Here is a 115,343-nt window from a genome sequence, read left to right on the forward strand (position 1 = left end):
TTTAAAAGAGCTTCAGTATCATTAGCTTTATGAAGGTTTTCTAAAGTGTTAATTTGAAATCGTTTTTCATCTTCTGTAGCCCGTATTACTTCCGCAGGTAAAACCGTTGGAGAGCCTTTACTACTTAAAAAAGTATTTACACCAATAATTGGAAACTTTCCGTTGTGCTTCAACGTTTCGTAATACAAACTTTCTTCTTGAATTTTAGAGCGTTGGTACATGGTTTCCATAGCACCTAAAACACCACCGCGTTCAGTAATACGATCAAATTCTAACAGTACAGCATCTTCTAATAAATCTGTTAACTCTTCAATGATAAAAGCACCTTGAATAGGATTTTCGTTTTTTGCTAAACCTAATTCTTTATTGATAATTAATTGAATTGCCATAGCACGACGAACAGACTCTTCTGTAGGCGTAGTAATGGCTTCATCGTAGGCGTTAGTATGTAGGGAATTACAATTATCATAAATTGCATAAAGCGCCTGAAGTGTAGTTCTTATATCATTAAAATCTATTTCTTGAGCGTGTAAACTACGGCCAGACGTTTGTATATGATATTTTAGCATTTGTGCTCTGGCATTAGCACCGTATTTTTCTTTCATAGCTTTAGCCCAAATTTTTCGAGCTACACGACCAATAACTGCATATTCTGGGTCGATACCATTAGAGAAAAAGAAAGATAAATTTGGACCAAATTTATTGATGTCCATACCTCTACTCAAATAATACTCTACATAAGTAAAGCCGTTAGATAAGGTTAAAGCCAACTGTGTGATAGGGTTTGCGCCAGCTTCTGCTATATGATAACCAGAAATAGACACAGAATAAAAATTCCTGATATTATTGTTTATAAAATATTCTTGTACATCGCCCATTAAACGTAAGGCAAATTCGGTAGAAAAAATACATGTATTTTGTGCCTGATCTTCTTTTAGAATATCAGCTTGTACTGTACCTCTAACTTGAGCTATTGTATTTGTTTTAATTTTAGAATATACAGCTTTAGGCAATACTTGATCTCCCGTAACACCTAACAGCATTAATCCCAAACCGTTATTACTTTCTGGTAATTCCCCGTTATAATGTGGGCGTTCTTTATTGTTGTAAAGCGCTTTTATTTTAGTCTCAACTTCGGTTTCAAGGTTGTTATCTTTAATATATATTTCACACTGCTGATCTATAGCAGCATTCATAAAAAAGCCTAATAACATTGGTGCAGGCCCATTTATAGTCATACTTACCGAAGTCAACGGGTCTGCCAAATTAAACCCAGAATAGAGTTTTTTTGCATCGTCTAAACAACAAATAGAAACCCCTGCATTGCCAATTTTACCATAAATATCAGGGCGTAAATCTGGATCATTTCCATAAAGCGTTACACTATCAAAAGCTGTAGATAAACGTTTTGCAGGCATACCAGCACTTACATAATGAAAACGTTTATTTGTGCGCTCTGGTCCGCCTTCTCCAGCAAACATTCTTGCGGGGTCTTCGCCTGTTCTTTTAAATGGGTACAAGCCTGACGTATAGGGAAATTCTCCTGGTACATTTTCTTGCATGCACCATCTTAAAATATCGCCCCAAGCTTGATATTTAGGAAGCGATACTTTAGGAATTTGTGTGTGCGATAAAGATGCTGTATGTGTTTCAATCTTAATTTCTTTATCTCTAACTTTAAAGGAGTACACTGGATTTTTATAACGGTTTACTTTATTGTGCCACCCAATAATAACTTCCCAATTATAGGGACTTAAATCCATTTTAACTCTATCAAACTCAGCAATAAGTAATATTATAAAATCTTTAGTTTCTTCATTAGCTTCTTTTAAAATAGTAGCATTATGTAATCCTGATTTTTCAATAAAAGATTGCTCTGTTGTGGTAGAAGTTACATTAATAACAGAACATATGGTTTTAAAAATACCATAAAGTTTTTGAGCAACATTAACTTGTAAAGTAACGTTACTGTCATAATTCCTATTACTTTCTGCTATTTCAGATAAGTAGCGAGTTCTGGATGGTGGAATTACAAATATTTTCTCACTCATTTCATCTGTAATGGTAAACGAAGATTTTAAATCTGCATTTACTTTTTCAACAAGCTTATCCATTACCGCTTTATAAAGCGTATTCATCCCAGGATCATTAAATTGAGAAGCTATTGTTCCAAAAACAGGTAAATCCTCTTGTGGTGTATCCCAAAGATTATTATTTCGCATGTACTGCTTCTTCACATCTCTAAGCGCGTCTAAAGATCCTCGTTTATCAAACTTATTTATAGCTACTAAATCTGCAAAATCTAGCATATCAATTTTTTCTAATTGCGTTGCGGCACCAAATTCTGGTGTCATCACATACAAAGCCACATCAGAATGCTCAATAATTTCGGTATCGCTCTGCCCTATTCCTGAAGTTTCTAAAATAATCAGATCAAATTCAGCTGCTTTTAAAACTTCAACAGCTTCATTTACGTGTTTAGACAATGCTAAATTAGATTGTCGTGTTGCTAAACTTCGCATGTAAACTCTGGTGTTATTAATAGAGTTCATTCTAATACGATCTCCCAATAAAGCACCACCTGTTTTACGTTTTGAAGGATCAACAGAGATAATTCCAACAGTTTTTTCTGGAAAATCTATTAAAAAACGCCTTACCAATTCATCTACTAAACTTGATTTTCCTGCACCACCAGTACCTGTAATTCCTAGAACTGGTGTTTTAGAATTTTTATTTTTTAAATGAATTTGAGAAAGTGTAGTCTTTGCAGTTTCAGGAAAATTTTCAGCAGAAGAAATTACCCGAGCTATTGCTTTACTATTTTTAGTGTTTAGGTAATTAATATCAATATTCAATGCATCACCAATAGCAAAATCAGATGTTGCCACTAAATCATTTATCATACCCTGTAACCCCATTTTACGACCATCATCAGGAGAATAAATACGCGTAATACCATAATCCATAAGCGCTTTAATTTCTGATGGTAATATGACGCCACCACCGCCACCAAAAATTTTTATATGTTCTGCGCTTCTTTCCTTTAAAAGATCATACATATATTTAAAATACTCGTTATGTCCACCTTGATATGAGGTAAGACAAATAGCATTTACATCTTCTTGAATCGCTGTATTAACAACCTCTTCAACACTTCTATCATGCCCTAAATGAATCACTTCTACTCCTGTGGCTTGAATAATACGCCTCATGATATTTATTGATGCATCATGACCATCAAAAAGTGACGCAGCAGTTACCACTCTAATTTTATATTTTGGTTTATAAGGAGTTTCTTGATTCATTATTAAAAAATAATTAGTTTACTAGCTGCAATTTACGAATAATTCAAAAAAAAATGATATTTCGAAAAAATATTGCAAAATTTATTTAAAAAGTATGCTTAGAAGCGTTTTTATTTATTTTTGAAGTGCTAAAATAAGCTTCATGAAGAAAATTACCATTTTAATACACTGCAAAGATCGATCAAATATTATTGCTACTGTTACCAATTTTATAGCCAATAAAAATGGTAACATTGTATATTTGGATCAACATGTTGATAATCAACAGGATATATTTTTCATGCGTATTGAAAGTGAATTTAGTAAGGCCGATTTTTCAACAGACGTTTTTAAAACATGTTTTAAAAGTGATTTAGCTGATAAGTTAAATATGAAATGGCGGATTTATGATTCTGACCAAAAGCCTAAAATGGCGCTCTTTATCTCTAAATACGATCATTGCTTATATGATATCCTTGGGCGCTATAATTCTGGAGAGCTTAATTTAGAAATTTCTTTTATAATTAGTAATCATATAGATTTAAAGCCTATTGCTAATAATTTTAAAATTCCATTTCATCATATACCAGTTACAAAATCTACAAAAGCGGATGCAGAAAATAAACAATTACAATTATTAGAAGATAATAATATTGATTTTATAGTACTAGCACGTTATATGCAGATAATTTCTCCAAAACTTATTGATAAATACACAAATAAAATAATAAACATACACCACTCTTTTCTTCCTGCGTTTGTAGGAGCAAAACCTTACCATTCCGCTTACGAAAGAGGTGTTAAAATTATAGGAGCAACGAGTCATTATGTAACTGAAGAACTAGATGCAGGACCAATTATAGAACAGGATGTATCACGTGTAACCCATGCTTATACTATTAAAGACTTAATTGCTAAAGGGCGTGATCTAGAAAAAATTGTACTAGCCAATGCTATTAAACTTCACTCTGAAAGAAAAGTAATGGTATACAATAATAAAACTGTTGTTTTTTCATAAAAACTCTATATTAACAAGCCTTTAATTTGTTTTTGATTAAGAAAAAATTAACATTTGCATTATAGACAAATGTTAATTGTGACTTTATAATTATATTTGTGTCTTAAAACTAAATAATAAAAACCATTAACAAATTCTCAATTTTTATGAAATCAAATTTTATTTTATGCCTAACTTTTTTATTAGGCTTTGGAATGTCCCAAGCACAAAATTTACCTGCTAATCCTGATCCAGGAAAATGTTACGTAAAGTGTATTACTAAGGATGAGTTTAAAACTGTAGAGGAAACTATCCAAACGTATCCTGCATACACTAGATTAGAAGTAGTTCCAGCTACGTACAGAACTGTTGAAGAGCGTGTATTAGTACAAGAAGCTTCTAAAAGATTTGTATATGTTCCTGCAACTTATGAAACTGTAGAAGTACCTTACGTAAGTAAAGAAGGAAGATCTGATTTAAGTATTATTCCTGCTTCTTTTGGTTCTGACTCAAGAACTTTTGAAACGTACCCTAAAACTTCTGGTTGGGAATACAGAGAAACTGCTTGTGACTCTCCTAACAAAGAAGATTGTATGGTAGCTTGTTTTGTTGAGTATCCTGCTCAATCTAGAGACGTAAGTTTTACAACTTTAGATAAAGATGCTGCTACAACTAGCGTGCCTGTGCCAGAAAGAAGTGCTACTTACAAGAAACGTGTAGTTAAAACTCCTGCAAGAATGGATCAAATTGATATTCCTGCTGAGTACAAAACTATTAAGCGTCAAGTTTTAGCAACTCCTGCTTCTACAAGAAGCGTAACTGTTCCTGCTCAGTCTAAAAGCGTTACTAGAACTGTATTAGCTAAAAAAGGTGGTTTAACTACTTGGGAAGAAGTTGATTGTGGATTGTTAAACTCTAACGTTTTACCAATTTTTTACGAAACAGGTAGCGCAAGAATTACTGCTGCTTCTAAGAAAACAATTGATGAAACTTTATTACCATTATTAAATAGCAAGCCTGTAAGTATTGAGTTAATGTCTCATACAGATGCTAGAGGTAATGATAGCTTTAACATGTCTTTATCTCAACAAAGAGCAAATTCTGTAGTTAACTATTTAGTATCTAAAGGTATCTCTAGAAGCAGATTGACTGCTAAAGGATATGGTGAAACTAGATTAGTAAACCGTTGTTCTAATGGTGTTGATTGTTCTGAAGGTGAGCACAGAAAAAACAGAAGAACTGAATTTAGAGTTATTGGAAACTAAATTTTAGTTTTTATAAATAAAATTAAAAGAGGCTGTCTTTTCAGACAGCCTCTTTTTTATTATCACTTCTCGTTCTGAAAAAGAAAATTATAATTAAATATAAAAACAATATTAATAGTGTAAACAGTTACTATTTTAGAAATCCACTTCTTACCTAACCTCCTTTACAGTTTTTGGCTTTAGTTTCACTCTAATATTAAGGGCATCATTGATATAATCAATTAAAGGTCAAGCTCTTAATACTACTTGAATACTATTAAAAAGAACAGCATCTCCCATTTTTTATAATGACATACCATGTAATTTGTCTTCTTCTTACTAAAACTATTCTAATTCATAGCAACGTAAATTACCATTATCCATTAACTTTTAAGAGAGGTATTGCTCGCCTAGTTTTAAATAAACAGTATAAAACAAATTAACAACAAGGGTAAGTAATAAAAGTGAGTGAGATAAGGTGTTTTTAACTAAAACTTATGTAGTTATCATTATTTTAAAAAAAAACTAAAACGTATTTATGTTTAGTTTTATTAGTAGTAAAATGTGTGATTTTAAGATAAAACACTGCTTTACCTTTATAATTCTAGGTTAGAATTCTCCAAATATATAATCAAAAAAAAAAGTTCTTTATATCTTCAATTTGTTATCCTTATAAAACATACGTTTAAAAGGTATTAATTCTAAACACCTTTTTTTAGAAATATTATTTATACTATTAACTGATACTGCTATTTTTCTGTGATAATATAATTAGGATATTCTACAACCCTTTTCTCTATTACAACGCCATAGGTATCATTTAAATTAGATGCCATTAAATCGAAATACTTATAATGCAATTCCCAATCGTGTAATTTATTAGCCATATCTGCATCACTAATAATAATTGGTAGTTCTAAAAGATTGGCTAACTGAAAACTAACTTGATTTAACGATACGTTATCTGCTTGTATATCGGTATTACCAATTAAAAAGTGCGGTGTATCACTACCCCAATTAATTTGATCTGCATCCCAAAAGCGTGCATTAGATAAATTCAAAAAAAGTGCCTCTCCACTAGCAGATGCGTCTTTACGCCTAAGTTTTAACTGCTTCAAAATAATTTTTTCCATCTTTTTCAATGCTTTGGTATCATATTTAAAACGCATACGATACGTTTTATTCAATTCAGATGGCATGTTAACTTGGTTTTTATAAGCATAATTTGTGTAAGCTATAATATCCTTTAAACTTCCTGTTAATTGTAAAAAATCTTGCTTCTCAATTATTTCAAGTGTTTCTAAAGGTTCTTCAATTTCTACAATTTCAAAATCTTGCTCCAAATCTGCTTCCTTCGGTATAGCTACTGGCAAATACGATTGTAGTTTAAACATCTCATCTACAGATAGTTTTTGGGTATTAGTACTTAAATAACCATCAATATGATACGTTTTAAAATCTGCTGGATGACCTTCCCAAAGTTTTTCCCCTTTTGCATTAAACAAAATACCATATGGTAAACTAGCAATGTTATATTTGGAAAAAGCTTCACCATCATAATCAATTGCAACGCCTAATTTTAAATTATGCTTTATGGTAAAATTTTTCACAATCTGAGAATTTTCCTGAGATAAGGACATGATATAGAAATCCTTTGGATATTGCCGTTGTAAACTTGATAGTTGTTTTTCTGCTGCAATACATGGTCCGCACCACGTAGCCCAAAAATCAACAAAATATAATGCATTTTCATCATCGGTAGCAAGAGATGAATTTTTAATCGTTTCAGATATTTTAATCTGTGCTGAAGAAAATACCGAAAAAAATGTCAGTAATACTATTAAGATTTTTATTTTCATTTTAATTATTGAAAAAGATGATTTACATATCTTATAACAAGGATTATGCTAAAATAGTATTTTGTGTAAACTTCTTTAGTTTTTATAGCAAAATATAAAAAAATAACTTGAAAATGTGACGTGTTTATTTATTGAGTGTCTAATAATTACATAAGAATCTAATTGATTGAGGGATTAATTCGATTTACATATAAAAGGCATCTAATATAAATTTTAGATGTCTTTATGTTTTAAAGCATAAGTGTATCTTTGAAATTTAAAACCCAGATAGCATGATACGTAAAATTATATTAGTTGTTTTAGTGTTTAACGCCACAGCTTGTGCAGAATTACAAGGTGTTATAAATCAATTACCCCAAGGCGGCGTACTAACAAATGCTGAAATAGGCTCAGGCTTAAGGCAAGCCTTAGATTTAGGTATAGATAAACAAGTCACTAAGCTTACCCAAGAGGATGGTTTTTTTAAAAATGAATTAGTAAAAATTTTATTACCAGACGAACTACAAAAAGTAGATAAAACACTTAGAAGCATAGGTTTAAGTAAACTAGCAGATGAAGGTTTAAAAGTTTTAAACAGAGCAGCTGAAGACGCCGTAAAAGAGGCTACACCCATTTTTATAGATGCTGTTAAAGGCATCACTTTTGCAGATGCTAAGAATATATTATTAGGAAATGATGATGCAGCAACTCAATTTTTAACATCTAAAACGCAAACAGCATTATATTCAAAATTTAATCCTGTTATAAAAAACTCATTTAGTAAAGTGGGTGCTGATGCTATTTGGACAAACTTAATTAATAAATATAATACACTACCTCTTACGAATAACGTAAACCCTGATTTAACAGATTATGTTACTAAAGAAGCTTTAAAAGGTGTATACACTATGATTGCTGTTGAAGAAAAAGAGATAAGAAACACCTTAAGTTCTAGAACAACAGATTTATTACAACGTGTTTTCGCACTTCAGGATAGATAATTTTTAAAACCTAAATATTTACTAGGTTTTTTATCTAATGTAGATTGAAATTATAGGTGAAATTATTTTATGCTTTTTTTAACATAAACTAAACATCTAAACTGCAAAAAACATCGTAATTAATTTAAAACAAGTTAATTATGAGTCCGCATTTCTGTAAAATTGGTAAAATAAAAGTAAACACTACGCCCTTAATTAGTATGAAACAGCTAGAAAAAAGAATAAAAAACTTTGTAGAGGATATTAGTAAAGTAGAATTTTCTAAAGACTCTCATGGAGTGATTTAAAATATTTAATAGCTTTAGCTAATCTAGAGCCATACCAAGAAAACATTTCACCATCTACTAAGTATATTTTTGCATTAGGGTAAAATACTTTTAGTTCTACTATATGTCTCTTTTTAAATGGATATGGTTCACTAGATAATAATACCAAATCCACATGCTCTTGCTTTTGCAGTTTAATTTCTGGATAGCGTAATTTGTCTTTAAAATAGTTATCAAATTTATTCAACTTCATTAATGAATTAATAAACGTATTATTAGCCACTACCATCCATGGAGATTTCCATATAAAATAAACAGTTTTATAAGCTACTCTTTTCTCAACAAAATTCTCGAATTCTTTAAGTTCTATTTCAATATCAGAAATGATATTTAGAGCTTCATGTTCTTTTTTAAAGATTATCCCGTATTGCTTAATAAGGATAATACTATCCTCTATATTATAAATATCAGAAATATGCACAGGGGCAATCGCCTCACAATCTTCAACTATCTGTTTAGTGTTTTTCTCTTTATTACATAAAATAATATCAGGTTTTAGCGCTCTTATTTTTTCAATATGAATTTGTTTTGTGCCACCAATAACGCTAGATTTAGCTCTAATAAAATTTGGATGCACACAAAATTTTGTAACACCAACTATAGAGGCCTCTAAGCCTAAATCGCACAATAATTCTGTTTGACTTGGCACTAAAGAAATTATCCGTTGTGGCGTTGTATTGTGTGCTAATATATTTTGAAGTTGGTGATTCATATTAAAAATAAAACTACACTTTTTTTATTCTGAATCACCAAAAAAAAATACAAAACTATATCTTCGTTAAAAATTTAAAATATGCTTAAAGCTGTTATTTTTGATATGGATGGTGTTATCATAGATAGCGAAACAATGCATCGTAAAGCTTATCATGATATGTTTGATGACGTTGGAATTATTGTTCCAGTAGCGCTTTATGAATCTTTTACAGGCAAGTCTACACTTAATATTTGTAAACAATTATGTGAGCATTTTAACTTACGTGAAACGCCAGAAACCTTAGTAGCGCTAAAACGTAAACACTACAAAACACTATTTAATACAGATACTACTTTTGGACTAATAGATGGTGTTTTAGCTTTAATTAAAAACTATCACGACAATGGATTAACGCTAGTTTTAGCCTCGTCTGCATCAATGAGTGGCATTAATCTAATTTTTGAGCGCTTTGATTTAAATCAATATTTTAAAGCTAAATTAAGTGGTGCCGATTTAAGGCAATCTAAACCACATCCTGAGATCTTTGAAAAAGCAGCAAAGGCTTCAGGTTCCAATAAAAATGAATGTTTTGTAATTGAAGATTCTACTAACGGTATACAAGCAGCAATATCTGCAGGTATTTATTGTGTAGGGTATGATAGTTTTCACTCTAAAAATCAAGACTACTCTAAAGCAAATATGGTTATTTCAAATTTTGAAGCCATTTATTTTGATAAAATATCAAAAAAATTTAATTAAAGTATATGTCATTTTGCGTTTACATCGAAATTGCACAAAAATTATCAGAATATATTACACACATCAAAAGTGATATTCAGTAGTAGCTTTTATTTCCTTCAAAACAAAGTAACTTTCCAGTACGCCTATATTTTCAATTTTAGAAAGTTTTAGTCTCACAAATTCATGGTAATCTTCTAAACTCTTTAAGTTTATTTTTAAGAAAAAATCTACTTTACCAGCCATATGGTAACATTCCTGTACTTCTGGTAGTGCTTTAATTTGTCTGTCAAACTTATCGATAAAACCTTCATCATGATATCTTAATGACACCATACAAATAGCAGTAATTGGGCAGCCAATTTGTGATTTATTAATAAGGGCTACATAGCGTTTTATGTATCCTTTTTTCTCTAATCTTTTTATCCTTTCATATACTGGAGATGCAGTTAGGTGTAGTAATTCAGCAATTTCTTTTGTGGTTTTCTTTGAGTCTTTTTGAAGAATTCGTAGTATTCTAAGATCAACATCGTCTAGTTTATCCATATGCAGTAAAATATACTTTAATACTTTTAAAACAGCAATTATTAAAGGTAAATATACCTACAAATATTAAAATATAAAGAATAAAAAACTTATTTATTGCTAATTAACAGAATTTTTTATCATTATAATCAACATAACATTAATTTAGTATAACTTCATTTAAGTTATAATTATGAAAGATAAAATACTAATTACTGGGGCTAACGGACAACTTGGTTCGGTGTTAACAAAAAAACTTCAAGACACCTATGGTATAACCAATGTGATTGCCACAGATATAAAACTTAATGCAAACTTTAAAGGAACTTTTGAGTTTTTAGATACCACAGACTACAATAGTATTGCAACAATAATAAAAGAACATAATATTACCGAAATATATCATATGGCAGCTATATTATCAGCCAAAGGTGAAACAAACCCCTTGCATACATGGAATATTAATAATAATACATTTCTCAATATTTTAGAAGCAGCACGCTTGTTTGGTATAAAAAAAGTATTTTATCCCAGTTCCATTGCTGTTTATGGTAAAAATGCGCCCAAAAACGAAACACCGCAAGATTTTTTCTTGACACCAACTACCGTTTACGGCATGAGTAAAGCCGCTGGAGAACATTGGGCTAATTACTATTTTTTAAAGTATAATTTAGATGTTCGCTCATTACGTTATCCTGGTGTTATTGGGTATCAAACCTCACCAGGAGGTGGCACAACAGATTATGCCGTTGATGCTTATCACTATGCAATAAAGGGTGAAAACTACACCTGTTTTTTAAATGAAACCTCTGTGCTACCAATGATTTATATGGATGATGCCATAAGAGCTACTCTAGAATTAATGAACGCCTCTAAAGCGCAAATTAAGACTAGAACATCCTACAACATTGCTAGTATGAGCTTTAATCCTAAAGCATTAGAGCACGCTATTTGTGAACTAATACCTCATTTTAAGATGATTTATAAACCAGATTTTAGACAAGATATTGCAGACTCTTGGCCTAATAGCATCAACGATAATGAAGCTAGGACTGATTGGAATTGGCAACCAAAATACGATTTAAAAGCCATGACTGTAGATATGATTAAAAACTTAAAAGAAACTTATAAACCTGAAAACGCTTAAGCTATGTACGGAGATATAAAACAACAATTTAAAGCAGACCTTGAGACTATTAAAAAAAGTGGCTTGTATAAAAACGAACGTGTTATCACCTCAAAACAAGGTGCTGAAATTGATACATTAAGTAATACTGATGTTTTAAATTTTTGTGCTAACAATTACCTTGGTTTATCATCTGATCCACGTGTCATTCAGGCAGGAATTGATACATTAAAAACACATGGTTTTGGGCTATCATCTGTACGTTTTATATGTGGTACGCAAGATATTCATAAAACATTAGAGCAAAAAACCGCACAATATCTTGGTATGGAAGATTGTATACTCTATGCTGCTGCATTTGATGCCAATGGTGGTTTGTTTGAACCTTTACTTTTTAAGGAAGATGCCATTATTTCAGATGAATTAAATCATGCATCCATTATAGATGGTGTTCGTTTATGTAAAGCACAACGCTTTAGATATAAGAATTGTGATATGAAGGATCTTGAAGACCAACTTAAAGCAGCAGCTTCAACACGAAGAAAATTGATTGTTACAGATGGTTCTTTTTCTATGGATGGCAGAATTGCACCATTAGATAAAATTTGTGATTTAGCAGATAAATATGGAGCTTTAGTTATGATTGATGAATGCCACTCTACAGGTTTTATAGGTGAAACTGGTAGAGGTGTTCATGAACATTATGATGTTATAGATAGAGTAGATATTATTACTGGTACTTACGGGAAAGCGCTTGGTGGTGCATCTGGTGGTTTTACTGCAGCGAGAAAAGAAATTGTTGATATATTAAGGCAACATTCCAGACCTTATTTATTCTCAAACACGCTTGCACCAGCCATTGTAGGTGCAACTTTAAAAGTTTTCGATTTAATTTCTGATGATACAACTTTAAGAGACAAGCTAGAAGCTAACACAGCGTTATTTAGAACAGAAATGACCAGGGCTGGTTTTGATATTATTCCTGGCATACACCCTATTGTACCCATAATGCTTTACGATGCAAAACTGTCGCAACAATTTGCTAAAATGCTACTAGATGAAGGTATTTACGTTATTGGCTTCTTTTACCCTGTTGTACCTAAAGAAAAAGCTAGAATACGCGTACAACTATCTGCTGCACACGAAACCAAACATATTAAAAAAGCTATAGATGCATTTATTAAAGTTGGTAAACGTTTAGAGGTTATTTAATGTTTTTTATTATGTGTGTAAAACGATGATTTATAACATCTTTTTTTTTCATGTTTCAAATCATAGAAAATAATTTTTATGGATAGCACTACCAATTTCGTTAGTAATTACAAACTAAATTCATATTTTAACCCCTATTTTTACATCCTAATATGCATGAAAAAAATCCATATAAGTTTGGTTATGATTTTGAGCGATTAACCCATCGCAATATGGATTTAAAACAACATATCATTTATAACCCTTCTGGACAAAAAACTATAAATTTTAGTGATGCATTTGCTGTATTAGCCCTAAATAAAAGTTTATTGTTATCAGATTTTAAACTAAACTATTATCATTTACCCAAAGGCTACCTTATTCCACCAATTCCTGGTAGACTAGATTATTTGTTACATATCAACGATATCATTTCAGAAAAAATAAAAATATCACCCAATACTCGTGTAAAAGGCTTAGATCTCGGTTGTGGTGCCAATGGTATTTATTGCATCTTAGGAGCGCAATATTATAATTGGAAAATGGTAGGTATAGAAAGTGATGCAGAAGCAGTAGCTGTTGTCAATAAAAATATAAGTAACACCAAAGAATTACAAGATAAAGTTACTATCCTACACCAAAGCGACAAGAGTTTCTTATTAAAAAATTGCGTGACTTCTAAAGATGAATTTGATTTTTTAGTCTGCAATCCGCCATTTCACACTTCTGAAAAGGATGCTATGAAAGGCTCTCTAAAAAAACATAAAAATCTCAACCATAACTCTGATAAAAGTAATATTATACTAAACTTTCAAGGGCAAGCCAACGAACTTTGGTGTAATGGAGGAGAATCTTTATTTATTAAAAGATTAATTAAAGAAAGTATCTTATTTAAACATCAAATAAAGTTTTTTACAAGTTTAGTAGCTAAGGCTAGTCATCTCCCTAAAATAGAAAAACAACTTTATAAAGCTAAAGCTAATTATGAGATTATTCCCATGGCGCAAGGTCATAAAAAAAGTCGTTTTATTATTTGGTGGTTTTAATTTATTATACAAAAAAACCTGATGCGTTGTAAGCATCAGGTTTTATAATATAAAAATATTGTTACTATTTAACTAAGGTTACTTTTACAGCATTCATACCACGTTGTCCTTTTTCTAATTCAAAAGTTACTTTATTATTTTCAGCAATTTCATCTATTAAACCACTAACGTGTGTAAAATATTTTTCTTGATTTTCAGAATCTATAATAAACCCAAAACCTTTTGAAGTATCAAAAAATGATACTGTGCCTTGTCTTACATAGTCTACTTCTTCTTTATCTCCTTCTAGAGTTTTTGGGATACTAACTTCTATATGCTTCGCCTTTATTTTTACTTTTTTTGTAGGATCTGGTGGCGTATCTGTTAAATGCCCGTTATGATCAACGTAAGCAAATTCAATACCTTTACTACCATTCTCTTCCTTTGCAAGCTTACGAGCCTCCATTTTTTTTCGCTTGTCTTCTCGCTTTTTTAAACGTTTTTTTTCTTTTTCACTTTTACTGTAAGTTTGTTGCGATTTTGCCATGTATTGTTTTAAAAATTAATTTTTATGATGCTTGTTAAGCTATCTTAAACTACATCAAAGCACATCTAGGATATGCGTTATAAATAATAGACGTCTAAATTACGAATTTATATGCCTTAATTAAAGTAAGTTTACTCATTTTTAACCATTATAAGAAAAAAATATTGAAATATCATTTGAAATTTCAAAACAATACATCTTTTTTAATAAATACGTTATTTTTATTAAATTCGTCATTCTAAAAAATTAATTTATTTTTTCACCAATGCTATCCCGCATCATAGTTATAATTATTCTGTTAAGTATAAATTTACATGCTCAAAAATACGATTTCTTACAGCCCATAACTATTGATATTATTGAAGACTCTATAACCTCAGTTGTAGATGTTCCCAAATTAGAAACTATAAATATTACAGATGAATATTGGATTAGCACCGTTTACGACCCATACAAATACGCCAAGGAACTTAAATTTCCGATACATTTAAAATTTAAAGATTCTACCTATTTTTCACCTATTAAGAAGAATAAAGTAATAACATCTAGGTATGGGTGGCGCCATGGAAGGCCTCATAAAGGTATTGATATTGATTTAGTGACTGGTGATAGTATTTTTTCTATGTTTGATGGCATTGTTCGTATGTCTAGATATACGCGAGGACATGGCAGAACTGTTGTTGTGAGGCATTATAACAACTTAGAAACTGTGTATGCACATTTATCAGAATATGGCGTAAAAGAAAATGATACAGTAAGCAAAGGCACATATTTGGGTAAGGGTGGTGTTTCTGGTAATGCTCGAGGCAGCCATTTACATCTCGTTATAAATTATAAAGGTATTTCTATAAACCCTGAATACCTTTTTAAATTTGATGAAAACAATCAAATTAGAGCAAAAGAACTTTGGATAACTAAAAAATGGACACAACCCATAGCCCATAATTCAAGACGACAAAGCAATATAAAACCATTACTATCAGAAGCTAACGCTATAGCGAGCTTAATAAAACAACGCTCTATTTACACTGTAAAATCTGGAGATACGCTGTCTAGAATCTCAAAGCGTAACAATGTTACCATTGCATCTATATGTAAGGTAAATACTATTAGAAAAAGTGCTGTATTGAAAATTGGACAGCAATTAATCATCGAGAAGTAAATGGTTTAAAAAATATTTTCCGTTATTAATAATTAAATGTTATTTGAGTAAAACTGTACTCTTAGCATAAACATAATTTAACTTATCCTCTATCAAATAAAATCCCATTGTATATTATTCGAAAAAACTAAGTTAAAGTAAAAAACAATAAATGCTAATAGGTTAATGCATTGTGCTGTAATACAATATTACGTTTACCCACAAATAAACCATCTTGTTTTTCTAATTTCAAAATATTATTTAAACCCCGTTTTGCAATTTTTTTGCGACACGATTTCCTTAAAAACGGATCGTTATCAAACACAAAATGATTAATTGCATATGCATTTGTAGTATTAGGCTCTTTTATATAACCATGAATTTGCTTTAAATCTTTACTTCCCCAATGATTTCCTGGAATAAAAGTATAAAAGGTATAATTCCCATCGGCATCAGTTTTAATCCATCCTTGATGCTTTAATGTTCGCTTACCATTTATTTTTTTTGAATGGTAATCCCCTTCTTCATCAGCTTGACAGATGTAAAGAATTACATTTTTAGCAGGTGTAACACCATCACTTTCAAATATAGTTCCTGTAATCATTAACTTTTCAGCTTTATTTTCAAAACCAGGTATAGAATCCACATTGTTTAATTGTTGCTCTGTATAATCAAAAATAGCATGACGCTTTTTATAATTATCAGCTAAATCTTGTGCAGTTAGCGTATTACAAATAGTAAAAATACTAGCAATAGTAAGGAGTGTAATTAATTGTTTCATGGGGCATTAATTATTTAATCTCCTCAAAACTAACTAAGTAGTCAGCTATTAAGTAAAAAACTCGAAAAACAGTAAATTACACATGTTCATTGAACGAGTATCACTATAAACTGTAAAAAACAACGTTGTATTACTAAATTTAGAAGTTTAATACATTGATCCCTAAGTATAACTAATAATTTTTGATTATAGAGTTAAAACTTAATGTATAACAACATACTCTAGTCTAAAATTAAAGTAATTTAGCAGTTAAACAAATCGTATCTACTTTGAAAACATTAGCAATTATAGGAATGGGGCCACGCGGGCTATTTGCATTAGAGCAAGTATTGCTTCATTTAGGAAAAACAAATACACCTCTAAATATAATTGTTTTTGAAATCCATAACAATTTAGGTACAGGAGCAGCATGGTCTTTAAATCAACCTGAATCTAATTGGGTAAATATCACAGAGCGCGCATTACAAGACTTAAAAGGTAGAGCTTCATTTAATTTTAATACTGAAAACATCCCAAGTTTTCCAAGTTATCACGAATGGTGTAAATTTAAATTGAAGTCTCAAGAAGTAGATACATTTCCTCCAAGACGTTTTATTGGTAAATATTTAAATGAACGTAGTAATACCTTAGTTAATGCTTTAAAAAACTACAATACTTTTAAAATAATTAACTCTCTGGTAAATGCTATAAATGAAGACCAAAAAAAACTTTATTTAAAAACAGAAAATGCTGAAATTTATGAGGTTGATGAAGTTTTATTAACCATTGGGCATCAATCCACGAATACTTCAAAAGAAATAAAAGATTGGAAAGCACATACAGGAAGCTCAAAAAACTCAACTATTAAAACATTTGAAAATGCTTATCCTGTTGAGCAGTTTTCAGCATTAAAAAACACAAAAAATACGGTAATAGGCTTTAGAGGTCATGGTCTCGCTACAATTGATGTTATGCGTTTCCTTGTGAATAATACGTTTGGAAATTTTGAAGTTACAGATAATGACACTTTTAAAACGGTTTACCATAGCACTAACACGCAACACATAAAACTCATCCCCTATTCGTTAAATGGCGATCCACTTGCACCAAAACCTTTAAATGCAGAGATAGATAATTGGTTTAAACCTACGAAACATGATTTAGATACATTTGAATCTCAAATAAAAAATGTTGCTGATGGTTATACTGAAGTCACTGATATCTCGTTTTTAACCACAGCCTTTTCAAAAATTGCAGCAAGAATATTTATTAACTTAAAAGCAAAAGCCTTACCACATTCTTACACTGTAACTGTAATAGAAAACCAAGTATTACATTGGAGTAATAATGACCCAATAAATACTGATTTAAGTGATAATGAAACATCGCCATATAAACGCATTGAAAATTTGATACAAATGGCTTTAGGCAAGCAATTGGTGAGTTTAGAATACTGTATTGGGCAGGTATGGCGCCATTGTCAACCAACATTGTATGCCTCTTTTTCTCATGCTAAGTTAAACGATGATATTATACAACAAGTTATTGCATTGGATGAAAGCACAAAACGCTTTTCTTACGGCCCACCTATTGAAAGCATGCAACAGGTATTAGCACTTGTGGATGCTAAAATAATGGATTTAGATTTTGTTAATAATCCTGATATTGAATTAGTAGATAATGGCTGGAAACTTACTAACACTTCTGGTGACTCCATAACTATTAATTCAATGATTAACTGTGTTTTAGATGGTCCAAAATTATTAGATGTAAATACACCTATAATAACATCATTATTACAAAACGATTTAATTAAACCATTACATTCTGAATTAGGAATTGAAACACAGGAAGACGGTCGTGTAATTTCAGAAAATGGAAATATATTACCTATTGCAGTTCTAGGCAGGCTCGCTAAAGGCAGTGTAATTGGTGTAGATGCTATACTTGAATGTTTTGGAGAACGTATAACAAACTGGGCAAAGGCGTTTGCAAAAAGACATCAGCATTAGTTTATAGCATCAAGTTACAATATTACATCTCAAATATTTGTGCATCGGTAAACGCATAATTTACACAAAGTTTCGGCGCATTATTAGTATTTAAACCCGTAAACAAACTAAATGCTGGTAAAATTAATTGCTGCTTAGAAACCTGAAAACATGGCAACTTAATTTTTTGCCGCCCTTTCCCTTTTATGAGTACTCCAGGATGTGTATGTCCAGAAATATAGAAAGTATCGTCTTTTAAATTAGAAATATCATGCACAAAAGTAAAAGCGCCTAATTGCAATTGATTTGGAAGGATTTCAATATTTAAGTTTTCATATAAATCGAAAACATGCTTATCATGATTACCCTTTACTAGTATTAAGTTTAACGCTCTAAATTGCTGCATCCACACTTTAAAACGCATCACATCTTGATTTAATTCTGCATGAAACAAATCGCCAACAATAAGTAGTTGCTTAGGCTTAAAGTGAAGAATCAGAGTTTTTAAGCGTTCTAAATCTTTCTCTAGCACATTTGATGGCACAGGAATACCGTTCTTCCTAAAATGTGCTGTTTTACCAATATGTAAATCAGACAGTATTAAAACGTTATGCTTTGGCCAATATACCACGCGCTGGTTGGTTAAGGTTAACAGTTCACTGCTGCATATAATATCTTTGGTACATATCGTCATTAATCTAACTTTAAAGCCTGTTTTTGAATGCGTTGTATACGTTTTTCTAAACTTTCATAACTCATGCTATGTCTTAAACTATCTACTTTTATAGGGAAACTTAAAGGCGTAAACCCTTTGGCTCGTTTCAATATGATTTTACTTTTAGAAATACGCTCAAATGCGGCTTGTAAGCGCACTTCTTCTAATTGTTGATTAAATACCTCGGTATATGCTTGCCGTAATAATAAATTTTGTGGCTCATTATCTTCCAAAACTCTAAATATTAATCCAGATGATGATTGCAAACTTTTATTGTTCTGTCTCGCTCCTGGTCTAGATTGTACTACCAATCCTGCAATAACAGCAATATCTCTAAATTTTCGTGACGCCATTTCCGAAGCATTAATGCTTGCTGTAACATCTGCCATTAAATTTTCTTTTGAAAGGATGGTTTCTATGTTACTTTCGTCTAAAGGAAACGGTTGGTCGCTTAACAACTCAAATCCATAATCATTCATTGCAATGGTATAAGTTAAAGGTTTTATTTTACTCAATCTGTGTGCCATTAAAGCCGAAATTACTTCGTGTACCAATCGGCCTTCAAACGGATACATAAACAAATGATGCCCTTCTTTAGTATCAATCATTTCCACCAAAAACTCATTGCTTTTAGGAATATGAGATGATGCAGATTGTCGTGATATTAATGGATGTAAAAACTTGAGTTCTCGCTCTCGAATACCTGGAAACATAGCATCAGCCAACTTTTCTCTTAAAAAATGACTAAGATATGATGTTAATGGCAGCCTACCTCCCATCCAACTTGGTGTTATGGCATTTTTAGCTTTACTACGTTTTACAATAGCTGTCATGTCTTTTATTTTTATCAATTCTAAAACGCGTCCTGCTAAAACAAAACTAGCTTTTGGTTTTAATTTTGAAATAAAAAACTCTTCTATCATTCCAATATAGCCACCAGACATAAATTTTACACGTAACATGGCGTCACTAACAATAGCACCAATATTCATACGATGTAGCATACTAATACGCCTACTTTTTACTTTATATATACCATCATCATCTTTAATTACTTTATGAAATTCTTCATAGGCTTTTAATGTAGTGCCGCCTTGTGTTACAAACTGCAAGCCCCAATTAAATTCATCATCCGTTAGGTACGAAAACGCATGAGATTGTTTTAATATGTGATACGCTTCGTTTGCTTTAAACCCTTCGCCTACGGCTAAAGTAACCAGAAATTGTACCATCACATCATAACACAACACCAGTGGGTGTCGCTCTTCAACTTTATTATTCTTAATGGCTTCTTTTAAAGCGGCTACTTCTATCAGTTCTAGAGAATGTGTGGGCACACAATATATTTTTGATACTTCGTAAGGTGAGTGCCCACTGCGGCCTGCGCGTTGCATAAAACGTGCTACGCCTTTTGCAGAACCTATTTGGATGATACAATCCACAGGTTTAAAATCTACACCCAAATCTAAAGATGAGGTACAAATTACTGCTTTTAAATTACCTTCGGCAATGTTATCCTCAATCCAATGCCGTAATTTTAAATCGATAGATCCATGATGAATAGCGAGTTGACCAGCGAGTTCTGGAGCAGCTTCTAATATAATTTGATACCACAATTCACTTTGTCCGCGAGTATTTGTAAATATTAAAGTGGTATTATGTTTCTGAATAATGGGCACTATTTTAGAACTCATAGATTTCCCCAAATGTCCCGCCCAAGGCAATATTTCGACTTCATCTGGTAATACCGATTCTATTTTAATTTTCTTCTTTTCTTTAGCTGTAATCATTACCGCTTTTTTTCCTTCAAAAGGAATTAAAACATCAAGAGCATCTTTTAAATTTCCGATAGTAGCCGTAATACCCCAAATTTTAATATTTGGCGACAGCGTTAACAACCGTGATACTACCAATTCTGTAAGCACGCCGCGTTTGTTACCTAAAAGCTCATGCCACTCATCTACAACTACACACTGTAACGCCTTAAACCATCTAGAGTTTTTCTTTTGAGAAAATAAAAGGTGCATGGTTTCTGGGGTAGTTAGCAATAGATCGGGCATTAAACGTTCTTGTTTGCGCCTTATACTTGTAGGTGTATCGCCATTTCTAACTTGCACTTCCCAATCCAATCCAATCTCGTCTACAACTGTTTTCATAGCTTTGGCTAGGTCCTTTGCTAAAGATCGTAGCGGACTTATCCATAACAGTTTCAATCCCTTTTTGTAACGCTCTGGGTGGTTTAAATAATCAACTAAAACACCTAAAAATACAGAAAATGTTTTTCCAAATCCTGTTGGCGCTACGACTACGCCGCTGTAGCCAATAGCATATTTTTTCCAAGTTTTTAATTGAAACTGAAACGGTGTTTGCCCCTTTTCTTCAAAGTAATTATGCACTATTTGGTAGCCGTCGCTATCTTCAAACTTTCCCATTATTGTGCAAGAATTAAGCTTTTAACGGATGTAATGGTATCAATATCGGCTACGGTTTTATCTTTTCGCCAGCGTTTTATACGTGGAAAACGCAATGCTACTCCTGATTTATGGCGTTTACTAAGTGCTATACCTTCAAAAGCAATTTCAAAAACCAACTCCGCTTTAACGGTGCGTACAGGACCAAATTTTTCAATCGCATTTTTATTTACCCATTTAGAAATCGCGGTTATTTCCTTATCAGTTAAACCAGAATAAGCCTTCGCTACCGTAACTAAACCATCATCTTTTTTAACAGCAAAAGTATAATCAGTGTATTTAGAACTTCGCCTACCACTACCCTTTTGGGCGTAAATCATAACAGCATCAATAGTTAACGGATCTACTTTCCATTTCCACCAATCCCCCTTTTTTCTCCCAACATGATAGGGTGACGCTTTTTGTTTCAACATTAAACCTTCAGAATTTATGCTGCGTGCTTCTTCTCTTATGTTATTCAATTTATTCCAATCTTCAAACTTAATAATTTGTGATAATTTAATATGGTTTGGTAGTGAAATACTAGCAAACAATTGCTCTAAAATAGTACGTCGTTTTTCTAAAGCAACAGCTCTCACATCTTCACCATTAAACTCTAAAAGATCGTAGGCATAAAACCCGATAGGGACTTCTTCTAGTAATTTTTTTGATATATTTTTTCGATTTAACCGTTTCTGTAAATCATTGAATAATAAAATATTACTATCCTTTAGTGCAAGTATTTCTCCATCTATCACAAAATCGTCATTAAACTGATGCATTACAGTTTCTATTTCAGGAAATTGCTGTGTTACTAACTCTTCGCCGCGAGACCAAATATAAATTTCACCATTGCGTTTTACCACTTGCCCACGAATGCCATCCCACTTATATTCTACTTGCCATTCATTTACTGTTCCTAATGCCTGCAAATCCTTTTCTAAAGCATACGCCAAACAAAACGGATAAGGTTTAGAATTATCATAATTAATATGATCGCCATGTAGTAGCTCATCAAAAGAAATTTCATTAACATCCCAATTCCCTATAATACTGTGCATGAGTTGATTGGCATCTATACCTGAAAATTTAGCCAAAGCATTCACTAAGGTTTTTTTGGATACGCCAATTCTAAAACTCCCACCAATGAGTTTATTAAAAATAAAACGCTCTTGCATATTAAGTCCAGACCAGGCGTGTAAAACGTAAGCTTTTTTGTCTTCATCAGATTTTGATTTTAGCGCAATAATATCCTGCATCCAAGCTTCTAAAGGCTTATCAATACGATGCGAAGGTTCTGGCAACAATAGCGCTAAAGTTTCTCCCAAATCGCCAACAGTGCTATAACTTTCTAAAAACAACCACTCTGGTAATGCTACAAGTTCCATACACCACTGTTTCATAAGTGTAGATTTTACAGGGCGTGGTGGGCGTTTTCCTGTAAATATCGAAATAAGCCACAATTTATCCTTATCTGTAGCATTTTTAAAATAATCAACCAAAGCTTGAATTTTAGCATTGGTTTTATTGGTAATTTCTACTGTGCTAATCAGGTTTACAAAGTCTCTCATGCATTAGCCGTTTCAGTAGTTTCAACATCATTTAACTGCTCTTCGCCATATTCGGTTTTAACCTCTGCGGAAGGGATTCCTATTTCATTTAAATATTTAGAAAATATAGCCTGTGAGCCATGGGTAACGTATACTTTTTCGGCATCTGTGGCTTTAACTGCACTTATAAGTCCATCCCAATCGGCATGATCGCTCACTGGGAAACCAGCATCTACAGCTTTCCAGCGCCTATTGCCTCTTATTTGCATCCATCCAGAACATACTGCTGTAGCTGCATTAGGAATACGTTTTAACAACCGAGACCCTAAAAGGGATGGTGGTAAAATCACTATTTTATTTTGAATGTCGTTTTTATTAAAATCGGCTGTAATCAGCTTAGTTTCTGGTAATTTTATAGCAACTGTATTTAGTGCTTCATTTAAATTGTGAATAGCACGATGCACAAATAACTCATCTACACCTTCTAGCATTTTCATGATACGCTGTGCTTTACCTAAAGAATAGCCTAAAAACACACTTGTTCTGTTATTTGCCTGATTTGCAGCTATCCAATTCTGCATTTGTTGTTTTAAAACAACTTCTGGCAGCCATTTGTAAATAGGAAGTCCAAAGGTGCTTTCAGTAATAAATTCATGACATTTTACAGGTTCAAAAGGTATTGTTAAATCGTCTGATGTTGTTTTATAATCTCCAGTAAAAACCACGACAAATCCCTTATATTCTAATCTAATTTGAGCAGAACCAATTATATGACCCGCTGGATGAAAACTTACACGCACACCATTAATCACTTTTGGGTCGTTATACCCTAAACTTTCTATAGAAATATCTTTATTAATGCGATGTAGTAATACGGGTTTGGAATGGTGGTGACATAAATAATGTTTCATACCCCAACGCGCATGGTCGGCATGCCCATGCGAAATAATTGCATAATCTACCGGAAACCATGGATCTAAATAAAATTTTCCAGGGATACAGTAAATACCTTTTTTAGTAAACTTAACGAGTTTCAATCACTTTTTTTTATAAAAATACGGATTATCTAGCTTATAATTTGATTGGGTTAATATCGAGCAAAAATGAGTTAAGATTGAGCAAAAGAAAATACTACCTTGTGTTTTGTAATACTATTTTAAAAAATAATATAAATATATGAAGGTATCCGACCTTATAGTAAAAGCATTAGAAAACGAAGGTGTAGAATATATTTTTGGTTTACCAGGAGAAGAAAATCTAGATCTTTTAGAATCTATTAGAACATCTGAAAAGATAACATTTATTTTAGTTAGGCACGAGCAAGGTGCTGGATTTATGGCGGCAACCTATGGCAGACTTACTGGTAAAGCTGGCGTATGCATGTCTACGCTAGGTCCTGGCGCTACCAATTTAGTAACCACAGCAGCCTATGCTCAATTAGGCGCTATGCCAATGGTAATGCTTACAGGGCAAAAGCCTATAAAAGCTAGTAAGCAAGGTAAATTTCAAATAATTGACGTGGTAGAAATGATGCAACCACTAACAAAATTTACCAAACAAATAACTCATGGCGCGCATGCACCTGCCACCATTAGAGAAGCATTTAGGTTGGCTCAAGAAGAACGCCCTGGTGCTGTTCATATTGAAATTCCTGAAGATATTGCACAGGAAACAGTAGATACACCAAGACTGTTTGATGTGGTAGATTATAGAATTCCTGATGCCTCAAACGAAACACTTAAACAAGCTGCCCACGTAATTAAATATGCTAAAAAACCATTACTATTAATTGGTGCTAGTGCCAACCGAAAACGTGCAAGTAAGGCATTGGAAAACTTTGTAAATGCCTTAGGTATACTGTTTTTTAATACGCAAATGGGAAAAGGTATTATAGACGAACGCAACCCAAACTATTTAGGAACAGCTGCTCTTTCTGATCATGATTTTGTACATGAAGCCGTTGATAACGCTGATTTGATAATAAACGTAGGTCATGATACAATTGAAAAACCTCCATTTTTTATGGAAACAGACGATGATAGAAAAGTGATTCATATTAATTATTTTGCTGCTGAAATTGATGCGTTATATTTTCCACATCTTAACGTAATTGGGGATATAGCAGGAAGTATCAATAGTTTGACTGAACTTTTAAAACCCGTTGCCAAATCATGGCACAATGATTTTTTTTTAAAAGTAAAGCATAATGTAAATAGTCATTTAAAAAAGTATGAAGAAGATGATCGCTTTCCTATACTACCCCAACGCCTTGTTAATGTGGTACGCCACACACTACCTGATGATGGTATAGTAACCTTAGATAATGGCATTTATAAAATTTGGTTTGCTAGAAACTATCCTGCTTACAAGCAAAATAGCCTTATTCTAGATAATGCGCTAGCAACCATGGGTGCAGGATTACCTTCTGCAATTATGGCTAAACTGCTTTATCCTAATAAAAAAGTAATATCTGTAAATGGTGATGGTGGATTTATGATGAATTCTCAAGAAATAGAAACTGCTATCCGTTTAAAATTAGATTTAGTAGTTATTATACTTAATGATAGTGCTTACGGGATGATAGAATGGAAACAAGAAGATGAAGGTTTTACGTCTTATGGATTAACCTATAAAAATCCAGATTTTGTAACATATGCTGAGAGTTTTGGTGCTACAGGTCACAGACCAAACTCTGTTGAGCACTTTAATGAGATTTTAACCGAGGCCCTTAACGCTAAAGGTATACACATTATAGATTTAGCGGTAGACTATTCGCTAAATCATAAAATATTAAATGTATTAATAAAAGAATTTTCAAATAATTTAGAAAAGAAATAAATGAGTAAATCGATATCAACAAATCCTGCAACTGAAGAACACATAGCGGAATACGAAAGATTAACAGAACACCAACTTAAAACTAAATTAGTTGCTGCAAACGAAGCATTTCAATCTTGGAAAAAAACATCTTACGATGAGCGTGCCAAATTAATGCGAAAACTGTCTGATATTTTTGAAAAAAATAAAAACACCTATGCGCTTCTTGCAACCCAAGAAATGGGTAAGACGCTTGAGCAGTCTGTCAAAGAAATAGAAAAATGCATCTGGATATGCAATTATTATGCAGATAACACCTCAAAAATTTTAGAAGACACAATTGTTAAAACTGAAGCTTCTAAAAGTTATGTAACTTATCAACCTTTAGGTGTAATTTTGGCGGTTATGCCTTGGAATTTCCCGTTCTATCAAGTAGTTCGTTTTTTAATACCAACGCTTATGGCTGGTAATGTAGGTGTATTAAAACATGCTTCTAACGTTCAAGGTTGTGCTTTTGCTTTAGAGTCTGCTATAAAACAGGCGGAATTTCCAGACGCTGTATTTACAAACTTAAATATTGGTTCTAATGCGGTAGAAGCTGTTATAAAACATGATGCTGTTGTTGCTGTAACACTTACAGGAAGTGCACCCGCAGGTAAAGCGGTAGCTGCTTTAGCTGGTAAACACCTTAAAAAGTCTGTTTTGGAACTTGGTGGTAGTGATCCCTACATTATTTTAGAAGATGCAGATTTAGATGAAACTACGGATATAGCCACATACGGTAGACTTCAAAACAATGGGCAAACCTGTATTGCAGCTAAACGATTCATTGTTTTAGATGAAGTTTATGATGATTTCATAAACGCATTTACAAAAAAAATGAAAGAGGCTAAAATGGGAAGCCCGAAAGATTCTGACACGTATTACGGACCATTAGCACGAATAGACCTAAGAGATGAATTGCATGAACAGGTTAAAAAAACCATAGCACAAGGTGGAAAGTTAATACTTGGTGGTGAAATTCCTGAGCGTTCTGGAGCATATTATCCTGCTACTATTCTTTCAGAATTAAAACCTGGTATGGAAGCTTTTGATGAAGAGTTATTCGGGCCTGTAGCCTCAGTAATTCGCGCTAAAGACGAAGCGGAAGCCATAGCGTTAGCCAATACCTCTAAATTTGGTTTAGGTGCTGGTGTTTTTACTAGTAATAAAACCCGAGGTGAAAAAGTGGCATTACAACTAGAATCTGGAAATTGCTTTGTAAATAAATTAGTAGCTTCTGATCCGCGATTACCGTTTGGTGGGATAAAAACTAGTGGTTATGGTAGAGAACTTGCTGATAATGGTATTAAAGAGTTTGTAAATACCAAGACTGTTTGGGTTAATTAGTAAAAACATACACTTACAAATAGTTATAAATCATTTTAATAAAATATTTTACAAGAACCTAAATAAAATATTCTTTTGATTCATTTAGTAAACTAACAGTAATCATATAGATTAAAATTTTCAGTATTGAGGTTAATACCCATCAAGTAATCTCTGTATTTTTGAATGAAACAAAAAACACACTATTATTATGTCTATTTTAACAATTTTACTAAATATTTTATTACCACCCGTAGCTGTTGTACTTCAACATGGTGTTGGTGGTAAATTTTTAATCAGTATTATATTAACACTTATTGGCTGGCTTCCTGGAGTTGTCCATGCATTTTATGTGAATAGCAAAAAAGTGTAATGATTAAAAAACAGATTGATATAAAAAAAAGAGGAGCCATTTGCTCCTCTTTTCTAGCTATGTTATTTAAAATCTAAGAAATTTTAATAGTACGTGCAGGCTTTGGTTTAGCCTCCTCACGCTTAGGAAGTTGAATACTTAAAACACCATCTTTATATGCAGCTTCTATTTTACCATAATTAATAGAATCAGGTAAGGTAAAAGTTCTTTTAAATGACGTATATCCAAACTCTCTTCTTGTGTAGTTTTCTTCATTTTCACTACCCTCAGCTTTAGTGTCAGCAGAAATAGTTAATACATCATTATCTAAATCGATATTGATATCTTCTTTTTTCATTCCTGGAATAGCTAAATCCACAAAGTAGTCGTCTTTAGTTTCTCTAATATTTACCTTTGGCAAGGTAATTCCTGTATTCGGAAATGTAGTTGGTAGCGTTTTTAAACCAAAGAAATCGTCCATGAAATTAGACCAATTGTTGTGTGATAAATTTTTAGTGCTACCGTTTTTTGAAATATTCATTAATGTGCTCATAATACTATTTTTTAAATTAAATTTTTGAATTTTTTCTATTAAAGAAGTCCTTTCTAAACTTCTGTTACATATGAGCAAATGAAATACCAAAGTGAAATAAACTGGTTTTTAACATGAATATTCACAAAAAACAAGACATTATGTCTTTTTTAGTAGTTAAACAAATGACAAATAGTCATTAATTAAAAGATAATAGAATTAAGACTGATTTTTAGTTTCATCTATCGGTGATACTTCACCTGAATATCTAATAGTGAATCGCGAAGTACCATTTAATATAATTTGGCTTTTCATATTAGGAAACACTACAACAATAACGTTGAAATTTTCTGAGTTATTACTTTTAGCATTAAACGATATAATCTTTCTATCGTTTTTCCCAACTTTTTCTTCATAATCCTCCATCAAACCATTAAACTGTATTGCACTATCGGTACCATTATAGGCTACTTGCATTTGTCTTTCGCCAAAAAATGGTAAATAAGACGTAACACTATCGCCCTTTATAGTAAAAAAATTAGAATTCCCTACTAAATTAATAGCGCCAGCGTTACTTCCAGGAGGCAACAAACCTGAGTTTAAAACTTGAGCAGTGGCAGCAGTTAATTGCGGTTGCGCCCAGTTACTTTCAATAGTATAATTTCTCGAACTTATCAACGCATTGAATTCTTCAATTTGAGAGGCTGTCAGTATATTTTTTGAAGATTTACAACTAAATGACAGAGCTATTATTACAACTAGACAAAAACCCATGTGTTTCATAATCTATTTTTATTTCAATTTACAAAATAGATTAATTGTGTTGTAATAAATAATAGTTAAAAAAACTCAATGAGATGGCTAACGTTATGGTTTTTTGACTTTTAAAGATCCTATTAATAAAAATAACAAGAATACACCTGTAAGGTAACTAATGTTTGAGTAAGCCCCTAAAGTAGTATAACAATAACTAAATAAACTTGGCGCAACGGCACTTGCTATAACTAAAAAACTCATGACTTTACCAGTAATAGCACCTAAATGCTGCCTACCAAAGTATCGGGGCCACGTTACTGCATTTACAACAGCAAATAAACCACTAAAAACACCAAGACCTATAATTAGTAAGTAAATACCAAAACCATTACCTAATAGAAACAATCCTAAAGACGCTAATATACCCGCAAACAACATTATGTATAAATATATTTTATGATGTAAATAATCGCTAAGAATGTTACCAAGTGTAGATATCATAATCGCAATGATAGAAATTGGTAAAAATACAGCTATCGCTTCTGTTTTAGAATAGTTTTCACTTTCAAAAATTGAAACCACGTGAAATGTAAAGCCTGTTGTAAAAAAACTATTGAAAGCTAAGGCTAAACCTATCATCCAAAAAGCTCGAGTTTTCTTTGCTTCTTGCAATGTAAAATGTTTTTCTACTTCAACCTTTTTAGTAACTTTTTTCTGTTTTGAATTTCCATCTGGCTTTAATCCAAAATCTTCTGGCCTGTTTCTATACAATTGAATAATACAAAAACTAAAAATTAAAAGACAGAAAGCCAAAACTTGCCACGATGCTTCCCATCCATATCCATCTATCAAATAATTGATAAATAATGGCGCGCTAGAAAACCCTAAGGACACCGTAATACTACTAATGGCGTTAATTTTACCTCGGTTTTTATCAAACCACATCATAATCATGTTTCTAGAAGACATGGTTAATACACCCTGACCAAAAAAGCGAATTGCAAAAAATAATATAGTTATTACCACAAACGCTACGCCCCACGACTTTATATTTAAAAGGCTTTGAATGCCTTTACTAATAGTAACAGATTGGGAACAAAGCAGCAATGAAATCCCTAAAAAGAAAGCAGAAAAAAAAGCAACATACCTTGCGCCAAATTTATCAAACAAAACACCTGCTCTAGCAACAAAAAAGGCACTTAATAATGTACCAATCATGTAAGCATTACTAAATTGATTTCTAGTTAAGCCTAACGCATCTTTTACAGGATCGGTAAATACAGAAACGCCAACTGTTTGTCCTGGTATACTAGCCAAAACACCAATACTACCAACTAAAAGCACTACGTATCCATAAAAAAAAGGAAATGATTTAGGCTTAATAAATGAAAATTTATTTTTGTTATTCATAGCGCTTTAAAGAAATTGAAAATACTATTAGCTTAATAAATTTTGAATTGTCGCTAAGCAATCATTTTGTGTTTTTACCTTAGTATAAAGCGCAATACTACCATTACCATAAGGCCCATAAATAGCTTGATTATCTCTAGAAAACAAGCCAACTGTTGGCGTTAAAGCTGCACTTGCCAAATGCATAACGCCGTTGTCTGCTGCAATAAAAACGGATGTGTTTGCTATAATACCACCCATTTCTCGTATATCTTTACTGTAAAAGTGAGGCGCTTTAAAATTTATTTTTGAAATATTCTCAATAGGTAACATTTCAATAATATTGTGGGTTTCAGAAAACTCATCCTGTAGTTTTAAATAAAATGATTCCCACCACGCCTCAGAATAGCATTTATTTCCAGTAGCATTAGTGTATATGCAAATGGTTGGTTTTTTATTCTTAATTAAACGATTTAAAATTTCTCTACCCTTTTGTACTTCTGTTTCAGATAACTTAAGATTTAAAACTGGAAGCGGTTTTTTTTCTTCGGAATAGCCTAATTTAGAAAGGTATCGTCTTAAATTATATACTGGGTATTTTGATATATGAAGATAATCTGAATACGTATTTTGTATATCCTCATGTACATCTCCAAATACTTTTAATGGTGCTTTAGCTAAGTTTGTAAGAAGCCGTCCAGATGAAGAATCCTTATCACCATTAATCACCATATCATATTTTTTTCTTTTGATGGATACCCAGCACATTACGTACTTAAACAATTTACTAAAAGGCTTTCTTGGTAATTGGTAAATCTTATCAATAGACTTATAATTTTCAAACACTGGATAAGCCACACCTCCTTTTACAAATAAATCAATTTTACAATTCGGAAATGTATGTTCCACCTCTTGCACCAAGGGCGTCGTTAATAGCTGATTACCTAAGCGATGATTTGGCCTAATTATCAGTACTGTTTTTATGGTAATGCTTTTACCAACCTCAGCTGTTGGCTCTACATAAGAACTCCCAACGCGTTTAGTAATATTATGCATTATTACGCGCCGCTTTTGATTAATCCATACTTTAAAACTCATAGTGACTTAAAGTGATTTAGTTACAATTAAACTAGGGCTATAATAAAACATATTGCTTATAATTTGTCGTATAAATCTCATTTTATTTTTTTTAAATTTGAAGACTTATAAGTAACATTTAAAACCAATCCTACAATAATCATTGTTATACCTAACAGACTCCAAAACGTATATACTTCGCTAAAAAATGACACTCCTAAAAGTAAAGTAAATACAACTTCTAAGTATTTAAAAGGTGCTATTTTTGTTGTTTTTACAGATTGAAATGCTTTCGTCATGTACACTTGCCCAAAATACCCAAAACACCCTAAACCTAATACCAAAAGCCACTCTGCTCCTATAGGCATTACCCAGTTATTTATTGATAAAACACCACCAATAATTGCAGATATAACCATAAAATAATTCACAATTACAACGGGATGATTGCTTTTACCTATTTTACTAATTACAACGTAAACTAAGCCACTAAATATTGCAGAAATAAAAATTAAAAGTAAGCCAAAACTACTTAACGTAGTATCAAAACCCTTTAAAACTAAAACTCCAGAAAAAGCGATTATAAAAAATAACCATTGTAAAGGGTATATTTTTTCTTTTAGTATAATTACAGCAAAAATTCCAGCAAAAATAGGCGCCATATACCTTAAAGAAACCGCTGTACCTATTGGCAAATATTTAGTTGACATAAAAAACAATGTCATAGAGGTAACACCAACTAATCCTCTTAACACCAACAAACCTCTTTTTTTTCCAAGTATCGGTATTTTATTTTTAAGAAGAAAACCTAAAGTTAAAAAGAGACAACTAAAGGATCTAAAAAACACAATTTGAAACGCATTCATATGCACCAAATGCTTTACAATACCATTCATGCAAGCAAATGACAATGTGCTAATAATCATGAATGTTACAGCCTTTTTAAGTTCCAAAAGGGTTAGATATAAAATTTAATACGAATGTTATTACTCTTTTGGTGCGTAACCATGTACCTCTTCAAACACCTCATCAAAATTTGCTCGGAGATAGGAGTTTAATTTTTTACGATAATCGCCACGTAGCCAATCTACAAAATTATGAGTACTCTTACTTATGCACTTGGTGTAACGTTTAATCCTAAAATCTATATCGTCTCCTAATTTTTTAGCTAAAGCAATAGCATCATAAACATCTTCACTATTTTCTATACATATTTTTGCATGTTGAGCTATAGAGCGCTCTAATACTACTTTGGTTGACTCTCCAGCTCTTACAGCATTTACATAAGTTTTTTGAATATCAAAATACACATCTTCAGAATTACCGAATTCTGCACGTAAATCATCTGGCATTTCATACCTAAAGTTACTTTCTAACTCATCATCACTAAGTAGAGAATCTAGATAGTAGTTAGGTGATTTAAAGATACGTTGCCAATCGAGGTTATCACCCCAAGGCCCAAATCTGTGAAAATTATTTCCTAAATCAATAACTTGAAATGTGTCTTTATTTTCTAATACACGAGAACCACGACCAATCATTTGATAATACAAGGTTAATGATTTAGTGGCACGATTTAATATAATACTCTCAACTGTTGGTTCATCAAAACCTGTGGTTAAAATACTCACCGAAGTTAATATAGCGCCTGGTGTTTTTTTAAACCATTTTAATATCATGGCTCTCTCCTTCTTGCTATTAGTATTATCTAAATGAGCTACCGGATACCCAGCACGCCTAAACGTATCATAGACATGCAGAGATGTATTAATCCCGTTATTAAAGATTAATGTTTTTTTGTTTTTAGAGCGTTCTTCATAAGCACGTAATAGCTTAGTTAACATATTATCATCGGTATACAAATCTTCAGAAGATTTTACCGTGTAATCACCATTAGCACCAACAACTAGACTAGTTAACCCAACATTATAACTAAACATTTCAGCTCGTGCTAAAAAGCCTCGACCTATTAAAGATTCTATAGATTCTCCTACAATAAGTTCATCATAATTATCCGTCATCGGTAACTCCATACTAGAACTTAAAGGCGTAGCGGTAACCCCTAAAATAAAAGACTGACTAAAAAATTTAAACAGCTTTGTAAATGAGTTGTAGTGAGCCTCATCAATAATTACTAAACCTATATCAGAAATATCTAGTTTATCATCATTTAAACGGTTATTCAAAGTTTCTACCATTGCTACAAAGCAACTATAATCTGCCTGATCACTTAAATCTGCTTTACTATCTACTACTTTGTTTATTACACCAAACTCAGTAAGCATATTAGAGGTTTGTTTACATAGCTCTATACGATGTGTCATAACCAATACCTTTTTCTTTTTAATTTTTAGGTATTGACGTACAATTTCAGAAAATATTACTGTTTTCCCACCTCCTGTAGGCAATTGGTACAACAAATGATAATCAACTGGAGACTCCTCAAAAGCAGTAAAAATTTTATCTATAGCACCTTTTTGATAGCTATATAACTCTTTTCCGGTTTTTCTTTCTTGTTGTTCGGTTTTTGAAATCGACATATATACAATTTAGTAAAACGCAAAAATAACACCTTTCTTGGGTTTTTTAAAGTGGTTTTCTTTAAAGTTATTCAGTGTATTGTTGATAATATTGAGAATGTATCTCTTTAATATTAGTATGTCGTGCTAAATAACTTTTCATATAGCTGTTTAAAAAGCTACATTTGTTACTCTTTTTAATTTGAAAACATGCAAATAAACGACAAATCAGGAGCTACAGAATATCTAGCATCAGCCCAACGCTATAATGAAATGACCTACAGAAGAACAGGGAATAGTGGCGTACTTTTACCAGCAATATCTTTAGGATTATGGCACAATTTTGGGTTTATAGATAGTATTCAAAACGGAAGAGATATTTTAAGATGTGCTTTTGATTTGGGGATTACACATTTTGATTTAGCCAATAATTATGGCCCTCCTTTTGGGTCTGCAGAAGAGAATTTTGGTACTATTTTAAAGAAAGATTTTAAATCTTATAGAGATGAACTTTTTATTGCGACAAAAGCTGGTTATGATATGTGGCCTGGGCCTTATGGCAATTTAGGGTCGCGTAAATATTTGATAGCAAGCTTAGACCAAAGTTTAAAGCGTATGGGTTTAGACTACGTGGATGTATTTTATCACCACAGGCCAGACCCTGATACACCTTTAGAGGAAACCATGGGTGCCTTAACTGATATTGTGCGTCAAGGTAAGGCTCTATATGTAGCTATTTCTAATTACCAACCAAAAGAGACACAAAGAGCTGCCGAACTTTTAAAAGCATCAAACACTCCGTTTATATTACATCAAGCACGCTATTCTATGTTTGATCGTTGGATAGAAAATGGCTTACTTAATACCTTAGAACAAAATGGTGTAGGCTGTATTACGTTTTCGCCATTAGAACAAGGCATGTTAACGGACAGATATTTAGATGGTATTCCAAAAAATTCTAGAGCTGCGAAAAGTATGTCGTATTTAGATAAGGAAACTGTGAATTCAAACATTTCTAAAATTAATAGCTTGAATGAAATTGCCCAAAACAGGAATCAGAAATTATCGCAAATGGCTATTGCTTGGATATTAAGGCACAAACAAGTGGCATCTGTTTTAATTGGCGCAAGTTCTGCTAATCAATTAAAAGATAATGTAAAAGCTTTGGAAAATTTAAGTTTTACTGATGAGGAGTTAAAGATGATTGATAATATTGTTAGTTAATCTCCAAAAAATAAGATTTTCTAAAATCTCACTATTTTTAACAATTATAATATTGCATATAGAAAATAACTAAAATAGAATAGTAATAATTAGACTTATTTTTTTAACCGAATTAAATATTAAAGATTGTATTAAGACTATTAAATTACTCTTTAATAATAACAACAGTTACTTTAATACCAGCTGCTAGCGCCCAAACTTTATTAGAAATACGTTTACCATTTTCATCTACTATTCTGTATTCAGCAGTATTTGGACCTGATGCTCCTGTGTTAATGGCTTGAAATACTATTTCGTTTGCTCCTTCATTTAAATCTAATTTAAATCCACTGAAACCTTGTGTTAAGTACGCTCTAGGCTCTAAAACATTACCATTTACGTACACTCTTAGTAAATCGCCATCTATGGCAGAATAGTCTCTATACATCACGCGAAGTGATTTAGATGTTGTTTTATAATCGCCCCAAAAGGCGTCTTTTTTTAAACCAGCGTTTAAACCATGTCCTTCAGGAAGTAATGTTTTCTCAATTTTATCTAATTTCTTAGTATATAATTCTCCAGGATTACCAAACTCTTCTTGCGGAAACATTGAAAATTCTTTTTTAGGCAACTCTAGCTTACCCACCACCTTTGGAGACTTTACGCCACTAAACTGATTATTTTGCTCAGGTTTTTTTGGTAAAATCTTTTTACTATCAGTAGAGTCTTTAGGTGCTTCTATAGCAGGAATTATGCTTCCTGATTTTTTTCTAGAATCAATTTGAGCACTTACCGTAGCAGTAAAAACTAATATTAAAAAGCATGTCACTAAAAATTTCATGTGTCTTCTAACTATGGGTTAAAAATAATAGAAATATATTTTAAAGATATTTTTTCTCTAAAAAACATATAGTTTTAATTCTATATTTATAATTATTTAACAATAACCATACCTAAATAGTCTCTATTACAGCTTACTCCTATCATAAAACATTCAAAATAGTTAAAATTAGTTAATTTATTACTTTGTTATACATAGTACTGTAACAAAAAATAGATTCTGTCGTCTATTCTGTATAAACCAATTCAAAAAATATAATTATGAGAACTTTAAACAGTAACCAAGTAACAGAAACTTTAAACAGTACTAAGTCTAACACGTGGAATAACAAAAGACGTTATAGATAGTAAAATTTGTTATTTCATTTATTTAATTCATCAATCAAAAAACTTTTAATCATGAGAACTTTAAACACAAATCTAGTAACCGAAACTCTAGCTAATACAAAAACTAACACATGGAATAGCAAGAGACGTTATAGATAATAACGGTTCTGCATTAAATAATCTTTCATCAATCAAAAAAATATTATGAAATCAATCCTCAAAATATCAAAACACATTAAAGGTATTACCGAAGAAAATTTAATTTCTAATAAACGAATTTTAAGTTTTTCTACAGACCAAACCTCTTGGAAGCGTTTACACCATCACATGCGCTAAAAGTCCTGTTTGTTTTTATGGTATTGTTTTTGTGATTTAACACTACATTAACTAATACTGTAAGCTTTTTAAAATGAATTATGAAGTTAGTTTCTGTGTCTTTTATCATAAGGAAATAGAATCGTTACCAAGGCTATATTTAAATTATCTGTGGTATGTAGAATCAATCATTTTAAAAAAATCTTATGGTACAAAAACACAAAAATCATGAGACGAACAAACGAACGCCCAGAAGTAAATGCGGGGTCTATGGCAGACATCGCATTTTTGTTATTAATCTTCTTTTTAGTTACCGCTGTAATACCAAAAGATCAAGGCATACAGCGAAAATTACCTAGAGAATGCCCTGCGGGAGAAGATTGTAATATTCCGATTCCAGACAGAAATATTTTAAAAATTGCCATTAATTCAAACAATGAAATAATGGTAGATGATGCTATCGTAAATATAGATGAAGTTAAAAATTTAGCTAAAGCTTTTATTGATAATAATGGTGATGGTAGTTGCATGTATTGTAATGGTACTAAAACAACATCGTCATCCGATAATCCTTCAAAAGCTGTAATTTCATTACAATCAGATAGAAATTCAAAATACAATCAATTTATTGAAGTGCAAGATGAACTCACAAAAGCCTACTTAGAATTACGTGAAACCTACTGCAAGTCTGTATTAAATAAACCTACGGACAAACTCACAGAAGATGATATGAAACAATTAAAAGAAGCATACCCTTTTATTCTCTCTGAAGCAGAGACTAAAGGTTAATAATTGAGCAAAGTCATTAGTTCTGATTCAAATCTTTGTATTGGCAAGTATTGAGACTCTAAATTATCTGCAAAAGGTATAGGCGTTTCAATACTTGCTATTCGTTTAACAGGAGCATCTAAATACTCAAAACAATGTTCCATAATTAATGCTGAAATATCACTTGCTACACCTCCAAATAAAGAATCTTCTTGCAAAATAATAGCCTTTCCAGTTTTTTTAACTGAAGTATAAATTGTTTCAACATCTAATGGTTGAAGTGTTCTTAAATCTATAACATCTGCCAAAATATGAGTGTGTTTCTTTAAGGTATCTAATGCCCAATGCACTCCTGCGCCATAACTAATAATTGATATCTCATTTCCCTCTCTAATCACACTTGCTTTCCCTAGTGGTAATGTAAAATAAGCTGTGGGTACATCTTGACGTATACGTCTATATAAACCTTTATGCTCAAAAAACAGCACAGGGTTAGGATCTGAAATTGCTGTATTTAACAAGCCTTTAGCATCATAAGGAAATGCGGGATATACTACCTTTAAACCAGGTGTTTTTGTAAACCAAGCCTCGTTAGTTTGCGAATGAAATGGGCCAGCACCAACGCCACCACCACAAGGCATTCGTAGCACCACATCTGCTGCCTGCCCCCAACGGTAATGAGATTTAGCCAAGTAATTGACTATAGGATTAAAACCAGAAGATGCAAAATCGGCAAATTGCATTTCAACAACACTTTTTAGTCCAGCAATAGATAAGCCCATTGCTGTTTCTACAATAGCAGATTCACAAATGGGCGTATTACGCACTCTGTCTTTACCAAATTGTGCTACAAAACCATCTGTTATTTTAAAAACACCACCGTATTCTGCAATATCTTGCCCCATAATAACAAGATCTTCGTAACGCTCCATACTTTGTTTGAGTCCTTCAGAAATCGCATCAACAAAGCGCACTTCTTTTAATTTTGAATTTGCTGTAACATGCTCATATTCAAAACTTTTATAAACATCTTTCAACTCATTAGTTAAGGTTGAGTTAATAGAATCTTCATTAAAAGCAACCTCTAAATGTTCGCTAATTTCAGTAGTTATCTTATTTAGAATATCAACTTCAAAAGCATCATTTATAACACCTTCCTTTTTTAAATACTTATGAAAATTATCAATAGGATCTTTAAGTTCCCAAGTTTCCAATAGATCTTTAGGTACATATTTTGTGCCACTTGCCTCCTCATGACCGCGCATTCTAAAGGTTTTAAATTCAATTAGAATAGGCCGAGGATTTTTACGAATACTTTTCGCAATGTCTTGTACTTTAGTGTAAACTTCAAGTATATTATTACCATCTATAATATGAGATTCCATACCATAACCCAAGCCTCTATCGGCTAAATTTTCACAATTATACTGCTCAGAAGTTGGGGTTGATAAACCATAACCGTTATTTTCAATACAAAACAAAACAGGTAATTGCCATACGGAAGCTACATTAAGGGCTTCATGAAAATCTCCTTCACTTGTGCCGCCTTCACCTGTAAAAACTGCAGTAACCTGATTTTTGTTTTTTAATTTTGAAGCAAGTGCAATGCCATCTGCAACACCTAATTGAGGCCCAAGATGAGAAATCATACCAACAATTTTGTAGTGTTGCGTTCCAAAATGAAACGACCGATCTCTACCCTTAGTAAATCCAGAGGCTTTACCTTGCCACTGGGCAAATAGCCTGTGTAGCGGAACATTTCTAGTAGTAAATACACCTAAATTACGATGCATTGGTAGTATATATTCTTCGTTGTGTAGCGCCATTGTAACACCCACAGATATAGCCTCCTGCCCGATTCCTGAAAACCACTTACTTATTTTGCCTTGGCGTAATAGTACCAGCATTTTTTCCTCAACTAAACGAGGTCTTAACATGTTTACATAGAGTTGCTTTAAAATAGCAACATCCAAACCTTGAGTATCATATTGAAGAGGTGTCTGTAGTTTTGAGGTTTTCATAAAAAAAGCACTTAATACACATTCAAATATACCGTAATTAGCTATTATTTATTAAAAAATTACATATATTTCAATAAATATTACATTGAATGTTTTTGTACATTTGTTAATATCACCATATAGAAATTACCCTATGAATAGTATACCTAGCGTAGATTTACAAGATTTTATTTCAGAAGACCAAAATAGAAAACAAAAATTTGTTAACGCCATTGGAAAAGCATATGAAGACATTGGTTTTGTGGCACTTAAAGGTCATTTTTTGGATGACACTTTAGTTGATAATCTCTACAGTGAAGTCAAAAACTTCTTTGATTTACCGGTAGCCGTTAAACAGAAATATGAAATACCTGAAATTGCTGGTCAACGCGGTTATGTATCCTTTGGAAAAGAGAGTGCAAAAGGAAAAAAAGAAGGCGATTTAAAAGAATTTTGGCATTTTGGGCAATATGTTGATAAAAATGAAAAAGCAAAATACGGCTATCCAGATAACGTTATAGTTGAAGAGTTGCCAAAATTTAATGACATAGGAAAACAAACCTACCAAATGCTTGAAAAAACAGCTAAGTTTGTTTTAAGAGCCTTGGCATTACATTTAAATTTAGAAGAATGCTATTTTGACAATTATATAAAAAATGGGAATTCAATTTTAAGGCCTATACATTATCCACCAATTAAAGAAGAACCTAAAGAAGCTGTTAGAGCAGCTGCACATGGCGATATAAACTTAATTACTCTTTTAATGGGCGCCCAAGGTCGCGGGTTACAAGTAAAAAATAATAAAGGTGAATGGATTGATGCTATTGCCCAACCTAATGAATTAATGATTAATGTTGGCGATATGCTATCCCGACACACCAATAATAAATTAAAATCTACGGTACACCGTGTGGTAAATCCACCAAAGGAATTATGGGGCACTTCTAGATACTCAATCCCATTTTTTATGCATCCCATAAGCGACATGAAACTTGATGTTTTAAATAACTGTACTGATAAGGATAACCCAAAACAGTTTGACGATATTACTGCTGGAGATTTTTTAACCGAACGTTTAATTGAGTTAGGACTTATAAAAAAATAAGTTATCAATAGCAGTCTTAGTTTTCAGAAAATTACTGATAACTGATACTGTGACTAAAACTGTAAACAAAACACATGGATTTACAAGACCAATTAAAAAATCTATTTCCAGACCATGAACCTGAAGAAACGGCTAGCGACACCTCTAAAGCTTCAAATATTTGGATGCAAGACGACCCCATTATTTGCAAGTACGTAAAACGTAAAGGCAAGCCCACAACCATATTAGAAGGTTATACTGGTGCTACTGAAGATTTTAAAATTTTGGCTAAAGAGATTAAGAAATCACTTAGCGTTGGCGGTAGTTTTAAAGATGACAAAATCATTATACAAGGCGATTACAGGGATAAAATTATGCAACTTTTAAAAGATAAAGGTTTTAATGTTAAACGCGTAGGAGGATAATCCATGGATAAAATACTGCATATTACTAGTGGTGGAGTACTAACAGCATATTTGAAAGAATTGCAAATTGAAGGGGAAATAGTAACATGGCAGGAAATGCTTTGTGAAGGCCCAACTCTTGAAATTGTTCATTCTGAAGCATTAATTACAGAAAGAAGTAAATTTCTAAATGAATTTTATGATGTAGAGCTTGATTTGAAAAAAATTGATTTTGCGTTGTCTCAATTAGATAACGCTAATGATCGCTATGATGAAGTTGTGCTTTGGTTTGAATATGATTTGTTTTGCCATATAAATATGCTAGCAGTACTAAACTTATTAAGACAAAAAGATATAAGTTTACCAACATATTTAGTATGTAGCGGTAGAGTTTCAGGGAGTAATGAATTAAAAGGGTTAGCAGAACTAAGTTCTGGACAACTTATGGCGCATTACAAAAATAAGGTAAGGTTAACTGATGACGATTTAGAATTAGCCACTACACTTTGGAATATTTACTGCGGTATAGACCATAATCTTTTTAAACCCTATATCGTAAAAACCTCTTCGTTTAAATACATGAATAATTGCTTAAAAGCACATCTAGAGCGGTTTCCAGATTCTGAAACTGGATTAAATCTTTTAGAAACAAACATCATTAAAATTATTAAAGAAAATGATATAAAATCTAAGCATCATCTATTAGGTTATGCACTAAATTATCAAGGATTTTATGGATTTGGAGATTTACAATTAAATCGCATTATAGAAGATTTATCGCCTTTTTATACCGTTTCAGAAGATGGTATAACGCTTAACAGACAGGGACATATAATTAGTTCAGGAAAGCGTAATGCGTTAAAAAAACTTAAAAGTAACATGGTATATGGTGGTATTAAAAAGTACAACTTTCAGTTTAGCAAAACTGAAAACAAACTTATAACCTCTCCTCTATATGTCGATTAAAGAATCAGAACTTATTTTAAATCCAGATGGTAGTATTTATCATCTTAATTTAAAACCTGAGCATATTGCTGATACTGTTGTTTTTGTTGGAGACCAAGACCGTGTAGCATTAGTAACAAAACATTTTGATAGCATAGAGTTTGAAACTCAAAAACGTGAATTTAAAACCATAACTGGAACTTTAAAAGGTAAGAGGATTTCAGTAATATCAACAGGTATTGGCACTGATAATATAGATATTGTTTTAAATGAACTAGACGCTTTGGTAAATATTGATTTTAAAACTAGAACAATTAAGTCAAAATTAAAATCGTTAAACCTTATTAGGATTGGTACCTCTGGAGCGTTACAACCCGACATACCAATAGATTCATTCTTAATTAGTGCTTACGGTTTAGATATTAGTGGTATGCTGCACGCTTATCAAACTCAAAATATTTCAAATCCTAAAATGGAAGCTGCATTTATAACTCATACAAATTGGGATACTAACAAAGCTAAACCTTTAATTATAGAAGGTTCTACAGCATTGATTTCAAAATTTGAAAGCTCCAACACCATTAAAGGAGTTACAGCTACCGCAAATGGATTTTATGGGCCTCAAGGTCGCGTTTTAAGGTTAAAATTAAACGATGTAAACCTTAACAATAAAATGGATAATTTTACCTTTGCAAATACAAAAATTACCAATTTGGAGATGGAAACTGCTGGTATTTATGGATTAGCAAAACTATTGGGTCATCATACAATTTCTTTAAATGCCATAATAGCCAACAGAGCACATGGTACTTTTAGTAAAAACCCACTTCAAACTATAGAAAATTTAATTACATATACTTTAGATAGAATTTAAATGAATAACGTAAATATTGGCGGTGTACCAGAACATTTTAACCTAGCATGGTATTTAACACTAAAAAACGGCGAATATAAAGATGAAAACATCAATTTAAGATGGCATGACTATTACGGGGGCACAGGCGCTATGTGTAAAGGGCTTCGTAATGGTGACATAGATATTGCTGTAATTTTAACGGAAGGTATAATTAAAGACATTATAGCTGGAAACCCAAGTAAAATTGTGCAAACTTTTGTAGAAACACCACTTATTTGGGGTGTACATGTAGCACACGATTCTAAATACAAAACCAATCAAGATATAAGAGGTACTAAAGCTGCTATTAGCAGATATGGCTCTGGCTCTCACCTTATGGCTTATATAAATGCAGAAAATAATAGTTGGGATTTAGATAAAGACTTAGATTTTGAAGTTATTAAAAACTTAGACGGTGCTGTTAAAGGCTTATCTAATGGAGATGCTGATTATTTTCTTTGGGAAAAATATACCACTAAACCTATTGTGGATGATGGTGTTTTTAGACGTATTAGCGATTGCCCTTCGCCATGGCCATGTTTTGTTATAGCTGTTAGAGAAGATTTTATTAAAAATCACAACGAAGATTTAACAACAATTCTCAACATTATTAACAATACAACTGTCGATTTTAAGGACATTCCAAGTATTGATAGAATGATAGCTAACCGATATGAGCAGCAACTAGAAGATGTACAAGATTGGTTGGCTATTACTGAATGGTCTCAAGAATTAATTGATAAACCTACCGTTATGAATGTTCAAAAAAAATTAAAAACTCTAGATATTATACCTAAAATTGTTGATTATCAATTTTTAACTCATACACTCTAAAACTAATTAGAGCATTATAAACTAGTGTTAATTAATTATATTGAATACATCCATATATATATTTTTGTAAAAAAATTTAAAGTTTAAAAATGAAAAAAGTTATACTAATTTTAGGATTAATAATATGTTTTTCTTGTGATAAGAAAGAAGAAGACAAGGTAGATTATGCTATTGTATCTGGAACTATTGCTAATAAAACTGGCGTAGTCACCATTAATAGTTTTGATAGAACTTTTAGTGAACCACTTGAGTTTTCATCAGATGGCAGTTTTGTTGATACCCTTAGTACAGACAAAAACTCTTATGTGATTTTTGATGGTACCAACCCTGTATTTATACATGTACAACCAGGATATAATTTTAACGTATCTTATGATGTAAAAGACTTTGAAAATACACTTAAATTTTCAGGTAATGGTGCTGATGTAAATACATATTTATTAGAAAAAAATAAAAATGAAAAAGCGTTATTAGGTAATCGTTTTGAAACCTATAAACTTGATGAAACTGCTTATAAAACAAAATTCAAAGCTATAAAAGCATCAAGTGATAGTTTATTGGAAACATTTAAAACTATACCGGATAATTTTAAAACTCTAGAAAAAAGAGACTTAAACTATAATTATCTTGCACGACTAAACGAATACGAAGCTTACCGTAGATATGTTACTAAAGATAACAGTTTTACAGCATCTGATGATTTTTTAAAAGAATTAAAGGACTTTGATTATCTAATTGAAGAAGATTATTTTTTCTCTGAAAACTACAAAATGCTAGTGACTAGTCATTTTAGAAAAGAAGCAGAAAAATTAGCTAAAAAAGATGCTATTGCTATTGATATCGCTTTTCTAAAAACCATGAGTAAAATACCAAATGAAAACATAAAGAATAATTTGCTCTTCGTTTTTGCTAGTAATGGTATTAGTCATTCAAAAGATATTGAAACCTTTTATAAATTATATTCTGAAAATTCAACCAATAAAGAAAATGATGCTTTAGTAAAAGTACAATACGAAAAACTTACAGCATTATCAAAAGGAAAACCATCCCCTGTATTTGTAAACTATAGAAATCATTCTGGAGGTACAACCTCTTCTGAAAATTTAAAAGGAAAGTACACCTATATTGATGTTTGGGCTACATGGTGTGGCCCATGTATTAAAGAAATTCCGTCATTAAAAAAAATCGAAAAGGAATTTCATAATAACAACATTCAATTTGTTAGTATTTCTATTGATAAAGAAAAAGATTTTAATAAATGGCAAACTATGGTAAATACCAAAGCATTAGGTGGCATTCAATTATTTGCTGATAGCGATTGGAGTTCTAAATTTGTTAAAGACTACCAAATACAAGGCATACCGCGATTTATATTAATTGATCCAAATGGTAACATAGTAAATGCGAATGCGCCTAGACCATCAGATCCTGCATTAACAGATTTATTTAAAAAATTAAATATCTAAACAATACGATATTACTTCAAAAAAAAGCCACAAATTTGCGGCTTCTTTTATTATTTTTCTTGTGCTTGCTCAGTGTCTTGCTGCTGTGGTGGTTGCTCTGGTTGTTTAAACAAATCGATAAAAGCTTCACCTAAATACTCAATAACATGGCTAGCAATGAGGCTTTGATACCCAAAATCTTCTACTGCAATATCTGCTGATTTCCCATGTAAATACACACCAAAAATAGCAGCCACAGAATGATGATACCCTTGTGATATTAACCCTGTAACAATACCCGTTAACACATCTCCACTGCCTGCGGTAGCTAATCCAGGATTTCCTGTGGTGTTTACAAATAGTTTCTCATTAAAAACAGTTATGGTATTTGCGCCTTTTATCACTAAAATAATAGAATATTTTTTTGAGAAAGCTTTAGCTTTTTTTAGTTTTTCAAAATCATCTTTCCAAGCTCCAACCAAACGTTCCAACTCTTTAGGGTGTGGTGTTAAAACAGAAAACTCGGGTAGTAATTTTAAAAGTGCTTTCTTTTTTGCGAGTATGTTTAAGCCATCAGCATCAATTACAAGTGGTAGTTTATTTGTTTTTAAAAATGCTTCAAAAGCGGTAACAGTCTTAGCATCTGTACCAACACCTATACCAAAACCAATTACTGTTGGCTCTATTTCAAAATTAATGGTTGTAATTTTCTCTTCATTAGGGTCTGTAATTACCATAGCTTCTGGAAACGATGCTTGTAATGGCACGTACCCGCACTTAGGCACGTAAGCTGATACCAAACCAGCTCCTACTGATAATGCTGCCCTACTAGCTAAGGTTACTGCACCAATTTTACCATAACTTCCTCCTATTATTAACGCATGACCAAACTGTCCTTTATGCGAAAATTTTTCACGAGGCATATAATTTGGTAATACTTCGTGCTTGCCTATAAGTTCAGCTTCGGTTTCTGTGGTATATAAATACTCAGGATCTAAACCTATATCTAAAATTTCCCATTGTACTGTATACTTTGCAGTTTCTGGTAAAAAAAACACCAGCTTAGGAGAGGCAAAACTTAATGTAAAACCTGCGTAAACCACTGCCTCTTTATCTTCTACAGGCTTATCAGTATAAAGCCCTGAAGGAATATCAACAGACATTGTAAACGCTTTACTTACTTTAAAATGCTGAAATAATTTTTTTACCCAATTGTCAACAGGTCTATTTAATCCTATACCAAAAACGGCATCTACAATTATATCGTTAGCATGTATTTCTGGAAAATCTTCGGTACATTTTAAAAGCGTTGGCCATTTTTTAGTGGTATTTTTTATACGATCATAATTAATCAAAAAATCTTTTGATCTTTTATCACTGTAATTAATAATATAAGTATAAACATTATACCCATGAGTAATTAAATGGCGTGCTAACACTAAACCATCACCACCATTATTACCAATGCCACAAAACACATGTATGGGCACTTGTGCACCTTGCATACGCATATGCATCCAATTAAAAATTTGAGTACCTGCGCGCTCCATCAATTCTGTAGAAGTAATGTTTTGACGTTCTGCCGTTAGTGCATCACCTGAATATATCTGCGCTTTAGAAAATATCTTCATAAATCTGTATTATTGATTTTTCAATTCTTAAGGGTATTAGTCGTTTTTTTTAAACGAATTTTTACCGTTGATAAGAATATTGTAAAAAAATAGTTTTTGTTTTTTTATTAGGCTAAAAGTAATACTTTTGAAATGTTTTATATAACGAAAAATGATTCAATTAAGCCAAAATATATCTTTAACAGTGTTTTCTACAAGCACCACTTCTATTTTAGCTACAACTACAAATACAACAACCCTTTGGGGTTATTAGTTATATATTATTCAGGCTTTTCGTGTAATTTTTATAGTTACATAGTTTCAAATTTTACATTTAAATTTCAATTCATTACATAATGAAGGTTTTAAAATTCGGAGGAACTTCTGTAGGTTCTTCAAAAAATATAAATAAAGTTATAAGTATTTTAAATAGGTATGCAAACGATAGTAAGGTAGTTTGTGTGGTTTCTGCTGTTGGCGGAATAACAGATAAGTTATTATTAGCAGGACGACAAGCATGTAGTAAAGACGAGAGTTTTAAGGAAACTCTAGATGTTATAACAGATACGCACTTTACAATTATTAAAGCTTTAAACCCTGAAAACAATACATCTATTTTAGCTTACGCTGAAGAAAAACTTAACGAATTGCATAGTTTATTAGATGGTATTTTCTTAATTAATGAGATATCGCCAAAAACATCAGATAAATTGGTAAGTTTTGGAGAGCTATTATCCTCATATATCGTTGCTGAAACCATGAGAAACAGAGGGATTTCTGCAAATAGAAAAAACTCTCAGGAATTGGTAATTACAAACTCAAACTTTACAAAAGCTGAGATAGATTACAGCGTTACCTATTCAAATATCAAAACATATTTTAATACTTCTGAAGAAAAAATCACTATTCTTCCAGGGTTTATTGCAAATTCTACATTTGGAGAGCAAACTACTTTAGGGCGTGGTGGTTCTGATTTTACAGCCGCCATCGTAGCTGCTGCACTTAATGTAGAGCAATTAGAAATTTGGACAGACGTAAGCGGCATGTTTACCACTAACCCAAAACTGGTAAAACAAGCACAACCTATTCAAACCATATCGTATCAAGAAGCAATGGAATTGTCGCATTTTGGTGCTAAAGTATTGTATCCACCAACTGTGCAACCTGTTTTAGATTTAGATATTCCTATTCATATTAAAAATACGATGGATCCTAATGCGGTTGGAACTGTTATCTCTAACCAATCACAAATTTCAGAAAATCCAGTAAAAGGCATCAGCAACATTTCTAATATCGCTTTATTAACGCTACAAGGCAGTGGTATGGTCGGTATTCCAGGGTTTTCTAAACGTTTATTTGAAACACTTTCAAACGAAAAAATAAATGTAATTCTCATTACACAAGCATCTTCTGAACATTCTATATGTTTAGGTATTGAAGAAAAAGATATAGAGATTGCTAAAACCGCAATTGATATTACTTTTGAAAACGAAATTACACTTCATAAAATAGATCCAATCATCGTTGAGACTAATTTATCAATTGTAGCCTTAGTTGGCGATAATATGAAAAATCACCAAGGTATTAGTGGTAAAATGTTTTCAACCTTAGGTAAAAATAATATTAATATTAGAGCGATTGCTCAAGGTGCATCAGAAAAAAACATATCTATAGTTATTGAAGAAACCGATGTGAAAAAAGCACTTAACACCTTACATGAGGTGTTTTTTGAAAGTATAACAAAACAATTAAATGTATTTATTACCGGTGTTGGTAATGTTGGAGAACGTTTGGTAGAGCAGATAAAACAACAGAAAAAATACTTGAAAGACAACCTTAAAATCAACCTTCGTGTTGCAGGTTTGTCAAATTCAAGAACAATGATTTTTGATGAAAAAGGACTTGATCTAAAATCTTGGAAAACCAATTTGCCAAACGGTGAAAAAGCATCTTTACAAGGCTTTTTTGAAAACGCTAAAAGTTTAAATTTACGAAATAGTATTTTTGTTGATGTAACTGCAAACAAAGATATATCTGATTTATATGCTAGTTATTTACGCGAAAGCATTGCCATTGTTGCCTGTAATAAAATTGCATGTTCTAGTGAATTTAAAAATTATAAAGCATTAAAACATTTATCGCTTAAATACAATGCGCCATTTTTGTTTGAAACTAATGTTGGTGCAGGTTTACCAATTATTGATACTCTAAACAATTTAATAGCATCGGGTGATAAAGTTACGTCTATACAAGCTGTGTTATCGGGTAGTTTAAATTTTGTATTTAATAATTTTAATAACACTACTAAGTTTTTTGATGTAGTAAAACAAGCAGGTGCAGAAGGATATACCGAACCAGACCCAAGAATAGATTTAAGTGGTGTAGATGTGGCTCGTAAAATTTTAATTCTTGCCAGAGAAAGTGGTATGGAAATGAATTTAGAAGATATTGATAATTTACCGTTCTTATCCAAGGCTGGATTAGAGAGCAATACGGTAGACGATTTTTATCAGACTTTAATTGATGATGAAGCGCACTATCAAAGTTTATATGCATCAGCTAAAACTAATAATTGTCAATTAAAATACGTTGCTAAACTAGATAACGGAAAGGCTAACGTGAGTTTACAAGAAATTCCTGAAGGACATCCGTTTTATAATTTAGAAGGAAGTGATAACATTGTAATGTTTTATACAGAACGCTACTCGCAACAACCCATGATTATTAAAGGTGCTGGTGCTGGTGCAGATGTAACCGCATCTGGTTTATTTGCAGATATTATTAGATTAGGCAATGATTAATTAAAATGGAATTACACAAAGACAGTGCTGTTACTTGTACTAGTGCAGCCGAAAAATATGTAATTGAACGCATGAATGAAATAAAAATATTTACCCCAGCAACGGTTGCTAACGTATCCTGTGGATTTGATGTTATGGGATTTTGTTTAGACAATGTTGGTGACGAAATGGTAATACGAAAAATAGACAAGAAAGGCGTTTTTATTACTAAAATTGAGGGTTTTGACTTGCCTTTTGAAGCAGAATTAAACGTTGCTGGTGTTTCTGCTCTAGCCATGTATAAATCACTTAATATTGATTTTGGTTTTGAAATTGAAATTTATAAAAACATAAAACCCGGAAGCGGTATTGGCAGTAGTGCTGCAAGTGCAGTAGGTAGTGTTTTTGGTATGAATGAATTACTTGGACGCCCCTTTACTAAAACACAGTTAACTGAGTTTGCCATTAAAGGCGAAGCCCTAGCTAGTAAATGCGAACATGCTGACAACCTAGCGCCTGCCCTTTTTGGAGGATTCACTTTGGTGAAAAGCGTGGCACCACTACAAATTTTAGAGCTACCAACGCCCAAAGATTTATACGCCACTATTATTCATCCGCAAATAGAAATAAAAACATCAGAATCTAGAGCCATACTTCCAAAACAAGTACCACTAGGTGATGCTATAACACAATGGGCTAATTTAGGTAGTTTAGTACACGCGCTTCATACTAGCAATTACAATTTGATAAAAGATGCACTAAACGATGTTGTTGTTGAGCCACATAGAAGCCAACTTATACCATTATTTAATGAGGTAAAAGCAGCATGTATTAGTGCTGGTGCTTTAGGTGCTGGTATTTCTGGTTCTGGCCCTTCAATTTTCACATTGAGTAAAGGAGAGAAGCAAGCAGAAAAAGTTAAAAAAGTAATGCAGGATATTTATGCAAAATCTGATATTGATTTTGATATTCATGTTTCAAAAATAAACACACAAGGTGTTAAAATTTTAGGTTAAAAAATGAATTACTACTCATTAAATAAAAAAGCACCAAATACAACGTTTAAAAATGCTGTAATAAAGGGTTTAGCACCAGATAAAGGTTTATATTTCCCTGAGAGTATCACTCCGCTTACAAAATCGTTTTTTGATGATATTGATAAATTATCATATTCAGAAATAGCTTTTGAAGCCATAAAACAATTTGTTCTTCCTGAAATACCAGAGGACATATTAAAAACAATAGTTGAGGAAACGTTATCGTTCGATTTCCCTGTGGTACAACTAAACGACAACATTTCTACTTTAGAATTATTCCACGGCCCAACAATGGCATTTAAAGATGTTGGCGCTCGATTTATGGCGAGATGCCTAGGTTATTTTAATAGAGATAATGATGAAGAGGTTACAGTTTTGGTAGCTACATCTGGTGATACTGGTGGCGCTGTTGCTAATGGGTTTTTAGGCGTAAAAGGTGTTAATGTTGTGATACTCTACCCTAGCGGAAAAGTGAGTGACATTCAAGAAAAACAATTAACCACGCTGGGACAAAACATAAAAGCACTAGAAGTTAATGGTACGTTTGACGATTGTCAGGCCATGGTAAAAACAGCTTTTTTAGATGAAGATTTAATTAGTAAAATGCAGTTAACATCTGCAAACTCTATAAACGTAGCACGCTGGCTACCGCAACTTTTCTATTTTATGTTTGCTTACAAGCAATTACATAACACCTATGATGATATTGTATTTTCAGTACCTAGTGGAAACTTTGGAAATGTTTGTGCTGGTATGATGGCGCAACAATTAGGCTTACCCATCAAACACTTTATCGCATCAAACAACTTAAATAATGTAGTAACACGTTATTTAGTGTCACAATTATACGAACCAAAACCATCTATTCAAACCATTAGTAATGCTATGGATGTTGGGGCACCAAGTAATTTTATTCGTATTCAAGAAATTTATAAAAATGATTTTTCAACATTAAAAGAAAATATTTCATCATATAGTTTTACAGATGAAGAAACTCGCGATGCGATGTTAGAGATTTATAATAGTTATAATTATGTTGCAGATCCTCATGGTGCTGTAGGTTATTTAGGCTGTAAATCGTATTTACAAGATAATCCAAATGCACATTGTGTATTTTTAGAAACTGCACACCCTACTAAATTTTTAGATGTAGTTGAAGATGTTATTAAAACAAAACAGCCTCTACCTAAACAGATTCAATCTGTAATGGGAAAAGACAAAGAAGCTACAATTATTTCATCATATGAAGACTTGAAAAGCTACCTACTTTAAATATTAACATACAGGATAGCTCATGATGGTTTACACTATATTTTTTTTGAAATTGCAACATAAAAACTAGGCTATGAAAAAAACTACTTTACAATTCATTTTTCTATTCGTATTTTTAACTATTTCTGTCCCACTTGTAGCTCAAACAGCACCTTGTGATGGCACATTACCTTTTGAGGAACAAAACGGATTATTAACTATCGAAATGGAATCAGGCAATTTACCAACAGGTTCAAACTGGCAAACTGGTAGTGAAGCTGATCCTAATTTACCTGGATCAACAATTAATTATATTTTTTGGGATGGCCCTCAGTCATTTTCTTCCTTAACTGGTCAACCCATTACATATAATATAAAAATTAATAATCCTGGTACGTATAGACTCGCATGGCGAGGTCGCATAGGTACAGGTACTTCTGGTGGCGAACATAATGATGCTTGGTTACGTATTGTAGCTGATGATTTTTATGCTACAAAACAAAGTAGCGCTACTTCTACTGAGTCTCTTGAGCCAAGACCAAGTTGCACTAGCAACCCAGACAGAGATTGTCCAGAAGGTTCTAGCACCTCTGGTTATTTTAAAGCTTTTATGAATAGACACCCTGTAAATTTACCTCCAGAACAACGTTGGGGTTTTGTAACGAATACAAATGATGGTAATTCGTTTAGATTTATTTGGGCAACCTTTAATACTGCAGGAAATTATTCTGTAATTATAGATGCCAGATCTAGTTTCTTTTTTATGGATAAAATGGTACTACGCAGAACAGACGTTAGTGATAGTAATGCATTTAGTTTAACAAATAGCGAATCTTCGTGTGCTGTTCTATCGTTAAACGATATAACAAAACAAAGTGGTTTAAAACTGTTTCCTAACCCAGCCACAGATAGAATAGAAATAAATAATTTATCAAATTATAGAGGCATATTACAATTAAAAAATATTTTAGGTGCTACTATTCGCAACATATCTCTCGAAACTTCAAAACAAATAATAGATATAAGTGATTTAAAAAGCGGTGTATATATATTAACAGCTATAGATACCAACGTAAACATCAACCAAAGATTCGTTAAGCTTTAAAACAAAAATCACCAAATGTTAATAATCCGACAAACGATTTGTTTGTCGGATTTTTTTTGAACTGCTGTTAAACATTAGCTAAATTAACACTTGATATTTTTTAATACAATATTTGAATTTTATCTTTGATATTGCTATGATTGATGAACATAAAAAAAAAGAAAAAACAAAGCCTAATACAAAATCTCGTATTAAGCTATTGCACCAGTATTATAGCTATACTGGTTTTTATGCATTTGTTTGGCAGGCTATAAAGCAAGCATTACCTTATATTATTGGAGCTGTAGTTCTTATTTATGCCCTTGATTATTTTTTTGATATTAATGCTGCTTTAGTTAGACTTACAGAAATATTACCATCTTATGGTGTTTTAAGTTTCTTCTTTGTTTCTGAAACCCTATTAGGATTAATTCCCCCAGAAATATTTATAGCTTGGTCAGGAAAAATGCCAAACCCATGGGGCTACTTAAGTATTCTTGCAGCACTTTCATATTTGGGTGGTTTATTAGCCTATCACCTAGGTAAAATGATTACTAAAATTCCGTCTGTACACAACTATTTAGAAATAAAAATGCAAAAGCAATTAAAAAACTCAAAAAAATGGGGTGGTTTCCTTATTATAGTTGGTGCACTTTTGCCTTTACCATTCTCTATTTCGTGTATTGCTGCGGGTATTATTAATTTTCCTTTTAAAAACGTAGTTTTATTCGGCTCATTACGTTTATTACGTTTTGCTATTTATGGTATAATTATATTTAGCGCTTTATAAAAAAGTCTTAAAATAGTAGCATTTTGTTATTGTTCTACTCTACTTTTGCAGAAAATAATTACCTATGTTTTCATTTATAAATATTTTTAGAATCGTTGCACTTTTAGAAGGGGTATCATACATATTACTACTATTTATCGCTACACCTGTTAAGTACCTATCAGGAGATGCGCAATACGTAAAACTATTAGGGATGCCGCATGGTTTATTATTTGTAGCCTATATAGCTATAGCCATAGTTATAAAGCCAACACTTAAATGGGATAACAAAACTCTAGGTATCGTATTATTAGCTGCAATTATACCTTTTGGAACATTCTATATTGATAGAAAATATTTAAAGCCTGCTAAATAATGCAAACCGAAAGTAAAACAAACTCTTTATCAGAAAATGCATCAGGTGTAAAACACTTAATTTCAGAAAAACTTATGGCACTAGGTGTTTCTGAAGAAGTGGCACAATACCTAAATATGTTAATTCTACTTATTGGGTTATTACTCATTATTTTCATTGTAGATTTTATCATAAAAAAAATACTAATTAGCGCATTTACCCAATTTGCAAAACGCACTAAAACTAACTTTGATGATTTACTCATATCAAACAAAGTACCCAGAAATATAGCACATATTATTCCGCTTTTAATTGCTATAGAATTTTTACCAAACGTTTTTGTCGATTTTTACAATTTTGAAATTATAATTGAAAAAGCACTCAAAGTTTTTGCTATAATACTCACCCTGTGGGTTGTACGAAGTCTACTCAGTACCTTAAAAGACTATTTAAAAACTCTGCCTAGATTTAAAGACAAACCCATTGATAGTTACATACAAGTCTTTATGATTTTTGCATGGTTAGGAGGTATCATGTCTGCTATCGCAATTGTAACAGGAATTCCATTTTTAAAATTCTTAACAGGCTTAGGCGCCATTTCAGCAGTTATAATTTTAGTGTTTAAAGATACAATCTTAGGCTTTGTAGCTAGCATACAAGTATCTATAAACGATATGGTGCGTATTGGAGACTGGATTACTTTTGAAAAATATGGTGCCGATGGTGATGTTACTGAGATTACGTTAGCCACGGTTAAAGTTCAAAACTTTGATAAAACAATTACTACTATTCCAACTTATGCGTTGATTTCAGATTCTTTTAAAAACTGGAGAGGAATGACAAATGCTGGTGGCAGACGTATAAAACGTGCCTTAAATATAAAACAAGATAGCATTAAATGTCTTTCTGATACTGATATTGACAAACTTAAAAGTATTCAATTAATTAAATCTTACTTAGAAACTAAGCAAAAAGATATTTCAGAATACAACACAAAAAATACAATCAATAAAGATTTAATGTTGAATGGTAGAAACCTAACTAATGTTGGCGTATTTAGAAAGTACATACAAACCTATATTGAAAACCACTCTGCAATAAATAAGGATATGACAATTATGGTGCGCCAATTAGCACCTACCGCTCAAGGTTTACCAATAGAAATTTATGCTTTTAGTAGTGATAAACGTTGGATAAATTACGAATATATTATGGCAGATATTTTTGATCATGTACTCTCTGCTGTTCCATACTTTGATTTGGAGATTTTTGAATTGCCAACAACATTTAGCATAAAAAACAACTAGACGTTTTATAATCAACTTCAAGATTGGTTTCATTGCTTTTAAAAACAGCTATATCTCTAATTGAAGACATATAATAAATTATGTAGAACAAAAGACCTCACAAGTTTCAAAAACTTGTGAGGTCTCATAAAGTTTAAAATCTCTTAAATATTTTCAGCCAACCAATCACCAACTTCTTTAGTACCGTAAGCTTTACCACCATCTGCTAAATCTTCAGTAACTATACCTTGTTCTAGCGCGCTATTTACAGCATCTCTAATCGCTTTACCTTCTTCTTGTAAACCAAAGTTTTCAAACATCATAGCTGCTGATAATACCGTAGCCATTGGGTTAGCAATATTTTTACCAGTAGCTTGTGGGTAAGAGCCATGAATAGGTTCAAACAAACCAATATCCGATCCTAAAGACGCCGAAGGCATTAATCCCATAGATCCAGAAATTACCGAAGCCTCATCCGTTAAAATATCACCAAATAAGTTTTCCGTAATTAAAACGTCATAGCTATTTGGCCACTGTACCAAACGCATCGCCACAGCATCCACAAACTCATAACTCACTTCAACCTCAGGATAATCTTTCTCCATCGCCTGCACTGTCTCTCTCCAAAGTCTAGAAGTTTCCAATACATTAGCCTTATCCACGCAACACAGTTTTTTACCACGTGTCATCGCTAATTCAAACCCTTTTTTTGCCAAACGTTGTACTTCTGCTCGTGTATATACACAATTATCAAAAGCCGTTTCGCCATCATCTCTCCTTCCCTTTTCACCAAAGTAAATACCTCCAGTTAATTCGCGTAAAAACACCAAATCGGTACCTTCAATACGCTCTCTTTTTAAAGGCGACTTCTCTAATAACGACGGAAATGTAAATGTAGGGCGTACATTAGCAAACAAGCCTAAAGCCTTACGCATTTTTAATAACCCTTGCTCTGGGCGAACCTTCGCAGACGGATCATTATCAAAACGCGGGTGCCCAATAGCACCAAACAATACCGCATCACTACTTTTACAAATCTCATGCGTTTCATCTGGGTAAGGCTCACCAACAGCATCAATTGCCGCAGCACCTGTTAAAGCAGGTTTCCATGTAATATCATGTCCAAATTTACCAGCAATCGCATCACTAACTTTTACCGCTTGGTCTATCACTTCTGGTCCTATACCGTCTCCGGCTAAAAGGGCTATGTTTAATTTCATTTATATGTAATTTAATCTTTAATTATTCTCTTTAGGGCGTTACCCTCCTTAAGTCGGGTCGGGCTTTACGTTGCAAGTCCTCGGTTTTGTTCCTGCGTCTCAAAACCTGTGGGCTTTCCTCTACAATCCCTAACGCGGGGCGTGCTTGCTTTCTCAAGTTCTTAACCTTAAGTAATAGCACACTTACTAAAATCACTACTTTTTGTTTATCTGTTTAATCGTTTATGCGTTTAATCAGATTACAGTTTAACAATTAAACGAATCAACAATTCCGCACTAAAACACATCAACTCACAATAATATTCAACATCTTCTCCGTAGCCTTAATGGCAGACACTGTCTGATCGCTATCCAAACCTCGTGTTTTAAATTCTTTATCTCTATTTTTCCAAGTAATAATAGTTTCACACAACGCATCAGAATTACTCCCTGGAGGAATCCTAACCGCGTAATCAATCAAACTTGGCAATACTATCTTTTTACTCTTAAATATCATTTTAACAGCATTCATAAACGCATCATACTGTCCGTCGCCCTGTGCATGTTCTTCAAACGTTTCATCTTCAATAGTGATTGATACCGTTGTAGAAGGCTTTAACCCTTTAGAGTGTGTTAACACATAAGAGTTTACTTTTATCTTTTCTTCATAAGTTCTATCTAAAACATCCGAAATTATATAAGGTAAATCCTCTTTAGTCACTACTTGTTTTTTATCACCCAACTCAATAATACGCTGCGTAACTTTCTTTAAATCTTCATCATTAAGCTGCAAGCCTAATTGCTGTAAATTCTTTTGAATATTAGCCTTCCCAGAAGATTTCCCCAAAGCATATTGGCGTGTTCTTCCAAAACGCTCTGGCATTAAATCACTAAAATAGAGGTTGTTTTTATTGTCGCCATCCGCATGTATGCCAGCAGTTTGTGTAAATACGTTCGCGCCAACAATAGGTTTATTTGCAGGAATCATTACACCAGAAAAGTTTTCCACCAACTTACTTACCGTATATAATACCTTTTCGTTAACACCTGTTTCAATATCAGGCATAAAATCATTTATAACTGCTATGGTACTACTCATAGGTGCATTTCCTGCACGCTCGCCCATACCATTAACCGTTAAATGTAAACCATCAGCGCCAGCTTTTAAACCTTCAATAGCATTAGAAACTCCTAAATCATAGTCGTTATGCGCATGAAAATCAAAATGTAAATTAGGGTATGTCTCTTTTATTTCTTTTACGAAATTATACGATTCCTCAGGAGTCAGCACGCCTAAAGTGTCGGGTAACATAATTCTAGCAACATCTTGCGTTTTTAAAAAGTCTAAAAACTCATAAACATACGCTTTAGAGTTACGCATACCATTACTCCAATCTTCTAAATATACATTAGTAATAATATCGTGTTCTAAAGCTAACGCTATCGTTTCTGATATTTCTTTAAAGTGCTGATTAGAAGTCTTTTTGAGTTGATGTGTTAAATGATTTAATGAACCCTTAGTTAGTAGGTTTTGTACCTTGGCACCAGCTTCGTTCATCCATTTAATAGACACTCCTTTATCTACAAAAGTTAAGACTTCAACTTTATCTAAATAGTTATGCTCTGCCGCCCAATCTGTAATGCTTTTTACCGCTTGAAACTCGCCTTCTGATACTCTAGCCGAAGCAATTTCAATACGGTCTACCTTTAATTCTTCAAGTAATAATTTAGCAATTGTAAGTTTCTCCGAGGCAGAAAACGACACCGTAGAGGTTTGTTCTCCATCACGAAGCGTCGTATCCATTATTTCTATTCTTCTCTTAGACATTGCCGGTTTTATATTCACAAAAAAGCATTTCATTGTAATAATGGAATGCTTTTAAATATTATTATAATGTATCTATGCTACTAATATACTTAAAATGGTCGCGTTTCAGCAAATGCCTTCACGTCTTCTTTCATATTTTGAAGATAATCTATATCATCAAAACCATTCAACATATTATCTTTTTTATAGCCATTAATATCAAAAGACTCAGATTCACCAGTTGCTACCAAAGTTACGGTTTGGTTTGGTAAATCTACTTTTATTTCAGCTTTAGGATCTGCTTCAATAGCATCAAATAATTTTTGAGCAAAATCTGCAGAAACTTGTACTGGCAAAACACCAATGTTTAAACAGTTGTTTCTAAAAATATCTGCAAAAAATGATGAGATTACACAACGTAATCCAAAATCGTAAACCGACCAAGCTGCATGCTCTCTAGAAGACCCAGAACCAAAGTTCTTACCGCCTACTAAAATTTTAGCACCTTCATATTTCTTATCGTTTAAAGGAAAATCAGCAATTGGATTTCCTTCAGAATCATATCTCCAATCACGGAAAAAATTATCTCCAAACCCTTTACGCTCTGTTGCTTTTAAGAAACGTGCAGGTATGATTTGATCGGTATCCACATTCTCAATTGGTAATGGATATGCTGTACTTGTTAATACTTCAAATTTATCGTAAGCCATATATTCAGTATTCAGTCTGCCAGTATCAGTTGGCAGTATTAGTATATTCTTAAATTTTAATAGTTAAGCACTAACCTGTTCCATTAGTGTTCTCGGATCGGTGACTACACCTGTAATTGCTGTAGCTGCTGCCACTAATGGAGACGCTAACAATGTTCTAGATCCAGGCCCTTGACGTCCTTCAAAATTTCGGTTAGATGTAGATACCGCCAATTTCCCAGCAGGCACTTTATCATCATTCATTGCTAAACATGCAGAACATCCAGGTTCTCTTAATACAAATCCAGCTGCTTCTATTATTTCATCTAAACCTTCTTCATTAATTTGGTCTACCACTTTGTGTGATCCTGGTACTAACCAAGCTGTAATATTATCTGCTTTTTGGCGTCCTTCAACAATAGAACAAAAAGCTCTAAAATCTTCGATTCGTCCGTTTGTACATGATCCAAGGAATACATAATCAACTTGCTTCCCAATCATATCATCACCCTCATCAAACTTCATATAGCCTAATGATTTTTTATATGTAGCTACACCACCTTGAACATCTTCCGCTAAAGGAATTGATTTTGTTACACCCATTCCCATTCCTGGATTGGTACCGTAAGTAATCATTGGCTCAATATCGGCAGCATCGTAGTTAAATTCTAAATCGAATTCTGCGTCAGTGTCAGTTTTTAGCGTTTTCCAATAGTCCATCGCTTTATCCCAATCTGCACCTTTTGGAGTGTGTTTTCTACCTTTTATATATTCATAAGTCTTATCATCTGGCGCAATCATTCCACCACGAGCACCCATCTCAATAGATAAGTTACATACCGTCATACGACCTTCCATAGACATATCTTCAAACACATCACCAGCATACTCTACAAAATAACCTGTAGCACCAGACGTTGTTTGTTTTGAAATGATATAAAGCGCCACATCTTTAGGTGTAACACCAAAACCTAATTTACCATTTACGTTAATACGCATTTTCTTAGGCTTAGGTTGCATAATACATTGTGTAGATAATACCATTTCAACCTCAGACGTACCAATACCAAAAGCAATAGCACCAAAAGCACCATGTGTAGAGGTATGCGAATCGCCACATACAATAGTTGATCCTGGTAATGTAATACCATTTTCTGGCCCTACAATATGAACAATACCATTGTTTCTGTGTCCTAATCCCCAGTGCGAAATACCGTATTGTTCAGCATTAGTTGCTAAAGCCTCTAACTGATTTGCTGATAATGGATCTGCAACTGGTAAGTGTTGATTCCAAGTTGGGGTGTTATGATCGGCAGTTGCAAATGTGCGCTCTGGATACATCACGCCTATGCCTCTACTTCTTAATCCAACAAATGCAACAGGACTTGTTACTTCGTGTATAAAATGACGGTCTATAAAAAACACGTCTGGTCCATCTTCTATGGTTCTAACAACATGCGAATCCCACACTTTGTCAAATAATGTCTTACTCATAAATAATAAAGGTTTGTTTTTGAAATAACTTTGAAATAGAACACAATATTGTATTTCAAATTATAACAGGTTACAAAGTTATAGTTAATTACAAATAATCAAAAGTTTAAGCCGTATTGTTATTTTATTTTATAAAATTTACAATGGAGCGTATATTAATTGCATTTTATGCAACAAAAATGAAAAATCGATTATAATTTTTAAAGCCGTTTTATTGCAGCACCTTATAATCTATCTTTTACATACTCAACTTTTGTTTTTCCATGCGGTAAAACCTTACCATCTGGCCCAATATTTACCATGACTATATTAGAAATGGTAATGATGGTTTCTCGCGTTCTCATGTTTCTAACTTCGCAGCCTAAAGTAAGTGATGCTTTACCAAATTTTAGAGCTTCGATACCTATTTCTATAACATCGCCTTGTTCTGCTGATGCTTTAAAATCAATTTCACTAATATATTTGGTAACTACTTTCTGGTTTTCTAACTGTACAATACTGTAAAGCGCCGCTTCTTCGTCTATCCATTCTAGCAGTCTTCCACCAAACAAAGTGCCGTTTGCATTTAAATCTTCTGGTTTAATCCATTTTCTGGTATGAAATCGCATAATTTGTTTTTAATATTTTAAAATAATGTTTTTTGAATATCCTCGTTTGGAATGGTAAGATTATATCCCAATGCCGCATTTAGTTTTTTAATAAAATACGCCGACAATAAAGGCGATTCTTTTTCTATATTTTGATGGATGAAAAAATCTATTTCTTTGATACCTTGATCTTTCCATAATTTTAAACGCTCTACCCAATCCTCTAAACGAGTATAGTCACTTTCATGATTAGCCCCTAAATAACGCACAAAAGCTGTAGCATTGGTTAAGCGCATGTACATCAAATCGCGACGACCAGCAGTGTCAACAATTACATTTGAAATATTGTTTGCTTCTAAAAGTTGATATAATTCTTCAGCAATTGCTTTATCGTTATACCAATTAGTATCTCTAAATTCAATAGCTAATGGTATATCTTTTGGCCAACCTTCTACAAACGTAATCACTCTATCAAAATCTTTTGGCGCAAAATTACTGTGCATTTGTAAAAATATAGTGCCTAACTTTTCTTTTAAATTTGAAGCGTTGTACAAATAATTCTCAACTACGCCACTAGTTTCGTTCAAACGTTTCCAATGGCTGATTTCTTGATTCAATTTTGGAAAGAACTTAAAACCTTTTGGTGTTTTATCATACCATTTCGAAAATTGTTCCGCAGGAAATATACGGTAAAACGTCGCATTCATTTCAATAGCATTAAACTGAGACGAATAATATCCTAATTCATCTTTTGTACCTCTTGGATAGAATCCTTTTAAGTCTGCCCTATTCCATTTGGCGCAGCCTACATAAATTTCTGGTTCGTTATCATTCTTTACCTTATCAAGCACTTTCTTGGTATCAGGATGGTCATTAGGGAATGTAAAGTCTATTAATTCAGGATGGTCTACGCTTCCAAATTTCATGTTTTAAATTTTCAATAAAGATAAAAACTTCAATGTTGATAACCTCGTTAACAATTATAAGACCAACTATTACGTTAAGCATTAAGAATTTATATTTTTATTAAAAAATCTACACTATGGACTCAAGACAATTCAAGCTTAAAAGTATAAGACCAGAATTACCTAATGCGGTTATTAGTGACAACATGAGTGCCGACGAGCGTTTTCAGAATTTGGTGTTACGCCCTATTCTTAAATTTCAGAACGATTTATTGATTGCTGTGTTTAGAAATTACATTAAAAAACACAAGTCGGTTTTTTACGATTTATCTCTTGAAAAACGTATCGATTATATTGAAAATGCCATTCAAAAGGACATGAAATTGCGTAATTCTATGAAAGGGATGATTATAGGTTTATTTACGGTTGAAGAATATCAAATTTATATTCAAAATTCATCGGCTTTAAACAAACGCATGATGAATATTACAAAACAACGTTTAATTAGTAATATGCAGTTGTTTGATAAGCCTGAAGTTTTGGTGGCGGTTTAAAATTCTTTATTTAAAAGAATATATTTTCATTAAACTAATTATAATGACCATATTAACAAATCAATTAGGTCTGCCTTTTTAGCACCATATATAGTTTTATTTCCTTTGTTTTGATTTATATCTAATACTCTAAACTTCTTTTTGGTTTTATTTATTTCTAACTTCATTTCCATGTAACAATCAACAGATTCGAATAGTAACATTGAGTATTTTTGGTAAATTTTATTAAAAAGTATTTTGTCTTTTTCTTTTAGTTTATTTAATGGATTAAAAATTATAGCATAACTATCAGGAAAAATATCTAAAGTTTCAAAAAGAATAATAGTATTAAGCTTAGAATAAGCAGCAACACCATTGTATATTTCTTTTTGATTTTCTTTTGCTTCTGCTAGATAATTCAATCTGTTTTCATCATAAATACTTTTTAATTGTGATATCTGTTCTAAATCAGCATAGTCTATTTTACTAATAGTACTTTTCTTTAAATCTGAGTATTTTGGAAGTATATCGTTACTCAATACTGCATAAAACTCTATTCTTTGCTTTACATCTATTTTATATATACTATCGCTAATTTTCTTTTGAACTAAATATTCAGATAATTCAGACTTTTTACATTCTTGGGAAAAAGCAAAACATATTGAAAAGGCTAAGCTAAATGTCAATATTAGTATTTTCATATTATTATATTGAAAATTGATAACATACTAAATATTAGTCAATTAAAGAAACCCCATTCAAATCTGTAGTCAACACGTCGCTCATATAATCAAAAAATGGGCGAATGGTTTTAAATGCATTGTCCACGCTATCTAAAAAATCGGCACCCAAAACTTCTTTATCGGTATACTTTTTTGTAAAAATATACTGTTTCTTTTTAATGAGACCGATCGCTTCATGTTCTTTACTAAACCCTTTTGGTGCGGTTTTAACTTCGTCGCCTTCAAACGTATCTCCCCAAACGGTATTAAATGTTTTATCTGCTAAAATATCTCGCATTTCCGAAGCATCCATTTCAAACTCTTTTCTAATCCGTAATAAATCTTCTTTTTCTGGTTGCCAAAACCCTGTAGCTATAAAACTTTGATTATTGGGTTGAATATGCAAATAATAGCCACCTCTTAATCTTGGCTTTGCGCGGTGAAACGACCCACCAAAATGGGTTTTATAAGGCAACTTGTTTTTAGAGAAACGTACATCACGATATATCCTGAAAATTTTTAGTTTGTCTATCTCATCGTGACGATTTATACGCTCTAAAAGTGCATTATAAAACAACTTCACTTCGCCTTCAATGGCTTTAAACTCTGGTTTGTTCTCATTAAACCAATCGCGATTATTATTCTTTTCTAATTTTTTAAAAAATGCAAAAACAGATTTTGGTACGGTATTGCTCATTTTTATGTTTTAAATGGTTTCTAAATTACGAAAAAGTATTGGACGTTATTAGTTTTAATAGTATCAACTTATTCTTATTATATTCTAGGTATTCTGGACTAGTGCGTTAGGGATTGCAGCGGCATCTTTTTTAAAGCTTCTGCAAATATGCCGTCATTACGAGGAGGTACGACGAAGTAATCTGTTGCAATTAAGAAGATTGATTCACTTTGTTCGAATAACACTAGATCTAAAAACGTTTTAAAAAGACCTGCCTAAAGTTATTTATTTGAATTCGATAGCGTTAAAAAAAAATCCTGAGTCACCTCAGGATTTTAAAATTATATAGGGAGATAATTATTTAATAGCTCTACTATCTTTGTTATACATTGTAGACTTAATGCTATTAGATGTATCATCAAAATATTCTACTATAAAATTTCCGTTCTTATCAAAATAGCCTACGCCATTCAAGGTTTCACCCTTAATAATATAACTTCCGTTGGCTTTAGTTATCCACGCTTTGGCAATGGTGGTATATTTGCTATCCTGATTGTTCGCTACATCAAAACCATAATTTTGTGGCGTAAACATATAATTGCTATCACCTACTGTGTAATAGGTTACTTTGCTTAAGGTTTTAAAATTATTAGAGTTTTTCGCTACCATAATTTTCTTTTCCACCTTTGTTGTGGCATTAACTCGGTTTTGATTAATCTTTTCAGCATCGCTATCGTCTAATTTCACATTAGATGTTTCACGGGTAACCATTTTTATCTTTTTCTCAGTTACGTTTTTACCATTGTTTTGTTTAATGGTTTTTATTTTAACCTCTTCTGTTACTTCTGATGGTTGTTCTTGGGCTACTGCAGTACCACAAATAAATAGTGCAAGTATATATATAGTATTTTTCATTGTTTCAAATTTTTTAATTTATATTTTTTTATTTAACTCATTAATAATTAATACCTTATACTGCAAATTTAATAGCATAACTCCTATTAATTTGCCGTATTTGGTATTAGTGTTTGCTCATATCAAAATATGAGCAAACACTAAATAACCTATCGTTTTATCTTTACTGATTACCTAAAGACAAACGCGTTATTATAATTAATTACTATTATGTTTTTCCGTTAGAGCAGATTTGTCTAACGCTAATTTATTATCAAACTGTAATGTTCTAATAGGGAAAGGTATATTAATATTGGCTTTATCGTAAGCTTTCTTAACTTCAATAATTGCTCTAGTTTTTGCTTTTAGTTTTTCTAACATGCTTTCGGCATCTATCCAAAATCTACACATGTAATTTATAGAACTGCCTCCAAATTCTGTGTAATAAAACTCCACGTCTTCTGGGTCATTAACTTGTTCAAACTTATTTGCAATTGTTTCTTTAGTTAAACGCTCTACTTCTTCCAAATCAGATTCATATCCTACACCACATTCCAATACAACGCGCATACGTGTAGTTAGTGAATAGTTTTTTAGTGGATTCTCTAAAATCATTTTGTTTGGAATAATCACCAAGTTATTATCGGCCTCTTTCAAAACAAATTCTTTTAAATTCACATCTACAACTTCGCCCGAATATCCATTGGTTTCTACCCAATTACCTAATTGTATTCGTTTTCTAAACGATATTACCACACCAGCAAATGTGTTTGATAATGTACCTTGTAAGGCTAAACCAATTGCTAAACCTGCAACACCTGCACCAGCAAGAAGGGAGGTTAGCATTTTACTTAAGTTTAATATGCCAAGTGCCAAAAATAAGCCAGCTGCTACAACTACCACAGCCGATATTTTTGCAATAATGTTAGCAATCGATTTTTGGTCTACACGTTTTTCAACGAGTTTTAATACAAATTTTCTAGTATATCTAGCAACAATGTATGCTGTGAACATTACTAGTATTGCCAAAATTAAATTTGGTATACTTTCTATAATTGCACTTAACCAACCTTGCAGTTTTTCTATTAAATCGGCAAATGCTTTTCCTATAGTATCTTTCATAATAATTTAAATATTTTAATTAGTGTTAAAATTTTAGTGTCTTAATCTATAAATATTAAGCCTCTACAACACTAGCTTTTAAATTATCCGAAGTTTTTTTGGTCCATGCATTTAGCATCCAGCTTATCTTTTCTAATTCTCTAATATATGCACCAATTAAATCTACAGTACCTTCATCAGAAATAGCACTAGCTTTATCAATAACTTTACTCATTTGGTTTAGCAATAATTTATGATCATTTAAAGTATCTAATACCATTTCTTGATCATCCTTTAAAGGCGCATCCTCAAGAATAGCAGATGTTTTTAAATAATCTTCTAATCTACTCATTGGGTGAAATCGTAAAGTTAATATACGTTCTGCAATTTCATCAATTTTTACTTTAGCATCATTGTACATGGTTTCAAACTGCTCATGCAAATCGAAAAAATTCTTTCCAATAATATTCCAATGTCTACTTCTTAATTTTTGGTAATACACGTGGTAGTCTGCTAACAAAACATTTAATTCAACCACCACAGGCATTAATTCTTCTTCATTCATGTTTAAATAGCTCATAATATTTTTTATTGTTTTAAAATTAAATTCCCTATTAATATATAGGCAATAACGCTTTTGTCAAGTGGTTTAACAGGTTTTAACGGCGTTAAGATTTTATTAACTTAATTTATGTTAAAAAAACCGATAAGTGTTAAAGAGTTTTAAGAAGAATAATACATTAATTATTTGGGCGCTACCACAAGGGTCGGGCTTTCACTAGTCGCTCCTCCTTAGGTCGGGAGCTCCAACATGCCGTTCAATCCCTAGCGCAACTCACTCAAACGTAAACCCTTCCTAACCTCCCCAAAGGGGAGGAACTCCACTCTTGCTCTTAAAAATAGGCATCATTGCTATTAAGTAATAGTTTCCTCCCTTCGGGGAGATTAAGAGGAGCTTTTACTCAAACTCAATAGAATTCAAAATCAATCCAGAAGCAGGTGCGATATAATTCATCTTCATTTTACTATCAGGTACAAGGCTATTTTCAATATCCGTAAGTGTTAATTTTCCTTTACCCAAATCAATCAAAGTACCCATCATTAACCGAATTTGGTTTCGCATAAACCCCTTCCCTTTTACTCTAAGCAAAAATGTTTTCTTGGGGAAGTAGTTAGCAGTATACATCGTATTTTCTACCAATTCACATTGTAAAATTTCTCTTGTGTATATCCCGTTTTCAGTAGGCTTGTAACAATAACTCCATAAATAGTGCTCACCTTCAAATAGTTTAGCACCTTGTTTCATAATCTCAATATCAAGATTGTCTAAAATAGTAGCCATAATAGGTGCACAAAACGGATGGCACTTTTCACCATAAGTAAACAGATACAAATACTCTTTAATTTTAGAATGCTGTATAATATTGAATTGAGCATTTACTTCTTGAATACTTAACGCTCTAATATCTTGCGGTAAATTGTAATTAAATAACTCTAAAAACTCCGTTTCGTTTTCAATAGGTGATTTTAAAAAGAGCTCAAAAGCCGCTTGTTCCGCAGACACCATCGCATCTGTTCTACCAGATGTTAGAGTTTTAAAATACTTACCTTCTAAAATATAGTTAAGTGTTCTGTCTATCATAAAGTGCAAGGTTTTAAGATTTGGCTGTTTTTGCCAACCATGAAACCGATAGCCTAAATACTGAACATGTATAAGATAGTAGTATTTTTTTGGTTGAAATTGCATTTATTTCTGTCTGCCTTTCAACTCTTCTTCAATATCCTTTAAAGTAAAGCCTTTAGCCTGAAGCAACATTAAATAATGAAATAACAAATCCGCTGATTCATACAAGAACAACTCATCATTATTATCCATAGCTTCAATAACGGTTTCTACAGCCTCCTCGCCCACTTTTTGAGCGATTTTATTTATGCCCTTTGAAAACAAACTCGCTACGTAAGATTTTTTAGTATCCTTATTTGCAACACGTTCTGCAATTACATCTTCTAAAACTGAAAAGAAACCATAAGATGAGTTGTTCTTTTCTTTCCAGCAGGTATCTGTTCCTGTATGACACGTTGGGCCAACGGGATTAACTTGTATTAATAAGGAATCGCTATCGCAATCATTTTTGATATCTACAAGGTTTAAAAAGTTGCCACTCTCTTCACCTTTTGTCCATAAACGTTGTTTACTTCGGCTAAAAAAGGTCACCTTTTTAGTTTCTAATGTCTTTTGATAAGACGCTTCGTTCATGTAACCCAACATCAATACATTTTTTGTTGTTACATCTTGAATGATGGCAGGGACTAATCCGTTTTGATCGTATTTTATTTTCATCTTTTACTCTTTATGAGATGCTGAAACGAGTTCAGCATGACGACTAAAGTCGTACTTCTATATTATGTTCTTTTAATTCTTTTTTTAAATCAGGAATTGGAATTTCACCAAAATGAAACACACTGGCCGCCAAAGCAGCATCTGATTTTCCTTCTTTAAAGGTATCCACAAAATGCTGTACATTTCCTGCACCTCCTGAAGCTATTATTGGTATATTTAACAGCTCTGATAACTTACAAAGCGCTTCATTTGCAAACCCGTTTTTTGTACCATCATGATCCATCGATGTAAATAAAATCTCTCCAGCTCCTCGTTCTTCAACGTCTTTAGCCCATTCAAATAAATCAATATCTGTTGGAATGGTTCCTCCTGCTAAATGCACTTTCCACTGTCCATCAATTTGTTTTGCATCAATAGCAACTACTACACACTGACTTCCAAATTTATCTGCTAACTCATTTACTAATTCCGGACGTTTCACTGCTGAGGAGTTAATAGATACCTTATCTGCACCACAATGCAATAACGCATCCACATGTTCTACAGATGATATACCTCCACCAACTGTAAAAGGAATATTTACCTGTTCTGCCACATGCAACACCATATCTAAAGTTGTGCCTCTGTTTTCTAGAGTTGCAGCAATATCTAAAAACACCAATTCATCAGCACCATGCTCCGCATATTGTTTTGCCAATTCTACAGGATCACCGGCATCAATTAAATCTACAAAATTTACACCTTTTACGGTACGTCCATTTTTAATATCTAAACAGGGTATGATTCGTTTTGTTAACATACTTTTCAAGTATTTAGCTCTTAGTATTAAGTAATTAGTTTAATTTGTTTTGTAATGATCTATTCATCTTTTGAATTTCATTACATAGATTAATTAAAGGTTCAATTTTTTCTTTAGTTGTAAAATTTAGTCTTAAAGATAAAAGTAATTGTGTTTTAAGTTCTGATGTTGAGCCATTAGCAATTGATAAGAAATGGACAAACTCCTTTTTTGAATTTCTTCCCGCGCCTTCAGCAATATTAGAAGGTATGGAAACACTACATCTTCTTATTTGAGAAATTAACCCAAATCGTTCTTCATTTGGTAACTCTTTAGATAATAAATAAACGTATTCTACCAAATCCATTGACTTTTTCCAGATAAGTAAATCCTCAAATTTATTCATACTAAATACTTTTTACTAAAATCTAATCTCTATGAATTATAAAAATTTTTCAAGTTCATAAAGGCTGATTCTATTTTCATAAATAGCTTTACCAATAATAACGCCTTCACAACCTAACTCAATAAGCTTAGGCAACTCATCAATATGTGAAATACCTCCAGAGGCTATTAATTTTATAGATTGCCCACTACTACTACTATTTGTACATTGCGAAATGATGTCGTTATATAAGTCAAAAGAAGGACCTTCTAACATACCATCTTTTGATATATCTGTACAAATCACATATTGAATTCCTTTCTTTTGATAGCCTTTAATAAACGGAATCACTTCTTCGGAGCTTTCTTCTTGCCATCCGCTAATCGCTATTTTTCCTGCATTACTATCGGCTCCTAAAATAATTTTCTCGCTTCCATATTTAGAAATCCAACCTTCAAAAGTCTTAGGGTCTTTTACAGCAATACTGCCGCCTGTAATTTGTCTTGCACCAGAATTAAAAGCAACATGTAAATCTTCATTTGTTTTTAAACCACCTCCAAAATCTATTCTCAATTTAGTTTTTGTTGCAATTTGTTCTAGCACCTTATAGTTAACTATATGCTTCGCTTTAGCACCATCTAAATCTACGAGGTGCAAATACTCAATACCAGAAGCTTCAAACATTTTTGCAACCTCTAAAGGGTTTTCGTTATATACTTTTTTAGTATCGTAATCGCCTTTTGTTAAGCGCACACATTTTCCGTCTATGATATCTATTGCTGGTATTATTCTCATTGATTAACTTGTTAATCAACCCTGAATTTATTTCAGGGTCTTTAATTAATTTCTATTGTTATTAAATATGGATTTGATTCTTTGATAAGATTCCATTTCCATTTTTTATGCCATTTTTTCAATTGTCGTTCTCTTAATCTAGCATTTTTCATTTCATTAAATTCTTCAAAATACATCAAATCTGTGACCTTGTATTTTTTTGTAAATAACGCGCCATTCCCTTCTAAATGTTCCTTTAATCTTCTTTTTAAATTATCTGTATAGCCTATATATAAAACAGTTTTGTTTTTATTTGATAGAATATAACAATAATATTTATTCATAAATTCAAAAGATCCTGAAACAAGTTCAGGATGGCGCTAAAGGTTCAAAAAATTTTCTAAAATTTTAGCACCTTTAGCGCCACTCTTTTCAGGATGAAATTGGGTACCGTAAAAATTATCGTGCTGTAATGCTGACGCATAATTAATCTCATAGTCAGTTGCGGCAATGGTTTCATCACAATGTTCTGCATAATAACTATGCACTAAATACATGTATTCGTTTTCATTTATGCCCTTAAATAAATCAGACTTTAATGCTTTAATGACATTCCAACCCATTTGTGGCACTTTTACAGCATTAGAAAAACGTTTTACTTTAGTTTGAAAAATCCCCAAGCCTTTAGTGTCGCCCTCTTCTGTATGTAAACACATGAGTTGCATCCCTAAACAAATACCTAAAACAGGTTGCTTTAATGTTGGTATTAATCTATCTAAACCGCTTTCCTTCAACATCTTCATAGCAGAACTTGCTTCTCCAACACCTGGAAATATAATTTTATCTGCAGCTTTAATTTCTTCTGGATCATCAGACAAAATGGCGTCTACACCCAATCGTTTAAAAGCAAATTGAATACTTTTAATGTTTCCTGCTCCGTAATTTATAATAACTAATTTCATTCTTAAAAAAGCTTTTAGCTTTTGGCTATTAGCTATTAGCAAACAGCTAAGAGCTAAGCGCTATTTATAACATTCCTTTTGTTGATGGTAAAAACATTTTGTTCGCATCTCGTTTCACGGCCATTTTCATGGCTTTTGCAAAGGCTTTAAAAATACCTTCTATTTTATGATGTTCATTTACACCTTCTGCTTTAATATTTAAATTGCATTTTGCGCCGTCGGTAAAAGACTTAAATAAATGAAAAAACATTTCTGTTGGCATATCTCCTATTTTTTCACGCTTAAATTCAGCATCCCACTCCAACCAATTTCTACCACCAAAATCTACCGCCACTTGTGCTAAACAATCATCCATAGGTAAACAAAATCCGTAGCGTTCTATACCTAGTTTATTTCCTAAAGCTTTATTAAATAACTCGCCTAAAGCAATCATGGTATCTTCAATGGTATGGTGCTCATCAACTTCTAAATCGCCATCTACTTTAATGGTTAAATCCATAGCGCCATGTCGCCCAATTTGATCTAACATGTGATCAAAGAAAGATAATCCTGTATCTATATTATTTTTTCCAGATCCGTCTAGATTTAATTTTATATAAATCTGAGTTTCATTGGTATTACGTGTTATTTCTTCAATACGATTTTCAAGTTTTAAAAACTCATAAATAGAGGCCCAATCTGTGCTAGTAAGCGCAATACTTTTCAGAATATCTTGCTTCGAGGTTTCAATTTCATCTGCACCCAATTCTGGGTCTTCAGATAAATAAATCCCTTTTGCTCCTAAATTTTTAGCAAGCTCCATATCGGTAATTCTATCCCCCAAAACAAAAGAGTTTTCTAAATCATAAGCTTCAGAGAAGTATTTGGTTAACAGCCCTGTTCTTGGTTTGCGCGTTTCTGCATTTTCGTGTGGAAATGTTTTATCTATAAACACCTCAGAAAATATAACACCTTCTTTTTTGAAAGCATCTATTATTTTGTTTTGAGCAGGCCAAAAGGTATCCTCTGGAAAACTATCTGTACCCAAACCATCTTGATTGGTAACCATAACCAACTCATAATCCAACTCATTAGCTATTTTAGCCATGTATTGAAATACTTTGGGGTAATATTCTAACTTCTCTAAACTATCTAATTGATAATCCACCGGTGGCTCTAAAACTAAGGTGCCGTCTCTGTCTATAAAAAGTACTTTTTTCATGATATAGATTTTAAACTATCTATTAATAAGCTGTTCTCTTCTGACGTTCCAACCGTAAAACGCAAACAGTTTTCGCATCCAGGTTGGGTGGTTCTGTTTCTAATAACAATACCTTTATCTATTAATTGGTTGTAGCGCTTTGTGGCATCATCTACTTTAGCCAACACAAAATTAGCATCCGTTGGATATATTTTTGAAATAAAAGATACCGTTTGTAGGTTCGTTATCAACGCTTCTCTTTCTTTTAATATGCTAAGCACTTGTTGTTGGGTTAAATCATAATCTTTAAGCTGAAGAATTGCTTTTTGCTGCGTTAATTCGTTTACGTTATAGGGCGGCTTAATACGATTTAAAACGGATATTATTTCTTCGGAAGCATAACATATTCCCAAACGAATTCCTGCCATTCCATAAGCTTTTGAAAGGGTTTGTGTAACTATTAAATTTGGAAACTCATCCAATCGGCTCACCCAGCTTTCGTTATTTGAAAAATCGATATATGCTTCATCTATAATTACAATACCTTTAAAATTTTTAATCAGTTTTTCTATCGATTTGGCTTCAAAACTATTACCGGTTGGATTATTTGGTGAACATAAAAATAAGAGCTTAGAATTTGAATTAGCGATGTTTAAAATTTCATCAACTTTAGGTTGAAAACCAGCATCCAATTCAACACTTTTTATTGCAATGGCGTTAATATTAGCCAATACACTGTACATACCGTAAGTTGGAGGTAGTGTGATAATGTTATCTTGATTGGGTTCGCAAAATGTACGATATATTAAATCTAGAACTTCGTCGCTTCCATTTCCTAACAAGATATTTTTTTGAGGAATGCCCTTAATTTCAGAAAGTAAAGACTTAACCGACCTTTGTTGCGGGTCTGGATACCGATTTACGCCATTCTCAAACGGGTTTTCATTGGCGTCCAAAAACACCATATCATCACTATTGCCTTGAAATTCATCTCTTGCCGACGAATATGGTTTTAGGGCTTTTATGGTTGGTCTTATTAAATTTTGAATGTTCATTTTTTGCCTAGTAGTCCTCATAGGTTTTAAAAACCTGTGAGGACTTTTAAATTAAATTATTTGAGATCTTTTAAACGTATGCTTACCGCATTTTTATGAGCCTGTAAGCCTTCTGCTTCTGCCATTAACTCTATAGTCTCACCAATATTTAAAAGGCCTTCTTTTGATATTTTTTGGAAGGTCATAGTCTTCATAAAACTATCTAAATTTACCCCAGAATACGCTTTGCTAAAACCATTAGTTGGCAATGTATGATTGGTTCCAGACGCATAATCGCCTGCGCTTTCAGGTGTATAATCACCTATAAAAACAGAGCCTGCATTATTGATATTATCAACATAAAGGTCTTCGTTTTTACAACAGATAATATAATGCTCTGGACCATATTCATCAATTAATTCCAAAGCAGTAGCATCATCTTCAACATAAATTAATTTTGAATTTTCAATGGCTTTTTCTGCGATTATTTTTCGTGGTAAAGCCTGTAATTGTTTTTTAACTTGCTCTGAAACTTGGTCAATTAATACTTTAGAGGTTGATACCAAAATAACTTGACTATCTACACCATGTTCTGCTTGACTTAACAAATCTGAAGCTACATACGCCGCATTTGCAGTTTCGTCTGCAACAACCAACAATTCACTTGGGCCTGCAGGCATATCTATAGCAACACCATGTTTAGTGGCCAATTGTTTTGCTACAGTTACAAACTGATTTCCTGGACCAAAAATCTTGTATACTTTTGGAATACTTTGAGTGCCAAATGTTAATCCAGCTATGGCTTGTATTCCGCCTACTTTTATAATTTTGGTAACACCACATAGTTGTGCTGCAAACAAAATTTCAGGTGCCAGTTTACCTTTCTTATTTGGTGGCGAACACAATATTATTTCTTTACAACCTGCTATTTGGGCAGGAATTGCCAACATTAAAACGGTTGAAAACAAAGGTGCTGTTCCTCCAGGAATATACAATCCTACTTTTTGTATCGGGCGTTTCTCTTGCCAACAATCTACACCGTTAGTGGTTTCAATAGCTAATTTTGCTGTTTTTTGTGCTTTATGAAATACCTCAATATTTGCTTTTGCCTGTTTTATGGCATTTTTAAGATTTTCTGGTACTTCTTTTACAGCAGCTTCAATCTCAATAAACGTTACAATATTAGATGCTAATGCAACACCATCAAATTTATTGGTATACTTTTTAATTGCTGAATCCCCATCTTGTGAAACCTCGGTAAATATTTCGTTTACTGTAGCTTCAATAGCATCAACGGTTTGTGTTGGGCGTTTTAGGATCTCAGACCAACTTTTTTTATTTGGGTTTTCAATTATTTGCATAATTATATTTCTTTTAAAGCGATTATTCGCTTCGCTTTTAATGACATTACAGTACCATTTTTTCAATTGGGCATACTAAAATACCTTGTGCGCCTTTAGCTTTTAAATCGTCTATAACGCTCCAAAACTCATTCTTACTGATAACTGAATGTATCGAACTCCACCCTTCTTCTGCCAATGGCAAAACAGTTGGACTCTTCATCCCTGGTAAAACATCTATAATGGATTGCACCTTATCATTTGGTGCGTTTAACAACACATATTTAGAATTTCTACCTTTTAAAACCGATTGGATTCTAAACTGTATAGTTTCTAAAATAGCTTTTCGCTCTTCATTTAAGGTTGGAGATACCGCTAAAACCGCTTCTGATTTTAAAATGGTATCTACCTCTTTTAAATTGTTTTTAAATAAGGTACTGCCACTAGAAACAATATCAACAATAGCATCTGCTAAACCAATATTTGGTGCAATTTCTACTGAACCATTTATGATATGAAGATTTGCATTAACACCATTTTTATTCAAAAATTGCTTAACCGTATTAGGATATGAGGTTGCAATGCGCTTGCCTTCTAAATCTTTTATGCTATTATAATTATCTGCTTTTGGCACAGCGATACAAACACGACACGTTGAAAACCCTAGTTTTTCAACAATGCCTATACCTTCACCTTTTTCTATTAAAACATTTTCTCCAATAATAGCTGCATCCACTACACCATCTTTCAAATATTGAGGAATGTCTCCATTTCTTAAATAAAATACTTCCACCGGAAATCCTTTAGCCAAAGCTTTTAATTGATCTTTTCCATTATCAATAGAAATACCAATATCTTTTAATAAGCGCATAGAATCTTCGTTTAAACGACCCGATTTTTGCACTGCAATTCTTAATTTACTCATTATGTTCTTTTTATGAGTTTGAAACAATCATATTAGATTTTAAAAATAAAAACCCGCTTGATTGTCTCAAACGGGTTTAAAATATATTTTGATTTTATTCAATACATTTTCACTTCGCCTGAGAGCAAATATAAAAATGATGATGTAATTGAATAAAAGTCATGTTCTTTATTTATTTTTGCAAATATCTATAATTTCTATGATTAAATCCAAATTATAAATACATTTCTTAAAAAAATTCAATAGTAATAATATTTAAGTAATTAAAAACTAATACTTTTTTAAAAGAATATATTATGTATTGAATTTATTCTTTTTATTGATTTCCTAATATAATTGGCAAACCACTATCACCAGAACCAATCACAATAACTTTACTGTTAGGCGATTCTGACAACTTCATAGTAGCCTCAATACCTTTATCTTGAAGAATTTTATCTGTTAATGATGCACTTAAAATTTTATTAGATTTCGCCTTACCTTCTGCTTCAATAATTTGTTTTTGCGCTTCTTTTTCAGCAGTAACTAATCTAAATTCGTATTCTAAAGATTCTTGCTCTTGGCGTAATTTACGCTCAATAGCCTCTTTAATAGTATTTGGCAAAGTCACATCACGCACTAAAACTTCATTAAGTTGCACATATTGTTTCTCTAAAATCTTTTTAGTTTCTTCAAAAATTTCATCTTGAATAGCATCACGCTTACTAGAGTATAATTGCTCTGGGGTATAGCGCCCCACAACACTTCTTGCTGCACTTCTAATAGAGGGCATAATAACGCGTTGTAAATAATTTTGACCAAGAGATTGATGTAAGTTTCCTAAATCTTTATACACTGGTTCGTACCAAGCAGAAGCATCAATCTGGATTTCTAATCCGTTTGATGATAATACTTTCATTTTCTCAAAAAGTTCTTGCTGACGCACTTCATAGATGTAAACCTTATTCCACGGTGCTACAATATGAAACCCTTCTCCCATTGGTGGCTCATCAGTAACTACACCTTCTCCAAAAGTTTTAAAAAGAACTCCAGCTTCACCAGAATCTATGGTTACAGCAGACTTAGCTATTAGAACAAATAAAACAACTACTACTATTATTATTGGGAATGCAATTTTTGGTAATTTTTCCATTACTATTTATTTAAATTAATCCGTTATATTTTCTTATAAACCATTCGATGGATAGTGTTAATACTATCACACCTAAGAGGTATTTCCAATCAATCAAAGGTACGGTATTTTTATTGCTTTTTTGAATAGGTTTATAGCTTTGATTTGATGATAATTCTACAGCTAAATCCTCTAAATTATTAATAAAATAGGAAGCTCCTTTAGTGTTAGCACCTAATTGCCTTAGTTTTGCAACATCCGCATTTAAAAATTGTGCTTCAATATTATATTCTAAAACTTCAAAACGTCCAAATTTTGATATGTTATCACTTTTTGAACGCACCGTAAAATTATATTTTGAAGCCTTTAAACCGCTTAAATCTACTTGATAATTATTATTTTTTAGAATGAATGGTCGTATACTTTTTTCTTTTGAAACAATATCTTCAAGAATCAACTCTAAAGATTGACGCTCATCAAATTGATAGTTTTTATCAAAAGCTTGAGCTTTTAATATGATATTGGTATTCCCTGTATAAAACGATTCGTAATCTACCGTAAGTCTACTTTTTCTTTTATTGGAGGCTAAATATTGTACAAGTTTGCCAATAAAGTCATCAAATGAATTAAACGATGTTTCGTTTAAAAAACTTTGAGCGCGCCATTGCCATATATTCTCTCCAAAAATTATTCCTATTCTTTTACCATTATCTTCTAAAGTTGCTAATAAAGGCTGATTTTTAGAAATCCCTAAGACTGTTTTTTCTAATAAAGTTTCAAACGAATCATCTTTAAAGGTTACATCACCAAATGGTCCTTTTAGTGGTGGAAACGATTCAAAATTTATGTCTTCAATTAAAAAAGGCGCATAATTTGCATTTAAATTAGCCTGAAAATCTTCGGTTTGCCCTGTAGCTGCTATACTAAATATTTTAGATGTTTTATTTAAAAAATATAAATCTGCTTTTGTACCAACCACTACCAAAGTGTTCTTATTTTCTTTATCTAATAACTCATAAATCCGCTTAAACTTAATATTTGGCTGATACAGTATAACTAATTGAAAATCATTTACTTTATCTAATATTCTGTAAGGATCAGTGATAACTACAGATCTCTGTTCGTTACTTTCTATACTTTTTTTAAAAGCGCCTAAATCTGGATGCAAAACATCACTTACTAACGCTATTTTTGTTTTTTGATCTATTACCTCAACAGCAAAGTTTTTTGTATTATTTACAGTGTTTTTTTCATTATTAATTGGTTGCAATGTTGCACTATAACTTTTTACACCCACGCTACTCGCTGGAAGCGTTAATGTTATAACTTTTGAATTGTCCTTTTTAGAAAAATTAAGCACTTTAGAATACAATACCTTATTTCCTTGACGAATAGAAAATGTTGAACGAATAGCGGTATCACCTTGATATACCACAATAGCCTCAACAGGAAATTTATTTTTCAGAAATGCATATTTATTTACATTAAGTTGTTGGATTTTAATATCGGTATAGGTTATTGTATCTCCTAAAATAATAGGATAAACAGGTTGTGTGTATGTGTTTGAAACTGAATAATCATTTCCAAATGTTTGATTGCCATCTGAAATTAAAACTATAGGCGCTACATTAGTTTTATAAACGTCTGAGATTTGACGTAATGCCTTATCGATATTACTTGATTTTGATTTAAAATCTAAACTATCTAATTGTTTTATATTGTCATCAAATGAAAATATTTCTACATCAAAATTTTTATTGATTTCCGAATTTTGTTTAAAATAGTTTAAAGCAGTTAATGCATTTTCACTCTGTTTTAAATGTGCTATAGAGTTTGAATTATCAACAGCTACAATAAGTTTAGGTTTTTCAGTGTAAATCTTTGTTTGAGTGAATTTAGGGTTAATTAGTAAAATTAAAATTGCAAATATTGATAAAAACCTTAGAAACGTTAATACTACAGGAAGTTTGCCTTTAAGTTTTGATTTATATGTATACTGAAAAAGCGCTACAAGTAGCGCTATTATTCCAGATACTATTATGTATAATACTGTTTCTGTTTGCATTAAATTTTTAACTACTGTAAAAAAGATGCTTTCCTTCGATGGGATGATTAAAATTAAGTTAACATACCACCATCAACATTTAGTGTTTGTCCTGTAATGTAAGCACTTAAATCGCTTGCTAAAAACACACATGCATTGGCTACATCTTCAGGTGCTCCACCTCTTTTTAAAGGAATACCAGCTCTCCAACCTTTTACAACGTCTTCATCAAGTTTAGCTGTCATTTCAGTTTCTATAAATCCTGGCGCAATTACGTTGCTTCTAATATTTCTGGAACCTAACTCTAAAGCTACAGATTTAGAAAAGCCTATGATTCCTGCTTTAGAAGCTGCATAATTAGTTTGTCCTGCATTACCTTTCACCCCAACTACAGAGCTCATATTAATAATTGAACCTTTGCGCTGTTTTAACATAGTGCGCTGTACTGCTTTCGTCATATTAAAAACCGACTTAAGATTCACCTCAATAACTTTATCAAAATCATCTTCCCCCATGCGCATAAGTAAGTTGTCTTTAGTGATACCAGCATTATTTACTAAAACATCTATACCACCAAAATCGGCTATAACATCTTCCGCTAGTTTTTGAGCTTCATCAAAACTTGCCGCATTACTTTGGTAACCTTTTGCGTTTACACCAGCTTCTTTTAACTCTTTTTCTAGTGCATTTGCAGCGTCAACAGAACTGCTATATGTAAATGCTACGTTTGCACCATGTTCTGCAAATACTTTAGCTATTCCTCTACCTATACCGCGACTTGCTCCTGTAATTATAGCTGTTTTTCCTTCTAATAATTTCATTTTATAGTTGGTTTATTAATGTCTTTTATTTTACTAAATTCTATTTAATCAAATATAATAAATACCTATTGGATGTTACAATAAAGCTAACGATTTTTAATATTTGCTGGATTTGGATTAAGGATTGAAAACTTCGGCTAAACTTAGCACAGGCTTCATATTTGAAATTCTATAGTTTAGATGTATTGAGTAAAGAAAACCTGACCCTTTGTGGCAAGGCCCAAATTAGTATCAAAAAAAATCCGTTAACTGATTTAGCTAACGGATTTTTTAATTTTATGAATTTATTACCCCATAACTTCGGCAACTTTTTTACCTATTTCTGCTGGTGAGTCTACCACATGAATACCACATGCACTCATAATTTTCTTTTTAGCTTGAGCAGTATCATCGCTTCCACCTACAATAGCTCCAGCGTGCCCCATAGTTCTACCTGCTGGTGCTGTTTCTCCTGCAATAAAACCAACAATTGGTTTTTTACTTCCGCTTTCTTTATACCAGTTTGCAGCATCTGCTTCTAGCTGACCACCAATTTCTCCTATCATTACTACAGCCTCTGTTTCTGGATCATTAATTAGCAATTCTACTGCTTCTTTTGTAGTAGTACCAATAATTGGATCTCCACCGATACCAATAGCTGTGGTAATACCTAAACCTTGTTTTACTACTTGGTCTGCAGCTTCGTAAGTTAACGTTCCAGATTTAGAAACGATACCAACTTTACCTTGCTTAAATACAAAACCTGGCATAATACCAACTTTTGCTTCACCTGGTGTAATTACGCCAGGGCAATTTGGACCGATTAAACGAGAACCTTTATCTTTTATGTAATTTGATGCTGTAATCATATCAGCAACAGGAATACCTTCTGTAATTGTAATTATCACTTTTATACCTGCATCAGCAGCCTCCATAATGGCATCGGCAGCAAATGCTGGTGGTACAAAAATAATAGTTGTATCTGCTCCTACTTGCTCTACAGCTTCTTGAACAGTATTAAATACAGGCTTCTCTAAGTGCGTGTTACCGCCTTTTCCCGGAGTTACACCACCAACAATATTAGTGCCATACTCAATCATTTGTTCAGCATGAAACGTACCTTCGCTACCTGTAAAACCTTGTACTATTATTTTTGAATCTTTATTTACTAAAACACTCATAAGTGATATTTTTTGTTTTTATTTTAAGTCTAGCAAAAGTAATTTATTAACGTCAAAATTTAAAGCAAATCTCTACAATTATTTAAATTCAACATAAATATTAACGTTTCTTTTGATTCTTGAGTTCTTTTAGAATTTCAGGTATTTTCCTAATGTATGCCATTTCTTTAAATTTCTCTCTAGCTTCAAATGCTGGTGATCCAAAATAGGCTTTATTTTCGTCAGTTGTGTGCCCTAGTCCAGATTGCGCATATATCTCTGTACCTTTGGCTATAGTAATACCACTTTTAACGCCTACTTGTCCCCAAATTGTTACATTATCTTCAACAACTACACAACCTGCTATACCTGTTTGTGAAGCTATTAAGCAATCTTTACCTAAAACGGTATCGTGCCCAATCTGTATTTGATTATCTAATTTTGAGCCCTCGCCTATTCGTGTATCAGCTGTAACACCTCTATCTATAGTACATGCTGCTCCAATATCTACATTGTTTTCTATAACAACGCGCCCTCCAGATTTTAGTCTATCGTAACCTTCTAGTCGTTTTTTATAATAAAAAGCATTTGCTCCTAAAACAGTACCTGCGTGTATGGTAACATTATTACCTATAACTGTATCATCATAGATACTAACGTTAGAATGAATAATACAATTATTACCAATTGTAACATTATGGCCTATAAAACAATTGGGCTGAATAGTTGTATTATCTCCAATTACTGCAGTTTTTGAAATAGTTGCGGTTGCCTTTATAAAAGGCCTGTAATAATCAGTTAGTTTATTAAAATCTCTAAAAGGATCATCACTAATAAGTAGTGCTTTCCCATCAGGACACTCAACTTTTTTATTAATTAAGATGATAGTAGCCGCAGATTGCAATGCTTTATCGTAATACTTTGGATGATCTACAAAAACAATATCTCCAGGCTCTACAACATGTATTTCGTTCATGCCTAAAACAGGGAAATTAGCATCACCAATAAACTCACAATCAATTAGTTTTGATATGTCTGCTAATGTTTGTGGTTTATTAAATTTCATAGGTTATAATTCATTAAATGACGCGTTTATGTACTCAAAGGTATTTTCATATTTAAATCTCCTATCTTTCATAGTCCAATTCATAATCATATAAATATGTTCTTCTCCTTCAACAAAGGCTACAACATAAAAAAAGTCTAATCCATCAACAATACCTTCCATCTTAAACTGTCTTGCTGGTAAATTATTGATATGCGTTAAACCATAATCTTGTATTTTAATATCTTCAATAACCTCTTGAAACATTTGTTTTTGAATATGCAAGTAGTTTTCTATTGGAGACAGGTTTTCATCATATTCTCCAAATTCTTTAAACCCATCAATAAAACTTTGCTTGTCTTCTTCTATCACAACAGTATATGTCTCTTTAAAAATATTTGCATATTCTAAAGAAGCCTCGTCGTGTAGACTAGGCATGTTTTTCATATACTTCGGAATACTAACTTTGTAAAGATTATCTATACTAATAGTTGAAAAATTACTTGCAGAAATTGACTCAGGCTGGTTTGAAGAACCTGAAAAATTGTCAACAGCCTGTTTAAGTTTATCTATACAACTCGAAAAAACTAATAGTGTAATTAAAACAAAAGAATACTTTACAATACGTTTCATTATTCCTTAACACGTTCTTTGTAAGTCCCTTTTTCTGTTTCTACTTTTATCTTATCGCCTTCATTTATAAATAAAGGTACATTTACAGTAGCGCCTGTTTCAACTGTAGCAGGCTTTGTAGCATTTGTTGCTGTATTACCTTTAACCCCAGGCTCTGTATGTGTAATTTCTAAAATTACGCTTGCTGGCATTTCAACTGAAAGTGGCGAATTATCTTCCGAATTTATAATTACAGTTACAACCTCTCCTTCTTTCATTAAATCTGGTCTATCTAAAGCTGCTTCTAATAAACGAATTTGTGTGTAATCTGCTTCATTCATAAAATGATAAAATTCACCATCATTGTATAAATATTGAAACTTATGCGTTTCTACGCGTACATCATCTAATTTATGTCCTGCAGAAAAGGTGTTATCAATTACTTTTCCATTGGTAACACTTTTTAATTTTGTTCTAACAAATGCAGGCCCTTTACCAGGTTTTACGTGTAAAAATTCAATAACTTTATAAATATCATTATTATATCTGATGCATAATCCGTTTCTAATATCACTTGTATTTGCCATAAATGTTTTATCTAATTTTTTAGTTTGATTTGAAATACCCTTTCATGATACCTCTGTGCGAATTTTTGATGAATTGAAGCACCTCATCACGCTCTGGAGTTGCTTCCATTTCAGCTTCAATAATTTCAGAAGCTTGTGTGTTGTTATAATTTTTTTGATATAAAATTCTATATATATCCTGAATTTCTCTAATTTTTTCTGTTGAAAATCCTCTTCGCCTTAATCCGACAGAATTAATACCAACATAAGAAAGCGGCTCGCGTGCTGCTTTTACATAAGGCGGTACATCTTTTCTCACCAAAGACCCACCAGTAACAAATGCATGGTTACCAACCGATACAAATTGATGTACAGCAGTCATACCAGCCAATACCACATAGTCTCCCACATTAATATGTCCTGCAAGCGTACTGTTATTTGAAAAAATACAATTATTGCCTACAATACAATCATGAGCAATATGACAATAGGCCATTATTAAGCAATTATTACCTATTACAGTTTTCATTCTATCTGCAGTACCACGGTTAATTGTAACACATTCTCTTATGGTTACGTTATTACCAATTTCTACAGTTGTATCTTCATCATTATACTTTAAATCTTGAGGAACAGCTGAAATTACTGAGCCAGGGAAGATGTTACAATTTTTACCAATACGTGCACCTTCCATAATGGTAACATTACTTCCAATCCAAGTACCTTCACCAATTACAACATTATTATTAATAGTTGTAAAAGGCTCTATAACTACATTTTTTGCAATTTTAGCGCCTGGGTGTACATATGCTAAAGGTTGATTCATATTTCTTTTATTATTTTACTTTAGAAATTTGCGCCATAAGCTCAGCTTCGGCACATAATTTACCATTAGCATACGCATAACCTTGCATATGACAAATTCCTCTTCGTATTGGTGTTATTAGCGAACATTTAAATATTAAAGTATCGCCAGGACTTACTTTTCGTTTAAATTTCACTTTATCCATTTTCATGAAAAATGTTAAATAATTTTCAGGGTCTGGCACTGTACTTAAAACTAATATACCGCCTGTTTGCGCCATAGCTTCAACAATTAAAACTCCTGGCATAACTGGTGCTCCTGGAAAATGACCTTTAAAAAACTCTTCGTTCATGGTTACATTCTTCATACCAACCACATGGTTTTCACTTAATTCAAAAACCTTATCTAATAATAAAAATGGTTGACGATGCGGTAACATGTCCATTATTTGAGTTACATCCATTAATGGCTCTTGGCTCAAATCTATATTTGGTACGTTGTTACGTCTTTCGTTTTTTATAATTTTAGATAACTTTTTAGCAAACTGCGTATTTACAAAATGCCCTGGCTTATTAGCAATAACTTTACCACGAATTCTTGTACCTACCAAAGCCAAATCTCCTAAAACATCTAGTAATTTGTGTCTTGCGGCTTCATTAGGATAATGCAAGGTTAGGTTATCTAAAATTCCATTTGGTTTTACAGATATATTCTCTTTATTAAAAGCTATGCGTAGTTTCTCCATAGTTTCTGGAGATAGAGGTTTATCTACATAAACAATAGCATTATTTAAATCACCTCCTTTTATTAAACCATGTTCTAAAAGCATTTCAATTTCATGTAAGAAACTAAAAGTTCTAGAGTTGGAGATTTGATCTTTAAAATCTGAAATTTGACTTAATGTAGCATTTTGAGTCCCTAATACTTTAGTACCAAAATCTACCATGGTAGTAATTTGATATTCTTTAGCAGGCATTACTAATATTTCACTACCGCTTTCTTCGTCTGTATATGAAATTACATCAGTTACTACAAACTCTTCTCTTGTAGCATCTAGCTCTACTATACCTGCGTCTTCAATTGCTTTAATGAAAAATTTTGATGAGCCATCCATAATTGGCGGTTCTGAAGCATTAAGCTCAACTATAACATTATCAACATCTAAGCCTACTAAAGCAGCAAGGACATGTTCGGATGTTTGAATGGTAACACCATTTTTCTCTAAACATGTACCCCTTTGTGTGTTTGTTACATAATTTGCATCTGCCTCAATAACAGGAGCTCCTTCTAAATCCACACGTTTAAAAGCCAATCCATAATTAGCTGTTGCTGGCTTAAGCGTTAATGTTACATTTTTACCAGTGTGTAATCCTACTCCTGTAAGAGACACTTCGTTTTTTATAGTTTTTTGTTTGTTTTCTGTATTAACTATTGCCATAGCTTTTTTCTATATCATTAAATTTCTTAATAATTTTTGGTAAATTTTTAAAATGCACATAAGACTTATTATAGTCACCATACGCTAATGCTGGCGATCCTTGTAAAACCTCGTTATCTTTTACATGTCGTCCAATACCTGATTGTGCTTGTATTTTTACATTATCACCAATTGTAATATGACCAACAATACCAACCTGACCACCTATTTGACAGTTTTTGCCAATTTTTGTAGATCCAGCTATACCCGTTTGAGCTGCAATAACCGTATTCTTACCAATTTCTACATTATGAGCAATTTGTATTTGATTATCAAGCTTTACGCCTCTTCTAATAATTGTAGAACCTAGCGTAGCTCTATCTATAGTAGTAGCAGCTCCAATATCAACAAAATCTTCTAAAATTACATTTCCTGTTTGTGGTACTTTTTGGTATTCCCCTTTTTCGTTAGGCGCAAAACCAAAACCATCTGCACCTATTATAGCGCCAGAATTTATAACACAGTTGTTACCAACAATACATTCTGAATAAATTTTAGCCCCTGCAAATACCAAGGAGTTGTCTCCAATTTTTACATTATCGCCTATATATGTGTTTGGGAAAATTTTGACATTTTCTCCAATAGTTACGTTTTCTCCAATATATGAAAAGGCACCTATATATATGTTTTCGCCGTATGAAGAAGATTCAGCAATAAAAGAAGGTTGCTCTACTCCAAACTTATTAAGCTTTACTTGATTGTAATATTCTAAGAGCTTAGAAAAAGATTTATAGGCATCTTCAACTTTAATTAAGGTTGTAGAAATTTTATCTTCAGGCTCAAATGTTTTATTAACTATAGTAATTGAAGCCTTGGTAGAATAAATATAAGATGTGTATTTAGGGTTTGCCAAAAAGGTTAATGCGCCTTCTACACCTTCTTCAATTTTTGCCAGTTTAGATACTTTTACATTTGCATCTCCAACTATATCTCCTTCTAATATGTCTGCTATTTGTTGTGCTGTGAATTTCACACGTGTTGTGTTAGTTTGATTGTTTAGTTTAAGCAAAAATAGGAAAAATGTACCAAAGTTATAACGCCCTGTTTTTTAAGATATTCTATGGTTGTGAACAATTTTTGAATATCTAATAACGCCTTTAGATTTATTTAGGATAGCATATATAATATTTGGTTACTGGCTTTGACAATGCTTTCAAATTTAAATGATCGGATGCTTTTACAATATCTTGAATTTTTCCTGACTTATATAGAATATTAATATTCTGCTTTTTTGTTTGATATGCTTGATGATGAATTTCATCAGAAAACACAAAATATGTTGCATCACTTTTACTAATACTGTGTTTTTTTATTAAGGCATTAATGTGTTTTTCTAAACTTAAAGCTTTAATAGGTTTATTTTTTATTTTAATCTTTAATAAATCTCTATTAATCACCATATCACACAAGTTTCTAAGTACAAAATCGTCATGGTACTTCCACTCTTTCATTGCAGATACAATATCATAATCATCTAACTCATAAAAAATATCAAGTGTTTTATTAGTAAAACTTTCTAAAGAAATATCGTTTTGTAAAAAATATTTTAAAGGTGTACTAGCGTGTAATTTTACACCATTATTAGTAAGCGCTTTAGCTCTTGATAGTACACGAATTAATAACTGTTCAGCCACTAAACCAGTTTTATGTAAATATACTTGCCAATACATAAAACGGCGTGCAATAATAAATTTCTCTACACTGTAAATGCCTTTTTCTTCAACTACTAAGTTGTCGTCTATAACGTTTAGCATAGTTATTAAACGCTCGCTATTTACATTACCTTCAGCTACTCCTGTATAAAAACTGTCTCGTTTTAAATAATCTGCTCTATCAATATCTAATTGGCTAGAAATAAGCTGGCACATAAACGGGCGCTCGTATTCACCTTTAAAAATTTTAATGGCAAGCGTTAAACTTCCGTTAAATTCAACATTTAAACGCTCCATAAATAACAGCGATATTTGCTCATGAGATATGCCGCTAACAATACTATGCTCCATAGCATGAGAAAATGGCCCATGACCAATATCATGCAATAAAATTGCAATATACAGCGCCTCTTCTTCTTCTTTAGAAATTGTAACTCCTTTAAAACGAAGTATATTGATAGCTTTCTGCATTAAATGTACACAACCAATGGCATGATGAAATCGTGTGTGATGTGCACCTGGATATACCAAATGAGACATTCCCATTTGCGTAATTCGCCGTAACCTCTGAAAGTATTTATGCTGTATAAGATCAAAAATTAACGAATTTGGAATAGTAATAAATCCGTAAATTGGGTCGTTTAGTATTTTAAGTTTATTCAAACTTTAAATGTTTACATTAGTTATTACAAATATAAATATATGAAGTCCAACTATTGGGCATCACAACATAAAATAGACATAGCATGATTAATATTCTTTGGGTTGATGACGAAATAGATTTATTAAAACCACATATTTTATTCCTTGAAAAGAAAAACTATAAGGTGACGACGTGCAATAGCGGTACTGAAGCTATTGATATCATTGAAGATACAAATTTTGATATCGTATTTTTAGATGAAAACATGCCAGGATTAACAGGATTAGAAACCTTACATGAAATTAAAGAAAAAAAAGATAGCATTCCAGTTGTGATGATTACCAAAAGTGAAGAGGAATATATAATGGAGGAAGCTATTGGAAATAAAATAGCTGACTACTTGATAAAACCTGTAAATCCAAATCAAATTTTGTTGAGTTTAAAAAAGAATCTAGACCACTCAAGATTAGTATCTGAAAAAACAACATCTAATTATCAACAAGAATTTAGAAAAATAGCTATGGATATGGCTATGGTAAATTCTTATGAAGATTGGGTAAGTTTATATCAAAAATTAATTTATTGGGAAATTCAACTTGAAGATATTGAAGACGCTGGCATGTTCGAGATTTTAGAATCTCAAAAAACAGAAGCCAATATCCAGTTTGGTAAGTTTATAGAAAAAAATTATCCAGATTGGTTTGATGATTATGATGCACCTGTAATGTCTCACACTCTTTTTAAAGAAAAAATTGCTCCAGAGTTAAGTAAAGAACAGCCTACTCTATTAGTTGTAGTTGATAATTTAAGGTATGACCAATGGAAAGTTTTTGAACCCATAATTAATAATTATTACAAAAAAGAGCAGGAAGAAGCTTTTTTTAGCATTCTTCCAACTGCTACACAATATGCAAGAAATGCTATTTTTTCTGGATTAATGCCCAGCGAAATGGAAAAACTATACCCTCAATATTGGAAAAACGATACTGATGACGGTGGTAAAAATTTACACGAGGCCGACTTTTTAAAAACACAAATGCAACGTCTTGGACTTAATGATTTTAAGTGTGGATATCACAAAATAACCAATTTAAAAAATGGTAAACGTTTAGCAGATAATTTTAAAACATTAAAAGAGAACGACTTAACTGTAGTAGTATATAATTTTGTTGATATGCTATCACATTCTAAAACAGAAATGGATGTTGTTAAAGAATTAGCATCAAATGATAAAGCCTACAGGTCATTAACACTAAGTTGGTTTAAAAATTCGCCTTTATTAGAAATGATTCAACAAGCACAACAGTTAGGATTTAAATTAATTTTAACCACAGATCATGGTACTATTAATGTAAAAAATCCATCTAAAGTTATTGGTGATAGAGATACCAGCTTAAATTTACGCTATAAAACAGGTAGAAGTTTAACGTTTGATAAAAAAGATGTGTTGGTAGCTGATGATCCTAAAAATATACATTTACCAGCTATAAATATGAGTAGCTCTTTCATTTTTGCTAAAAGTGATTTGTTCTTCGCTTATCCTAATAATTATAACCATTATGTTAGTTATTATCGAAATACGTATCAACATGGTGGCGTTTCATTAGAAGAAATGATAATTCCCTTCACAGTTTTTAGCCCTAAGTAGCTCTTAATCATCCTTGTAATACAAAAAACATCGACGAAACGCGTTTTTTCTTTGAATTTATAGAAATTATTGCTTAACTTTGTGAATAAGGTTTATTAAAATTGGAAATTACTTATAGTTTAAATGAAGTTGATGATGTAGCTAAAAAGCTCATTAATAATGTAGACGCTAAAACTATTTTATTATATGGTAAAATGGGTGTTGGAAAAACAACGCTCGTTAAACGTATAGCAAAAGCTTTAGGAAGTGACGATGACGTAAGTAGCCCCACCTATTCTATAGTTAATGAGTATAAAATAAAAGATGGAATGTTATATCATTTTGATTTATATAGATTAAATGATATAGAAGAAGCCTTTAATTTTGGAATTGAAGACTATTTATATTCTAAACATTGGATTGTAATAGAATGGCCAGAATTAATACAACAACTATTATTAAAAGAAAAATATAATAATGTGTTTTTAGAAGAAAAAACGCAAAATGTTAGAACACTAAAATTAACCAAACAAAAACAACCACAGCAAGAGTAAACTTACATAACTACTACATACGATTAAAACGATACGGTAAATCCACAACATAATTTTTAAAAAACTATGTTTTTAACATATTTTTAACATTTATACCTGTAAGCACCCCGATTCGTAACATATATTTGAGGTATTAATTAATTAAATCCCTTAAAGAAATGAAAATTAAAAAGTATGTTATTGCAACCGCAATTTTTGGAGGAATGTTATTTTTAGCTAACGCTGTTAACACTTACACTGTAGATGTTGAAGAAACAGCAAAAATCGATAGAACGAGAATCAAACAAGCTCCAAACGGGTAAAAAAAAATATATAACAGGAACTGTAATAGCTACTATAATAGCTATTACTCCTTATTTATTTTATTTATATGAAAGTGTTCCACAAACAAAATTGTGGAGCACTTTTTTATTTGATTTTAATAGTAATTACTATGAAAGTGCGCAAACAGCTTTTTGGATTCTAACTGGTAAAATTATACCCATTTATTTACTGTTGATATGGTTTTTCACATGTCGCCATTGGTGGTTTCATGTTTTACTAGTACCGATTGCAATGTATACATTTCAAGTAATGAATATATTAAATGATGATTTATCATATGTTGATGAATTTCAAATGATTTATATGATTCCTATAATGGCTATTATCATTCCCTCTATCTATTTGATAAGAGCTAGAATTTTTAATAAAATAAACGACGCTACAAAATCATTAGAAGAGTTTGAAGAGGAATTTAAAATATCTCCAAAAAACTTTTGGGATAAAGTAAAACAGTATTTTTAATAATTATTACTTTTCTAGTCTGTCACGTTCACCTAGTTCAATATCATCTTTTTTAACTTGAAGTCTATAATTACCAAACTTATAATTAAAACCAACTACAAACAGTCTGTTTTCTAAATTAGAGTTTGAGAACCAATCTTGATTTAAGTATCTCGTAGTTTGAGTAAAATTTCTAGTGTTAAATAAGTCTCTAATTCCAATATTTAAAGAGGCTCTATTTTTCCAAAATGTTTTATTTAGGTTTATATCTACCCCTAATCTACTACTAATATCACTAGGGCCATTAAATATAGAGCTAATATAGTCTACACCAACATCAGCAGTTAAACTATTATCTTTTAAAAAATTAAAATAGTTAGTTACGTTTGCATATACAGACCACCTTTCATTACTCAAGAGTTCGTTAGTACTACCAAGAGCAAAAAAATTATTTTCATAAAAAAATAGCGAGGATAACACATACAAATTCCAATGTTTGGTAATGCTTGTATAGGTAGTAAAGTCTAAACCATAAGATTCGTTATGGTCTATGTTCGTAAAAATGTATTTAAGCAATCTATTATCATTATCTTGAACAGGTAACTCCAATGTAGGGTTATTTTCGTAACGGTAATAAGCTTCAAACGTAAAAGTGTTATTAATTGTATAGCCTAAGATAAAACTATCATCAATTTCTGGCAATAAATTTGGATCTCCTGTTATAAAAGCGTTATCGTTTAAAAAATATCTAAACGGATTTAACTGTCTATATCTAGGTCTATATATGCGTTTATTATAACTAAAATAAATCTCATCATCATTTTTTAATCTATTTAACACGTAAAAAGAGGGGAATAAATTTGTATAATTATTAATAGTTGTTGTGTTGTTGACTTGAGATTGACCTTCAGTTTCTGTAATTTCAACTCTTAAACCTGCTTTTATACTCCAACGTTCCCAGTCTTTTTGATAGCTTGTATACGCAGCGTAATTTTTTTCATCGTATATAAAAACATCAGAATTATTAAAATCTTCTTCTCTCGTTCCGTTTTCAAAACTAAATTGGTCTAAGATGTTATCAGAATCTATACGAACTGCTTTTAGTCCTATTTCTAATATTGAGCCGTCTTCAGAAGGTAATTTATAGTCTATTTGGCCCGTCACTAATTCAATTTCCTGATCAGAAAACGTTTGAAACCTATTATCTCTAAAAGACGATGTTGTATTAGGTAGAAAATAACCCGTATCTACATTTTGAAATTCAGAAAAGTCATAATTAGTGTGATGCAAATCTATAGATAATTGCTCATCCTCTCTTTTAAATTTATGAATATAACCCAAAGAAAAAGCAAGGTTAAATTTTTCAGAGACTAAATTATTAAAGGTTCTAAAAGAAGAGTCTAAAACCTTATTAGCCCCAAAAACGTCTGTTAAGCTATTAACTCGTGTTTTAGAATTATCTCTTGGCGCTATTAACGTATTTGCAGAAAAATTTAAACTATTCCTATCATCAAAATCATAATTTAAAGTTCCTGTAATATTTTGGTTATCAGATTCTTTATCTCTTCTAAAATCGGTTTCCCAAGTAGATGTAACCGTATTGTTATCAATAAAGTTAACCTCTTCTAAATTATTTCTAAAATCTTTTCGCGGGCTAATATTATAATTAACATAAGCACTTAATTTTTTAGATTTAAAAAAGTGACTTGTACCCAAAGAAAATTTTGGAAATTGAAATCCCTGTTGGTAATTTCCAAAAACACTACCATGATACCCTGCAATAATATTTTTACTTGTTTTTATGTTAAGTACTGCACCACCTTCGGCATCATATTTAGCTGGTGGGTTAGTTATAACTTCAATAGTTTTTATATTATTAGCTGGTGTAGCTTCTAACAGTTGCAATACTTCAGCACTTGATAAATGTACGCGCCTATCGTTAATATAAACTATAGGAGGTGTGTTTTTAACAGAAATTGAACCATCACTTACAATAACACCAGGGGTGTGTTTTAACACATCTAAAACATTAGAGTTGGAGAGTGTAGAATTCTCTATATCAAAAATTAATCTATCAACTAAACGCTTTACTGTTGGTCGTTTTGCAGTGACTACCACACCTTCAAGATTTTCATACTGCTCATTTAAGATAATATCCTTAAAATTCACATTACCAATTAACTTAATTTTACTAGAAAATTTGTTATATCCTAAATAACTGATTTTTATAATATAGGTTGATGGTTTTAAATTTTCCAACTTAAAAAAACCACTATCTTCAGTTGTTGTTCCTGAGATTATATTAGAACCCACAGTATCCTCAATAACTACATTAGCATAAGGTATTGGTACATTGTTTTTATCTTTAACAACCCCTTCAATAATATAGCTTTGAGAGAACCCTGTTAAGAAAGACAAAAAAAATAAGAGAGATGTAGTTATAAAACGCATAGACTATTACTAAACAAAATTAGAACAATTAAATTGAAACTAAATGGGTAAATACCACATATTATTTGTTGCTTACTCTTACAAAATTAAATTAATAGGTAAAACAACTAAATAATTCTCTTTCAAAATATATAATACCCAAAAATATTTGTAATTTCAATTTTGCTAAATATACCTATGATGTCTGAATCTTTGTCGCCATTTACTAAGCAACAACTACTTCCACAAGAAGAAAAACTAGAAATTTTAAAACATAAACGACAATTATATATTGGCGTACCAAAAGAAACTACGCACCAAGAGAATCGTATTTGCTTAACACCCGATGCTGTATCTGCTTTAGTAAGTAATGGTCATAAAGTTTTAATTGAATCTGGAGCTGGAAAAGGAGCAAGATTTAGTGATAAAGATTATAGTGAAGCTGGGGCGAAAATCTCAAACGACACCTCCAAAGTATATTCGTGCCCAATGGTGTTAAAAGTAGAGCCACCAAGTTTAGAAGAAATTAATTTGATGAACCCGCAAGCAATTTTAATTTCTGCGTTACAACTAAAAACAAGAACTAAGAAGTATTTTGAAGCTTTAGCCGCAAAACGTATTACAGCCTTAGCTTTTGAATTTATAAAAGATGAAGATGGTACATACCCTGCAGTTCGTTCATTAAGTGAAATTGCGGGTACAGCTTCTGTTTTAATAGCGTCAGAATTATTGTCCAATGATAAAGATAGTTTGGGCTTAATGCTTGGGAATATTAGTGGCGTACCTCCTATTGAAGTAGTTATTTTAGGTGCCGGAACCGTTGGAGAATATGCTGCAAGAAGTGCCATTGGTTTAGGTGCAGGAATTAAAGTTTTTGATAATTCTATAACTAAGCTTAGGCGTATACAAACCAACTTAGGAAGATCATTATTTACTTCAACCATACAACCAAAAAATTTACTCAAAGCCTTAAAAAGATGTGATGTGGTTATTGGTGCGGTAAGAGGCACTAATAGAGCGCCTGTTGTTGTATCTGACAGCATGGTGGGGCACATGAAAAAAGGAGCTGTTATTATTGATGTAAGTATAGATATGGGCGGTTGTTTTGAAACTAGTGAAGTAACCTCTCACTTAAAACCTACATTTGTTAAACATGGTGTAATTCATTATTGTGTGCCAAATATACCTGCCAGATACTCAAGAACAGCATCTGTTTCTATTAGTAACATTTTTACACCTTATTTAATGAAAATTGCTGAAGACGGCGGTATAGAAAATTCCTTAAGGTTTGACAAAGGTTTAAAAAATGGGTTGTATTTTTACCACGGAATTTTAACAAATAAATCTGTTGGCGAGTGGTATGATTTAAAACACAGTGATATTAATCTATTGATTTTTTAAAGCCTACTTCTCCCCCATTCAATTACTATAAATGAAACTAATACAACGTATAGGCTATTATTTAGGTGGCTTTTCTATTGGGCTAGTAATTCTGGCTTTTTTTTTAAGTGGCAAAAAAACCTCTTGTGCCTATGGCCCTGAAGCAAGAGTGCTAAAGAATATTACTTCAAAACCTTTTAAATATTCAGAAGCTATTTTAAATAAACTAGATACATTAAAGATTAATGAATTATTAAAAACAGGAGATGTTAATTTCTCAAAAAGTACACCTCGACAAACACCTTGCGGTATTTACTTAATTGAAAATGAGTTGAATGATAAAGAGATTGAAATATCAGTTCAAAACTGTGATAGTTTAGTAACCATCATAAATTTATCTTCTATAGAATGATAAAGCGTGTATTTGATTTTATTTTTGCTCTACTAAGTTTAATTATTTTATTCCCTATTTTATTTTTAATTGCTGTAATTATAACCTTAAACTCTAAAGGTTCTGCTTTATTTATTCAAGAACGCGTTGGGCAACATAACAAACCATTTAATATATATAAATTTCGTACTATGTATGTTAAGTCTCAAAAAAAAGGACTTTTAACTATTGGAGATCATGATGCTAGGGTAACAAAATTTGGCTATTTCTTAAGAAAATATAAAATTGATGAATTCCCCCAACTTTTAAATATTATTAAAGGTGATATGAGTTTTGTTGGCCCAAGACCAGAATTGAGGTATTATGTTAACTTTTATAAACCAGAAGACTTAATTATTTATAATTTAAAACCAGGTATTACTGGATTAGCTTCTTTAAAGTACAGAAATGAGGTAGAATTATTAAAAAAAGCAGATGATCCTGAAGCTTATTTTATAACTACAATTATTCCTGATAAACTTAGGTACAATAAACTATACTTAAAAAAACGAAACTTCTTTTTTGATTTAAAATTGATATTAATAACAATATTTCGTGTAATTTTTAGGTAATTATTTAATCAACTTTGGATTATCCTTTTATTATTGATATTTTTCGAATGTTATAATAAGTTTAAAATCAATGACTAATCCCAATTTTGAAAGCATTAAAAATTTACTTGATACTTCTGGTTTATTATCCAAAAATACGATACCACAAAAAACGCCTATAAACTATGATTTTTCAGGTGAAACCCTTTTAATAACTGGAGCTGCTGGCTCTATAGGAAGTGGCTTATGTAATTTATTATTTACTTCTAATTTTAAACGTTTGATTTTAGTTGATAATGCTGAAACTCCTCTATTTTACTTAAAAAACAGTATAAATCTTAAAGAAAAAAATAATGTTGAGTTTATACTGGGTGATATTAGAGATAAACCTCAAATGTCTTATATTTTTGAAACCTTCAAACCCACTTACATTTTTCATACTGCTGCATATAAGCATGTATCAATAGTTGAAGAAAACCCCTTTGCAGCCATTAAAACTAATATTCTTGCAACAAAGTTACTTTCAAAATTGGCAATAGAGCACAACTCTAAACGTTTTATATTTATTTCTACAGATAAAGCTGTTAACCCAGTTGGAGTTATGGGGATGACAAAATTAATTTCTGAAAACTATCTATCACAACTCAATAGTAATACAACACAATTTATTTCTGCTCGCTTTGGTAATATTTTTGGCTCAAATGGATCAGTAGTACCATTATTTATAAGTCAACTTAAAAATGGAAAAGATATAACTATTACTAATAAAAATGTTAGTAGATTGTTTATTGATAAAACCAAAGCTTGTCGTTTAATATTAGAGTTAGTAAAACTTGATATGCTTAATTATGCAAAAGTTTCTTTTGAAATGGGTGCACCTATTAGAATAATAGATTTAGCTAAAGTACTTATTTCTGAATTTGAAACTATCAAAAAAACGTCTGCTAAAATTAATATTTCAGAGTTATCAGAAGGTGAAAAGTTACATGAATCGATTATCTCTAAAAGCGAACAATTAATCTTAACCTCAAATAAAAACATATATTATATAGCTGAAAATCATCATAAAATAGACTTACAAGAACTTGAAACTATCAACCAGAATACAACTAATTATGATGTTAAAGACATCCTCAAAAAACTATGTAAAACCTAAGCTAGCTTTCTCCTTTTTTTCTCTTTTTTAATAAGGTTTAGCTCTCTTCCTGTTTGTCCAGCAACTGAAGTATTTTCTTCAGCCCGTCTTATTAAATAAGGCATAACATCTTTAACTGGGCCAAAAGGCATATACTTAGCCACATTATAACCTAAATGTGACAAGTTAAAACTAATATGATCACTCATACCATATAATTGTCCAAACCAAACACGAGGATCATTATTTAAAATCTGGTTTTTAGCCATTAACTCTGTTAGTAAATATGAGCTTTCCTCATTATGTGTGCCTGCAAAAACCGATATACAATCTAAATGTTCAATAATATATCGTAAACCAGTATTAAAATTTTCATCGGTTAGCTCTTTACTTTTGCATATTGGCGATTCGTAATTCTTATCTTTTGCACTTTCATTTTCTTTTTCTATATAAGCACCTCGCACTAGTTTGTAACCAAGATAGTACCCTTCAGCTTTTGCTCTTGCGTGTTCTTTCTGCAAAAAAGTCATTCTATCATGTCTGTACATTTGCAAGGTATTATAAACAACAGGTTTTTCTGTATTATATATTTTCATCATTTTAGTTACTAAAGCATCAGCTGCATCTTGTATCCAACTTTCTTCAGCATCAATTAAAACTGCAACATCATACGCCTTTGCCTTTTTACATACCGCATCAAAACGAGCCTCTATCCTTTTCCATTCTTCAATTTCATTATTATTCAATTCTAAATTTTTATTTTTCTTTTCATATAAACCAAAACGTCCAAAACCAGACGGCTTAAAGACTGCTATAGGTATAGCATCCAAAGCTTTTGCAAATTCTATAATATTTAAAACAGTATCTAAGGCACTATCAAACTCCTGTTCATTTTCTTTACCTTCAACTGAATAATCTAACACAGAGCTTACACCTTTATCATACATGCTATGTATTACTGGTAAACAATCTTCTTCATTTATCCCTCCACAAAAATGATCAAATACGGTTGAACGAATTAAACCTTCAATAGGCAAATTTGCTTTTAAGGCAAAATTTGTAGCTGCAGTACCAATTCTAACTAATGGCTCAATTGATATCATCTTAAATAAAAAATAAGCGCGTTCTAGTTGAGAATCATTTTTTAAGCTAAAAGCAATCTCAGTATTATCAAAGGTATTCTTGTTAATCATAATCTACTTTTTCACAAAGATAATTATACTCAAATTACCTTTTTTGTTAAAAACTACTTAATTTCGCAGGCTAATAATCAAGTGATTTTTTATGGATTCCATAACAGCAAATAATGGCATTATTCATTTTAACAACGTGTGTTATCCAAAACTCAACACACATATAAAAGAACATAATTTCTCAAAAATTTTTATTCTTGTTGACAGCAATACTCATGAGTGTTGTCTACCATATTTTATGTCTAATTTAGAATATAAAGGTAGCATTGAAATTATAGAAATTGAAGCTGGAGAAATTCATAAAACTATTGATACTTGTGTTGGAGTTTGGAACACCTTATCTGAGTTAGATGGTGATAGAAAAAGTTTACTTATAAATATTGGTGGTGGTGTTGTTACAGATTTAGGAGGGTTTGTAGCTTCAACATTTAAAAGAGGTATTGCTTACATTAATATACCTACATCTTTATTGGCAATGGTAGATGCCTCTGTAGGTGGAAAAACTGGTGTAGATTTAGGAACTTTAAAAAACCAAATAGGTGTTATAAGTACTCCAGATATAGTTTTAATTGACACTAATTATTTAGATACATTACCACAAGAACAAATGCGATCTGGGTTAGCTGAAATGTTAAAACACGGACTAATAAGTAGTGAAGAATATTGGAACAAGTTTACTAATTTTTCTGAATTATCATTAAAAGATTTAGATGTTTTAATTTACGAATCTGTACTTATAAAAAAGGCTGTGGTTGATGCTGATCCCTTTGAAAACAGCTTAAGAAAAACATTAAATTTCGGGCATACTCTAGGACATGCTATAGAGTCTTATTTTTTAAGTAATTCTAGTAAAAAAGATTTATTACATGGGGAAGCTATTGCTATAGGTATGATTTTAGCCCTTTATATATCAGAAAAACTGGTTGGTTTTCCAACTCTAAAATCCCAAAGTATTAAAGATTTATTTAGAACATACTATGGAAAAGTTGATTTTAATGATGAAGACTATGATCCAATAATTGAGCTCTTAAAATATGATAAAAAGAACTCTCATGGAAACATAAACTTTGTTTTACTTGAAGATATTGGAAAAGCTAAAATTGATTGCTTAGTGGAGGAGTCACTAATCCTAGAAGCGTTTAAATATTATTTAAAATAAAAAAAAGTATTAAAAAAACCAGTTAATAGTTTTATTAACTGGCTTTATATTTATAGTAATTGTTTTAGAACCACCGTTTTTTTGTTGGTGTACCATAGTAACCATATTTAGCACCGTATCCAAAATTTGATTGTTTAACATCATTTACTACCAGCATCATTCCATTTAATTTTTTATCATCATGAAGCTCATTAGCAAAATTCAATATTTCTTTTTCTGTATAATTAGCTCTAGTAAGGTATATTGTATGTCCAGCATACTCACTAATTAAAATGGTATCTGTTACTAACATTGAAGGTGCTGTATCAACAATTACATAATCATATTGTTGTGATACACTATCAAACAATTCTTTAACCCTATCTCCCATTAACAACTCTGCTGGGTTTGGTGGTACTTTACCAGAAAGTAAAACATCAACTTTAATATCATTTATTAAATGTGTGTTGATAGTGTCTTCAACTTTAATAGAATCATCTACTAAAAACTCTGTTAAACCATTTTTAGCATCTTTATCATTTACCTTATTTTTTATAGCCGTGAAAATTTGTGGGTTTCTTATATCTGCACCTATAATCAAAACATTTTTTCCTGTATTGGCAATGGTTAAAGCCATATTCATACTAAAAAACGATTTACCTTCACCATTTATAGTAGAAGTAACAAAAATCACATTATCATAATTTTCAACTTTTCTTCCTTTACGAATATAATCAGCGTTAGTTCTAATAATTCTAAAGGACTCAGATAAGATTGATCGGTCATTTTTTTCAATTAAAAACTTATCACTTTTAGACATTCTAGGAAGTTCACCTAAGACAGTCATATTTTTAAGAGCCTTTTGAAGATCTTCTTTATTATGAATTTTTGTATCTAAAATATCTGAAGTGTACATTACACCAAATGGTATACATAAGCCTACTAATAGTGCAGCAATAAATGTCATTTTTTTATTTGGCGATACAGGAAAACCACTGCTATAGGCATTATCAATAATTTTAACAGAAGAAGATGTAGAGGTTAGTGATATTGCTGCTTCCTCTCTTTTTTCTAATAAGAAAAGAAATAACGATTCCTTCGTACCCTGTTCTCTTTCAATATCTCTAGATTTTCGCACTTGTCCTGGTACTGCATAAACTTTTGAATTTATTTCGCTATATCTATTTTGAAGGCTTTTCATTTTCACCTGCGTAGATTGAGCCAAATTACCAAGGCTTTGATTTAAACTACTTTTAAGTGTAGCTAACTGCTGATTTAAGTTAGTAATAATTGGATTTCGCTCGGTTGTTGACCCTTTTAGTAAATTATTCTTTTCACTAAGTATATCGTTATATTTATTTGTTAAATTTGTTATTGCAGAATTAGCTAAACCAACATCTGAAGGTATATAGTTATTACTTGATGCGTTAGTATCACCAATAACGTTTCGCATATAACTAATTTGATTCAATTCTGTTTTTGTTTCAGACAATTCTTGATCTATTTGAGCACTGGAATTAAGGTATAAATCAACCTCAGAGGTAATATTAGTTAATTTATTGGCCGTTTTAAATCTTTCAATTTTATCATCAACACTAGATAAATCAGTGGCTATCTTATTTATCCTATCATCTATAAAATTAGAGGCGTTTTTTGACCTTCGATTTTTATCCTCCATTGAGGTTCTATTATACTCTGAAACTAAAGTATTAAGTACAGCAATAGCTCTATTTTTATTTGTGTCTTTTAAGGATAAGTTTATTACTTTAGAAAACTCTTTAATTTGATTTATAGATACTTTTTCTCTATAATACTCTGCAATTTTATATACAGGACTAACTTTTACAGACAAAAATTTATCTTTAACTACATTAAAATCACTAAATTTTGGAGTGATAATTACTTCTCCTACAGGTGTTTCTATTGCTTTTCCAAAATAGGATTTCTTAGGTAATTCATTTTCATCAAATTTAACATTGAAAGCTTCATTTGATATAAATTCTATAGTAAACTTAAAATTTGCTTGATTAACTATCGAATCACTTGCAATAAAATTGATATTAACAGGTGCGTTGTTAAATAATTGCGTATTGTGAAATCGTCCAATATACCCAAATTGTTTATTTAATGATAGTTTTTCAACAACACTTTCCATTAACTTTCTAGATTTCAAAATCTCTATTTCGTCCTCAGTCTTTTTATTTTCTGCATCAGAAAAACTTTGCAAGTCTCTAAGTAGTTCTTTACCAGGAGTTCCAGAATTATTATCGCCAATCAACATTATTTTAGCTTGAGCACTATATACAGGTTCTGTATATCTTAAATGAAAATAAGCTAAAACTGAAAACACAAAAGCACTTAATATAAACCACTTCCAATGCTTTGCGTACCTAAAAATAGCCTTTTTTAAGTTAAAATCTGTTTGGGAAACTTTAGTTTTATCTGTTATATCCATTGGTTTTCACTATCAATTTAGTTGTGTAACTAAAATTATGGTAGAAGTAATTAGAATAGAAGCAATAGATATTGCTGTTGTTGTTCTAGAATCTAATGTCGATGTACTTATAGCAGACTTATTTGGTTCTACATAAACAATATCGTTTTGAGTAAGATAATAAACAGGTGAGTTAAATAGCTCCTTATTGGTTAAATCTACTTTAGTATAAGTTTTGGTGCCTTGAAAATCTCTTATCACGGTTATATTATCTCGTTTCCCCTTAATAGTTAAATCCCCTGCAAGAGCTATGGCTTCTAATAACGTAATTCTTTCACCAGAAATTGAATACCTTCCGGGAACTCTAACTTCACCAAGAATAGATACTCTAAAATTTAATATTCTTATATTGATTATAGGGTCTTTAAGATATTCTGAAAGCTTCTCTTTTAATAACTCTTTTGATTCTTCTACAGTTAATCCCAAAAGTTTTATTTTTCCGAGAACAGGATAATCAATATTTCCATCATTATCAACTAAATAATCTATAGGCACTGGTATTGCCGAAGCTTCACTACCTCTTGATAAATTAAAAGGTTTTACAGCCTCTAAATCAAAAGTAGAGACATATATACTAACAATATCATTAACTTTAAATTTAGGAGTAAATGTATCAGTATCTACTATTGTTTCAAAATCTTTGGCATTTTGAAAGTAAACTATATCTTGTCTTGATCCACAAGAAGTAAAAATTAAGAATATACTACAAAAGTATAAGGCAAAACGAATTTGTCTCTTATTCAAAAAATAAATCATATAGGTATATATTTGGGACTAAAATATAATAAGTAATTTAAAATATTGTTTTTTTTATAAATTAACTGAAGATTTTTTGTCTAAATTTCGATCTTTAGAGATTATATTTTTAGCTTTTTTATAGATTTGAACACGTTTATCAAACTTCTCGTAATCTGAATTATTGGATTTATATTCTGGTATTAAATTTTTCATTTTTAATACTATATTATTGTTTTGAAAACGATTTGTAATACAAAGTTCTTCAATATCGGCTTTTACTTTATTGTAATCTATATCTCTTGTTTTACTTATAAGGATTTTTTTGTGATATGTTGATAGCGTATTTTCGCCATTTGCTAATAGTTCTTCATATAATTTTTCTCCTGGTCTTAAACCAGTTATTTCAATATTGATATCTTCAGGGAAACTTAAACCTGATAATTTAATCATGTTCTTAGCTAAATCATATATTTTTACAGACTCTCCCATATCAAATATAAAAATCTCACCACCTTTACCCATAGTGCCAGCTTCTAATACTAATTGTGCTGCTTCAGGAATCGTCATGAAATAACGTGTAATCTCCTTGTGGGTTAATGTTAGTGGTCCGCCTTTTTCAATTTGCTTTTTAAATAAAGGAATTACAGAGCCGTTAGATCCTAACACATTACCAAATCTAGTTGTAATGAACTTAGTTTTACTCTCCTTTTGAAGACAAGAAATATACATTTCTGCCATCCTTTTAGTAGCTCCCATTACACTAGTAGGGTTAACGGCTTTATCAGTAGATACAAATACAAACTTTTTAACATTGTATCTTGATGCTGTATCAGCTAAAAGTTTTGTGCCATTTACGTTAATTTTTATGGCTTCGTAAGGCGATTTTTCCATTAGTGGCACATGCTTATAAGCTGCTGCATGAAATACCATAGTTGGCTTTTCCTGTTGAAAAATTGTATCTATTCTTAAACCATCGCGTATATCGGCAACAATAGCTATATAGTTGTATTTACCATCTCTTTTTAAATCTTGCTGAACATCGTATAAGGCAGATTCTGCTTGATCTACAAGAATTAGTTTTTTGAGATTAAAATTAGCCAATTGTTTTACCAATTCACTACCTATAGAACCCGCAGCACCAGTAACTAAAACTGTTTCGCCATCAAACTCATTTAATAAATTGGGGTTATCTATGTTAATTGGGGCTCTACCTAGTAAATCTTCTACCTCAAATTGCTTGATTTGGCTACTACTAAATTCACCATTAATCCAATCTTCAATTGGTGGTACTTTAGTAATTTTTACATCAAAATCAATTAAATTATCGACTAAATTAATAGTATTAATTGTATCAATACTTTGAGATGCCACTACTATTTCATCTATGTTATTGTGTTTTATAAAAGCTTCAGTAACATATTTTAATGGTAAAATTTTAACACCATTAATAAACTTACCTTTTTTCTTTAAATCGTCATCGATAAAAAATAATGTATTATAATTTGCTTTGGTATTATTCATTAAAGCATTATAAGTAATTATTCCAGAATCACCAGCACCATAAATCATAACATTTTTAGTGTCAATTAATTTACTTTTTAAGTGATTATAAACAATTTTAAAAAGTAACCTACAGCCGCAAAGTGCTACGAAACTAAATAATGCATGAAAAACTATAATCGATTTTGGAATAGTAAAATCAGCAATAAAATTAGTGGTAATATTTATTAATATCGTTAGTGTTGTAAGAAACGCCATTAAAGCTACAGCTTTAAATACGTTAACTACATCTGTAAAACCAGTATGGCGTATTATACTTTTATAAGATCCTACAACTAGAAAACTAACTGAGGCTATTAATAAAAGTATAGGAATTTGAATTAGGAATTGATTTATGTCAAAATTTAATGTAAAATTAAACCTAACAAAATAAGCAACAAAAAATGTAGTTAGTACGATGGCCAAGTCTAATCCAAAAACTAACCATCTTGATGCAAATTTTTGTGTGTAATATGAAAAGTAATTCTTAATCATAAGTGAGAGAGTTTAATATATGTTAGATATTTATGAGGGCTTTTTTTATGATAGCAACTATATTAATTAGGTTGTCTTTAGTCAAATTAGAACCGCTTGGTAAGCAAAGTCCTTTTTCAAATAAGTCTTCAGAAGTACCATTGGTAAAATGCAAAAAATCTTTAAAAACTGGTTGCATATGCATAGGTTTCCATAATGGTCGGGATTCTATATCCTGTTCTAATAATGTTGTTCTTATTTTTTCTCGTAACTCAAAAGAGCTTGTTTTTATACATGTAAGCCACCTATTAGAGAAAAAACCATCTGGTTCATCCAAAAACTCTATATCAATAAATGATTCTAAATTATTTTTGTAAAACTGATAATTATTTCTTCTTGCAGCTACTCTATCATCAAGTACCAACATTTGTCCTCTACCAATTCCTGCTACCACATTGCTCATTCTATAATTGTAGCCAACTTTTGAGTGTTCGTAGTGTGGCGCATCTTCTCTTGCTTGGGTTGATAAATGTACTGCTCTATTTTTTTCATCAATTGTTTTGGTAACTAAAGCACCTCCACCAGATGTAGTAATTATCTTGTTTCCATTAAAGGATAAAATACCGTATTCCCCAAATGTACCGCAGGGTTTGTTTATAAAGGTACTGCCAAATGCTTCAGCACTGTCTTCAATTACAGGAATATCATATTTTTTTGCAATTGCATTAATCTCATTTACTTTGTATGGCATCCCATAAAGATGAACAGCAATTATTGCTTTTGGCTTTTTATATTTTTCAATTCTGTCTTTAATTGCAATTTCAAGGAGTTTTGGAGAAATATTCCAAGTATCATTTTCACTATCTATAAAAACAGGAGTTGCACCTTGGTACATTATAGGATTGGCAGAAGCTGAAAATGTAAAACTTTGACACAGTACCTCATCACCTTTTTCTACTCCAAGTAAAACTAGAGCCATATGTATCGATGCAGTACCAGAACTAAGAACAGCAACTTCTTGTTTCCCTCCCAGATAGTCTGATATATCTTTTTCAAAACCGTTTACATTAGGGCCTAAAGGAGCTATCCAGTTTGTATTGAAAGCATCTTCAACAAAACGCTGTTCCATCCCTCCCATGTGCGGTGATGATAAATAAATTTTTGTTTTTGTCAACATTATATTATCAATAACTATTTTAAAAGCAATTAACGTTGTTAAATATTGTTATGAAATCCCCTCTTCTTTAGAAGAAAACAAAATCAAAAACTAATATTTTAAGTTTTAAACTTGACTTTAAAAGCTGCTGGTAAAAGACTCTATCCACTGAGAGGGATTAGGGACGATCTTTAATACAACAACTTAATTAAATCAAAACTTTGCTATTAATCAACTTAATCTTGTATTGTGGGTGTAAATTTAGTAATTGTTTTAGTCTGAACAGGTAACAAACTACTTATTTCGCTAAAAGCTTATTTAAAATCGGCTAAATACAACAAGCTTTTAGTTTGTGGATATTCTTTGCATGTTGTCGATATAGAAACAAAGTTAAATCAATTAAAACAGCATACATTACAATTTTGTTTACTTAAACCAATGCTGCATTTATTCTATAAAATTATCCAGTAAACTTATATTTATAGCTAAAACTAATCCTTTTGTCGAAAATTGATTTTATTGTATTATTAAGTCTTTTTAATTTCAATACTTTTGATTGCTTCAATTAAAATTATTGTTTTCAATAATTAACAGCTAATATCCTGAATTTATGTATAATTATACCTTTACAGTTTTTACTGCTACTTACAATCGTGCACATACAATACATCGCGTGTATGATAGTTTAAAAACTCAAACATTTAAAGATTTTGAGTGGTTAATTATTGACGATGGATCCACTGATGACACTGAAAAAATAATAAAAAAATGGATGTCTGAGGCTAATTTTGAAATAAGATATTTTAAAAAAAATAATGGAGGTAAACATACTGCATTCAACCTTGGAGTACAAAAAGCTAATGGCGAACTTTTTCTTCCTTTGGATAGCGATGATAGCTGTATTCCTGAAGCTTTAGAAATATTTGATAAAACGTGGAATGAAATTGAAGATAAATCTAGTTTTTCTGCTGTTACAGGATTATGTCGTGATGCAAGTGGAGAATTGGTAGGGCAAAAATATCCTAAAGATATTTTTGACTCTGATTCAATTGAATTAAAATATATTCATAAAGTTAATGGAGAAAAATGGGGATTTCAAAAAACAGATGTATTAAAAGAATTTCCATTTCCAGAACCAAAAGATCTTAAATTATATCCTGAGGCTGTAATATGGAATAAAATTTCTAGAAAATATAAAACGAGATTTATAAATCAAACGCTACGTATATATATACAAGGAGAAGATAGCTATACTAAAGCTCCCATCAAAAAATTTGCTAAAGCTTCAGCTATTTGGCACACAAGTGTTTTAAATGATACTATTGATTATTTTTGGAACAACCCTTTAGCTTTTTTTAAAACTGCAGTGCATTATACTAGATTCACCTTTCATAGTAAAACTGTGTTTTTTAGTAACTTAAAAAATAATTTAGCACGCTTTGTAGTAATTATGTCTTTACCTGTAGCTATGTTAGTATATATTAGAGATTCAATAAAAGGTTAATCAAAATATTTTTATAAAACAATACTAAATATTAAAGTAACTAAAATGTTATAAAAATATAAATTTGTGTGAGATGTTTTAAAGTATCTACAATAAAAATAGACTAATCTTTATCAACTATATTTAAAAACTCCTCTAAGTCGGTGTATCCATCATTATCAAAATCACCTAAACCATCTCTTTCTAATGTTTTAAAAACTTCTAGCTCCCATTCGTCAGGCATACCATCACGATCATCATCATAACCTGTAGGTCTTGAATTATTAGGTATCTCTGGAAAATTCAACGAAACTACAGGATTTGTTGCATACCACCTAGGCTCTACTCCGTTGCCTTGATTTACACTAAAACTATCGGTCCCATTTAGGGCATCTGAAATATATAAGGCATCATTACTATCTAACCATTTTGTTACTGTTCCATCTGCATTTAACGAAGCATTAGCTCCCACATTATTTAAAACACTATTAAAAGCTGAGTTTGCAGACTCAGGATTTAAAATAAATTCTCCAAGACTCTGGTAAGGTGTATTAGCTCTAAAAGTTTGATTAGATGTCAAATTTGTACCAAAATCTGCCCAAGCCCCCCAATTATCTGTATTCAAGTTATTAAAACCTTCATAAATATTTCCCTGAGTGTAAACTTTTCCATCAAAACCTCTACCTATTTTATTAAAGTAATATCCACTAAAATTAGGTGGTTTTACTTCAGTTGCGTAAGCAGCTTTGTAGTAATTATTAATATGATTAAGCTCCGCAGAGTTATATATAGAACTTAGCCTAATCTGCCAGTTATAAATTACATTATTCACGACCTCAAATTGTCCATTACCAGCCAAATTAGGCGTACGATGCATGTGAGATATTAAGTTGTGATGAAACGTGTATTCATCTGCATTATGTTTTCTCACCTCATCTACTCCAGAACCTAAAATAACAGCTGTTTTACCTTCGGCAAAAATACATCTTGAAATTGTATGTGGTCCAGCTTTGGTTGTATCATCCCATATAAGCATAGTTTCATCTTTTCCATAGGCTAAAGAACAGTGGTCAAAAATAACATGACTAGGTGAGTATGTTCCTACTAAAGTTGAGTTGGTACCTCCATTATTCCTATCTTGTCTAAATCTTAAATATCGAATTATAACGTCATCTGCCGAATCTTCAATTACAAAACGATGCCCTCTAAGGGTAATACCACCAACAGGTGCTGTTTGTCCTGCAATCGTTAAGTCACCGTTTAAAATGCGAATATCGCTTTGTGTAATTATTTCTCCAGAAACATCGAATATGATAATTCTAGGACCAGATGCCTGTATTGCTTCCCTGAAAGACCCTGAACCACTGTCATTTAAATTAGTTACATGGATAACCCTTCCTCCACGCCCACCTTTAGCTCCTGAGGCTGCCCCAAAAGCTGAAGGAAAAGCTTTAAGTTCTACAGCAATATCCTCTTCAATTACAGGATCAGGATCTACTATTAAAGTAACTATTGCACTGTCGCAATTAGCCTCATTGTTTGCATCGCAAATTTCATAATCAAACGTATCAGTTCCAAAAAAACCTATATTTGGTATATAATCTAATGTATCATCTGTGAAATCATTAGGTGTAGAATTATCATTAATACTTAAACTTCCATTAGAAGGTAATGAATTTGTGAACGAAATATTTTCAGGAAGATTTATATCGTTTAAATAGGGTTTAAAATCTACAGTTTTATCTTCAGAGGTTCTGATGGTATCATTAACTGCTTGAACAATATCGAAGGTATCCGACACTTCTTCCTCAACTATTGTTTCTTCATCTTCTATTAATACATTCTCCTCAATAACATAAAGTGCTTCATTATTGCAAGAAAATAAACTAAATAAAATAATAAAAAGCACAATCAAATAATCAGTTTTAATAAGTAGGTAATTCATTTAAATAATATTTAGGGAATATAAATATATGTAAGTAAATCGTTAAATAGATGCACTTCATCGAAAAAACATATAATAACCAATGTTTTTTGTAAGAAATTGCATTTTGTCGATTTTACCATCTTATTGTTATACGAGAGTGATTGAATAATGGACGCCTATTATAAAAACAAATGCAAAAGTAATTCCTAAATTTATTTAAAAAAAGCATTGTTAATAAACATATGATAAATAATAACAACTCTAAAAAACAATATTTAATGCAATACAATAAGTAATCAATAACTGATAAAAATTCACTTAGAATAAATCATTAAGTATACGTTTAGAAAAAAAACCATAATATATATGTAAATAGTTGTTTTCAAAAAACTTATATAGATACACAGTAAAAAGAAGCATTAACATTACATAATCCATAGATAAAAAGCACATTTATACTTTTTTTGAATAAATTTATTTTTTCAGCTGAATTTTATCGTAAAAAACGGATAGTTAGTATAATAATAGTAAACGTTTAAATATTTTTTCACATATTTGCCCAAGCTATTATATTAAACCCAAATCAAAAATGTTAGACAAACTACAAAACAAAACAGTATTAGTTACTGGAGGCGCTGGTTTTATTGGTTCTAATTTGTGTGAAACTTTACTTTCTAACAATATTAAAACTATATGCTTAGACAACTTTGCAACTGGAAAAAAAGAAAACATACAGCCTTTTCTTAAAGATAAAAACTTTAAACTCGTTGAAGGTGATATTAGGAATTTAGAAGATTGCCATACTGCATGTAATAATGTAGACTATGTATTGCATCAAGCAGCGCTAGGTTCTGTACCAAGATCAATAAAAGACCCTATAACAACTAACGATGTAAATGTTTCTGGGTTTTTAAATATGTTGGTTGCAGCACGCGACGCTAATGTAGAACGTTTTGTATATGCAGCAAGTTCTTCTACTTATGGAGACCATGAGGCATTACCAAAAGTAGAGGATACCATTGGAAAGCCTTTATCTCCCTATGCTATTACAAAATATGTAAATGAATTATACGCCGATATTTTTAACAAATCTTACGGCTTAAATACTATTGGCTTACGCTATTTTAATGTTTTTGGAAGAAGACAAGATCCAGATGGTGCCTATGCTGCTGTAATTCCGCTTTTTGTAAAGCAGTTTATTAATCACGAATCGCCAATGATTAATGGAGATGGCAGTTTCTCAAGAGATTTTACTTATATAGATAACGTTGTGCAAATGAATATGCTTGCCATAACAACTACTAACAAAAAAGCTTTAAATACAGTATATAATGTGGCTTATGGTGATAGAACTACCTTATTAGAGTTAACAGAATTACTCAAAAAGCACCTTAGCGATTTTGATGATACAATTAAAAATGTAAGCATTAAGCATCGTGAAAATAGAGTTGGAGATATCCCCCACTCTTTAGCATCAGTCGATAAAGCAAAAAAATTATTAAACTATAATCCTAAATTCAATATTAATGATGGTATAAAAGAAGCTGTTGTTTGGTATTGGAAAAACCTATAATTAAATCAATCAATCAAAAATGAATGTAACCAAAATTTGTTGTATTGGAGCTGGCTATGTTGGAGGACCAACTATGGCAGTAATAGCTAAGAAAAACCCAAATATTAAAGTAACAATTGTTGATATAAATGCCGATAGAATTGCTGCATGGAATAATGAAGACGTATCAAAACTCCCAATTTATGAGCCTGGGTTAGCCGATATTGTTAAAGAAACAAGACATAAAAATTTATTTTTTTCAACTGAAATAGACAAGGCCATTGACGAGTCTGAAATGATTTTTATCTCTGTAAATACACCTACCAAAACTTATGGTAAAGGAAAAGGTATGGCTGCAGATTTAAAGTATATTGAATTATGTGCCAGAAATATTGCAGATGTTGCTAAAACGGATAAAATAGTTGTTGAAAAATCTACCTTACCTGTTAGGACTGCAGAAGCCATTAAAAGTATTTTACACCACACTGGTAACGAAATTAATTTCCACATCTTATCTAACCCTGAATTTTTAGCAGAAGGAACGGCTGTAGATGATTTGTTAAATCCAGATCGTGTATTAATTGGTGGAGAATCTAATGAAGCTATAGAAAGTCTTGCAAATGTATATAGTAGTTGGGTATCAGATGATAGAATTTTACGTACCAATTTATGGTCATCAGAACTATCAAAACTTACTGCTAATGCTTTTTTAGCACAACGTGTATCATCAGTAAACTCTATTTCTGAATTGTGCGAACTTACAGGTGCTAATGTAAATGAAGTAGCTAAAGCTATAGGCTTAGATTCAAGAATTGGCCCGAAATTTTTAAAAGCCTCAGTTGGCTTTGGAGGATCTTGTTTTCAAAAAGATATTTTAAACCTAGTTTATATTGCAAGAAGCTACGGGCTTAATGAAGTAGCCGATTATTGGGAACAGGTTATTATAATGAATGATCATCAAAAAAGAAGATTTTCTGACAGACTTATAAAAACATTATACAACACAGTTTCTGGAAAAAAAATAGCAGTTCTAGGTTGGGCGTTTAAAAAAGACACTAACGATACTAGAGAATCTGCTGCAATTTATGTTACAGACCACCTATTAAACGAACAAGCTAAAATTTCAGTTTTTGATCCTAAAGTTTCTTGTGAAAGAATGTTAACAGATTTAAATTATTTAAATACTAGGTCTGAAGAAGAAAACAAAAATGCTGTTGAGTGCAGTAAAGATCCTTATGAAGCGGTTAAAGATGCACATGCTATTGCGATTTTAACAGAGTGGGATGAATTTAAAACTTACGATTGGAAGAGAATATATAACGAAATGAAAAAACCTGCCTTTATTTTTGATGGTAGAAATTTATTAAGTAAACAAGACATGAATGCGATTGGTTTTGAATATTATGCCATCGGTCAATAATTAAATATATTATGAATACAGATAAAATTGCAGTAATTGGATTAGGCTATGTTGGCCTGCCATTAGCTAGACTTTTTGCAACTAAGTATAATGTTATAGGTTTTGACATTAACCAAAATAGAGTTAATGAATTATCAAAAGGTATCGACGCAACTTTAGAGGTAGAGTCTGATGTTTTAAAAGCTGTTTTAAAAGCACAAAACGATGATAAAAATGGTTTAATTTGTTCTTATAATTTAGATGATATAAAAGATTGCAATTACTATGTAATAACTGTACCAACACCTATTGATAAAAATAATAGGCCAGATTTAACACCACTTTATAAATCCAGTGAAACCGTTGGAAAAGTTCTAAAAAAAGGAGATATCGTTATTTACGAATCTACAGTATACCCTGGTGTTACTGAAGATGAGTGTATTCCAGTATTAGAAAAAGTAAGTGGTTTAAAATTTAATAAAGACTTTTTTGCTGGTTACTCACCAGAGCGAATCAACCCAGGCGACAAATTACATACTGTAGATAAAATATTAAAAGTTACTGCGGGTTCTACTCCAGAAATAGGTGAAAAAGTTAATAATTTATATAAAAATGTAATTACAGCTGGTACCCACCTAGCACCTACAATAAAGGTAGCTGAAGCAGCCAAAGTAATAGAAAATTCTCAACGAGATATTAATATTGCATTTGTTAATGAATTAGCAAAGATTTTCAATTTAATGGATATTGATACGCATTCTGTACTAGAAGCTGCAGGTACAAAATGGAATTTCTTACCTTTTAAGCCTGGTTTAGTAGGTGGCCACTGTATAGGTGTTGATCCTTACTATTTGGCTCAAAAAGCGCAGGAGGTTGGTTATCATCCTGAGATTATATTAGCAGGCCGTAGAGTCAATGACAGTATGGGTAATTACGTTGCTGCTGAGGTAGTTAAGCTAATGATCCAAAAAGATATTAAAATTAAAGGGGCTAAAGTTTTAGTATTAGGTATTACTTTTAAAGAAAACTGCCCTGATGTAAGAAACACAAAAGCTGTTGATGTTATAAACGAATTAAAATCTTATGGTACTGACCCTATTATTTATGATCCTTGGGCAAATCCAAAAGAGGTTATGCATGAGTATGATTTAGATACAGTACAAAAACTACCTGAAGGTAAATTTGATGCTATTGTTTTAACAGTAGCACATAAGGAATATTTAGAATTAAATCTATCTACCTTATTAAAAGATAATGGATTAATTTACGATGTTAAAGGCATTATTCCTTCATCTAATTTAAGCCATAGGTTATAAAATCTACTAAAGACATCTATTATATATTAAAGCTAAAACTATACTAGATGTCTAGAGTATCTAAAACTTTAAAAAACGCAAAAATTGGAGTCCTCTTTTATGTGATAACAATTTTTGCGAATTTTTTTTCAAGAAAAATTTTCTTAGAATATTTAGGGGATGACTTTATTGGACTTACCACCACCTTACAAGGTATTTTAGGCTTCCTTAACTTAGCAGAATTAGGTATAGGCACAGCAATAGGTTTTACATTATACAAGCCTATTTTTAAAAAAAATTATGAGTTAATTAATAGAATATTAGCCCTTTTTGGAAATCTCTACAAAAAGGTTGGCTTTATCACTTTAATAACAGGTGTGGTTGTTTCTCTATTCTTCACTTTAATTTTTAAAGATGTAGATTTTTCATATACCATAATTTATTTTGTATTTTATTGTTATTTGTCAAGCACCCTCATTGGTTATTTTTATAACTACCATTTAATACTACTTGAAGCAGATCAAAAAGGATATGTAGTTACACAGTATTATAAATCTTTTACTTTATTTAGATTAATTCTTCAATCAGTTGTTCTTCTTTATTTTAAAAATTATTATTTGTGGATTGGTATAGAATTGTTTTTTGCTATCATTTACAGCTTTACACTTAGAAGAAAAATACAAAAAATTTACCCTTGGTTAGACCTTAAGTATAAGTCTAACAAAAGTATTTTAAAAGAATTTCCTGAAATAATAAAAAAAATAAAACAAATAGTAGTTCATAAAATAGGAGGCTTTGTTTTAAATGGCACAGATCAATTATTAATTTTTGCTTTTGTTAATTTAGAAAGTGTTGCGTTTTTTGGGAATTACCAACTTATTTTCATGAATCTATTAGGTTTGCTAAATAACCTATTTGCTGGAACTGCTGCTGGTATAGGAAATGTAGTAGCAGAGAATAACAAAAACACCATAAAAAAAGTGTTTTGGGAAATGATGTCTCTAAGATATTTTATAGCAGGTACAATATGTGTTGCTCTATTTTATCTTACAGAGCCTTTTATCGCGTTATGGCTTGGAGAAAAATATATTTTAAATAGTGCTATTTTTATGGTTATGCTATTAAACTTATTTATAATGCAAATTCGTGGACCAGTTGATAATTTTAAACAAGCTTATGGTTTGTATGATGATACTTGGGCGCCAATTGCACAATCAATCATCAATCTTGTTATTTCTGTGGCACTAGGCTACAAATATGGTATATTGGGTATTATGATAGGCTCTTTGGTGAGTTTGTTGTTAATTATAATAATTTGGAAACCGTATTATTTATACAAAAGAGGATTTAAAATTAATTGTGGCTTATACTGGATTGGTTTTTTAAAATTATTAATTTCATTCATTGTATCATTTATCTGTTTCCATTACATAGCAGTCAAGTATGCCACGTTTAAATTTGAAAACTATCTAGAGTGGTCATTTTCGGCAATTAAAATAACTATTGTTTTTAGTATAATATATTTCTTAACACTATATATATTTAACAAAGGCTTTAAAGATATAGTACTAAGAGCCAAATTATTGATTTTAAAAAAATATCAAGATGGAAAATAATAAAGTTAGCATTATAATTCCCGTATATAATGTAGAGCATTTACTTGATAAATGTGTGAATAGTATTATAGAGCAAACACATAAAAATACTGAAATCATATTAGTTAATGATGGCTCTACAGATAACAGTAAACAAGTATGTAATATCCTTGCAGATAAGTATAATTTTATAAAAGTTATTCATCAAGAAAATGCGGGTCAAAGTGCAGCAAGAAACACAGGGCTAAAATTTATTACTGGAAATTATCTTATGTTTATTGATAGTGACGATTGGATAGAATTAAATATGATAGAAACACTCTTAAACTATCTAAAAAAATACGACGCCCAAGTTGTAGAATGCGATTTAGCATATTCGAATTTAAATGAAACTTTAGTGCCTTTTGATGAAGAAAAACATAAGGTTAAAATAGAAACGAGAATTGATGCACTTAAAAGGATTATAAAAAATCAACGATTTTCTGTTTGTGTTCGCATGTATACCAGAAGTGTATCTGATGGCATAAAATTTGTTGTTGGCAAAAATGCGCCTGATGTATATTTTACATCTGAAGTTTTTAATAGAGCTAAGAAAAATGTGTATTTACAATATCCGTTTTATAATTACTACTACAACCCTGCTAGCGTTACAAAAAAACCATATACACTTAAAAAATTAGATTCTCTTGATGCTGCACTGTATATAGAAAAAAATATTAAAGACGATAATATTGAACTAAAGAAAACCGTGGCCTCTAATTTATTATACGCGTCTACTTATCACTATAAATATATTAATTATTACGCACACTTAGACCCAGATTGGAAAATACGTAACCGCCTAAAAAAATTAATTGACACCAATTATTTTGGAGACGACACTCATGCATTTGGAGTAAAAGCTGCAAAATATTTACCTGTTAAGCTATTTTCATTTATACTTAGTATTAATAAAGTTCGAAGAAGATTAACCATTAGATAAATCCATAATTCCCTATTATGAAAATAGACTTTATCATAACAAGTTTAAGAAGAGGTGGTGCCGAAAGGGTTTTAGTTACA

The 115,343-nt window shown here is 31.7% G+C and carries 104 protein-coding genes (2 of these 104 only partly in view); 45 read left to right on the forward strand and 59 right to left on the reverse strand.

All coding sequences use genetic code 11. The annotated features are described in order from the left end of the window. A protein-coding gene (locus tag ACKGJY_RS02330; RefSeq protein ID WP_413972230.1) for a methylmalonyl-CoA mutase family protein crosses the window boundary here: on the reverse strand, positions 1 to 3,305 show its 5' portion. It extends 133 nt beyond the left edge of the window; only the first 3,305 of its 3,438 coding nucleotides appear in the window; the start codon lies at positions 3,303 to 3,305; its stop codon lies off the left edge, out of view. 142 nt (positions 3,306 to 3,447) lie between these two features. On the opposite strand from ACKGJY_RS02330, the gene purU reads away from it, so the two are divergent. Next, positions 3,448 to 4,302: a formyltetrahydrofolate deformylase gene (gene purU, locus ACKGJY_RS02335; RefSeq protein ID WP_413972231.1), complete on the forward strand. Its 855-nt coding sequence runs from the start codon at positions 3,448 to 3,450 to the stop codon at positions 4,300 to 4,302. 146 nt (positions 4,303 to 4,448) lie between these two features. Beyond that, positions 4,449 to 5,546, forward strand: a complete 1,098-nt coding sequence (locus ACKGJY_RS02340) for an OmpA family protein (RefSeq protein ID WP_413972232.1) — start codon at positions 4,449 to 4,451, stop codon at positions 5,544 to 5,546. 728 nt (positions 5,547 to 6,274) lie between these two features. Here the strand turns inward: ACKGJY_RS02340 and ACKGJY_RS02345 are convergent. After that, the gene (locus tag ACKGJY_RS02345) at positions 6,275 to 7,384 is read right to left on the reverse strand and encodes a TlpA family protein disulfide reductase (protein WP_413972233.1); all 1,110 of its coding nucleotides are present in this window, start codon (positions 7,382 to 7,384) and stop codon (positions 6,275 to 6,277) included. A 272-nt stretch (positions 7,385 to 7,656) separates the two neighbouring features. Between ACKGJY_RS02345 and ACKGJY_RS02350 the strand changes: the two genes are divergently transcribed. Together ACKGJY_RS02350 and ACKGJY_RS02355 are read left to right on the forward strand one after the other, a co-directional pair. Further along, positions 7,657 to 8,364 carry a DUF4197 domain-containing protein gene (locus ACKGJY_RS02350; protein WP_413972234.1) on the forward strand — a complete coding sequence of 236 codons (708 nt, stop codon included), beginning with the start codon at positions 7,657 to 7,659 and terminating at the stop codon, positions 8,362 to 8,364. 140 nt (positions 8,365 to 8,504) lie between these two features. Continuing rightward, positions 8,505 to 8,651 (forward strand): hypothetical protein, encoded by a 147-nt coding sequence (locus ACKGJY_RS02355; protein ID WP_413972235.1) that lies wholly within the window; start codon positions 8,505 to 8,507, stop codon positions 8,649 to 8,651. On the opposite strand, the gene ACKGJY_RS02360 is transcribed toward ACKGJY_RS02355, so the two are convergent. Beyond that, entirely contained in the window at positions 8,626 to 9,402 is a 777-nt protein-coding gene (locus tag ACKGJY_RS02360; protein ID WP_413972236.1) for an ABC transporter substrate-binding protein, read from the reverse strand. The two genes, ACKGJY_RS02355 and ACKGJY_RS02360, sit on opposite strands and share 26 nt — an antisense overlap. Positions 9,403 to 9,483: 81 nt before the next feature. Between ACKGJY_RS02360 and ACKGJY_RS02365 the strand changes: the two genes are divergently transcribed. Then, positions 9,484 to 10,143, forward strand: a complete 660-nt coding sequence (locus tag ACKGJY_RS02365; protein WP_413972237.1) for an HAD family hydrolase — start codon at positions 9,484 to 9,486, stop codon at positions 10,141 to 10,143. Positions 10,144 to 10,206: 63 nt separating this feature from the next. On the opposite strand, the gene ACKGJY_RS02370 is transcribed toward ACKGJY_RS02365, so the two are convergent. Further along, positions 10,207 to 10,668, reverse strand: a complete 462-nt coding sequence (locus ACKGJY_RS02370) for an Lrp/AsnC family transcriptional regulator (protein ID WP_413972238.1) — start codon at positions 10,666 to 10,668, stop codon at positions 10,207 to 10,209. Between the two features lie 172 nt (positions 10,669 to 10,840). On the opposite strand from ACKGJY_RS02370, the gene ACKGJY_RS02375 reads away from it, so the two are divergent. The 3 genes from ACKGJY_RS02375 to rlmF all read left to right on the forward strand — a co-directional run bounded on the left by ACKGJY_RS02375 (position 10,841) and on the right by rlmF (position 14,010). After that, a complete protein-coding gene (locus tag ACKGJY_RS02375; RefSeq protein ID WP_413972239.1) occupies positions 10,841 to 11,794 on the forward strand; it encodes an NAD-dependent epimerase/dehydratase family protein in 954 nt (317 codons plus the stop codon). Between the two features lie 3 nt (positions 11,795 to 11,797). Then, positions 11,798 to 12,985, forward strand: a complete 1,188-nt coding sequence (gene kbl / locus ACKGJY_RS02380; protein ID WP_413972240.1) for a glycine C-acetyltransferase — start codon at positions 11,798 to 11,800, stop codon at positions 12,983 to 12,985. Between the two features lie 152 nt (positions 12,986 to 13,137). Continuing rightward, positions 13,138 to 14,010: a 23S rRNA (adenine(1618)-N(6))-methyltransferase RlmF gene (gene rlmF / locus ACKGJY_RS02385; protein WP_413972241.1), complete on the forward strand. Its 873-nt coding sequence runs from the start codon at positions 13,138 to 13,140 to the stop codon at positions 14,008 to 14,010. A 64-nt stretch (positions 14,011 to 14,074) separates the two neighbouring features. Here rlmF and ACKGJY_RS02390 read toward each other — a convergent pair whose 3' ends face one another. Further along, positions 14,075 to 14,536, reverse strand: coding sequence for a cold-shock protein (locus ACKGJY_RS02390; protein WP_413972242.1), 462 nt, complete (start codon positions 14,534 to 14,536; stop codon positions 14,075 to 14,077). 265 nt (positions 14,537 to 14,801) lie between these two features. Between ACKGJY_RS02390 and ACKGJY_RS02395 the strand changes: the two genes are divergently transcribed. Beyond that, positions 14,802 to 15,698 carry a peptidoglycan DD-metalloendopeptidase family protein gene (locus ACKGJY_RS02395; RefSeq protein ID WP_413972243.1) on the forward strand — a complete coding sequence of 299 codons (897 nt, stop codon included), beginning with the start codon at positions 14,802 to 14,804 and terminating at the stop codon, positions 15,696 to 15,698. Between the two features lie 154 nt (positions 15,699 to 15,852). Here the strand turns inward: ACKGJY_RS02395 and ACKGJY_RS02400 are convergent, their stop codons facing one another. Continuing rightward, entirely contained in the window at positions 15,853 to 16,458 is a 606-nt protein-coding gene (locus tag ACKGJY_RS02400; RefSeq protein ID WP_413972244.1) for a hypothetical protein, read from the reverse strand. Between the two features lie 269 nt (positions 16,459 to 16,727). Here ACKGJY_RS02400 and ACKGJY_RS02405 point away from each other — a divergent pair, with 269 nt between their 5' ends. After that, positions 16,728 to 18,449, forward strand: coding sequence for an FAD/NAD(P)-binding protein (locus ACKGJY_RS02405; RefSeq protein ID WP_413972245.1), 1,722 nt, complete (start codon positions 16,728 to 16,730; stop codon positions 18,447 to 18,449). A gap of 22 nt (positions 18,450 to 18,471) precedes the next feature. Here the strand turns inward: ACKGJY_RS02405 and pdeM are convergent, their stop codons facing one another. From pdeM to ACKGJY_RS02425, 4 genes are read right to left on the reverse strand one after another with little or no spacing between them, the layout of a single operon-like run. Then, on the reverse strand, positions 18,472 to 19,122 hold the full coding sequence (pdeM, locus tag ACKGJY_RS02410) for a ligase-associated DNA damage response endonuclease PdeM (protein ID WP_413972246.1): 651 nt from the start codon (positions 19,120 to 19,122) through the stop codon (positions 18,472 to 18,474). Next, positions 19,122 to 21,575, reverse strand: a complete 2,454-nt coding sequence (locus ACKGJY_RS02415) for a ligase-associated DNA damage response DEXH box helicase (protein WP_413972247.1) — start codon at positions 21,573 to 21,575, stop codon at positions 19,122 to 19,124. Before ACKGJY_RS02415 ends, pdeM begins: the two co-directional genes overlap by 1 nt. Then, entirely contained in the window at positions 21,575 to 23,164 is a 1,590-nt protein-coding gene (locus tag ACKGJY_RS02420; protein ID WP_413972248.1) for an ATP-dependent DNA ligase, read from the reverse strand. The genes ACKGJY_RS02415 and ACKGJY_RS02420 overlap by 1 nt, the downstream gene beginning before the upstream one ends. After that, the gene (locus ACKGJY_RS02425) at positions 23,161 to 24,180 is read right to left on the reverse strand and encodes a ligase-associated DNA damage response exonuclease (RefSeq protein ID WP_413972249.1); all 1,020 of its coding nucleotides are present in this window, start codon (positions 24,178 to 24,180) and stop codon (positions 23,161 to 23,163) included. The genes ACKGJY_RS02420 and ACKGJY_RS02425 overlap by 4 nt, the downstream gene beginning before the upstream one ends. Before the next feature lie 139 nt (positions 24,181 to 24,319). On the opposite strand from ACKGJY_RS02425, the gene ACKGJY_RS02430 reads away from it, so the two are divergent. From ACKGJY_RS02430 to ACKGJY_RS02440, 3 genes are all read left to right on the forward strand, one after another. Then, positions 24,320 to 25,981: an acetolactate synthase large subunit gene (locus ACKGJY_RS02430; RefSeq protein WP_413972250.1), complete on the forward strand. Its 1,662-nt coding sequence runs from the start codon at positions 24,320 to 24,322 to the stop codon at positions 25,979 to 25,981. Next, a complete protein-coding gene (locus ACKGJY_RS02435; protein WP_413972251.1) occupies positions 25,982 to 27,349 on the forward strand; it encodes an NAD-dependent succinate-semialdehyde dehydrogenase in 1,368 nt (455 codons plus the stop codon). It abuts the gene before it with no gap. A 190-nt stretch (positions 27,350 to 27,539) separates the two neighbouring features. Then, positions 27,540 to 27,701, forward strand: coding sequence for a YqaE/Pmp3 family membrane protein (locus ACKGJY_RS02440; RefSeq protein ID WP_413972252.1), 162 nt, complete (start codon positions 27,540 to 27,542; stop codon positions 27,699 to 27,701). 73 nt (positions 27,702 to 27,774) lie between these two features. Here ACKGJY_RS02440 and ACKGJY_RS02445 read toward each other — a convergent pair whose 3' ends face one another. From ACKGJY_RS02445 to ACKGJY_RS02470, 6 genes are all read right to left on the reverse strand, one after another. After that, positions 27,775 to 28,233, reverse strand: a complete 459-nt coding sequence (locus ACKGJY_RS02445) for an Hsp20/alpha crystallin family protein (RefSeq protein ID WP_413972253.1) — start codon at positions 28,231 to 28,233, stop codon at positions 27,775 to 27,777. Between the two features lie 198 nt (positions 28,234 to 28,431). Next, complete coding sequence (locus ACKGJY_RS02450) at positions 28,432 to 28,995, reverse strand: DUF4251 domain-containing protein (protein WP_413972254.1); 564 nt, start codon at positions 28,993 to 28,995, stop codon at positions 28,432 to 28,434. A gap of 84 nt (positions 28,996 to 29,079) precedes the next feature. Further along, positions 29,080 to 30,378 (reverse strand): MFS transporter, encoded by a 1,299-nt coding sequence (locus ACKGJY_RS02455; RefSeq protein ID WP_413972255.1) that lies wholly within the window; start codon positions 30,376 to 30,378, stop codon positions 29,080 to 29,082. A gap of 27 nt (positions 30,379 to 30,405) precedes the next feature. Further along, positions 30,406 to 31,455 carry a glycosyltransferase family 9 protein gene (locus ACKGJY_RS02460; protein WP_413972256.1) on the reverse strand — a complete coding sequence of 350 codons (1,050 nt, stop codon included), beginning with the start codon at positions 31,453 to 31,455 and terminating at the stop codon, positions 30,406 to 30,408. Between the two features lie 77 nt (positions 31,456 to 31,532). Then, positions 31,533 to 32,387, reverse strand: coding sequence for a DMT family transporter (locus tag ACKGJY_RS02465; RefSeq protein WP_413972257.1), 855 nt, complete (start codon positions 32,385 to 32,387; stop codon positions 31,533 to 31,535). 33 nt (positions 32,388 to 32,420) lie between these two features. Beyond that, entirely contained in the window at positions 32,421 to 33,974 is a 1,554-nt protein-coding gene (locus ACKGJY_RS02470; protein ID WP_413972258.1) for a DEAD/DEAH box helicase, read from the reverse strand. A 189-nt stretch (positions 33,975 to 34,163) separates the two neighbouring features. Here ACKGJY_RS02470 and mgrA point away from each other — a divergent pair, with 189 nt between their 5' ends. Next, a complete protein-coding gene (gene mgrA, locus ACKGJY_RS02475) occupies positions 34,164 to 35,177 on the forward strand; it encodes an L-glyceraldehyde 3-phosphate reductase (RefSeq protein WP_413972259.1) in 1,014 nt (337 codons plus the stop codon). 145 nt (positions 35,178 to 35,322) lie between these two features. On the opposite strand, the gene ACKGJY_RS02480 is transcribed toward mgrA, so the two are convergent. Then, positions 35,323 to 35,997: a hypothetical protein gene (locus ACKGJY_RS02480; RefSeq protein WP_413972260.1), complete on the reverse strand. Its 675-nt coding sequence runs from the start codon at positions 35,995 to 35,997 to the stop codon at positions 35,323 to 35,325. 530 nt (positions 35,998 to 36,527) lie between these two features. Here ACKGJY_RS02480 and ACKGJY_RS02485 point away from each other — a divergent pair. Further along, positions 36,528 to 36,659: a hypothetical protein gene (locus ACKGJY_RS02485; protein WP_413972261.1), complete on the forward strand. Its 132-nt coding sequence runs from the start codon at positions 36,528 to 36,530 to the stop codon at positions 36,657 to 36,659. Positions 36,660 to 36,866: 207 nt separating this feature from the next. After that, the gene (locus ACKGJY_RS02490) at positions 36,867 to 37,427 is read left to right on the forward strand and encodes an ExbD/TolR family protein (RefSeq protein ID WP_413972262.1); all 561 of its coding nucleotides are present in this window, start codon (positions 36,867 to 36,869) and stop codon (positions 37,425 to 37,427) included. Here ACKGJY_RS02490 and ACKGJY_RS02495 read toward each other — a convergent pair. Next, the gene (locus tag ACKGJY_RS02495) at positions 37,424 to 39,427 is read right to left on the reverse strand and encodes a thiamine pyrophosphate-dependent enzyme (RefSeq protein WP_413972263.1); all 2,004 of its coding nucleotides are present in this window, start codon (positions 39,425 to 39,427) and stop codon (positions 37,424 to 37,426) included. The genes ACKGJY_RS02490 and ACKGJY_RS02495 overlap by 4 nt on opposite strands. 133 nt (positions 39,428 to 39,560) lie before the next feature. Here ACKGJY_RS02495 and ACKGJY_RS02500 point away from each other — a divergent pair, with 133 nt between their 5' ends. The 6 genes from ACKGJY_RS02500 to ACKGJY_RS02525 all read left to right on the forward strand — a co-directional run bounded on the left by ACKGJY_RS02500 (position 39,561) and on the right by ACKGJY_RS02525 (position 45,034). Beyond that, positions 39,561 to 40,511 (forward strand): isopenicillin N synthase family dioxygenase, encoded by a 951-nt coding sequence (locus tag ACKGJY_RS02500; protein ID WP_413972264.1) that lies wholly within the window; start codon positions 39,561 to 39,563, stop codon positions 40,509 to 40,511. A 74-nt stretch (positions 40,512 to 40,585) separates the two neighbouring features. Beyond that, entirely contained in the window at positions 40,586 to 40,915 is a 330-nt protein-coding gene (locus ACKGJY_RS02505) for a translation initiation factor (RefSeq protein WP_413972265.1), read from the forward strand. A gap of 3 nt (positions 40,916 to 40,918) precedes the next feature. Continuing rightward, positions 40,919 to 41,860, forward strand: coding sequence for a DUF1835 domain-containing protein (locus ACKGJY_RS02510; RefSeq protein WP_413972266.1), 942 nt, complete (start codon positions 40,919 to 40,921; stop codon positions 41,858 to 41,860). Further along, positions 41,850 to 42,713 carry a nucleoside phosphorylase gene (locus ACKGJY_RS02515; RefSeq protein ID WP_413972267.1) on the forward strand — a complete coding sequence of 288 codons (864 nt, stop codon included), beginning with the start codon at positions 41,850 to 41,852 and terminating at the stop codon, positions 42,711 to 42,713. Before ACKGJY_RS02510 ends, ACKGJY_RS02515 begins: the two co-directional genes overlap by 11 nt. After that, positions 42,714 to 43,568 carry a substrate-binding domain-containing protein gene (locus ACKGJY_RS02520; protein WP_413972268.1) on the forward strand — a complete coding sequence of 285 codons (855 nt, stop codon included), beginning with the start codon at positions 42,714 to 42,716 and terminating at the stop codon, positions 43,566 to 43,568. It begins immediately after the preceding gene. Positions 43,569 to 43,657: 89 nt separating this feature from the next. After that, positions 43,658 to 45,034 carry a TlpA family protein disulfide reductase gene (locus ACKGJY_RS02525; protein WP_413972269.1) on the forward strand — a complete coding sequence of 459 codons (1,377 nt, stop codon included), beginning with the start codon at positions 43,658 to 43,660 and terminating at the stop codon, positions 45,032 to 45,034. A 50-nt stretch (positions 45,035 to 45,084) separates the two neighbouring features. On the opposite strand, the gene ACKGJY_RS02530 is transcribed toward ACKGJY_RS02525, so the two are convergent. Next, entirely contained in the window at positions 45,085 to 46,644 is a 1,560-nt protein-coding gene (locus ACKGJY_RS02530; RefSeq protein ID WP_413972270.1) for an NAD(P)H-hydrate dehydratase, read from the reverse strand. Between the two features lie 335 nt (positions 46,645 to 46,979). Here ACKGJY_RS02530 and thrA point away from each other — a divergent pair, with 335 nt between their 5' ends. The 7 genes from thrA to ACKGJY_RS02565 all read left to right on the forward strand — a co-directional run bounded on the left by thrA (position 46,980) and on the right by ACKGJY_RS02565 (position 55,206). Continuing rightward, the gene (gene thrA, locus ACKGJY_RS02535) at positions 46,980 to 49,424 is read left to right on the forward strand and encodes a bifunctional aspartate kinase/homoserine dehydrogenase I (RefSeq protein ID WP_413972271.1); all 2,445 of its coding nucleotides are present in this window, start codon (positions 46,980 to 46,982) and stop codon (positions 49,422 to 49,424) included. A gap of 71 nt (positions 49,425 to 49,495) precedes the next feature. Next, positions 49,496 to 50,419, forward strand: coding sequence for a homoserine kinase (locus ACKGJY_RS02540; RefSeq protein ID WP_413972462.1), 924 nt, complete (start codon positions 49,496 to 49,498; stop codon positions 50,417 to 50,419). A gap of 3 nt (positions 50,420 to 50,422) precedes the next feature. Further along, entirely contained in the window at positions 50,423 to 51,712 is a 1,290-nt protein-coding gene (thrC, locus tag ACKGJY_RS02545; protein WP_413972272.1) for a threonine synthase, read from the forward strand. A 73-nt stretch (positions 51,713 to 51,785) separates the two neighbouring features. After that, positions 51,786 to 52,796, forward strand: a complete 1,011-nt coding sequence (locus tag ACKGJY_RS02550) for a T9SS type A sorting domain-containing protein (RefSeq protein WP_413972273.1) — start codon at positions 51,786 to 51,788, stop codon at positions 52,794 to 52,796. Between the two features lie 136 nt (positions 52,797 to 52,932). Further along, positions 52,933 to 53,565, forward strand: a complete 633-nt coding sequence (locus ACKGJY_RS02555) for a YqaA family protein (RefSeq protein WP_413972463.1) — start codon at positions 52,933 to 52,935, stop codon at positions 53,563 to 53,565. 64 nt (positions 53,566 to 53,629) lie between these two features. After that, a complete protein-coding gene (locus tag ACKGJY_RS02560) occupies positions 53,630 to 53,920 on the forward strand; it encodes a DUF3817 domain-containing protein (RefSeq protein ID WP_413972274.1) in 291 nt (96 codons plus the stop codon). Further along, positions 53,920 to 55,206, forward strand: coding sequence for a mechanosensitive ion channel family protein (locus tag ACKGJY_RS02565; RefSeq protein ID WP_413972275.1), 1,287 nt, complete (start codon positions 53,920 to 53,922; stop codon positions 55,204 to 55,206). Before ACKGJY_RS02560 ends, ACKGJY_RS02565 begins: the two co-directional genes overlap by 1 nt. A gap of 143 nt (positions 55,207 to 55,349) precedes the next feature. On the opposite strand, the gene leuB is transcribed toward ACKGJY_RS02565, so the two are convergent. The 6 genes from leuB to ACKGJY_RS02595 form a co-directional block, all read right to left on the reverse strand. Then, positions 55,350 to 56,405, reverse strand: coding sequence for a 3-isopropylmalate dehydrogenase (gene leuB, locus ACKGJY_RS02570; protein WP_413972276.1), 1,056 nt, complete (start codon positions 56,403 to 56,405; stop codon positions 55,350 to 55,352). Between the two features lie 286 nt (positions 56,406 to 56,691). Beyond that, complete coding sequence (locus ACKGJY_RS02575) at positions 56,692 to 58,212, reverse strand: alpha-isopropylmalate synthase regulatory domain-containing protein (protein WP_413972277.1); 1,521 nt, start codon at positions 58,210 to 58,212, stop codon at positions 56,692 to 56,694. An 89-nt stretch (positions 58,213 to 58,301) separates the two neighbouring features. Further along, complete coding sequence (leuD, locus tag ACKGJY_RS02580) at positions 58,302 to 58,901, reverse strand: 3-isopropylmalate dehydratase small subunit (RefSeq protein WP_413972278.1); 600 nt, start codon at positions 58,899 to 58,901, stop codon at positions 58,302 to 58,304. A 63-nt stretch (positions 58,902 to 58,964) separates the two neighbouring features. Beyond that, positions 58,965 to 60,374, reverse strand: a complete 1,410-nt coding sequence (gene leuC, locus ACKGJY_RS02585) for a 3-isopropylmalate dehydratase large subunit (protein ID WP_413972279.1) — start codon at positions 60,372 to 60,374, stop codon at positions 58,965 to 58,967. A gap of 224 nt (positions 60,375 to 60,598) precedes the next feature. Further along, complete coding sequence (locus ACKGJY_RS02590; RefSeq protein ID WP_413972280.1) at positions 60,599 to 60,982, reverse strand: acyl-CoA thioesterase; 384 nt, start codon at positions 60,980 to 60,982, stop codon at positions 60,599 to 60,601. 17 nt (positions 60,983 to 60,999) lie between these two features. Further along, positions 61,000 to 61,887, reverse strand: coding sequence for a DUF72 domain-containing protein (locus ACKGJY_RS02595; protein WP_413972281.1), 888 nt, complete (start codon positions 61,885 to 61,887; stop codon positions 61,000 to 61,002). A gap of 116 nt (positions 61,888 to 62,003) precedes the next feature. On the opposite strand from ACKGJY_RS02595, the gene ACKGJY_RS02600 reads away from it, so the two are divergent. Further along, positions 62,004 to 62,420 (forward strand): glyoxalase, encoded by a 417-nt coding sequence (locus ACKGJY_RS02600; RefSeq protein WP_413972282.1) that lies wholly within the window; start codon positions 62,004 to 62,006, stop codon positions 62,418 to 62,420. Positions 62,421 to 62,458: 38 nt separating this feature from the next. Here ACKGJY_RS02600 and ACKGJY_RS02605 read toward each other — a convergent pair whose 3' ends face one another. From ACKGJY_RS02605 to ACKGJY_RS02735, 27 genes are all read right to left on the reverse strand, one after another. Further along, entirely contained in the window at positions 62,459 to 63,100 is a 642-nt protein-coding gene (locus tag ACKGJY_RS02605; protein WP_413972283.1) for a hypothetical protein, read from the reverse strand. A 34-nt stretch (positions 63,101 to 63,134) separates the two neighbouring features. Beyond that, positions 63,135 to 63,818 carry a DUF2461 domain-containing protein gene (locus ACKGJY_RS02610; protein ID WP_413972284.1) on the reverse strand — a complete coding sequence of 228 codons (684 nt, stop codon included), beginning with the start codon at positions 63,816 to 63,818 and terminating at the stop codon, positions 63,135 to 63,137. Between the two features lie 336 nt (positions 63,819 to 64,154). Beyond that, positions 64,155 to 64,712: a hypothetical protein gene (locus tag ACKGJY_RS02615; protein ID WP_413972285.1), complete on the reverse strand. Its 558-nt coding sequence runs from the start codon at positions 64,710 to 64,712 to the stop codon at positions 64,155 to 64,157. A gap of 198 nt (positions 64,713 to 64,910) precedes the next feature. Further along, the gene (locus tag ACKGJY_RS02620; RefSeq protein ID WP_413972286.1) at positions 64,911 to 65,813 is read right to left on the reverse strand and encodes a mechanosensitive ion channel family protein; all 903 of its coding nucleotides are present in this window, start codon (positions 65,811 to 65,813) and stop codon (positions 64,911 to 64,913) included. 55 nt (positions 65,814 to 65,868) lie between these two features. Next, a complete protein-coding gene (locus tag ACKGJY_RS02625) occupies positions 65,869 to 66,372 on the reverse strand; it encodes a Dps family protein (RefSeq protein ID WP_413972287.1) in 504 nt (167 codons plus the stop codon). Positions 66,373 to 66,750: 378 nt separating this feature from the next. Then, entirely contained in the window at positions 66,751 to 67,539 is a 789-nt protein-coding gene (locus ACKGJY_RS02630) for a tRNA pseudouridine(38-40) synthase TruA (protein ID WP_413972288.1), read from the reverse strand. After that, a complete protein-coding gene (gene hisIE / locus ACKGJY_RS02635) occupies positions 67,540 to 68,133 on the reverse strand; it encodes a bifunctional phosphoribosyl-AMP cyclohydrolase/phosphoribosyl-ATP diphosphatase HisIE (protein WP_413972289.1) in 594 nt (197 codons plus the stop codon). A 43-nt stretch (positions 68,134 to 68,176) separates the two neighbouring features. Further along, a complete protein-coding gene (gene hisF, locus ACKGJY_RS02640) occupies positions 68,177 to 68,932 on the reverse strand; it encodes an imidazole glycerol phosphate synthase subunit HisF (protein WP_413972290.1) in 756 nt (251 codons plus the stop codon). Between the two features lie 34 nt (positions 68,933 to 68,966). Then, entirely contained in the window at positions 68,967 to 69,317 is a 351-nt protein-coding gene (locus tag ACKGJY_RS02645; RefSeq protein WP_413972291.1) for a four helix bundle protein, read from the reverse strand. 36 nt (positions 69,318 to 69,353) lie between these two features. Beyond that, on the reverse strand, positions 69,354 to 70,091 hold the full coding sequence (gene hisA, locus ACKGJY_RS02650; RefSeq protein ID WP_413972292.1) for a 1-(5-phosphoribosyl)-5-[(5-phosphoribosylamino)methylideneamino]imidazole-4-carboxamide isomerase: 738 nt from the start codon (positions 70,089 to 70,091) through the stop codon (positions 69,354 to 69,356). A gap of 41 nt (positions 70,092 to 70,132) precedes the next feature. After that, a complete protein-coding gene (locus ACKGJY_RS02655) occupies positions 70,133 to 70,414 on the reverse strand; it encodes a GIY-YIG nuclease family protein (RefSeq protein WP_413972293.1) in 282 nt (93 codons plus the stop codon). Positions 70,415 to 70,450: 36 nt separating this feature from the next. Then, positions 70,451 to 71,032: an imidazole glycerol phosphate synthase subunit HisH gene (gene hisH / locus ACKGJY_RS02660; RefSeq protein ID WP_413972294.1), complete on the reverse strand. Its 582-nt coding sequence runs from the start codon at positions 71,030 to 71,032 to the stop codon at positions 70,451 to 70,453. 64 nt (positions 71,033 to 71,096) lie between these two features. Continuing rightward, positions 71,097 to 72,233, reverse strand: a complete 1,137-nt coding sequence (gene hisB, locus ACKGJY_RS02665; protein WP_413972295.1) for a bifunctional histidinol-phosphatase/imidazoleglycerol-phosphate dehydratase HisB — start codon at positions 72,231 to 72,233, stop codon at positions 71,097 to 71,099. Beyond that, positions 72,230 to 73,267: a histidinol-phosphate transaminase gene (gene hisC, locus ACKGJY_RS02670; RefSeq protein WP_413972296.1), complete on the reverse strand. Its 1,038-nt coding sequence runs from the start codon at positions 73,265 to 73,267 to the stop codon at positions 72,230 to 72,232. The genes hisB and hisC overlap by 4 nt, the downstream gene beginning before the upstream one ends. Before the next feature lie 56 nt (positions 73,268 to 73,323). Continuing rightward, complete coding sequence (gene hisD, locus ACKGJY_RS02675; RefSeq protein WP_413972297.1) at positions 73,324 to 74,607, reverse strand: histidinol dehydrogenase; 1,284 nt, start codon at positions 74,605 to 74,607, stop codon at positions 73,324 to 73,326. Between the two features lie 46 nt (positions 74,608 to 74,653). Continuing rightward, positions 74,654 to 75,511 carry an ATP phosphoribosyltransferase gene (gene hisG, locus ACKGJY_RS02680; protein ID WP_413972298.1) on the reverse strand — a complete coding sequence of 286 codons (858 nt, stop codon included), beginning with the start codon at positions 75,509 to 75,511 and terminating at the stop codon, positions 74,654 to 74,656. Between the two features lie 316 nt (positions 75,512 to 75,827). After that, positions 75,828 to 76,643 carry a prohibitin family protein gene (locus ACKGJY_RS02685; RefSeq protein ID WP_413972299.1) on the reverse strand — a complete coding sequence of 272 codons (816 nt, stop codon included), beginning with the start codon at positions 76,641 to 76,643 and terminating at the stop codon, positions 75,828 to 75,830. Between the two features lie 10 nt (positions 76,644 to 76,653). Beyond that, positions 76,654 to 78,687, reverse strand: coding sequence for a VWA domain-containing protein (locus ACKGJY_RS02690; protein ID WP_413972300.1), 2,034 nt, complete (start codon positions 78,685 to 78,687; stop codon positions 76,654 to 76,656). A gap of 53 nt (positions 78,688 to 78,740) precedes the next feature. Continuing rightward, on the reverse strand, positions 78,741 to 79,487 hold the full coding sequence (gene fabG / locus ACKGJY_RS02695; protein WP_413972301.1) for a 3-oxoacyl-[acyl-carrier-protein] reductase: 747 nt from the start codon (positions 79,485 to 79,487) through the stop codon (positions 78,741 to 78,743). 287 nt (positions 79,488 to 79,774) lie between these two features. Further along, entirely contained in the window at positions 79,775 to 80,647 is an 873-nt protein-coding gene (sucD, locus tag ACKGJY_RS02700; protein ID WP_413972302.1) for a succinate--CoA ligase subunit alpha, read from the reverse strand. Between the two features lie 100 nt (positions 80,648 to 80,747). Next, positions 80,748 to 81,692 (reverse strand): UDP-3-O-(3-hydroxymyristoyl)glucosamine N-acyltransferase, encoded by a 945-nt coding sequence (locus tag ACKGJY_RS02705; protein ID WP_413972303.1) that lies wholly within the window; start codon positions 81,690 to 81,692, stop codon positions 80,748 to 80,750. Between the two features lie 3 nt (positions 81,693 to 81,695). Then, positions 81,696 to 82,304, reverse strand: a complete 609-nt coding sequence (locus tag ACKGJY_RS02710; protein WP_413972304.1) for a hypothetical protein — start codon at positions 82,302 to 82,304, stop codon at positions 81,696 to 81,698. Next, entirely contained in the window at positions 82,304 to 82,870 is a 567-nt protein-coding gene (gene efp / locus ACKGJY_RS02715) for an elongation factor P (protein ID WP_413972305.1), read from the reverse strand. Before efp ends, ACKGJY_RS02710 begins: the two co-directional genes overlap by 1 nt. Before the next feature lie 19 nt (positions 82,871 to 82,889). Then, positions 82,890 to 83,675, reverse strand: a complete 786-nt coding sequence (gene lpxA / locus ACKGJY_RS02720; protein WP_413972306.1) for an acyl-ACP--UDP-N-acetylglucosamine O-acyltransferase — start codon at positions 83,673 to 83,675, stop codon at positions 82,890 to 82,892. 10 nt (positions 83,676 to 83,685) lie between these two features. Further along, positions 83,686 to 85,092: a bifunctional UDP-3-O-[3-hydroxymyristoyl] N-acetylglucosamine deacetylase/3-hydroxyacyl-ACP dehydratase gene (locus ACKGJY_RS02725; protein ID WP_413972307.1), complete on the reverse strand. Its 1,407-nt coding sequence runs from the start codon at positions 85,090 to 85,092 to the stop codon at positions 83,686 to 83,688. Then, positions 85,079 to 86,104 carry a UDP-3-O-(3-hydroxymyristoyl)glucosamine N-acyltransferase gene (gene lpxD, locus ACKGJY_RS02730; protein ID WP_413972308.1) on the reverse strand — a complete coding sequence of 342 codons (1,026 nt, stop codon included), beginning with the start codon at positions 86,102 to 86,104 and terminating at the stop codon, positions 85,079 to 85,081. The genes ACKGJY_RS02725 and lpxD overlap by 14 nt, the downstream gene beginning before the upstream one ends. Before the next feature lie 130 nt (positions 86,105 to 86,234). After that, a complete protein-coding gene (locus ACKGJY_RS02735; protein ID WP_413972309.1) occupies positions 86,235 to 87,446 on the reverse strand; it encodes an HD domain-containing protein in 1,212 nt (403 codons plus the stop codon). Positions 87,447 to 87,529: 83 nt separating this feature from the next. On the opposite strand from ACKGJY_RS02735, the gene ACKGJY_RS02740 reads away from it, so the two are divergent. From ACKGJY_RS02740 to ACKGJY_RS02750, 3 genes are all read left to right on the forward strand, one after another. Then, the gene (locus ACKGJY_RS02740) at positions 87,530 to 89,074 is read left to right on the forward strand and encodes a PglZ domain-containing protein (RefSeq protein ID WP_413972310.1); all 1,545 of its coding nucleotides are present in this window, start codon (positions 87,530 to 87,532) and stop codon (positions 89,072 to 89,074) included. A 101-nt stretch (positions 89,075 to 89,175) separates the two neighbouring features. Further along, positions 89,176 to 89,607, forward strand: a complete 432-nt coding sequence (gene tsaE, locus ACKGJY_RS02745) for a tRNA (adenosine(37)-N6)-threonylcarbamoyltransferase complex ATPase subunit type 1 TsaE (RefSeq protein WP_413972311.1) — start codon at positions 89,176 to 89,178, stop codon at positions 89,605 to 89,607. 243 nt (positions 89,608 to 89,850) lie between these two features. Further along, positions 89,851 to 90,393, forward strand: coding sequence for a hypothetical protein (locus ACKGJY_RS02750; protein ID WP_413972312.1), 543 nt, complete (start codon positions 89,851 to 89,853; stop codon positions 90,391 to 90,393). A 6-nt stretch (positions 90,394 to 90,399) separates the two neighbouring features. On the opposite strand, the gene ACKGJY_RS02755 is transcribed toward ACKGJY_RS02750, so the two are convergent. Further along, entirely contained in the window at positions 90,400 to 92,823 is a 2,424-nt protein-coding gene (locus ACKGJY_RS02755; protein ID WP_413972313.1) for an outer membrane beta-barrel protein, read from the reverse strand. A 180-nt stretch (positions 92,824 to 93,003) separates the two neighbouring features. Here ACKGJY_RS02755 and ACKGJY_RS02760 point away from each other — a divergent pair, with 180 nt between their 5' ends. From ACKGJY_RS02760 to ACKGJY_RS02775, 4 genes are all read left to right on the forward strand, one after another. Then, positions 93,004 to 94,203 (forward strand): alanine dehydrogenase, encoded by a 1,200-nt coding sequence (locus tag ACKGJY_RS02760; RefSeq protein ID WP_413972464.1) that lies wholly within the window; start codon positions 93,004 to 93,006, stop codon positions 94,201 to 94,203. A gap of 31 nt (positions 94,204 to 94,234) precedes the next feature. Then, positions 94,235 to 94,594, forward strand: a complete 360-nt coding sequence (locus ACKGJY_RS02765; protein WP_413972314.1) for a hypothetical protein — start codon at positions 94,235 to 94,237, stop codon at positions 94,592 to 94,594. Further along, complete coding sequence (locus tag ACKGJY_RS02770; protein WP_413972315.1) at positions 94,591 to 95,184, forward strand: sugar transferase; 594 nt, start codon at positions 94,591 to 94,593, stop codon at positions 95,182 to 95,184. Before ACKGJY_RS02765 ends, ACKGJY_RS02770 begins: the two co-directional genes overlap by 4 nt. Positions 95,185 to 95,254: 70 nt before the next feature. After that, a complete protein-coding gene (locus tag ACKGJY_RS02775) occupies positions 95,255 to 96,319 on the forward strand; it encodes a polysaccharide biosynthesis protein (RefSeq protein WP_413972316.1) in 1,065 nt (354 codons plus the stop codon). On the opposite strand, the gene ACKGJY_RS02780 is transcribed toward ACKGJY_RS02775, so the two are convergent. After that, positions 96,316 to 97,491, reverse strand: a complete 1,176-nt coding sequence (locus ACKGJY_RS02780) for a proline dehydrogenase family protein (protein WP_413972317.1) — start codon at positions 97,489 to 97,491, stop codon at positions 96,316 to 96,318. The genes ACKGJY_RS02775 and ACKGJY_RS02780 overlap by 4 nt on opposite strands. A 91-nt stretch (positions 97,492 to 97,582) precedes the next feature. On the opposite strand from ACKGJY_RS02780, the gene aroB reads away from it, so the two are divergent. Further along, positions 97,583 to 98,650: a 3-dehydroquinate synthase gene (gene aroB / locus ACKGJY_RS02785; protein ID WP_413972318.1), complete on the forward strand. Its 1,068-nt coding sequence runs from the start codon at positions 97,583 to 97,585 to the stop codon at positions 98,648 to 98,650. 64 nt (positions 98,651 to 98,714) lie between these two features. Here the strand turns inward: aroB and ACKGJY_RS02790 are convergent, their stop codons facing one another. The 4 genes from ACKGJY_RS02790 to ACKGJY_RS02805 are packed head-to-tail and all read right to left on the reverse strand — an operon-like array spanning position 98,715 to position 105,051. After that, positions 98,715 to 101,084, reverse strand: a complete 2,370-nt coding sequence (locus tag ACKGJY_RS02790) for a GumC family protein (RefSeq protein ID WP_413972319.1) — start codon at positions 101,082 to 101,084, stop codon at positions 98,715 to 98,717. Between the two features lie 12 nt (positions 101,085 to 101,096). Then, on the reverse strand, positions 101,097 to 101,879 hold the full coding sequence (locus tag ACKGJY_RS02795) for a polysaccharide biosynthesis/export family protein (RefSeq protein WP_413972320.1): 783 nt from the start codon (positions 101,877 to 101,879) through the stop codon (positions 101,097 to 101,099). Between the two features lie 54 nt (positions 101,880 to 101,933). Then, positions 101,934 to 103,895: a polysaccharide biosynthesis protein gene (locus ACKGJY_RS02800; protein WP_413972321.1), complete on the reverse strand. Its 1,962-nt coding sequence runs from the start codon at positions 103,893 to 103,895 to the stop codon at positions 101,934 to 101,936. Positions 103,896 to 103,917: 22 nt separating this feature from the next. Beyond that, on the reverse strand, positions 103,918 to 105,051 hold the full coding sequence (locus ACKGJY_RS02805) for an aminotransferase class I/II-fold pyridoxal phosphate-dependent enzyme (protein ID WP_413972322.1): 1,134 nt from the start codon (positions 105,049 to 105,051) through the stop codon (positions 103,918 to 103,920). 589 nt (positions 105,052 to 105,640) lie between these two features. On the opposite strand from ACKGJY_RS02805, the gene ACKGJY_RS02810 reads away from it, so the two are divergent. Then, entirely contained in the window at positions 105,641 to 106,534 is an 894-nt protein-coding gene (locus ACKGJY_RS02810) for a glycosyltransferase family 2 protein (protein WP_413972323.1), read from the forward strand. A 103-nt stretch (positions 106,535 to 106,637) separates the two neighbouring features. Here the strand turns inward: ACKGJY_RS02810 and ACKGJY_RS02815 are convergent, their stop codons facing one another. Continuing rightward, the gene (locus ACKGJY_RS02815; protein WP_413972324.1) at positions 106,638 to 108,458 is read right to left on the reverse strand and encodes an Ig-like domain-containing protein; all 1,821 of its coding nucleotides are present in this window, start codon (positions 108,456 to 108,458) and stop codon (positions 106,638 to 106,640) included. A 571-nt stretch (positions 108,459 to 109,029) separates the two neighbouring features. Between ACKGJY_RS02815 and ACKGJY_RS02820 the strand changes: the two genes are divergently transcribed. The 6 genes in view from ACKGJY_RS02820 to ACKGJY_RS02845 are tightly spaced (at most 47 nt apart) and all read left to right on the forward strand, a layout consistent with a single transcriptional unit that may run on beyond the window. Continuing rightward, a complete protein-coding gene (locus ACKGJY_RS02820; RefSeq protein ID WP_413972325.1) occupies positions 109,030 to 110,013 on the forward strand; it encodes an SDR family oxidoreductase in 984 nt (327 codons plus the stop codon). 19 nt (positions 110,014 to 110,032) lie between these two features. Further along, positions 110,033 to 111,412: a nucleotide sugar dehydrogenase gene (locus ACKGJY_RS02825; RefSeq protein WP_413972326.1), complete on the forward strand. Its 1,380-nt coding sequence runs from the start codon at positions 110,033 to 110,035 to the stop codon at positions 111,410 to 111,412. A gap of 11 nt (positions 111,413 to 111,423) precedes the next feature. Further along, entirely contained in the window at positions 111,424 to 112,707 is a 1,284-nt protein-coding gene (locus ACKGJY_RS02830; protein WP_413972327.1) for a nucleotide sugar dehydrogenase, read from the forward strand. 47 nt (positions 112,708 to 112,754) lie between these two features. Then, entirely contained in the window at positions 112,755 to 114,302 is a 1,548-nt protein-coding gene (locus ACKGJY_RS02835) for a lipopolysaccharide biosynthesis protein (RefSeq protein WP_413972328.1), read from the forward strand. Beyond that, positions 114,292 to 115,263, forward strand: a complete 972-nt coding sequence (locus ACKGJY_RS02840) for a glycosyltransferase family 2 protein (RefSeq protein WP_413972329.1) — start codon at positions 114,292 to 114,294, stop codon at positions 115,261 to 115,263. The genes ACKGJY_RS02835 and ACKGJY_RS02840 overlap by 11 nt, the downstream gene beginning before the upstream one ends. 17 nt (positions 115,264 to 115,280) lie before the next feature. Then, positions 115,281 to 115,343 carry the 5' portion of a glycosyltransferase family 4 protein gene (locus tag ACKGJY_RS02845; protein ID WP_413972330.1) on the forward strand. The gene runs 1,014 nt beyond the window's last position, so the window shows 63 of its 1,077 coding nt (coding positions 1-63); the start codon lies at positions 115,281 to 115,283; the stop codon falls past the right edge of the window.

It is taken from the genome of Hyunsoonleella sp. 2307UL5-6, from assembly GCF_047345485.1.
Classification (GTDB): Bacteria; Bacteroidota; Bacteroidia; order Flavobacteriales; family Flavobacteriaceae; genus Jejuia.

Excerpts from the sequence above, each read along its gene's own strand:
- purU (WP_413972231.1), top strand. The coding sequence starts at position 3,448 with ATGAAGAAAATTACCATTTTAATACACTGCAAAGATCGATCAAATATT.
- ACKGJY_RS02340 (WP_413972232.1), top strand. The coding sequence starts at position 4,449 with ATGAAATCAAATTTTATTTTATGCCTAACTTTTTTATTAGGCTTTGGA.
- ACKGJY_RS02345 (WP_413972233.1), bottom strand. The coding sequence starts at position 7,384 with ATGAAAATAAAAATCTTAATAGTATTACTGACATTTTTTTCGGTATTT.
- ACKGJY_RS02350 (WP_413972234.1), top strand. The coding sequence starts at position 7,657 with ATGATACGTAAAATTATATTAGTTGTTTTAGTGTTTAACGCCACAGCT.
- ACKGJY_RS02355 (WP_413972235.1), top strand. The coding sequence starts at position 8,505 with ATGAGTCCGCATTTCTGTAAAATTGGTAAAATAAAAGTAAACACTACG.
- ACKGJY_RS02360 (WP_413972236.1), bottom strand. The coding sequence starts at position 9,402 with ATGAATCACCAACTTCAAAATATATTAGCACACAATACAACGCCACAA.
- ACKGJY_RS02365 (WP_413972237.1), top strand. The coding sequence starts at position 9,484 with ATGCTTAAAGCTGTTATTTTTGATATGGATGGTGTTATCATAGATAGC.
- ACKGJY_RS02370 (WP_413972238.1), bottom strand. The coding sequence starts at position 10,668 with ATGGATAAACTAGACGATGTTGATCTTAGAATACTACGAATTCTTCAA.
- ACKGJY_RS02375 (WP_413972239.1), top strand. The coding sequence starts at position 10,841 with ATGAAAGATAAAATACTAATTACTGGGGCTAACGGACAACTTGGTTCG.
- kbl (WP_413972240.1), top strand. The coding sequence starts at position 11,798 with ATGTACGGAGATATAAAACAACAATTTAAAGCAGACCTTGAGACTATT.
- rlmF (WP_413972241.1), top strand. The coding sequence starts at position 13,138 with ATGCATGAAAAAAATCCATATAAGTTTGGTTATGATTTTGAGCGATTA.
- ACKGJY_RS02390 (WP_413972242.1), bottom strand. The coding sequence starts at position 14,536 with ATGGCAAAATCGCAACAAACTTACAGTAAAAGTGAAAAAGAAAAAAAA.
- ACKGJY_RS02395 (WP_413972243.1), top strand. The coding sequence starts at position 14,802 with ATGCTATCCCGCATCATAGTTATAATTATTCTGTTAAGTATAAATTTA.
- ACKGJY_RS02400 (WP_413972244.1), bottom strand. The coding sequence starts at position 16,458 with ATGAAACAATTAATTACACTCCTTACTATTGCTAGTATTTTTACTATT.
- pdeM (WP_413972246.1), bottom strand. The coding sequence starts at position 19,122 with ATGACGATATGTACCAAAGATATTATATGCAGCAGTGAACTGTTAACC.
- ACKGJY_RS02415 (WP_413972247.1), bottom strand. The coding sequence starts at position 21,575 with ATGGGAAAGTTTGAAGATAGCGACGGCTACCAAATAGTGCATAATTAC.
- ACKGJY_RS02420 (WP_413972248.1), bottom strand. The coding sequence starts at position 23,164 with ATGAGAGACTTTGTAAACCTGATTAGCACAGTAGAAATTACCAATAAA.
- ACKGJY_RS02430 (WP_413972250.1), top strand. The coding sequence starts at position 24,320 with ATGAAGGTATCCGACCTTATAGTAAAAGCATTAGAAAACGAAGGTGTA.
- ACKGJY_RS02435 (WP_413972251.1), top strand. The coding sequence starts at position 25,982 with ATGAGTAAATCGATATCAACAAATCCTGCAACTGAAGAACACATAGCG.
- ACKGJY_RS02440 (WP_413972252.1), top strand. The coding sequence starts at position 27,540 with ATGTCTATTTTAACAATTTTACTAAATATTTTATTACCACCCGTAGCT.
- ACKGJY_RS02445 (WP_413972253.1), bottom strand. The coding sequence starts at position 28,233 with ATGAGCACATTAATGAATATTTCAAAAAACGGTAGCACTAAAAATTTA.
- ACKGJY_RS02450 (WP_413972254.1), bottom strand. The coding sequence starts at position 28,995 with ATGAAACACATGGGTTTTTGTCTAGTTGTAATAATAGCTCTGTCATTT.
- ACKGJY_RS02455 (WP_413972255.1), bottom strand. The coding sequence starts at position 30,378 with ATGAATAACAAAAATAAATTTTCATTTATTAAGCCTAAATCATTTCCT.
- ACKGJY_RS02460 (WP_413972256.1), bottom strand. The coding sequence starts at position 31,455 with ATGAGTTTTAAAGTATGGATTAATCAAAAGCGGCGCGTAATAATGCAT.
- ACKGJY_RS02470 (WP_413972258.1), bottom strand. The coding sequence starts at position 33,974 with ATGTCGATTTCAAAAACCGAACAACAAGAAAGAAAAACCGGAAAAGAG.
- mgrA (WP_413972259.1), top strand. The coding sequence starts at position 34,164 with ATGCAAATAAACGACAAATCAGGAGCTACAGAATATCTAGCATCAGCC.
- ACKGJY_RS02480 (WP_413972260.1), bottom strand. The coding sequence starts at position 35,997 with ATGAAATTTTTAGTGACATGCTTTTTAATATTAGTTTTTACTGCTACG.
- ACKGJY_RS02485 (WP_413972261.1), top strand. The coding sequence starts at position 36,528 with ATGAAATCAATCCTCAAAATATCAAAACACATTAAAGGTATTACCGAA.
- ACKGJY_RS02490 (WP_413972262.1), top strand. The coding sequence starts at position 36,867 with ATGAGACGAACAAACGAACGCCCAGAAGTAAATGCGGGGTCTATGGCA.
- ACKGJY_RS02495 (WP_413972263.1), bottom strand. The coding sequence starts at position 39,427 with ATGAAAACCTCAAAACTACAGACACCTCTTCAATATGATACTCAAGGT.
- ACKGJY_RS02500 (WP_413972264.1), top strand. The coding sequence starts at position 39,561 with ATGAATAGTATACCTAGCGTAGATTTACAAGATTTTATTTCAGAAGAC.
- ACKGJY_RS02505 (WP_413972265.1), top strand. The coding sequence starts at position 40,586 with ATGGATTTACAAGACCAATTAAAAAATCTATTTCCAGACCATGAACCT.
- ACKGJY_RS02510 (WP_413972266.1), top strand. The coding sequence starts at position 40,919 with ATGGATAAAATACTGCATATTACTAGTGGTGGAGTACTAACAGCATAT.
- ACKGJY_RS02515 (WP_413972267.1), top strand. The coding sequence starts at position 41,850 with ATGTCGATTAAAGAATCAGAACTTATTTTAAATCCAGATGGTAGTATT.
- ACKGJY_RS02520 (WP_413972268.1), top strand. The coding sequence starts at position 42,714 with ATGAATAACGTAAATATTGGCGGTGTACCAGAACATTTTAACCTAGCA.
- ACKGJY_RS02525 (WP_413972269.1), top strand. The coding sequence starts at position 43,658 with ATGAAAAAAGTTATACTAATTTTAGGATTAATAATATGTTTTTCTTGT.
- ACKGJY_RS02530 (WP_413972270.1), bottom strand. The coding sequence starts at position 46,644 with ATGAAGATATTTTCTAAAGCGCAGATATATTCAGGTGATGCACTAACG.
- thrA (WP_413972271.1), top strand. The coding sequence starts at position 46,980 with ATGAAGGTTTTAAAATTCGGAGGAACTTCTGTAGGTTCTTCAAAAAAT.
- ACKGJY_RS02540 (WP_413972462.1), top strand. The coding sequence starts at position 49,496 with ATGAATGAAATAAAAATATTTACCCCAGCAACGGTTGCTAACGTATCC.
- thrC (WP_413972272.1), top strand. The coding sequence starts at position 50,423 with ATGAATTACTACTCATTAAATAAAAAAGCACCAAATACAACGTTTAAA.
- ACKGJY_RS02550 (WP_413972273.1), top strand. The coding sequence starts at position 51,786 with ATGAAAAAAACTACTTTACAATTCATTTTTCTATTCGTATTTTTAACT.
- ACKGJY_RS02555 (WP_413972463.1), top strand. The coding sequence starts at position 52,933 with ATGATTGATGAACATAAAAAAAAAGAAAAAACAAAGCCTAATACAAAA.
- ACKGJY_RS02560 (WP_413972274.1), top strand. The coding sequence starts at position 53,630 with ATGTTTTCATTTATAAATATTTTTAGAATCGTTGCACTTTTAGAAGGG.
- ACKGJY_RS02565 (WP_413972275.1), top strand. The coding sequence starts at position 53,920 with ATGCAAACCGAAAGTAAAACAAACTCTTTATCAGAAAATGCATCAGGT.
- leuB (WP_413972276.1), bottom strand. The coding sequence starts at position 56,405 with ATGAAATTAAACATAGCCCTTTTAGCCGGAGACGGTATAGGACCAGAA.
- ACKGJY_RS02575 (WP_413972277.1), bottom strand. The coding sequence starts at position 58,212 with ATGTCTAAGAGAAGAATAGAAATAATGGATACGACGCTTCGTGATGGA.
- leuD (WP_413972278.1), bottom strand. The coding sequence starts at position 58,901 with ATGGCTTACGATAAATTTGAAGTATTAACAAGTACAGCATATCCATTA.
- leuC (WP_413972279.1), bottom strand. The coding sequence starts at position 60,374 with ATGAGTAAGACATTATTTGACAAAGTGTGGGATTCGCATGTTGTTAGA.
- ACKGJY_RS02590 (WP_413972280.1), bottom strand. The coding sequence starts at position 60,982 with ATGCGATTTCATACCAGAAAATGGATTAAACCAGAAGATTTAAATGCA.
- ACKGJY_RS02595 (WP_413972281.1), bottom strand. The coding sequence starts at position 61,887 with ATGAAATTTGGAAGCGTAGACCATCCTGAATTAATAGACTTTACATTC.
- ACKGJY_RS02600 (WP_413972282.1), top strand. The coding sequence starts at position 62,004 with ATGGACTCAAGACAATTCAAGCTTAAAAGTATAAGACCAGAATTACCT.
- ACKGJY_RS02605 (WP_413972283.1), bottom strand. The coding sequence starts at position 63,100 with ATGAAAATACTAATATTGACATTTAGCTTAGCCTTTTCAATATGTTTT.
- ACKGJY_RS02610 (WP_413972284.1), bottom strand. The coding sequence starts at position 63,818 with ATGAGCAATACCGTACCAAAATCTGTTTTTGCATTTTTTAAAAAATTA.
- ACKGJY_RS02615 (WP_413972285.1), bottom strand. The coding sequence starts at position 64,712 with ATGAAAAATACTATATATATACTTGCACTATTTATTTGTGGTACTGCA.
- ACKGJY_RS02620 (WP_413972286.1), bottom strand. The coding sequence starts at position 65,813 with ATGAAAGATACTATAGGAAAAGCATTTGCCGATTTAATAGAAAAACTG.
- ACKGJY_RS02625 (WP_413972287.1), bottom strand. The coding sequence starts at position 66,372 with ATGAGCTATTTAAACATGAATGAAGAAGAATTAATGCCTGTGGTGGTT.
- ACKGJY_RS02630 (WP_413972288.1), bottom strand. The coding sequence starts at position 67,539 with ATGCAATTTCAACCAAAAAAATACTACTATCTTATACATGTTCAGTAT.
- hisIE (WP_413972289.1), bottom strand. The coding sequence starts at position 68,133 with ATGAAAATAAAATACGATCAAAACGGATTAGTCCCTGCCATCATTCAA.
- hisF (WP_413972290.1), bottom strand. The coding sequence starts at position 68,932 with ATGTTAACAAAACGAATCATACCCTGTTTAGATATTAAAAATGGACGT.
- ACKGJY_RS02645 (WP_413972291.1), bottom strand. The coding sequence starts at position 69,317 with ATGAATAAATTTGAGGATTTACTTATCTGGAAAAAGTCAATGGATTTG.
- hisA (WP_413972292.1), bottom strand. The coding sequence starts at position 70,091 with ATGAGAATAATACCAGCAATAGATATCATAGACGGAAAATGTGTGCGC.
- ACKGJY_RS02655 (WP_413972293.1), bottom strand. The coding sequence starts at position 70,414 with ATGAATAAATATTATTGTTATATTCTATCAAATAAAAACAAAACTGTT.
- hisH (WP_413972294.1), bottom strand. The coding sequence starts at position 71,032 with ATGAAATTAGTTATTATAAATTACGGAGCAGGAAACATTAAAAGTATT.
- hisB (WP_413972295.1), bottom strand. The coding sequence starts at position 72,233 with ATGAAAAAAGTACTTTTTATAGACAGAGACGGCACCTTAGTTTTAGAG.
- hisC (WP_413972296.1), bottom strand. The coding sequence starts at position 73,267 with ATGAACATTCAAAATTTAATAAGACCAACCATAAAAGCCCTAAAACCA.
- hisD (WP_413972297.1), bottom strand. The coding sequence starts at position 74,607 with ATGCAAATAATTGAAAACCCAAATAAAAAAAGTTGGTCTGAGATCCTA.
- hisG (WP_413972298.1), bottom strand. The coding sequence starts at position 75,511 with ATGAGTAAATTAAGAATTGCAGTGCAAAAATCGGGTCGTTTAAACGAA.
- ACKGJY_RS02685 (WP_413972299.1), bottom strand. The coding sequence starts at position 76,643 with ATGGAAAAATTACCAAAAATTGCATTCCCAATAATAATAGTAGTAGTT.
- ACKGJY_RS02690 (WP_413972300.1), bottom strand. The coding sequence starts at position 78,687 with ATGCAAACAGAAACAGTATTATACATAATAGTATCTGGAATAATAGCG.
- fabG (WP_413972301.1), bottom strand. The coding sequence starts at position 79,487 with ATGAAATTATTAGAAGGAAAAACAGCTATAATTACAGGAGCAAGTCGC.
- sucD (WP_413972302.1), bottom strand. The coding sequence starts at position 80,647 with ATGAGTGTTTTAGTAAATAAAGATTCAAAAATAATAGTACAAGGTTTT.
- ACKGJY_RS02705 (WP_413972303.1), bottom strand. The coding sequence starts at position 81,692 with ATGAAATTTAATAAACCACAAACATTAGCAGACATATCAAAACTAATT.
- ACKGJY_RS02710 (WP_413972304.1), bottom strand. The coding sequence starts at position 82,304 with ATGAAACGTATTGTAAAGTATTCTTTTGTTTTAATTACACTATTAGTT.
- efp (WP_413972305.1), bottom strand. The coding sequence starts at position 82,870 with ATGGCAAATACAAGTGATATTAGAAACGGATTATGCATCAGATATAAT.
- lpxA (WP_413972306.1), bottom strand. The coding sequence starts at position 83,675 with ATGAATCAACCTTTAGCATATGTACACCCAGGCGCTAAAATTGCAAAA.
- ACKGJY_RS02725 (WP_413972307.1), bottom strand. The coding sequence starts at position 85,092 with ATGGCAATAGTTAATACAGAAAACAAACAAAAAACTATAAAAAACGAA.
- ACKGJY_RS02740 (WP_413972310.1), top strand. The coding sequence starts at position 87,530 with ATGATTAATATTCTTTGGGTTGATGACGAAATAGATTTATTAAAACCA.
- ACKGJY_RS02750 (WP_413972312.1), top strand. The coding sequence starts at position 89,851 with ATGTTGAAGAAACAGCAAAAATCGATAGAACGAGAATCAAACAAGCTC.
- ACKGJY_RS02755 (WP_413972313.1), bottom strand. The coding sequence starts at position 92,823 with ATGCGTTTTATAACTACATCTCTCTTATTTTTTTTGTCTTTCTTAACA.
- ACKGJY_RS02760 (WP_413972464.1), top strand. The coding sequence starts at position 93,004 with ATGTCTGAATCTTTGTCGCCATTTACTAAGCAACAACTACTTCCACAA.
- ACKGJY_RS02765 (WP_413972314.1), top strand. The coding sequence starts at position 94,235 with ATGAAACTAATACAACGTATAGGCTATTATTTAGGTGGCTTTTCTATT.
- ACKGJY_RS02770 (WP_413972315.1), top strand. The coding sequence starts at position 94,591 with ATGATAAAGCGTGTATTTGATTTTATTTTTGCTCTACTAAGTTTAATT.
- ACKGJY_RS02775 (WP_413972316.1), top strand. The coding sequence starts at position 95,255 with ATGACTAATCCCAATTTTGAAAGCATTAAAAATTTACTTGATACTTCT.
- ACKGJY_RS02780 (WP_413972317.1), bottom strand. The coding sequence starts at position 97,491 with ATGATTAACAAGAATACCTTTGATAATACTGAGATTGCTTTTAGCTTA.
- aroB (WP_413972318.1), top strand. The coding sequence starts at position 97,583 with ATGGATTCCATAACAGCAAATAATGGCATTATTCATTTTAACAACGTG.
- ACKGJY_RS02790 (WP_413972319.1), bottom strand. The coding sequence starts at position 101,084 with ATGGATATAACAGATAAAACTAAAGTTTCCCAAACAGATTTTAACTTA.
- ACKGJY_RS02795 (WP_413972320.1), bottom strand. The coding sequence starts at position 101,879 with ATGATTTATTTTTTGAATAAGAGACAAATTCGTTTTGCCTTATACTTT.
- ACKGJY_RS02800 (WP_413972321.1), bottom strand. The coding sequence starts at position 103,895 with ATGATTAAGAATTACTTTTCATATTACACACAAAAATTTGCATCAAGA.
- ACKGJY_RS02805 (WP_413972322.1), bottom strand. The coding sequence starts at position 105,051 with ATGTTGACAAAAACAAAAATTTATTTATCATCACCGCACATGGGAGGG.
- ACKGJY_RS02810 (WP_413972323.1), top strand. The coding sequence starts at position 105,641 with ATGTATAATTATACCTTTACAGTTTTTACTGCTACTTACAATCGTGCA.
- ACKGJY_RS02815 (WP_413972324.1), bottom strand. The coding sequence starts at position 108,458 with ATGAATTACCTACTTATTAAAACTGATTATTTGATTGTGCTTTTTATT.
- ACKGJY_RS02820 (WP_413972325.1), top strand. The coding sequence starts at position 109,030 with ATGTTAGACAAACTACAAAACAAAACAGTATTAGTTACTGGAGGCGCT.
- ACKGJY_RS02825 (WP_413972326.1), top strand. The coding sequence starts at position 110,033 with ATGAATGTAACCAAAATTTGTTGTATTGGAGCTGGCTATGTTGGAGGA.
- ACKGJY_RS02830 (WP_413972327.1), top strand. The coding sequence starts at position 111,424 with ATGAATACAGATAAAATTGCAGTAATTGGATTAGGCTATGTTGGCCTG.
- ACKGJY_RS02835 (WP_413972328.1), top strand. The coding sequence starts at position 112,755 with ATGTCTAGAGTATCTAAAACTTTAAAAAACGCAAAAATTGGAGTCCTC.
- ACKGJY_RS02840 (WP_413972329.1), top strand. The coding sequence starts at position 114,292 with ATGGAAAATAATAAAGTTAGCATTATAATTCCCGTATATAATGTAGAG.